Annotated in this window: 98 protein-coding genes (1 of these 98 running past the window's edge); 44 read left to right on the top strand and 54 right to left on the bottom strand. The window is 58.2% G+C overall.

The window, feature by feature from the left end; genetic code table 11:
- A protein-coding gene (locus ASB66_RS00490) for a DNA translocase FtsK (RefSeq protein WP_060716093.1) crosses the window boundary here: on the bottom strand, positions 1-1,295 show its start. It extends 1,570 nt beyond the left edge of the window; 1,295 of the gene's 2,865 nt are visible here — the first part of the coding sequence; it begins with the start codon at positions 1,293-1,295; its stop codon lies off the left edge, out of view.
- A gap of 411 nt (positions 1,296-1,706) precedes the next feature.
- On the opposite strand from ASB66_RS00490, the gene ASB66_RS00485 reads away from it, so the two are divergent.
- On the top strand, positions 1,707-2,702 hold the full coding sequence (locus tag ASB66_RS00485) for an MDR family oxidoreductase (RefSeq protein ID WP_060716094.1): 996 nt from the start codon (positions 1,707-1,709) through the stop codon (positions 2,700-2,702).
- Between the two features lie 40 nt (positions 2,703-2,742).
- Here ASB66_RS00485 and ASB66_RS00480 read toward each other — a convergent pair whose 3' ends face one another.
- Genes ASB66_RS00480 through pcaD form a run of 5 tightly spaced genes read right to left on the bottom strand, consistent with a single transcriptional unit; the run spans position 2,743 to position 6,458 of the window.
- Positions 2,743-3,801 (bottom strand): 3-carboxy-cis,cis-muconate cycloisomerase, encoded by a 1,059-nt coding sequence (locus ASB66_RS00480; RefSeq protein WP_060716095.1) that lies wholly within the window; start codon positions 3,799-3,801, stop codon positions 2,743-2,745.
- 8 nt (positions 3,802-3,809) lie between these two features.
- Positions 3,810-4,427 (bottom strand): protocatechuate 3,4-dioxygenase subunit alpha, encoded by a 618-nt coding sequence (gene pcaG, locus ASB66_RS00475; protein WP_114386147.1) that lies wholly within the window; start codon positions 4,425-4,427, stop codon positions 3,810-3,812.
- 1 nt (position 4,428) lies between these two features.
- Entirely contained in the window at positions 4,429-5,169 is a 741-nt protein-coding gene (gene pcaH, locus ASB66_RS00470; protein ID WP_060716097.1) for a protocatechuate 3,4-dioxygenase subunit beta, read from the bottom strand.
- Positions 5,170-5,214: 45 nt separating this feature from the next.
- A complete protein-coding gene (pcaC, locus tag ASB66_RS00465; RefSeq protein WP_012654370.1) occupies positions 5,215-5,625 on the bottom strand; it encodes a 4-carboxymuconolactone decarboxylase in 411 nt (136 codons plus the stop codon).
- Between the two features lie 41 nt (positions 5,626-5,666).
- A complete protein-coding gene (pcaD, locus tag ASB66_RS00460) occupies positions 5,667-6,458 on the bottom strand; it encodes a 3-oxoadipate enol-lactonase (RefSeq protein WP_060716098.1) in 792 nt (263 codons plus the stop codon).
- Positions 6,459-6,551: 93 nt separating this feature from the next.
- On the opposite strand from pcaD, the gene pcaQ reads away from it, so the two are divergent.
- Positions 6,552-7,478, top strand: a complete 927-nt coding sequence (gene pcaQ, locus ASB66_RS00455; RefSeq protein ID WP_060716176.1) for a pca operon transcription factor PcaQ — start codon at positions 6,552-6,554, stop codon at positions 7,476-7,478.
- Here the strand turns inward: pcaQ and pobA are convergent.
- Positions 7,472-8,644, bottom strand: coding sequence for a 4-hydroxybenzoate 3-monooxygenase (pobA, locus tag ASB66_RS00450; protein ID WP_060716099.1), 1,173 nt, complete (start codon positions 8,642-8,644; stop codon positions 7,472-7,474). The two genes, pcaQ and pobA, sit on opposite strands and share 7 nt — an antisense overlap.
- Before the next feature lie 116 nt (positions 8,645-8,760).
- Between pobA and ASB66_RS00445 the strand changes: the two genes are divergently transcribed.
- Complete coding sequence (locus ASB66_RS00445; RefSeq protein ID WP_060716100.1) at positions 8,761-9,687, top strand: helix-turn-helix domain-containing protein; 927 nt, start codon at positions 8,761-8,763, stop codon at positions 9,685-9,687.
- On the opposite strand, the gene ASB66_RS00440 is transcribed toward ASB66_RS00445, so the two are convergent.
- Positions 9,662-10,417 carry an IclR family transcriptional regulator gene (locus ASB66_RS00440; protein ID WP_060716101.1) on the bottom strand — a complete coding sequence of 252 codons (756 nt, stop codon included), beginning with the start codon at positions 10,415-10,417 and terminating at the stop codon, positions 9,662-9,664. The two genes, ASB66_RS00445 and ASB66_RS00440, sit on opposite strands and share 26 nt — an antisense overlap.
- A 152-nt stretch (positions 10,418-10,569) precedes the next feature.
- Here ASB66_RS00440 and ASB66_RS00435 point away from each other — a divergent pair, with 152 nt between their 5' ends.
- The 4 genes from ASB66_RS00435 (at position 10,570) to ASB66_RS00415 (ending at position 14,636) form a co-directional block, all read left to right on the top strand.
- On the top strand, positions 10,570-11,277 hold the full coding sequence (locus ASB66_RS00435; RefSeq protein WP_060716102.1) for a 3-oxoacid CoA-transferase subunit A: 708 nt from the start codon (positions 10,570-10,572) through the stop codon (positions 11,275-11,277).
- Entirely contained in the window at positions 11,274-11,963 is a 690-nt protein-coding gene (locus ASB66_RS00430; protein ID WP_060716103.1) for a 3-oxoacid CoA-transferase subunit B, read from the top strand. Before ASB66_RS00435 ends, ASB66_RS00430 begins: the two co-directional genes overlap by 4 nt.
- 9 nt (positions 11,964-11,972) lie before the next feature.
- On the top strand, positions 11,973-13,178 hold the full coding sequence (gene pcaF, locus ASB66_RS00425; protein ID WP_060716104.1) for a 3-oxoadipyl-CoA thiolase: 1,206 nt from the start codon (positions 11,973-11,975) through the stop codon (positions 13,176-13,178).
- Between the two features lie 396 nt (positions 13,179-13,574).
- On the top strand, positions 13,575-14,636 hold the full coding sequence (locus tag ASB66_RS00415) for a DUF475 domain-containing protein (RefSeq protein ID WP_060716105.1): 1,062 nt from the start codon (positions 13,575-13,577) through the stop codon (positions 14,634-14,636).
- Positions 14,637-14,763: 127 nt separating this feature from the next.
- Here ASB66_RS00415 and ASB66_RS26410 read toward each other — a convergent pair whose 3' ends face one another.
- The 5 genes from ASB66_RS26410 to ASB66_RS00395 form a co-directional block, all read right to left on the bottom strand.
- Positions 14,764-14,931 (bottom strand): hypothetical protein, encoded by a 168-nt coding sequence (locus tag ASB66_RS26410; protein WP_087729627.1) that lies wholly within the window; start codon positions 14,929-14,931, stop codon positions 14,764-14,766.
- A gap of 290 nt (positions 14,932-15,221) precedes the next feature.
- Complete coding sequence (locus ASB66_RS00410) at positions 15,222-16,739, bottom strand: tripartite tricarboxylate transporter permease (protein WP_060716106.1); 1,518 nt, start codon at positions 16,737-16,739, stop codon at positions 15,222-15,224.
- Positions 16,740-16,761: 22 nt separating this feature from the next.
- Positions 16,762-17,256, bottom strand: a complete 495-nt coding sequence (locus ASB66_RS00405) for a tripartite tricarboxylate transporter TctB family protein (protein ID WP_060716107.1) — start codon at positions 17,254-17,256, stop codon at positions 16,762-16,764.
- The gene (locus ASB66_RS00400) at positions 17,253-18,197 is read right to left on the bottom strand and encodes a Bug family tripartite tricarboxylate transporter substrate binding protein (protein WP_060716177.1); all 945 of its coding nucleotides are present in this window, start codon (positions 18,195-18,197) and stop codon (positions 17,253-17,255) included. The genes ASB66_RS00405 and ASB66_RS00400 overlap by 4 nt, the downstream gene beginning before the upstream one ends.
- 255 nt (positions 18,198-18,452) lie before the next feature.
- Entirely contained in the window at positions 18,453-19,520 is a 1,068-nt protein-coding gene (locus ASB66_RS00395) for an ABC transporter substrate-binding protein (protein ID WP_171431106.1), read from the bottom strand.
- Positions 19,521-19,689: 169 nt separating this feature from the next.
- Between ASB66_RS00395 and ASB66_RS00390 the strand changes: the two genes are divergently transcribed.
- Together ASB66_RS00390 and ASB66_RS00385 are read left to right on the top strand one after the other, a co-directional pair.
- On the top strand, positions 19,690-20,370 hold the full coding sequence (locus ASB66_RS00390; protein WP_060716108.1) for a response regulator: 681 nt from the start codon (positions 19,690-19,692) through the stop codon (positions 20,368-20,370).
- Complete coding sequence (locus ASB66_RS00385; RefSeq protein WP_060716109.1) at positions 20,367-21,770, top strand: sensor histidine kinase; 1,404 nt, start codon at positions 20,367-20,369, stop codon at positions 21,768-21,770. Before ASB66_RS00390 ends, ASB66_RS00385 begins: the two co-directional genes overlap by 4 nt.
- A gap of 29 nt (positions 21,771-21,799) precedes the next feature.
- Here the strand turns inward: ASB66_RS00385 and ASB66_RS00380 are convergent, their stop codons facing one another.
- From ASB66_RS00380 to ASB66_RS00360, 5 genes are all read right to left on the bottom strand, one after another.
- Positions 21,800-22,918 (bottom strand): glycerol dehydrogenase, encoded by a 1,119-nt coding sequence (locus ASB66_RS00380; RefSeq protein WP_060716110.1) that lies wholly within the window; start codon positions 22,916-22,918, stop codon positions 21,800-21,802.
- A gap of 29 nt (positions 22,919-22,947) precedes the next feature.
- The gene (locus ASB66_RS00375) at positions 22,948-23,745 is read right to left on the bottom strand and encodes an SDR family NAD(P)-dependent oxidoreductase (protein WP_060716111.1); all 798 of its coding nucleotides are present in this window, start codon (positions 23,743-23,745) and stop codon (positions 22,948-22,950) included.
- Positions 23,746-23,779: 34 nt separating this feature from the next.
- Complete coding sequence (locus tag ASB66_RS00370) at positions 23,780-25,345, bottom strand: GMC family oxidoreductase (RefSeq protein ID WP_060716112.1); 1,566 nt, start codon at positions 25,343-25,345, stop codon at positions 23,780-23,782.
- Positions 25,346-25,455: 110 nt separating this feature from the next.
- Positions 25,456-26,988 (bottom strand): UxaA family hydrolase, encoded by a 1,533-nt coding sequence (locus ASB66_RS00365; RefSeq protein WP_060716113.1) that lies wholly within the window; start codon positions 26,986-26,988, stop codon positions 25,456-25,458.
- Positions 26,985-27,698 carry a GntR family transcriptional regulator gene (locus tag ASB66_RS00360; RefSeq protein WP_234613833.1) on the bottom strand — a complete coding sequence of 238 codons (714 nt, stop codon included), beginning with the start codon at positions 27,696-27,698 and terminating at the stop codon, positions 26,985-26,987. Before ASB66_RS00360 ends, ASB66_RS00365 begins: the two co-directional genes overlap by 4 nt.
- 266 nt (positions 27,699-27,964) lie before the next feature.
- On the opposite strand from ASB66_RS00360, the gene ASB66_RS00355 reads away from it, so the two are divergent.
- The 8 genes from ASB66_RS00355 to ASB66_RS00320 all read left to right on the top strand — a co-directional run bounded on the left by ASB66_RS00355 (position 27,965) and on the right by ASB66_RS00320 (position 36,072).
- Entirely contained in the window at positions 27,965-29,077 is a 1,113-nt protein-coding gene (locus ASB66_RS00355; protein WP_060716114.1) for an iron-containing alcohol dehydrogenase, read from the top strand.
- Positions 29,078-29,116: 39 nt separating this feature from the next.
- Positions 29,117-30,154, top strand: coding sequence for a sugar ABC transporter substrate-binding protein (locus ASB66_RS00350; protein ID WP_060716115.1), 1,038 nt, complete (start codon positions 29,117-29,119; stop codon positions 30,152-30,154).
- Positions 30,155-30,225: 71 nt separating this feature from the next.
- Entirely contained in the window at positions 30,226-31,734 is a 1,509-nt protein-coding gene (locus tag ASB66_RS00345) for a sugar ABC transporter ATP-binding protein (RefSeq protein ID WP_060716116.1), read from the top strand.
- Positions 31,731-32,723, top strand: a complete 993-nt coding sequence (locus ASB66_RS00340; RefSeq protein ID WP_060716117.1) for an ABC transporter permease — start codon at positions 31,731-31,733, stop codon at positions 32,721-32,723. The genes ASB66_RS00345 and ASB66_RS00340 overlap by 4 nt, the downstream gene beginning before the upstream one ends.
- 3 nt (positions 32,724-32,726) lie before the next feature.
- Positions 32,727-33,734: an ABC transporter permease gene (locus ASB66_RS00335; protein ID WP_060716118.1), complete on the top strand. Its 1,008-nt coding sequence runs from the start codon at positions 32,727-32,729 to the stop codon at positions 33,732-33,734.
- 16 nt (positions 33,735-33,750) lie between these two features.
- On the top strand, positions 33,751-34,782 hold the full coding sequence (locus ASB66_RS00330; protein WP_060716119.1) for an aldo/keto reductase: 1,032 nt from the start codon (positions 33,751-33,753) through the stop codon (positions 34,780-34,782).
- Between the two features lie 19 nt (positions 34,783-34,801).
- Positions 34,802-35,227, top strand: coding sequence for an RbsD/FucU family protein (locus ASB66_RS00325; RefSeq protein ID WP_060716120.1), 426 nt, complete (start codon positions 34,802-34,804; stop codon positions 35,225-35,227).
- Positions 35,228-35,247: 20 nt separating this feature from the next.
- Positions 35,248-36,072, top strand: coding sequence for an amidohydrolase family protein (locus tag ASB66_RS00320; protein WP_060716121.1), 825 nt, complete (start codon positions 35,248-35,250; stop codon positions 36,070-36,072).
- A 101-nt stretch (positions 36,073-36,173) separates the two neighbouring features.
- On the opposite strand, the gene ASB66_RS00315 is transcribed toward ASB66_RS00320, so the two are convergent.
- The 12 genes from ASB66_RS00315 to ASB66_RS00260 all read right to left on the bottom strand — a co-directional run bounded on the left by ASB66_RS00315 (position 36,174) and on the right by ASB66_RS00260 (position 47,972).
- Complete coding sequence (locus tag ASB66_RS00315) at positions 36,174-37,565, bottom strand: NAD-dependent succinate-semialdehyde dehydrogenase (protein WP_070148510.1); 1,392 nt, start codon at positions 37,563-37,565, stop codon at positions 36,174-36,176.
- A gap of 159 nt (positions 37,566-37,724) precedes the next feature.
- Positions 37,725-38,801: an ABC transporter ATP-binding protein gene (locus ASB66_RS00310; RefSeq protein ID WP_060716123.1), complete on the bottom strand. Its 1,077-nt coding sequence runs from the start codon at positions 38,799-38,801 to the stop codon at positions 37,725-37,727.
- Complete coding sequence (locus tag ASB66_RS00305; RefSeq protein ID WP_060716124.1) at positions 38,798-39,598, bottom strand: ABC transporter permease; 801 nt, start codon at positions 39,596-39,598, stop codon at positions 38,798-38,800. The genes ASB66_RS00310 and ASB66_RS00305 overlap by 4 nt, the downstream gene beginning before the upstream one ends.
- Before the next feature lies 1 nt (position 39,599).
- Complete coding sequence (locus ASB66_RS00300) at positions 39,600-40,466, bottom strand: ABC transporter permease (RefSeq protein ID WP_060716125.1); 867 nt, start codon at positions 40,464-40,466, stop codon at positions 39,600-39,602.
- A gap of 122 nt (positions 40,467-40,588) precedes the next feature.
- Complete coding sequence (locus tag ASB66_RS00295) at positions 40,589-41,599, bottom strand: ABC transporter substrate-binding protein (RefSeq protein WP_060716126.1); 1,011 nt, start codon at positions 41,597-41,599, stop codon at positions 40,589-40,591.
- An 80-nt stretch (positions 41,600-41,679) separates the two neighbouring features.
- Complete coding sequence (locus ASB66_RS00290; protein ID WP_060716127.1) at positions 41,680-43,143, bottom strand: aldehyde dehydrogenase; 1,464 nt, start codon at positions 43,141-43,143, stop codon at positions 41,680-41,682.
- Between the two features lie 4 nt (positions 43,144-43,147).
- Entirely contained in the window at positions 43,148-44,185 is a 1,038-nt protein-coding gene (locus tag ASB66_RS00285; protein ID WP_060716128.1) for an LLM class flavin-dependent oxidoreductase, read from the bottom strand.
- A 3-nt stretch (positions 44,186-44,188) separates the two neighbouring features.
- Positions 44,189-45,109 (bottom strand): flavin reductase family protein, encoded by a 921-nt coding sequence (locus tag ASB66_RS00280; protein WP_060716129.1) that lies wholly within the window; start codon positions 45,107-45,109, stop codon positions 44,189-44,191.
- 46 nt (positions 45,110-45,155) lie between these two features.
- Entirely contained in the window at positions 45,156-45,992 is an 837-nt protein-coding gene (locus tag ASB66_RS00275; protein ID WP_060716130.1) for an alpha/beta fold hydrolase, read from the bottom strand.
- A gap of 15 nt (positions 45,993-46,007) precedes the next feature.
- A complete protein-coding gene (locus tag ASB66_RS00270) occupies positions 46,008-46,610 on the bottom strand; it encodes an amino acid synthesis family protein (protein ID WP_060716131.1) in 603 nt (200 codons plus the stop codon).
- Positions 46,611-46,711: 101 nt separating this feature from the next.
- The gene (locus ASB66_RS00265) at positions 46,712-47,437 is read right to left on the bottom strand and encodes a GntR family transcriptional regulator (protein WP_060716180.1); all 726 of its coding nucleotides are present in this window, start codon (positions 47,435-47,437) and stop codon (positions 46,712-46,714) included.
- Between the two features lie 67 nt (positions 47,438-47,504).
- Positions 47,505-47,972 carry an Lrp/AsnC family transcriptional regulator gene (locus tag ASB66_RS00260; protein ID WP_060716132.1) on the bottom strand — a complete coding sequence of 156 codons (468 nt, stop codon included), beginning with the start codon at positions 47,970-47,972 and terminating at the stop codon, positions 47,505-47,507.
- A gap of 124 nt (positions 47,973-48,096) precedes the next feature.
- On the opposite strand from ASB66_RS00260, the gene alr reads away from it, so the two are divergent.
- Together alr and ASB66_RS00250 are read left to right on the top strand one after the other, a co-directional pair.
- Positions 48,097-49,221, top strand: coding sequence for an alanine racemase (gene alr / locus ASB66_RS00255; RefSeq protein WP_114386141.1), 1,125 nt, complete (start codon positions 48,097-48,099; stop codon positions 49,219-49,221).
- A 16-nt stretch (positions 49,222-49,237) separates the two neighbouring features.
- On the top strand, positions 49,238-50,503 hold the full coding sequence (locus ASB66_RS00250) for a D-amino acid dehydrogenase (RefSeq protein ID WP_060716134.1): 1,266 nt from the start codon (positions 49,238-49,240) through the stop codon (positions 50,501-50,503).
- 8 nt (positions 50,504-50,511) lie between these two features.
- Here ASB66_RS00250 and ASB66_RS00245 read toward each other — a convergent pair whose 3' ends face one another.
- A complete protein-coding gene (locus tag ASB66_RS00245) occupies positions 50,512-51,777 on the bottom strand; it encodes an FAD-dependent oxidoreductase (RefSeq protein WP_060716135.1) in 1,266 nt (421 codons plus the stop codon).
- 15 nt (positions 51,778-51,792) lie between these two features.
- The gene (recQ, locus tag ASB66_RS00240) at positions 51,793-53,649 is read right to left on the bottom strand and encodes a DNA helicase RecQ (RefSeq protein WP_060716136.1); all 1,857 of its coding nucleotides are present in this window, start codon (positions 53,647-53,649) and stop codon (positions 51,793-51,795) included.
- A 371-nt stretch (positions 53,650-54,020) separates the two neighbouring features.
- Here recQ and ASB66_RS00235 point away from each other — a divergent pair, with 371 nt between their 5' ends.
- The 7 genes from ASB66_RS00235 (at position 54,021) to ASB66_RS00205 (ending at position 64,104) form a co-directional block, all read left to right on the top strand.
- Positions 54,021-55,847, top strand: coding sequence for an FUSC family protein (locus ASB66_RS00235; protein WP_147273995.1), 1,827 nt, complete (start codon positions 54,021-54,023; stop codon positions 55,845-55,847).
- 247 nt (positions 55,848-56,094) lie between these two features.
- Positions 56,095-56,181, top strand: coding sequence for a potassium-transporting ATPase subunit F (locus ASB66_RS27085; protein WP_070148480.1), 87 nt, complete (start codon positions 56,095-56,097; stop codon positions 56,179-56,181).
- Positions 56,182-56,333: 152 nt separating this feature from the next.
- Positions 56,334-58,043, top strand: a complete 1,710-nt coding sequence (gene kdpA / locus ASB66_RS00225) for a potassium-transporting ATPase subunit KdpA (protein WP_060716138.1) — start codon at positions 56,334-56,336, stop codon at positions 58,041-58,043.
- A gap of 18 nt (positions 58,044-58,061) precedes the next feature.
- Positions 58,062-60,125 carry a potassium-transporting ATPase subunit KdpB gene (gene kdpB / locus ASB66_RS00220; RefSeq protein ID WP_060716182.1) on the top strand — a complete coding sequence of 688 codons (2,064 nt, stop codon included), beginning with the start codon at positions 58,062-58,064 and terminating at the stop codon, positions 60,123-60,125.
- A gap of 2 nt (positions 60,126-60,127) precedes the next feature.
- The gene (gene kdpC / locus ASB66_RS00215; protein WP_060716181.1) at positions 60,128-60,703 is read left to right on the top strand and encodes a potassium-transporting ATPase subunit KdpC; all 576 of its coding nucleotides are present in this window, start codon (positions 60,128-60,130) and stop codon (positions 60,701-60,703) included.
- Between the two features lie 9 nt (positions 60,704-60,712).
- The gene (locus ASB66_RS00210) at positions 60,713-63,421 is read left to right on the top strand and encodes a sensor histidine kinase (RefSeq protein ID WP_114386139.1); all 2,709 of its coding nucleotides are present in this window, start codon (positions 60,713-60,715) and stop codon (positions 63,419-63,421) included.
- The gene (locus tag ASB66_RS00205; protein WP_060716140.1) at positions 63,418-64,104 is read left to right on the top strand and encodes a response regulator; all 687 of its coding nucleotides are present in this window, start codon (positions 63,418-63,420) and stop codon (positions 64,102-64,104) included. The genes ASB66_RS00210 and ASB66_RS00205 overlap by 4 nt, the downstream gene beginning before the upstream one ends.
- A 21-nt stretch (positions 64,105-64,125) precedes the next feature.
- Here ASB66_RS00205 and arsK read toward each other — a convergent pair whose 3' ends face one another.
- Genes arsK through ASB66_RS00175 form a run of 6 tightly spaced genes read right to left on the bottom strand, consistent with a single transcriptional unit; the run spans position 64,126 to position 68,487 of the window.
- Complete coding sequence (gene arsK / locus ASB66_RS00200) at positions 64,126-65,376, bottom strand: arsenite efflux MFS transporter ArsK (protein ID WP_114386137.1); 1,251 nt, start codon at positions 65,374-65,376, stop codon at positions 64,126-64,128.
- Positions 65,373-66,080, bottom strand: a complete 708-nt coding sequence (arsH, locus tag ASB66_RS00195) for an arsenical resistance protein ArsH (RefSeq protein ID WP_060716142.1) — start codon at positions 66,078-66,080, stop codon at positions 65,373-65,375. Before arsH ends, arsK begins: the two co-directional genes overlap by 4 nt.
- Positions 66,073-66,495 carry an arsenate reductase (glutaredoxin) gene (gene arsC / locus ASB66_RS00190; protein ID WP_060716143.1) on the bottom strand — a complete coding sequence of 141 codons (423 nt, stop codon included), beginning with the start codon at positions 66,493-66,495 and terminating at the stop codon, positions 66,073-66,075. Before arsC ends, arsH begins: the two co-directional genes overlap by 8 nt.
- A 14-nt stretch (positions 66,496-66,509) precedes the next feature.
- Positions 66,510-67,586, bottom strand: a complete 1,077-nt coding sequence (gene arsB / locus ASB66_RS00185; protein WP_060716144.1) for an ACR3 family arsenite efflux transporter — start codon at positions 67,584-67,586, stop codon at positions 66,510-66,512.
- Between the two features lie 13 nt (positions 67,587-67,599).
- Entirely contained in the window at positions 67,600-68,136 is a 537-nt protein-coding gene (locus tag ASB66_RS00180) for an arsenate reductase ArsC (RefSeq protein WP_060716145.1), read from the bottom strand.
- Between the two features lie 9 nt (positions 68,137-68,145).
- The gene (locus tag ASB66_RS00175) at positions 68,146-68,487 is read right to left on the bottom strand and encodes an ArsR/SmtB family transcription factor (protein WP_060716146.1); all 342 of its coding nucleotides are present in this window, start codon (positions 68,485-68,487) and stop codon (positions 68,146-68,148) included.
- Between the two features lie 290 nt (positions 68,488-68,777).
- Here ASB66_RS00175 and sfnG point away from each other — a divergent pair, with 290 nt between their 5' ends.
- The 3 genes from sfnG (at position 68,778) to ASB66_RS00160 (ending at position 72,700) form a co-directional block, all read left to right on the top strand.
- Complete coding sequence (gene sfnG, locus ASB66_RS00170; protein WP_060716183.1) at positions 68,778-69,887, top strand: dimethylsulfone monooxygenase SfnG; 1,110 nt, start codon at positions 68,778-68,780, stop codon at positions 69,885-69,887.
- Positions 69,888-69,930: 43 nt separating this feature from the next.
- Positions 69,931-71,169 carry an SfnB family sulfur acquisition oxidoreductase gene (locus ASB66_RS00165; RefSeq protein WP_060716147.1) on the top strand — a complete coding sequence of 413 codons (1,239 nt, stop codon included), beginning with the start codon at positions 69,931-69,933 and terminating at the stop codon, positions 71,167-71,169.
- Between the two features lie 76 nt (positions 71,170-71,245).
- A complete protein-coding gene (locus ASB66_RS00160; RefSeq protein ID WP_060716148.1) occupies positions 71,246-72,700 on the top strand; it encodes an FAD/NAD(P)-binding protein in 1,455 nt (484 codons plus the stop codon).
- 46 nt (positions 72,701-72,746) lie between these two features.
- Here ASB66_RS00160 and secD read toward each other — a convergent pair whose 3' ends face one another.
- The 5 genes from secD to tssH form a co-directional block, all read right to left on the bottom strand.
- Positions 72,747-75,266 carry a protein translocase subunit SecD gene (gene secD, locus ASB66_RS00155; protein ID WP_060716149.1) on the bottom strand — a complete coding sequence of 840 codons (2,520 nt, stop codon included), beginning with the start codon at positions 75,264-75,266 and terminating at the stop codon, positions 72,747-72,749.
- 171 nt (positions 75,267-75,437) lie between these two features.
- Entirely contained in the window at positions 75,438-75,833 is a 396-nt protein-coding gene (locus ASB66_RS00150; RefSeq protein ID WP_147273994.1) for a hypothetical protein, read from the bottom strand.
- A gap of 258 nt (positions 75,834-76,091) precedes the next feature.
- A complete protein-coding gene (locus ASB66_RS00145) occupies positions 76,092-76,598 on the bottom strand; it encodes a hypothetical protein (RefSeq protein WP_060716151.1) in 507 nt (168 codons plus the stop codon).
- Positions 76,599-76,775: 177 nt separating this feature from the next.
- Entirely contained in the window at positions 76,776-77,252 is a 477-nt protein-coding gene (locus tag ASB66_RS00140) for an Hcp family type VI secretion system effector (RefSeq protein WP_012654308.1), read from the bottom strand.
- A gap of 62 nt (positions 77,253-77,314) precedes the next feature.
- Entirely contained in the window at positions 77,315-80,026 is a 2,712-nt protein-coding gene (tssH, locus tag ASB66_RS00135; RefSeq protein WP_060716152.1) for a type VI secretion system ATPase TssH, read from the bottom strand.
- A gap of 219 nt (positions 80,027-80,245) precedes the next feature.
- Between tssH and tssA the strand changes: the two genes are divergently transcribed.
- From tssA to ASB66_RS00065, 14 genes are all read left to right on the top strand, one after another.
- Positions 80,246-81,322, top strand: coding sequence for a type VI secretion system protein TssA (tssA, locus tag ASB66_RS00130; RefSeq protein ID WP_081088866.1), 1,077 nt, complete (start codon positions 80,246-80,248; stop codon positions 81,320-81,322).
- 75 nt (positions 81,323-81,397) lie between these two features.
- On the top strand, positions 81,398-81,913 hold the full coding sequence (gene tssB, locus ASB66_RS00125; protein WP_060716153.1) for a type VI secretion system contractile sheath small subunit: 516 nt from the start codon (positions 81,398-81,400) through the stop codon (positions 81,911-81,913).
- Positions 81,914-81,985: 72 nt separating this feature from the next.
- Entirely contained in the window at positions 81,986-83,467 is a 1,482-nt protein-coding gene (gene tssC / locus ASB66_RS00120) for a type VI secretion system contractile sheath large subunit (protein WP_060716154.1), read from the top strand.
- 54 nt (positions 83,468-83,521) lie between these two features.
- Complete coding sequence (tssC, locus tag ASB66_RS00115; protein WP_081088867.1) at positions 83,522-84,937, top strand: type VI secretion system contractile sheath large subunit; 1,416 nt, start codon at positions 83,522-83,524, stop codon at positions 84,935-84,937.
- On the top strand, positions 84,934-85,761 hold the full coding sequence (locus tag ASB66_RS00110) for a type VI secretion system accessory protein TagJ (RefSeq protein WP_060716156.1): 828 nt from the start codon (positions 84,934-84,936) through the stop codon (positions 85,759-85,761). The genes tssC (ASB66_RS00115) and ASB66_RS00110 overlap by 4 nt, the downstream gene beginning before the upstream one ends.
- On the top strand, positions 85,754-86,263 hold the full coding sequence (tssE, locus tag ASB66_RS00105; protein WP_060716185.1) for a type VI secretion system baseplate subunit TssE: 510 nt from the start codon (positions 85,754-85,756) through the stop codon (positions 86,261-86,263). Before ASB66_RS00110 ends, tssE begins: the two co-directional genes overlap by 8 nt.
- Positions 86,256-88,037: a type VI secretion system baseplate subunit TssF gene (gene tssF / locus ASB66_RS00100; protein ID WP_060716157.1), complete on the top strand. Its 1,782-nt coding sequence runs from the start codon at positions 86,256-86,258 to the stop codon at positions 88,035-88,037. The genes tssE and tssF overlap by 8 nt, the downstream gene beginning before the upstream one ends.
- Positions 88,038-88,045: 8 nt before the next feature.
- Positions 88,046-89,056 (top strand): type VI secretion system baseplate subunit TssG, encoded by a 1,011-nt coding sequence (tssG, locus tag ASB66_RS00095; protein WP_060716158.1) that lies wholly within the window; start codon positions 88,046-88,048, stop codon positions 89,054-89,056.
- A complete protein-coding gene (locus tag ASB66_RS00090; RefSeq protein WP_060716159.1) occupies positions 89,053-90,309 on the top strand; it encodes an FHA domain-containing protein in 1,257 nt (418 codons plus the stop codon). Before tssG ends, ASB66_RS00090 begins: the two co-directional genes overlap by 4 nt.
- Complete coding sequence (gene tssK, locus ASB66_RS00085) at positions 90,299-91,639, top strand: type VI secretion system baseplate subunit TssK (RefSeq protein WP_081088868.1); 1,341 nt, start codon at positions 90,299-90,301, stop codon at positions 91,637-91,639. The genes ASB66_RS00090 and tssK overlap by 11 nt, the downstream gene beginning before the upstream one ends.
- Entirely contained in the window at positions 91,636-93,171 is a 1,536-nt protein-coding gene (gene tssL, locus ASB66_RS00080; protein WP_060716160.1) for a type VI secretion system protein TssL, long form, read from the top strand. The genes tssK and tssL overlap by 4 nt, the downstream gene beginning before the upstream one ends.
- Positions 93,171-96,662 carry a type VI secretion system membrane subunit TssM gene (gene tssM, locus ASB66_RS00075; protein ID WP_060716187.1) on the top strand — a complete coding sequence of 1,164 codons (3,492 nt, stop codon included), beginning with the start codon at positions 93,171-93,173 and terminating at the stop codon, positions 96,660-96,662. The genes tssL and tssM overlap by 1 nt, the downstream gene beginning before the upstream one ends.
- A gap of 101 nt (positions 96,663-96,763) precedes the next feature.
- A complete protein-coding gene (gene tagF / locus ASB66_RS00070) occupies positions 96,764-98,215 on the top strand; it encodes a type VI secretion system-associated protein TagF (RefSeq protein WP_060716161.1) in 1,452 nt (483 codons plus the stop codon).
- The gene (locus ASB66_RS00065) at positions 98,202-99,107 is read left to right on the top strand and encodes a protein kinase domain-containing protein (protein ID WP_060716162.1); all 906 of its coding nucleotides are present in this window, start codon (positions 98,202-98,204) and stop codon (positions 99,105-99,107) included. The genes tagF and ASB66_RS00065 overlap by 14 nt, the downstream gene beginning before the upstream one ends.
- A 143-nt stretch (positions 99,108-99,250) precedes the next feature.
- On the opposite strand, the gene ASB66_RS00060 is transcribed toward ASB66_RS00065, so the two are convergent.
- From ASB66_RS00060 to ASB66_RS00010, 11 genes are all read right to left on the bottom strand, one after another.
- Positions 99,251-100,393: a polysaccharide biosynthesis/export family protein gene (locus ASB66_RS00060; RefSeq protein ID WP_060716163.1), complete on the bottom strand. Its 1,143-nt coding sequence runs from the start codon at positions 100,391-100,393 to the stop codon at positions 99,251-99,253.
- 282 nt (positions 100,394-100,675) lie between these two features.
- Positions 100,676-101,302 carry a thioesterase domain-containing protein gene (locus tag ASB66_RS00055; protein WP_060716164.1) on the bottom strand — a complete coding sequence of 209 codons (627 nt, stop codon included), beginning with the start codon at positions 101,300-101,302 and terminating at the stop codon, positions 100,676-100,678.
- The gene (locus ASB66_RS00050; protein ID WP_060716165.1) at positions 101,299-102,603 is read right to left on the bottom strand and encodes a condensation domain-containing protein; all 1,305 of its coding nucleotides are present in this window, start codon (positions 102,601-102,603) and stop codon (positions 101,299-101,301) included. Before ASB66_RS00050 ends, ASB66_RS00055 begins: the two co-directional genes overlap by 4 nt.
- Before the next feature lie 18 nt (positions 102,604-102,621).
- Positions 102,622-104,379 carry a non-ribosomal peptide synthetase gene (locus ASB66_RS00045; RefSeq protein WP_060716166.1) on the bottom strand — a complete coding sequence of 586 codons (1,758 nt, stop codon included), beginning with the start codon at positions 104,377-104,379 and terminating at the stop codon, positions 102,622-102,624.
- Entirely contained in the window at positions 104,360-105,403 is a 1,044-nt protein-coding gene (locus tag ASB66_RS00040; RefSeq protein WP_147273993.1) for an MDR/zinc-dependent alcohol dehydrogenase-like family protein, read from the bottom strand. The genes ASB66_RS00045 and ASB66_RS00040 overlap by 20 nt, the downstream gene beginning before the upstream one ends.
- Entirely contained in the window at positions 105,400-106,764 is a 1,365-nt protein-coding gene (locus ASB66_RS00035; RefSeq protein ID WP_060716168.1) for a 3-phosphoshikimate 1-carboxyvinyltransferase, read from the bottom strand. Before ASB66_RS00035 ends, ASB66_RS00040 begins: the two co-directional genes overlap by 4 nt.
- Positions 106,765-106,768: 4 nt before the next feature.
- Complete coding sequence (locus ASB66_RS00030; protein WP_060716169.1) at positions 106,769-107,986, bottom strand: Coenzyme F420 hydrogenase/dehydrogenase, beta subunit C-terminal domain; 1,218 nt, start codon at positions 107,984-107,986, stop codon at positions 106,769-106,771.
- A gap of 62 nt (positions 107,987-108,048) precedes the next feature.
- On the bottom strand, positions 108,049-108,522 hold the full coding sequence (locus tag ASB66_RS00025; protein ID WP_060716170.1) for a GNAT family N-acetyltransferase: 474 nt from the start codon (positions 108,520-108,522) through the stop codon (positions 108,049-108,051).
- A gap of 11 nt (positions 108,523-108,533) precedes the next feature.
- Complete coding sequence (locus tag ASB66_RS00020; RefSeq protein ID WP_060716171.1) at positions 108,534-109,478, bottom strand: DMT family transporter; 945 nt, start codon at positions 109,476-109,478, stop codon at positions 108,534-108,536.
- The gene (locus ASB66_RS00015) at positions 109,475-112,462 is read right to left on the bottom strand and encodes an AMP-binding protein (protein WP_060716172.1); all 2,988 of its coding nucleotides are present in this window, start codon (positions 112,460-112,462) and stop codon (positions 109,475-109,477) included. The genes ASB66_RS00020 and ASB66_RS00015 overlap by 4 nt, the downstream gene beginning before the upstream one ends.
- A complete protein-coding gene (locus ASB66_RS00010; RefSeq protein ID WP_171431109.1) occupies positions 112,453-113,649 on the bottom strand; it encodes an aspartate aminotransferase family protein in 1,197 nt (398 codons plus the stop codon). The genes ASB66_RS00015 and ASB66_RS00010 overlap by 10 nt, the downstream gene beginning before the upstream one ends.
- A gap of 442 nt (positions 113,650-114,091) precedes the next feature.
- Between ASB66_RS00010 and ASB66_RS00005 the strand changes: the two genes are divergently transcribed.
- Positions 114,092-115,191 (top strand): IS3 family transposase gene (locus tag ASB66_RS00005; protein ID WP_420094367.1). Its coding sequence is split into 2 segments (ribosomal slippage): positions 114,092-114,344 and positions 114,344-115,191, totalling 1,101 coding nucleotides; the frame shifts between segments, so codons are not numbered across the junction.
- Positions 115,192-115,343 lie beyond the last annotated feature (152 nt).

Raw genomic sequence — 115,343 nt, 5'->3', positions numbered from 1 at the left:
CCATCGAGTGGATGATGCCGGTTCATTTCCAGGCCGCCAATGGCGCGATTGGCCCTGATGGTTTCCGAAACGGGACGAGCGACCGCCACAGGCGCCAAAACGATCGGTTGAGCCTCAACAAAAGAAAGGTCTGGAACGACTTCCAGCGGCTGAGCAGGCTCTTCCCAAGGGGCTAGATCGACAGAAGCCGCTTCCGTTACGTCAACGACAATTTCAGGTTCAGCGGCGAGTTCGACTGTCTGCTCCATGAATGGCGCATGCGGAACGGGCTGCTGGGCATTCTCTTCGACAACGATGGAAGGAGCAGGCACGGAAATGACCTGTTCCGCGCCATGGCGCACCCGGATCTCCCGATAAAGCGCAGCAACCGAACCGCTAACCGGCTCTGACACGGGCGCGACGGCAGGAATGGGCGTCCATACCGGCGCCAAAGCAACCTGGGGAGCCTCCACCTCGGCGGGTAGATCGAAGGGATCGGCGAGCATTTCGAAAAATGCGAAATCGGACACGGACAGCTGCGCTGTAGCGACCACAGTCGCCGCCTGCCCTCCATCAGCAGGAATTTCGGCAGCAGCAGCCACCAACAGGCTCTCATTGCGCAGATTCAACTCGATATTCTCTGCCATACGCATGGCTGCCGCCGCCTGACGCAAACGTAGCGCCTCCGGCAATTGCGGCAGGTCCGCACCGATAGATTCGATTTTCTGTGAGTTCGGCAAGGGCCGCACCAGCGTCTCCGGCGAAAATTGTGGGGCGATAACGATCTGTGGCACTTGCACCACCTTGGCCTGGGCAGCACCCTGATCCTGAACAGGTTCAGCCACCGACACCTCGGCAACGGGCTCTGCCGGACGAGCATTCACCGGCCTTGGCGGAGGCGCACGGCGTGGAACGATGAGCGGACTGCCTGTCTTCGGCAATCCGAAAAAGCCCGCGTTCTGCGCTGCGGACTCAGGGGCAACAGAGGCAGGCATGGCCGTGGTCGACGCCAGATCGGGAGATACGGAGACCACAGGCGTAGACACGCGAGCCTGATCGACAGCCTTCTGCAGGGCAGCAACGACCGCTGCCTGCTCCGCTGCCGCCTCAGCTTCGCGGCGTTTGTTGATGGCGGCTTCCGGCGTGCGGGTAAAGCGCACATTCGGCCCTAAGACGAAGGCAGACTGCCAAGGCTCCAGCGGTCCGTTCGGACCGGATTGACGGCCCTGATCGGATGAAGACACCGCGCCAGACTGCGGATCGTCATGACCGGACTGATCGGAAGAACGGGGACTATTCTGTGTTGGAACGCGCATGATGCCTAACAGTTCATTTGGAATGGCTCTTGTCCCCTATAGAAGTAAAAAATAAAGGTTAATCACTCCTTTCCAAGCCGCATCATAACTGGGCGAAACCTCGCGAAATCCTGCGTATAACCCATTGTTTTTCAATGCGTGACTGGAAGAGCACAGATCAAAGCCCGCCCTCAGCGCCTTGAAAACAGGGGATAATCGCAGTCAGGATTTTTTTCGCCTCGGTTGGGCCTGCGCACCCATTTTATTCGTCCGGCGAGAGGCAGAGCGATGGCCCCCACCCCATTCTTCATCGTTCTCGAAGGAATGCCGCTGGTTTCCCTATTCATGCCCCCATCAGCTTAGACGAATCGGCAGTAGCCAGGCCGGACTGGACATGGCAGATTCCACTGCACAGATAGCGAGGAGACAATCATGACCGAACCATTCACCGCCATCGTCATCGATACCGTCGACGGCAAGCCAAAAGGCGTTTTTCGACAATTGACGCTGGCGGATCTGGCCGATCACGATGTGCTGGTGGAGGTTTCCTATTCGACATTGAACTACAAGGACGGATTGGCCTTTACGGGCGCCGGTCGGATTGCTCGGCGCACGCCTATCATCGCCGGTGCCGATCTTGCCGGAACGGTGGTGGACTCGCGCTCGCCGGATTGGAAACCCGGTGACCGCGTGGTCGTCAACGGGTTTGGCATGACCGAAACCGAAGGCGGTGGCTATAGCCGCTATCAGCGGGTCAAGCCGGAATGGTTGCTGCGGCTGCCCGAAGGCTTTTCCTTGCAAGAGGCGATGGCCATCGGCACGGCTGGCTATACCGCTGCCCTCGCCGTGTTGGCTCTGGAGGACTGGAGCGCAATCCAGCCGGGGAATAGCGAGGTTCTCGTGACAGGGGCTGGCGGTGGCCTTGGATCCATGGCCGTCAGCCTTTTGGCAGCGCGAGGCTATCAGGTAACGGCATCCACAGGCAGACCCGAGACCCATGATTATCTGAAAGCGCTTGGGGCCAGCCAATTTGTGAATCGCGCCGACCTGGCGGAAAAGGCTGGCGCCTTACAAAAGGAGCGTTGGACGGGTGCAATCGATAGCGTTGGTTCAACCACACTTGCCAATGTCATCGCCCAAACGGTCTACAATGGTGCCGTTGCAGCCTGCGGATTGGCTGGCGGTGCCGACCTGCCTACAACCGTCATGCCTTTCATCCTGCGTGGGGTGGCCCTGCTTGGCATCGATTCCGTCATGACGCCGATGGCAAAACGCATCCGCGCCTGGGAGTTTCTCGACCAACACCTCAATCGCGACCATCTGACAGCCATGGCGACCGTTGAGCCGATGTCCAATCTACCCACGCTAGCCGAGGCTATCCTTGCCGGGAAAACCCGTGGCCGGGTGGTGATTGATGTGACGAAATAGCCGTTTTTCGCAAACGACGGCTTTATTGTTCCGCCTGATATCAGGCCTGTTTGCCAAGCCGGGCGATGGCGCCAATCAATTGCAATCCGGTTTTTGTGGCGGCCCCTGTCGCCACAACCATCTGCGGCAGCAGTAACCATTCCAAGGCCCAAGCGGCCCCGGACCGCTCCTGTTCATGCACAAGGCTTTGATGCAGGCCAGCAATCTGTACGGCATTGAAACGGGCAAGCGTCACCAGCGTTTCCGCCCCAACAGGGTTTTGCTTATGCGGCATGGCCGAGGAGCTGCCGCCGCCGGTCAATTGAATTTCACCACCCATTTCCGCCAGAAGCGCTACGTCCTGACCGAATTTACCAAGGCTCCCTGAGATAAGTGACAGAAGATCGGCAAGGGCAACGATCCGGTCGCGCTGGCTATGCCATTGCGGCGCATCCTCAAGGCCAAGCAGTTCTGCCAGTCTGGCGCGCACCGCAGGGCCTTTATCGCCGAGCTTTTCCAATGTTCCTGCCGCACCGCCGAATTGCAGGGCAAAACCATCGCCAAGCAAAGCCTGCAAGCGGGTGCGGTGCCGTTGCAAAGGTCCAACCCAGGCCGCGATCCGGTCTGAAACCGTAATCGGGATGGCTGCCTGCATGCGGGTATGGCCCATCAAAGCGTTCTGCCCAAAAGCGGCATCCAACTGCTCGAACCCGGCGATCAATGCCGCCAGCCGCTGATCAAGGAGTTCAGCGGCCATCTTTAGACGCAGCACGAGGCTGGTATCGATGACATCCTGACTGGTCGCGCCAAAATGCAGTTTCGCTGCGCTTGCCCCGCCGATGGCTTTGCGCATTTGGGCTACCAATTCGGGAATGACCACGCCATCGCGTGCCGTGGCCGTTTTCAAGGCATCGAGATCCGCTGTGAAACGGGCAAGGCCCGACTGGATCGCCGTGGCATCCCCCGGCTCAATCACCCCGGCCTCACCTTGAGCCTTAGCCAGCGCCGCCTCAAAGGACAACATGGCCGCAATATCCGCCTGCCCGGCAAACAAGGCCGCAAAAGCCTCATCGTCAAATAGGCCGGACAGGAAGGGGTGTTCAAATGGGGAAATGCTCATGTTGCCAATCAGATATCGAAAAAGACAGTTTCGTTTTCGCCTTGCAGGTGAATATCGAACACGTAATCATTGCCCTGTTTTTTGGCAATCAATGTCGGAATACGCACCTTGTGCTCAATACGCGCCAGAAGCGGATCTTCGGCATTTGCCGCCTCTTCCTCCGGGAAATACATGCGGGTCTGCAAGCCGATATTAATCCCGCGTGCCACGACCCAGAAGGTCACATGCGGCGCCATCCAACGCCCTCCGGCAAAGGGAACCTTGCCCGGCTTGATGGTATGAAACACGAATTCCCCGGTTGCCATATCGCCTGGGCAACGAGCCCAACCGAGGAAATTCGGATCGGCCTTGCCGCCGGTTTCGGACGGGCTGTTGTAAAGTCCATCGCTATCGGCCTGCCAGATTTCAATCAGCGCGTCTTTCAGTGCATTCCCGCCACCATCATAAACATAACCGCGAATGGTGATACGCTCGCCACGGGTTTTGTCGTTATAAAGCGAACCGGAGCCAAGATCTTCCTTGAAGATCCCCTCGATGCCGGAGAAATTCGGTGTGCAACCGATATGAACATAGGGACCCGCCGTCTGCGAGGGAGATTCCTTCAGGTAACCGAGTGGCTGTACCATATCAGTTGCCCTCCTTGCGATTTTCAAACAGTGTGGAGCGGCGTCCGCGCAAGACGATATCGAATTTATAGGCGCGCATATCCATCGGGATGGCCGCGTTCATATCCAACGGCGCAACCAGCCGCTTGATCGCCTCTTCATCCGGAATGGTTTTGACAATCGGACACAGCCAGATCATCGGATCGCCCTCGAAATACATCTGGGTGATCAGCCGCTGAGCGAAGCCATGACCGAAAATAGAAAAATGAATATGCGCCGGGCGCCAGTCATTGACGCCGTTCGGCCAGGGATATGCACCGGGCTTAATGGTCTTGAACCAGTAATAGCCGTTCTCGTCGGTGATGATACGGCCGACCCCACCAAAATTCGGATCGAGCGCTGCCAGATAGGTTTCCTTCTTGTGGCGATAACGCCCACCGGCATTGGCCTGCCAGAATTCAACCAAAGCGCCGTTTACGCCGACCCCACGCTCGTCCAGAACCCGGCCATGCACCAGAATGCGCTGACCAATCGCCATTTCGCCTGGTTTGGCATAGTTGAGGATCAGGTCGTTATCGGTTTCGTTCAACAGGCCATGCCCAAAGACCGGACCGGTAATTTCGCTCTTGGTGCCTTCCAGCGAAATCAGCGCCCGCTGCGGCGAGCGCAGCACACTGGTCTTGTACCAGGGGGCATAGGCCGGCGGATGCATATCCCGGTCACGGGCAAAAAATGGCCCGGTTTCCGGCAGGGAATTCTTCATGTCTTTCCTCCTCAAGGTTCTCCGTTGTAGCCTTCCTGATGCCGGTTAGGCTGAGGCTGCATCGGCATCCATCTGCGCGTAAACGCCCTTGGCAATCTTGAACGCATGGTTTGCGGCCGGAACGCCCGCATAGATCGCCACATGCATCAGCGCTTCGCGTATATCCTCACGGGTTGCCCCGGTATTGACCGTGGCGCGAATGTGCATGGCCACTTCCTCATCCTGGCCAAGGGCGGCCAAAAGCGCGATCGTCACCATCGACCGCTCGCGTTTCGTCCACTGCTCACCCGACCACACGGTTCCCCAGGCGCTTTCCGTAATCAGCGTCTGGAAGGGCTGATCGAAGGCGGTGGCCGCCGCTGTTGCCCGATCCACATGGGCGTCACCAAGCACGGAACGCCTGGTTTTCATGCCGCGCCGATGTGCCTCTGATGCTGTGTCTGTTTTATCAGTCATGTCCGCTCTGTCTCCGCGACGATCTCGTATGTTGTTCTTTGTTAGGCCAACTCATCCAAAAACGGCAGCAAGGCCGCCACATAGGCGTCCGGTTGCTCAAGGCAGGGAATATGGCCCGCATCAGCCACGACAGAAAACCGGCTGCCAGCAATCAACTCTGCCAGCGATTGCACCAGGGACGGCGGGGTCGAGCCATCCTGATCGCCAACGACACATAGCGTCGGAACAGCGATAGCCGGTGCCTGCTGCGTGAAATCGGCATCGCGCAACGCAGCGCAAGTGCCGCAATAGCCTTCTGCTGATTGGCGCAGCAACATGGTGCAGCAGCCCGCATAGAGCGAATTATCTGTCGTGCGGAACGGTGCCGTGAACCATCTCTCCATGATCGGTTCAAGCAAGGCTCCGATGCCGTTGTTTTGAATGGTCGCTATGCGGGTGTTCCACATTTCGGCAGAGCCGATCTTATGGGCGGTGTTGCTGAGGATAAGCGCCCGCACAAGATCCGGGCGGCTGGCGTAAAGGCCCTGGGCAATCAGACCGCCGACAGAAAGCCCGACGACAATCACCTGTTTCAACGAAAGATGGTCCAACAATGCGGCCATGTCGTCGACATGGGTGGCCATCGAATAGGGAGGATTTCCGAGGTCCGAAAGGCCATGACCGCGCTTGTCATGCAGCACAAAGGCGTAACGATCCTGGAGCCGTTCGATCACCTCGCCCCAGATCCGGAAATCCGTGCCGAGTGAATTGGCAAACGCAATCACCGGCTTGCCACTCTCCAGGCCAATCGCGTGGTAATGGATAACTGCATCCGTCGTCTTGAGAAATTTCATCACTTAATCCTCCGAAAGCGATCTTGCAGCAGCCAATCGGTTAAGTAAAATGACATTATCGCCATCAATGATAACCTGTGGATTATGGGAAATATGATCGATCAGCGCATCAAGTTTCGTCATCTTCAAACCTTTGTCGAGGTTGCCAGGCAAAAAAGCGTGGTGAAATCCGCCAATTTGTTGCATGTCAGCCAACCCGCGGTGACCAAAACGGTTCGTGAGCTGGAAGAAATATTGGGTGTCAGCCTGTTTGAGCGCGAGGGGCGCGGCATTCGCATTACCCGCTATGGTGAGGTCTTTCTGCGCCATGCGGGCGCAACCCTGACTGCCCTGCGCCATGCGGTCGATTCGGTTTCCCAGGAAGCGGCCAAGGCCGGGCCTCCGGTGCGGGTCGGTGCGTTGCCAACCGTCGCCACCCGCATCATGCCTCAAGCCATGACGGCGTTCCTGAAGGAAAACACCGGAAGTCCGATCAAGATCGTTACCGGCGACAACTCGGTCCTGCTCGAACAATTGCGCATTGGCGAACTGGATCTCGTCGTCGGACGGCTGGCCGCACCAGAGAAAATGACAGGATTTTCCTTTGAGCATCTCTATTCGGAACCTGTGGTTTTCGTCGTTCGGTCAGGCCATCCATTACTGACGGGCGAGAGGGCGCCGTTTGAGCGGATGCGAGAGTTTCCGGTGCTGATGCCGATCCGCAATTCGATCATCCGGCCACTGGTTGACTACTTCCTGATCGCCAACGGCGTCGCCACCCTGCCCAACCAGATCGAAACGGTCTCCGACTCCTTTGGTCGAGCCTTTTTGAAAATCAGTGACGCCGTCTGGGTGATTTCCGAGGGTGTTGTAGCGGGTGACATAGCAGAAGGGACGATCCATGCCCTTCCGATAGACAGTGCTCCGACACGCGGACCGGTCGGATTGACCATCCGCGCCGATGCCGTGGCAACGCTGCCGCAATCACTGCTCATGCAAGCAATCCGCGATGCGGCAGCAGCCAGTATGCCTGCTCAGTAAGGCAGGCCCACATAGTTTTCAGCCAATGACGTCGAAGCGGCACGGGAGTGAACGAGATAATCGAGCTCGGCTTCCTGAATGCGTTGTCCGAAATCGCCAGTATCGGGAAAACGGTGCATCATGGTCGTCATCCACCAGGAAAACCGCACGGCCTTCCACACGCGGGCCAGCGCCCGTACCGAATAATCATTAATCCCGGCGCTGGACTTATCGCCGTAGAATTCAATCAGGCCTTCGCTGAGATAATGGATGTCACTGGCAGCGAGATTAAGCCCCTTGGCACCGGTCGGCGGCACGATATGGGCGGCATCACCGGCCAGGAACAACCGACCGAACCGCATGGGTTCGGTGACGAAAGAGCGTAGCGGCGCAATCGATTTCTCGAAGGATGGCCCGGTCACCATGGCTTCGGCATGTTCTGCGGGCAGGCGACGACGTAGCTCATCCCAGAACCGGTCGTCGCTCCAATCTTCAACCTTGTCTTCCAGCGGGCACTGCACGTAGTAGCGGCTACGAGTGTTGGACCGCATGGAACACAGCGCAAAGCCACGCGGATGGTTGGCATAGATCAGTTCATGGGCCACCGGTGGCACCTCGGCCATCACACCCAGCCAACCGAAAGGATAGATCCGCTCGAATTCCTTGATGGCACCCTGGGGTACGGATTTACGGCTAACGCCATGGAAACCGTCACAGCCAGCTATGAAGTCGCAGTCGATCCGGTGGCTGACGCCATCTTTTTCATAGGTGACATAGGGGCTTTCGCCCGAGAAATCATGCGGTTCAACATTTGCGGCATCGTAGATGGTCAAGGCACCGGCTGCATCGCGCTGGTCCATCAGATCGCGGGTCACTTCGGTCTGGCCATACACCATAACCCGGTCGCCGCCGGTCAGATTGAAGAGATCGATGCGGTGATCACGCCCATCGAATGCCAGCGAAAAACCGTCATGCGGCAGACCTTCGCGATGGAGGCGGTCGGCAGCACCGGCCTTTTCCAGCATGCCAACCATGCCCTGCTCCAGCACACCGGCGCGGACCCGACCAAGAATATAGTCGCGGCCAACACGGTCGATGATAACGGTTTCGATGCCCTTGAGATGCAGCAATTGCCCCAGCAACAAGCCAGAAGGGCCTGAGCCAATAATGACGACTTGAGTACGCATGAATTCCTCCCGAATTTGCTCGTGATCAAGAAATTGACCGTTTCACGCCGTCTTCTCAATGGACTTTTCAATCCAAAACTTGCACTATTTGACCATCATTGAAGGATGCTGCGACGATGGCTGCCATACCAATTTACAAGCTATATGGCGAAAAAACCGAGGTTTCCGGCGAGTTTTTGCTGCATTGCGAAACGCTTTTTTCCCGCAGCAGCCTATATCGCTTCGAGATAGACCTCCACCGTCACGAGAACTTTCTGCAAATTCTGTACATTTCCGAGGGCCAGGGAGATGCGACGCTGGACGCAGAGGTGATTGGCATCACCCCACCTGCCGCCATCGTCGTTCCACCGCTGTTTAGCCATGGATTTCGGTTTTCGCGCGCCATCAAGGGCATGATCATCACCGTTCTGCCCGCCGCTCTGCCGCTTGCCGTTCGAACCAGCCTGAAACAGGCCCTGCCCTTGCCTCGCCATATGCCTTTGGAAGGCGAACCGTGTGCAGTCGAAATCGGCCTGTTGATGGAGCGGATCGCCGAAGAATATGCAGGGACAAAGCCGGGTCGAAACGGATTGCTCGAGGCCTATCTCGCAACCGTCTTGCTTCTGCTGGCAAGGCAAGCCGCACCGGACGCGTCTCCAGACCTGATGACGCTGACGGCCAACGACCGGCGGATGGAAAAGCTTACCGCACTGATTGCCGCCCATTTTCGCAGCCACAAGACTGCGGCCTTCTATGCCCGGGAAATGGGTCTTTCGCCCACCCATCTGAACCGGCTTAGCAAGGCGGGAACCGGCGCAACCCTGCAACAATTGATCGCCCGCAAGCAGTTGGAGATCGCCCAGCAGGAGCTGATCTTCAGCCAAACCAGCATTCAGACCATCGCGCTCAACCATGGCTTTACCGATCCCGCCTATTTTACCCGTTTCTTCACCCGGGAAACCGGCCTGACACCGCGGGCATGGCGCCTTGCAGAGCGGCAGAAACTGCAAAGCCTGAGCGACCGATCGCAGGCGGAGATCAGCGCAGCAACGGCTTCAGACTAGCTTGGGTCGCCAGCAGCGCCGGCAGATATCGCTCAGCCATCTCCGATGCGGGGATAAGCGCGGCTGGGGCGCCGATATTGATCGCCGCCGCCATCTGGCCGCGGCTGTCATAAACCGGTACGGCAATAGAGCAAAGACCGATTTCAAGCTCTTGATCGATGATTGCATAGCCTTGGCGGCGCACATCAGCGATTACAGCCATAAGGTCTTCCGGATCGGTTCGGGTGAAAGGCGTATTGGCCTTCAACACCGATGCCTCCAGAGCGGCCCTGATCTCCGCATCGCTCAATCCGGCCAGCAAAACCCGCCCCATGGAGGCGGAATAGGCAGGCAACCGGCTGCCGGGCATCAGGTTGATCGACATGACACGCCGTTGTGAGGCGCGGGCGATGTAGACAATCTCCGTCCCGTCGAGAACGCAAGCAGACGCGCTCTGCCCAACTTTTTCACTCAGTTGATCGAGATGCGGTTGTAGAATTGCAGGCAGCGGGGTCGCCGAGAGCCAAGCGTGGCCAAGACGCAGGATTTTGGGCGTCAAGGAGAAGAACTTGCCATCATAATCGGCATAGCCCAGTTGCGAAAGCGTCAGCAGACATCGGCGGGCGGTTGCCCGGTCCAGGCCAGACAGCTTTGCTGCTTCCGCAATGGACAGGCGCGGTGCTGCCTCCTCAAAAGCCTCAATAATCTTCAGACCCTTGGCAAAGCCGCCCATGATATCCGTTTCGCGCATCACGCACTCCTCACATGCAACCAGTTTGTGCGATATTCGAACAAATGTCAATTATCGCACAATTTAGTTGCGGGGTCATCGGTCCGGCCTTATCTTTCTGCTTGGAGGCGCGCCTGGTTTTCATCTGGCGCAATCGCAAACGGGAGAATCCCATGGATAAGACAATCGCCAGCGCGGCCGACGCCGTTGCCGGTATAAGTGATGGTGCCGTCGTCATGATCGGCGGCTTTGGCGGCTCCGGCGCGCCTATCGAACTCATTCACGCCCTGATCGACAAGGGGCCGAAAAACCTGACGGTTATCAACAACAATGCAGGCAATGGCCGGATCGGCATCGCTGCAATGATCGATGCGGGCATGGTCAAGAAGATGATCTGCTCCTTTCCGCGCTCGTCCGATCCACGCGCCTTCACTGACCGCTATCTGGCTGGAGAGATCGAACTGGAACTGGTGCCGCAAGGCACGCTGGCGGAGCGCATTCGCGCTGGCGGGGCTGGAATTCCGGCTTTCTACACGCCAACCGGTTACGGTACGGAACTTGCCGACGGCAAGGTGATTGCCGAGTTCGACGGTCGCCATTACGTACAGGAACGCTGGCTGAAGGCTGATTTCGCCATCGTCAAAGCCCATCTCGCCGATCGGCATGGCAACCTCACCTACAGCAAGGCGGGCCGCAACTTCAATCCGCTGATGTGCATGGCCGCGACCAACACTATAGTACAAGTCTCCAAGATTGTTGCCCCTGGCGAGATCGATCCTGAAATTATCGTTACGCCCGGCATTTTCATTGATGGCGTCGTTGAGATCGCCAATCCGCAACAGGAAGAAGCGCTGATCCGCGCGGGAGTGGCTTACGTATGACAATAAACACCCGCGAAGACATCAAGCTTTCCAACGCCCAGATCGCCTGGCGCGCCGCTCAGGACATTGCCGATGGTGCCTATGTCAATCTCGGCATCGGCTTTCCCGAAATGGTGGCGCAATACCAGCCGCCGGGCCGCGAGGCGATTTTCCACACGGAAAACGGCATCCTGAATTTCGGCGAAGCCCCTCCGGAAGGTGAGGAAGATTGGGACATGATCAACGCAGGCAAAAAGGCGGTTACGCTGAAGCCAGGCGCTGCATTTTTCCACCATGCCGATAGCTTTGCCATGGTGCGTGGCGGCCATCTGGATGTCGCCATTCTCGGTGCCTATCAGGTCGCGCAAAATGGTGATCTCGCCAATTGGCGGGTCGGCAGCAAGGGCGTGCCTGCCGTGGGCGGCGCCATGGATCTGGTACATGGCGCAAAACAGGTTTTCGTCATCACCGAACATGTCAGCAAAAAGGGCGAGTTCAAGCTTTTGGACAAATGCACCTTCCCACTTACAGGTGTCGGCTGCATTACCCGTGTCTATACCAGCCACGCCGTGATCGATATCGCCAAGGGTCACTTCGTGGTGCGCGAAATGCTCGCCGCCATGACGCTGGACGAATTGCAGGCGATGACCGGCGCAAAGCTGCACGTGGATGGGCCTATTGCCGATCTCACTGTACCCGCGCTTTAAGGAACCCCAATGACCGAAGCTTTTATCTGCGATTATATCCGCACGCCCATCGGCCGGTTTGGCGGCGCACTTTCCTCGGTTCGCGCCGATGACCTTGGCGCGGTGCCGCTCAAGGCCCTTCTTGCGAAACACACCAACCTGGACTGGGAAGCGGTCGATGACGTGATCTTCGGCTGCGCCAACCAGGCCGGTGAAGACAACCGCAACGTGGCGCGCATGTCGCTGCTGCTGGCAGGCCTGCCGGTTTCAGTGACTGGCACGACGATCAACCGGCTTTGCGGCTCAGGCATGGATGCCGTGATTGCGGCAGCCCGCGCCGTCAAATCAGGCGAGTCAGAGCTGATGATTGCCGGTGGTGTCGAAAGCATGAGCCGAGCACCTTTCGTCATGCCAAAGGCAGAGACCGCCTTTTCCCGCAACGCCGAAATCTATGACACGACCATCGGCTGGCGTTTCGTCAATCCGCTGATGAAAAAACAATATGGCGTCGATTCCATGCCGGAAACCGGTGAAAATGTCGCGGAAGATTACAAGATCTCCCGCCAAGACCAGGACGCCTTTGCCGTCAGAAGCCAGAACAAGGCATCGCAAGCGCAGGCCAATGGCCGCTTGGGCCAAGAAATCACCCCGGTGACCATTCCCCAGCGCAAGGGCGATCCGGTCGTCGTGGACAAGGATGAACATCCCCGCGCCACGACAATTGAAACGCTGGCAAAGCTTGGCACGCCTTTCAAGAAGGAAGGCGGCACAGTCACCGCTGGCAATGCCTCCGGTGTTAATGATGGGGCAGCCGCTCTGATCATCGCATCGGAGGCTGCTGCGCGCAAATATGGCCTGACGCCGATTGCCCGCATTCTCGGCGGCGCGACTGCCGGTGTACCACCCCGAGTGATGGGCATTGGCCCTGCCCCCGCCAGCCAGAAGCTGCTGGACCGGCTCGGCCTGACCCAGGATCAGTTGGATGTGATCGAGTTGAACGAGGCTTTTGCCTCTCAAGGACTGGCTACCTTGCGTCAACTTGGCATTGCCGATGACGATCCACGGGTCAACCGCAATGGCGGCGCCATTGCCCTCGGCCATCCGCTTGGCATGTCCGGCGCACGCATTACCGGCACGGCGGCGCTGGAATTGTCACTCAGCGGCGGACGCTACTCGCTATCGACCATGTGCATTGGCGTTGGCCAGGGCATCGCAGTGGCGCTGGAACGGGTATAATCCGGCTTCAAACCGGTAAGAAGACAGATAAGGGTGGAGGAGGTTTTCTCCACCTTTTTCGTGTTTAGCGCCGTTTCATCAGACGTTACGAATGCCTATCTGTGCGATGGTTGTTGGCATTTACACAACAGCACTTGACCTTGCTCGCATGGCTGGTAGTTAACATACGCTGCCGCATTGCAAGACATCGGTCTTTGCGGAGTGAACTTATGGTGCCGGGCCCCTCTGGCGAGAGTTTACGGCGCTCTCGTGATGTCGGTACCGCCAGCAATCATGGCCGGCGGATTATAACGCAATGACAATTTCATCCACGTGTTTTTCGCGCGAGCGTTCCAGCATGACCGGTGCTCGTTCGTGCGCCACCCCTCTTTTCCATCGCGTTTTGGAGGTGCGGGCATGAGCACGGCAACCCCTTCAAATTCCGTTCTCAGCTATTTCAAATGGGCCTTTATCGTCACCATTGCAGGTCTTGCACTCGGTGCCTGGCTCGGCTGGAACATGACAGGCACGCTTGGTGGCATGGCCAGTGTGTTCTTCATCTGCACAGTCCTTGCGGTTCTGGAAATCTCGCTTTCCTTCGACAACGCCATTGTCAACGCAAACAAGCTGAAGGAAATGACCCCGGTTTGGCAGCAACGCTTCCTGACCTGGGGCATCCTGATCGCCGTCTTTGGCATGCGGATTATTTTTCCACTGGCAATCGTCGCCATCGCGGCCCAGATCGGTCCGATTGAAGCCCTGAAACTGGCTGCTGCCGAGCCTGCGGAATATGCCAGAATCATGAATGAAGCGCATTTGCCGATTGCAGCTTTCGGCGGCACATTCCTGATGATGGTAGGTCTCAACTACTTTTTCGATCAGGAAAAAGACGTCCATTGGATCGCCTTTATCGAAAAGCATATGGCGCGATACGCAAGCATCAAAGGCATTGAAGTTGCCTTCGTCCTGGTGCTGATCCTACTGTTCTCGTCCTTCCTGGAGGGAGCGGAAGCGATTACCTTCCTTTACAGCGCCATCTATGGCCTGTTGACCTTCCTGGCGGTGGAATTGGTCGGAGGCCTGCTCGATGCGTCGCAGCAGACGATGAGCGCTGCGGCCAAAGGTGGCCTGGGCGCTTTCATCTATCTCGAAGTGCTCGACGCCAGCTTCTCCTTCGACGGTGTGATTGGTGCCTTTGCCCTCACCCAAAACCTGTTCGTGATTGCCATCGGCCTTGGCATCGGCGCCATGTATGTCCGCTCGATGACGATCATGTTGGTCGAAAAAGGCACACTCGCGGAATACCGTTATCTGGAACACGGCGCTTTCTACGCGATCCTGATCCTCTCGGTGATCATGTATTGCCAGACGCTGGTGCATATTCCCGAAGTGATTACCGGCCTCGGCGGTGCGGCACTGATCGGCATCTCTCTCTGGTCTTCGATCCGTTATAACAAACGCGAGCACCAGAACGGCTGAAAAGCCTGTGGCGGCACTTGGCACCTTTAAGGCGCCGTGTGCTGCATGGACAACAGCCGTCTTGCCAAACAAAAAGCCCGCCAGTTTCTATAACTGGCGGGCTTTTACATGCGGGATATGAAAAAATTCAGTCAGCGCGCTTGATGTTGCGGAAGCTCAGGGGATCGATACCCAGAAGACGCAGGTCGCGGTCACGCGGCTGGCGATGCCCATCTACAGCCGCGGCAGCGGCGGTTGCTGCGCCGAACACGGCGATGGCACGACCGATAAAGCCTTTACGGGGGAGGGAAGCCATTTTCGTTCTCTTTCCTTGTTAAATCTTACAGAGGAAAGATGGGCCTTCCATTAGCTGGTTTCAATGCACACAAACGCACTGTAGCCATGCAACCTGAACAGATCGGGCTGATTTATCTGTCTGATTTTATGGGTATATCCACTGGCACGACTTTTTTGCGCCTGCAAAGGCCCCAATCTGCCCATTTTGGGCGAGATTTGCAGAGAATTTGCTCGAATGAAACAGAACAGCCCCCTGCGCCATAATGGCGCAGGGGGCTGTTGGTTGTTCATTTTCACCCAGACCGAAACTCAATCTTCGTTGGCAGCAAGCTGCGACAGAACCTGCCCACGCCCTCTGATTCTCATAATCAGCGGAATAAAGAAGGCCGCCGCTGCGACGAGGAAAAGGCCAACAGCAATCGGCGACATGAAGAGCACCGTGAAGTCGCCCTGCCCTATTGCCAGCGCCCGACGCAATTGCTGCTCGGCAAGTGGACCAAGAATGAGACCGATAACGACAGGCGCAATCGGATAACCGAAGATGCGCATGACATAGCCGAGAATTCCGAACGCAAGCAGCATTCCAAGCTCAAACACCGAGGGATTAGCACCAATCGTGCCGAGTGTGGCAAACAGCAGGATACCAGCATAAAGCCAGGGCTTCGGGATGGTCAGCAGCTTCACCCAGAGACCGATCAGCGGCAGGTTCAAAACCAGCAGCATGAAATTGGCAATCAGCAGGCTGGCAATCAGGCCCCAGACCAGTTGCGGATTGGTGGCGAACAGCAAGGGGCCGGGTTGAAGACCGAACTGCTGGAAACCGGCCAGCATGATGGCAGCCGTTGCCGTGGTCGGCAGGCCAAGCGTTAGCAGAGGCACCAATGTTCCGGCCGCCGACGCATTGTTGGCCGCTTCAGGACCGGCCACACCTTCGATGGCACCATTGCCAAATTCCTCAGGATATTTGGTCAGTTTCTTTTCGGTAGCATAGGACAGGAAGGTACCGATTTCGGCACCGCCAGCCGGCATGGCCCCAATCGGAAAACCGATAGCTGTACCACGCAACCAGGGCTTCCAGGACCGTGCCCAATCCTGCGCACTCATCCACACGGAGCCTTTGACCGCTTCGACCTTATCGGGACCAAGATTACCCTGGGCAACGATGTACAGGGTCTCGCCGATGGCGAACATGGCGACAGCCAGCGTCGTGACTTCGACACCATCAAGAAGATCTGGCACGCCGAAGCTCATTCGGGTCTGGCCCGTCAACTGGTCGATGCCGACGATAGCCAGTGTGAAACCAATGAAAAGTGAGGTCAACCCCCGCAATGCCGAGTCACCAAATGCAGAGGACACGGTCACGAAGGCAAGCACCATCAGCGCAAAATATTCGCGCGGACCGAATACCAGCGCAAGCTTAACAATCGTCGTGGCGACAAGCGCCAAGGCAATCGTGGCCAGAAGCCCGGCCACGAACGATCCGATAGCAGCCGTAGCCAAAGCGGGGCCGCCCCGCCCGGCCCGGGCCATCTTGTTGCCCTCCAGCGCCGTGACAATCGAGGCACTTTCGCCCGGCGTGTTGAGTAGGATCGACGTGGTCGAGCCGCCATACATGCCGCCGTAATAAATGCCGGCAAACATGATCAGCGAGCCAGCAGGATCAAGCTGATAGGTCACGGGCAGCAGCAGCGCCACGGTCAGGGCGGGTCCGATACCCGGCAACACGCCAACGGCGGTGCCAAGCGTCACCCCGATCAAGGCATAGAACAGGTTCATGGGTTGCATTGCAACGACAAGACCCTGCATCAGGAATTCAAATGTACTCATGAAGGTAAGTCCCTGTCGGGTATCAGAAAAACAGATTTTCCAGCGGCCCGGCGGGCAGCGATAATTGCAACAGGCCAGCAAACACCAGCCAGACCGCGAGGCTGAGCGCTATGCCTATTGGTATCGAGAACCACAATTTGCGTTTGCCGAAGGCCCTGGCCGTGGCAGCAAAAAGCAGGCCGGTCGCGATAGAGAAGCCCGCAACATCAAGCAGAAGCATCTGCGCGGCAAGACCACCCACAACCCATATCACCGGGGCGATTTCCTGCTTTTCGCGCTCGGGAAACTCACCGCGCCATGCCTCGAACACGGTCCAGATCGCCAATCCGATCAGACAGACCGCTATGGCATAGGGAACTGTCGCAGGACCGACGGGCGAGTAGCCTGCCACAGCGCCAAGCCGGGCAGAGTCCCACAGAATGACACCGGCGATGGCAACGAGACAAACCGCGATTGCAAGCGCCGCCCAATCTGGGCGGCGCTTCTCGTTGTTCAAGGGGGTGAGGCCACTGCTCATTTCACCAGACCGATATCTTTGAGGATCGTCGAGGTCGCGGCAATGTCCTTGTCGAGCTGCGCATTGAAAGCATCGCCAGCCAGATAGGTATCCTGCCAGCCCTTGGTCTTCAGCACGTCTTTCCAGCCCTCGGACTTGGCCAGTTTATCAATATCGGCCGAAACAGCCGCCTTCTGTTCGGCCGACAGCCCAGGAGCGGCAGCCACCATGCGCCAGTTTTCAACCACGACGTCGAGACCGGATTCCTTCAACGTCGGCGCATCGATACCGGCAATCCGCTCGGCACTGGAAATAGCGATCAACCGCAGCGTTCCCGACTTGACCTGGGATTCAAATTCGCCGTAGCCGGAGATACCAGCGGTAACCTGAGCACCGAGAATAGCCGCCAAAGCCTCACCGCCGCCGGAATAGGCGATATAGTTGATCTTGGTCGGATCGACGCCTGCTGCCTTGGCGATCAGTCCGACCGCGATATGATCGACACCGCCGGCCGAACCACCTGCCCAGGAAACCTTGGCCGGATCAGCCTTCAGCGCCGCAACCAGATCCGCGACATTCTTGATTGGAGAGGATGCTGGCACGACAATCGCTTCATATTCGCCGGTCAGGCGGGCAATCGGGGTAACATCCTTCAGCGTAACCGGTGCATTATTGGTGAGAATTGCGCCCACCATGACATAGCCGCCGACGATCAGGGCATTGGATTTGCCCTTTTGCTGGCTTGCAAATTGCGCAAGACCGATGGTGCCACCCGCACCGGGGACATTCTGGACCTGAACCCGCTTCGAAATGCCTTCCTTTTGCATAACAGTCTGTAGGGAGCGGGCGGTCTGGTCCCAGCCGCCGCCGGGATTGGCTGGTGCAATGATGGTGTAATCGGCCGCTGCGGCTGGCAACGCGATAGCTCCGGCCAGGATGGTTGCGAGAATGAACTGCTTCAAAATAATGTCCTCCTTCGAGTGCGCCTCGATGCGCAGTGTTCGTCGATGCCGAAGGAAGAATGTTTCGAGGGATCCTCCTGCAAGCCACGGCAAGACACCGTGCTCGTCCATCCCTTGAGTATCCTCCCTCAAGCCGCAATCATCCGCCTCCACGGACAATCAAGACCTGGAACGCACCATACAAAGCTGTCATCGAGCTGACATTGCACTGCATTTTATCAAATGGAGGAGACAATCTCCACACCATTCGAGGCGCTATTGCGATCGCAAAACCTCATTCCAGCGGGCGATGAGACGCATGCGCTTGACCTGATCGAGATAGACCATCAGTCCAGGGCTGACGGGGACGGGCCGCAGCTGTGCACCCAGCATGGATTGCATGGTATTGGCGGTGTTTTCACCGCCAACATCCGGACTGACCGCCGCAATATGCAACTCACGCGCCATGATACCCTGCCCTTCCTTCGACATGAAGAATTCCAGATAGCGCCGGCCAAGCTCCGGAGATGCGGCCGCCTGTGGCACGAGCCCAATACGCGACATCACAACAGTATAGTCCTTAGGCAACACAATACCGACATCGGGATGACGCGACGCCCAGTCGGCGGCATAGGAGCCGAGAATATTGTAACCCAGCACGAATCGCCCATCGGCGACCCGCTCCAGAATCGCCGAGCTATTGGAGTAGAGCTTGACGCCCGCCGTTCCCATGCTGCGGATCACCGACCATATATCGCCAAACTGCTCCTGGTCGCGCGCCATGAACAGAAAACCGACACCCGAACGCTCGATATCGTAGGTGCCGATCCTGCCATAGACGGCATTTCCCTGGCTTTTCAGGTAATCCACAAATTCCGCTCGTGTCGAGGGCGGCTTCTGACCGATGAAACTCGGCTTGTGATAGACGAAAACCGCAGGCTCGAATGTCAGGGCATAGGCAGTATTGCGCCAATTTGCCCAGGCGGGCCAGCTTGCGCTCATCGGCAGGTCACTGCGCTGGGCATAGCCGTCATTGCTGAGCTTGACTTGCAGATCCATGGCCGACGAAAATGCAAAATCCGCTGTCGTCTTGCCCGCATCGGTTTCCTGGACGATCCGGTCATAGATTTCGCTGGTCTGCATATCCTCGTAGCGCACCGCGATATCGGGGTTTTTCGCCTGGAAGCCTGCAATGATCTGCTTTGCCATCGGCTCATCGAGCGAAGAATAGACAAGCAGCTCGGGAGCTTTCGCATCGCCCGACAAGGCAGGAAACAATATAGGGCCTGCTGCGGCTGGAAACGCAAGGCCCAGCAGGATTGAAATGCACATGATAAACCGCATGAGCCGATCATGCCGCAGCCCAGCGTTGTTAACAAGCACCATGGAGGGTAGCATAGCATAAATGCTTCAAAAGACATCGAAGTGGAATGGGAAGTGTCATTTTCAGCAATTCATCGTATTCCAGACGAAATATAAAGTGCTAGAGCAGTGAGTGAGGAGACATTCCCCAGTGCGCATCTTGCTCGTTGAAGACAATAAGGCTCTCGCCGATGGCCTGTCTGCCATTCTACGCGGCACCGGCTATGCAGTCGATACCGTCAGCGATGGCGCGTCTGCTGACGCCGCGATTGCGACTGAGAACTTCGATCTCATCATCCTGGATCTCAACCTGCCGGAAATGGATGGAATAGAGGTGCTGCGCTGCGTGCGCGCCCGCCATGACAAGGTGGCAATCCTGATCCTGACGGCGCGCGGCACACCGGAAGACAAGGTCAAAGGCCTGGATCTCGGCGCTGACGACTACATGATCAAGCCTTTCGATATCGGCGAGTTCGAAGCGCGTGTGCGCATGTTGTTGCGTCGCCAGGCTGGGCTGCGGTCTTCGATGATCAGCTACGGCGCAGTTTCGCTCGATCTGAATTCGCGCAGCTTTTCAGCGGCAGGCGTCCCCCTCGACATTCCCGCTCGTGAACTTGGACTGCTGGAAGTGCTTTTCATGCGGGCGGGCAAAGTCGTGGCCAAGGAAGCCATCATCCAATCGCTGGCGGCCTTTGACGACGACCTCAGCGCCAATGCCATAGAGCAATATGCCAGCCGGTTGCGCAAACGGCTTGCGCCTCACGGTCTCACCGTGCGCACAGCGCGCGGCATCGGTTATTACCTCGAAAAAACCATGACCGAGACGGCATGACCGGGGCCGCCTACTCGCTCCGTCGCCGTTTGTTGGGCTGGTTGCTGCTATCAACCGCACTCATCGGTGCAGTCGCCCTGGTCGACACCTATTATGAGGCCGTCAAAACTGCCGATACAGTCTCCGACCGGGTTCTGGCCGGGTCCGCATTGGCAATTGCCGAACGGGTCATCGTCTCGGAAAATGGCGAGTTGGCGGTTGATATTCCCTATGTCGCGTTGGAAATGCTGACATCAGGGGCGCAGGATCGGGTATTTTACCGCGTCGATGGTCCAGGAGGCCGCTTCATCACCGGCTACCAGAACCTACCGACAGTTTCCGATTTCAAGGGGCAATCGGCTGTGTATATGGACGCAGCTTTCCGCAACGAGCCGATCCGCATCGCGGCCCTGCAACGGTCTGCCTCGACGGGTATCGATTCGCTGCCCTTCGTGGTGACCGTGGCTGAAACGACGATTGCGCGCAATCAACTCACCCAGGCCATTCTGTTGCGCTCGGCTTTGCGGCTTTTGCTGATGATTGCCGGTGCTGGTGCCATTGTCTGGGTCGCTGTCACCTATTCGCTACGCCCGCTCTACCGGCTGGGAGAGGCCATTGCCGAACGCAGTCCGAACGATCTGCATCCCATAGAGCAATCCGTTCCAAGCGAAGTCGAAAACCTGGTTGAAACCGTCAATTCCTTCATGGTCCGGCTGCAATCGGCGCTGGATGCCCTTCGCCATTTCACCGGCAATGCCAGCCATCAATTGCGCACGCCGCTGGCGATCATCCGCACACAGCTGGCGCTGTCTGCTCGCGCCACAAGCCTTGATGATGCGCAATCGGCAGCGCGCAAGGGCGATGAGGCGCTCGCCCATGCTGAACACATTCTGGCGCAATTGCTGTTGATGGCCCGTGTCGATGCCGTTGGCTCCAATGACCCGCAAACACCGCCCCGGATCGATCTTGCCCAACTGTCACAATCGATCACCGCCGATCATGTGCCACGCGCCGCCGATGCCGGTATCGATCTCGGGTTCGAGGGGCAGGATGGCCCTGCTTTCGTGCTGGCTGAACCCTTACTGATTGGCGAATTGCTCAGCAATCTGATTGCCAATGCCCTTGCCTATGCAGGGAATGGCGCCGAAGTCACCGTGCGCATCCGCCACGACATGCGAAACGTCTTCCTGGTCGTCGAAGACAATGGTCCGGGTATTGCTCCCGAACGACGCGGCATCGTACGTCAACGGTTCGCCCGGGGGGAACACAACCCCTCCCCGGGTTTGGGCCTTGGCCTGCCGATCGTTGAGGAAATCGCCAATCTCTTCAATGCCAAACTCACGCTTCAAGACACGTCAGAGGGACGCGGCCTGACGGTATCGGTCACATTTCCCAATGCCCCAAAAGCATCACACGCATAAGCATTCCAAGGTCTTGAAGGAGCATCAAGTCATCTCCCCGCCCTCGACTGCTTGCGATTCTCGGCCAGTTTACTCGCTGTCCAGATGCAATCTGCAATCAGTCGCGGTGTAAGCTTCACCGGAACGGAGTGAATGACGCTGGCTGGAGCCATGGCGATCTCACCGACCTTGAGCAAGTCGTCTGCTGTGACGTCCGCCAGCCCGAGATCGCCAAGCATCGTCGGTAACTTCAGGTCCTGGCAGAAGTCAATTGCCTCGTTGATCTCATCCAACGGGCGGTTTTCCATTACCAGCAGGCCGATAATGCCGAAAGCGACTTTTTCGCCGTGGAAGAAATGATGGGTCGGCTCCAGCACAGTCAGCGCATCATGGATACCGTGGGCGCCGGAGACACCACAGTTTTCAAACCCGAGACCACTCAAAAGCGTATTGGCTTCGATGATATTTTCCACCGCTGGCGTCAGTTTGCCGTCGATGGCCGCAGCGTAAGCAGCCCGCCCATCGCGCATCAGCACCTCATGGCAACGCCGCGCAATGGCTGCCCCCGCCGCGGTTGTTGCATAGCCATCGCCGATATAATTGTTCGAATGGCTTTCGAAATTGGACCGTGCCTCATACCAGGTCGACAGCGCATCGCCCATGCCGGAAACCAGAAAGCGGACGGGCGCCTTGATGATCAGAGCACTATCAACCAGAACAACATCCGGATTGCGGCCGCAACGCACTACGCGGTCGTAAACGCCGTCCTCGCTATAGATCACGCCAAGCGCACTGGTTGGGGAATCGGTCGAGGCGATGGTGGGGACCGTCACCGTGCGTGCACCAATATGAAGCGCAGAAATCTTGGCCGTATCGAGCGCCTTACCGCCGCCAATCCCGACAACGACGCCAGCACCTGCGGTTTTGCCGAGGCCCACGGCGCGCTCAACTTCGTTATCCGTGGATTCGCCGCAAAATTTCATGAAATGGCTTTTCACCCCATGAGCAGCCAGGTTTTTCTCCACTTCGGGCCGCAGACTATCCCAGAAAAACCCATCGATGACGATCAGTGCCGAGTTTGACAGCGGCGCGATGTAAAGCCCGATTTCATCGATGACACCCGGTCCCTGAACATACCGCAGCGGTCCGCCATAGCCTCTTGAAGTCATGGTTTTATCCTTTTTCTAAAATGCATTGATCAGCGCAGCGTCAAGCCGCCATCAATGGTGATGATTTCACCTGTGGTGAAGGAACTGGCGTCGCTAGCCAGATAGACGACCGAGCCCGACAGTTCCTCGACGGAACCGATTCTGTTCTGCACGGCACCTTTTGCCCAATGATCCCTGACGACATCGGGATGTTCCCGCAGCACGTCATCGGTCAGTTCGGTGCGAATATAGCCGGGCGCAAGCGCATTGACGCGGATATTGTGCTCCGCCCATTCCGTTGCCAGCGCCTTGGTCAGCATATGGACGCCAGCCTTGGAAACATTGTAGGCGGCGTGGCGGAAAGGCCAGTTGACGATCCGCCCTGACATCGAACCGATATTGATGATTGACCCGCTTTTCTGCGCAATCATTTGCCGTCCAACATGTTTGGAGGCAAGAAAAACGCCGTCCAGATTGACGGCCATAGTCTGGCGCCATTGATCCAGGCTGCAATCTTCCGCTGCTGCTGGCAGTACAATACCAGCATTGTTGATGAGAATGTCGATACGCCCGAACCGATCCATCACCGACTGTGTCATGCGCTCGACATCCGCCTCTTGCGCGACATCGGCCTGAAGAGCGAAGCTATCACGCCCCTGCTCCCTCAGGCTGGCGGCCAGTTCTTCGGCACGGTCCAGCGTCGAGCGCACGACGATGGCGACATCAGCGCCATGGGCAGCAAGCGCCTCGGCCAGCGCCTTGCCGATGCCTCGCGACCCACCGGTCACAATGGCCTTGCGTCCGGTCAGATCGAACATATGGCGGTAATCTGATGCTGTGTTTGACATGTAGGCTCCTCCCTATCTGTCTTGTTTTTTCCCGTCAGGCCACCGTTGGTGCAGCCTGTGGTGTAACCGTGCTTTCGCCCCAGCGGGCGAGAATATGTTCAGCGGTGCGCTGCGCCTGCGCGACAATGGTCAGCGATGGATTGACGGCAGTGGATGACGGCAGGAAGGATGCATCGACGACATAGAGATTATCGACGTCCCAAACCTTGCAATGATGATCCAGCACGGACGTCTCGGGCGTCTTGCCAAACCGGGCGGTGCCGCATTGATGCATGGACACCTTGATATCCATCTTGTTGGTAATGATCAGCGGATAACCCAGCGAACGCATATGCCGCGACCAGACCTTGACCAGTTCATTGTGGGATTTGAGGTTGTTGGCCGTATAGCTGAGGCGAATACGGCCATCCGGATCGACGGTGACGCGATTTTCAGGATCGGGCAGATCTTCCGACATCAGCCACCAATCGACGCTGCGGTCTGCAAAAATCGACATCAACCATTCCGGCGCCCAGGCCGCACCCGCAGTCAGCATGCCACCCTGCAACTTGCCAAGCCCCTGGATATTGCCAAGCGGATAGGGTTTTTCGGCATTGGCGAGGTAATAATCATTGATCGCCATGGACTTCTGAAAGACGACGCGGTTCTTCTTGAAGGGCGAGATCGCCATCAGCGCCGTGTTGTTATGTGCCATGTAATTACGGCCGAGTTGGTCAGACATGTTGTTGCCGAGACCGCGCTTATGGGCCTGGTTGGTTGACCGCAGCAGAAGGGCTGCCGAATTGATCGCCCCGGCGCTCGACACGAACAGATCGGCTTCGATCAATCTTTTCTCACCCGCATGGGTCAGTTCGACGCCTGTCACTCTCTTGCCGGTCGGATCTGTCAGCAAGCGATGCACAAAGGCTTCCGTGACAAGCTCGATCTTACCTTTACCACGGGCGAGCGCCGGATTGACGAGACGCACTTCTGCGTCACCCTTGGCGCCCAGCTTGCAGGCAAAGCCGTCGCAGGTCCGACATCGGATACAGCTGCCGCCGGGATGGTAATCAATGGCAATCGGCAGTGGAAAGGGATGCAGTCCCCTCTCCTTCAGCTTTTTTTCAAAGAAGGCTATTTCCGGTTCATGACCGATAGCCGGATGCGGCATGGGGCCGGAGCGTGGCGGCTCGGTCGGGTCGAGGCCCGCCGTTCCATGCGTGCCCATCAACCGTTCAGCCACAGCATAATAAGGCTCGAATTCGTCGTAGGAAACCGGCCAGGCAGGCGCAATGCCGCCTTCATGGGCCAAATCCTCAAAATCCTCCCGGCGAAAGCGCAGGGTCGCCGCACCAAAGAATTTGCTGTTGCCACCGACATAATAGAACGTGCTGGGGCGGAAGGACTGACCATCCTTGTCGCGCCATTCTTCGGTCGTGGCATATTTCTTCTGGTGAAAGACCGCATCGACGCTCCAATTGTCGTCTTCGCGTGGCAGGCGTGGCCCACGCTCGATCATCAGGATATTGCGGCCCGTTTCTGCCAACCGGTTTGCCAGCGCCCCACCGCCCACGCCCGATCCAATAATGATCACGTCGTAAAATCGCTTCAACTCACTCATGTCTCTCTCCCGTGCCTGCCCTTGGCTGCACCTACGTCTGAATGAATGCCTTTCTCCTCAGAAAGGCGCTTTTCTACCAAGGTTTGAAGATGCTCCGATGCTCGTTGGCGTTACATGATCGCACCGACCTGCCAGGGGACGAATTCGTTATCGCCGTAATTGTAGATCTCGCTCACTGTGCGCTCGCCCGAGGCAGTGGCAATCACAGCCTCGAAAATCCGCTGCCCGACCGCCTCCACCGTCTCATCGCCGGTGACGATGGTGCCACAATTGAGGTCCATGTCTTCCTGCATCCGCTCATACATCGGCGTGTTGGTGGCAAGCTTCAGGGATGGCGCCGGCTTGAAGCCGGAAACCGAACCACGCCCGGTGGTGAAACAGATGACATTGCAGCCGCCCGCCACCTGGCCGGTCACGGCAATCGGGTCATAGCCGGGCGTATCCATGAAGACGAAACCGGGCTCGGTAATGCGCTCGGCATATTCATAGACGGCGTTGAGCCTGGTCGTGCCGCCTTTGGCCACCGCACCCAGCGATTTTTCCAGAATTGTGGTCAGCCCACCGGCCTTATTGCCATGGGATGGATTGTTGTTCAGCTCGGCCCTGCCCCGTGCCGCATAATCACGCCACCATTCGATGCGCTCCAGCAGCTTTTGGGCAACATCAGGGCTTTTTGCCCGCCGGGTCAATAGATGTTCCGCACCGTAGATTTCCGGCGTCTCGGCCAGACAGGCCGTGCCACCATGGCGGACCAGCAAATCGGCGGCGTAACCAAGCGCCGGATTGGCGGAAATGCCGGAATAGCCATCCGATCCACCGCATTCGAGCGCCAGTTTCAGCTTGGACACCGGTTGCGGCGTGCGTTTCAAAGCATTGACGGCGGGCAGCATTGAATCGATGGCTGCAATCGCGGCTTCAATGGATTTGCGGGTGCCCCCGGTCGCCTGAATTGTCAGTGCATGAAATCTATCACTCTCCTTGAGACCATGAGCGGAAAGCAAAGCCGGAATCTGGTTTGTTTCGCAGCCAAGCCCGATCATCACCACGCCACCGACATTGGCATGGGTAGCATATCCGGCCAGCGTGCGGGTGAGATAGAGATAACCCTCGGTCAAGGTATTGATGGCGCAGCCGCCCGCGTGGGTCAACGCGATAACCCCATCGACATTGGCGAAATCATCAAGCCTGCCCGGCTGGGCATAATGCTGCGCCACAGCCTTGGCAACGGTGGCGGAACAATTCACAGACGAGATGATGGCAATGTAATTGCGCGTGCCAGCCTCACCATTCTCCCGCTGATAGCCCATAAAGGTCGCGGGCTGTGGCGTAAAAACCGGCTCCTGTGCGTCCACGCAAAATTCGTGGGCCAGTTCCACATCGCCCATCGCCATATTGTGGGTGTGAACATGGTCGCCGACCGCAATGGGCTGTGTGGCAAAGCCGATGATCTGGCCGTATTTGATAATGGCCTGCCCCGGCTGAAGGGCCGTGATGGCAACCTTGTGGCCCTGGGTGATCCGGGTCGAGAGCTGTACACCGCCAAGCTCTGGAAGTGCCACCGGCTCCAGCGTCAACCGGGCAACGGCAACATTGTCGCGCATATTGAGCCTAAGCAGCGGTGAAGAAACCGAAGTCACTGTCATGGTCCTTCCTTTCCATCAAAGAGCGCGCCCTGATCCTCATGCATTTTGGCCATGACGGCGAAGGAGGAATCGAGGTGGATGCGCATGGCCAACTCGGCCTGATCGGCATTTCGGCTGGCCAGTGCACGCACGATTGTGTCGTGCTGCTCGGTCACAACAGCCAGATGGCCTGGCACAGGCGCGCTGAGCTGGCGCATACGGTCGAGATGAACCTTGGCAAGCGTTATAAACTTCCAGATGCGTGGATAGCCGCTGATCGTGGCAATGGCGCTGTGAAAGGCATCATCGCAATCGAGATATTTGCCCAGTTCATTGCTGTCGAGGATGGCCTGCATCTGCGTGATGATCGACTTCAGCTGTGCGACGTCGCTATCGGTCACATTGGCCACAGCCTTTCTGACACTTTCGATTTCCAGCGCCCGGCGAATAACAAAACCCTCTTCCGCCACAGTGAAGGAAATACGGCTGACATAGGTGCCTGAATGGGGAAACACATCCACGAGCCCCTCGTCCGCCAGCCGCTGCAACGCCTCGCGAACCGGCGTGCGCGACACCCCGAACTCGGCGCACAGATCTTTTTCCGAGATGATTGCCCCCGGCTGCATCTCCAGATGGACGATGGCTTGACGCAACAACCAATATATCTGTTCAGCCTTTGGAATTGTCTTCGTCTTTTCCGTGCGCATCGTAATCTCAACAATTTCGGGCATTTTGTCGCCTGTAGAGAAGTTTTCGAAAGCCTGTTGACAGGCGAATAATCATCTGACTTAAATAACTCATATATTGGTTGGCGGTGCAAGTGAAATTTTCAGCCCGCAGCCAGGAGGAATAACCCGAGCTGGCGAGGAGGCCGGCAGGCGCTTTCAAAATTTGGGAATGACGATTCTGGCCGACACTGTTTGCGCGTTGCGTGATGCAATGGCGACGGGAGATCTGTGTCTCACCTCGGCTGACAAACTATGGATGCAAGCGGATCATGGCGACAATCAATTATCTGACGCGGATTGAATTCAACGAAGGCGCAATTTCCACATTGCCCGCGTTGCTGGCTGAACTCGGCGTGAAAAAACCGCTGATTGCAACTGACAAAGGACTGGTTTCGACTGGCCTTGTTGCGAAAGTCCTCGGCCTGTTTGATGAAACACCTGCGGTGTTTGACGGCACTCCGGCCAATCCAACAGAAGAGGCCGTCACCCAGGCTTATGACCTCTATAAAAGCGCCGGATGCGACGGCATTGTCGGTCTCGGCGGCGGGTCATCGCTGGATCTGGCAAAAGCCGTCCGACTTCTGACTGGCCACGCCGCACCACTGGCGCAATATACGGCGGTCGAAGGCGGCGCCTCGAAAATCCACGGACGCATCTGTCCGATGATCGCCGTTCCAACCACCTCAGGCACTGGCTCGGAAGTGGGGCGCGCTGCCGTCATTATCACCCGGGAAGGCCGCAAGCTCGGCATATTGAGTGGCCATATGCTGCCCTCCATTGCGCTCTGCGACCCGGAACTGACCTATGGCCTGCCGCCGTTTCTGACCGCAGCAACCGGCATGGATGCCCTTTCCCACTGCCTGGAAACCTATATGGGACCATCCGTCAATCCGCCTGCCGATGCGATTGCGCTCGACGGTTTGAAACGTGGTTTCCCGGCCATTCGAAAGGCGGTCGCAAATGGTAGCGACCGGCAGGCGCGCTGGGACATGATGATGGCTGCCATGGAAGGAGCCATGGCGTTCCAGAAAGGTCTCGGTGCCGTTCATGCGCTGACCCATCCGCTGGGCGCCATCCGCGACCTTAATCTGCACCATGGCACGCTGAATGCAGTGCTGATGCCCGCCGTCTTGCGCTTCAACCGCTCAGTCATCGGTGCGAAATGGGACGTGATGGCAGACATTATGGGCGGTGCGCCTGATGAAATAACCGCGTCACTGAACCACGACATTGGCATGCCCTCCGGCCTGAAAGCCATGGGTGTGACCGACGCGATGATGGAAAAAATCGCCGGAGAAGCCCTGAAAGACCATTGCCATGCCACCAATCCACGGTTGGCCAGCCGGGAGGACTATCTGGCGCTATTACAGGAATCGGCCTGAAAACCGAGACAAACAACAATCGAGTGGGAGGAGAACACAATGTCTGACTTTGAGGAAACCAAAGATCGCAGCCGGTTCATGGGCGATCTGAAACTGAGCCGACGTGGCGTATTGAGCGCCGGTGCGGCACTCACCGTGGCTGCGGCCCTCAGCAGGCCGCGTATGGCGGGTGCAGAAGACCTGAAATTCTGCGCTTCGCTGGGCTGGACCGTCTGGGAATCGGGTCGCCATATTGTCAATGGCTATAAGGACGCCGTCTCGCGTCTTGGCGGAACCTTGACCATTGCCGATGCCAATTACGACATCAAGAAACAGGCCGATCAGATCGCTTCCTTCGTGGCGTCCAAGCCAGCAGCGATTTTCATCACGCCAGCCGATGCCGCCGCGATCTCGCCTGCCGTGCAGGCTGCAGTTGCCTCAGGCATCCCGATTTTCTGTGGTGACAGCTATGTGCCAAACACCACGGTAACCTCCACCGCTATGTCGAATAATTTCGGCCTCGGAGCTGCTGGCGCAGAATATATTGCCAAACGGCTGAACGGCAAGGGACAGGTCGCCCTCGTCAGCCTGCCCTCCAACGAGTCCTGGGACCAGCGCACGTTGGGCGCAAAGTCAGTGTTCGTCCGCTTTCCCGATATCAAAGTCGTTTCGGAAATCGCCTTTGCATTGGGCGGCACGACGACGCCCCGTCAGGTGGTGGACAATATCCTGACGGCCAATCCTGAGTTAAACGCCATCTGGTGTGCCTGGGATGGCGCAGCATCCGAAGGCACGCTCGCCATTCGCGCCGCAGGCCGCAAGGTGTTCATCACCGGCATCGATGGTGGCCGCCAATCCTTTGAATATATCAAGGCCGGTTCACCCTTTGCCATGACCATGGCCCAGAGCTTCTACGAAATGGCCTATATGAATGCCTTTTATGCCCACGAGGTCGTCGCAGGCCGCAAAGCACCACGCTTCGTCATCACGCCATCCTATGCGGTGACCGAGGACAGCCTGAAGCCGCTCAAGGACATTCCCGACAATTACGACCAACCTGGCGAAGCCATCAAGCTTGGCTGGGCGCGCGCGCTTTAATCTGTCACTCCGGCAGGCTTACCAAGCCTGCCGGCTCCATGAATACAGCCGGAAAGGCGTGGGTGCAGGATATGACAGCCATTCTCGACATGAAGGGAATCGAAAAGCGGTTCGGCGTCGTCAAGGCGCTGGACAATGTCGATTTCTCGCTGGATGCGGGCGAAATCCACGCGCTGCTGGGCATCAATGGCGCGGGCAAATCAACCTTGATCAAGATCCTTTCCGGCGTCTATTCCAAAGATGCCGGTACAATCGCCATCGCCGGGGCGACGGTGGAACTCGGCAGCCCGGCAGCGGCAATTGCCTGCGGCATCGCGTCTGTGCAGCAACATCCGGAACTGGTCGATGACTTCACCGGCGTGGAAAGCATTTTCCTTGGCCAGGAATCGACCAAGGCCGGTCTTGGTCGCCGAATAGATCGAAAAGTGCTGAAGACCGAGGCGGCCTCGCTGCTGAAGCGTTTCCCTATCGAAGTCGATCTTGACCAGCGCGTCGGCGAAATGCCCGCCGTTGACAGGGAAATTGTCGCCATCCTGCATGCGCTCAGGCGCGACGATATCCGCATCCTCATTCTGGACGAGCCGACCTCGACGCTGACCGAGCGCGAAAAGACATCCCTGTTCCAATTGATGCGGCACCTGAAAGCGGCGGGCATCGCTATTATCTATATCACCCACCGGCTGGAAGAGGTTTTCGAGATCGGCGACCGCTTCACCGTGTTCCGGGCGGGAAAGCGCGTTGCCACCTTCACCTGCCGTGAGGCTCGCGACGGCAACATATCCATTCCCGAACTGATGCTGGACGAAAAGCCGGGCAATATCTTTCCTCCCAAGGCCGCGAGCGCCGCAGGGGAAGCACTTCTGGAAGTAGAGGGTCTTGAACGATCTGGCCTGTTTTCCGGTGTGAGCTTCACCCTGCGGCGCGGCGAAATCCTCGGTATTTTCGGCCTCGTTGGCTCCGGTGCCGATGAATTGTCGAAAGCGCTGTTCGGCGTCATCCGCCCCGACACCGGCACGATCCGGATCAAGGGCAAGCCGGTGTCGTTGAAAGACCCGCATGACGCTCTGCGCAAGGGGATTTTCCTTGTTCCCGGGGATCGCCGCACCGAGGGCCTGACGCTGTCGCGCAACGTGATCTTCAACATGACATTGGCCCATCTGAAGAAGGCCTCCTTTCTCGGCGGGCTCTTGAAATTCTCCTCAAGCCGCAAGATTTCCGAACAACTCGCCCGGCGCGTCGCTCTTCACCCGATGACGCTGGACCGCCCGGCCAGTGCCTTTTCCGGAGGCAATCAGCAGAAGATCGTGATCGCCAAGGGCCTCTACCGCGATGCTGACATTTATATCTTCGTCGAGCCGACGGTGGGCGTTGATATCGGTGCGCGCGCCACACTCTATGCGCTGATGCGGGAATTGTCGCAGCATGCGGGCGTGCTGGTAATTTCGTCTGATTGTGACGAAGTGCACGGTGTCGCCGATCGGATGATTGCCCTTTACAAGGGCCGCCCCGTCGCCGTCGCCGACCAACGCCCCAGCCGCGACCAGCTTCTGTCAGCCGGAATCATGGGAGCACGATCATGATTGCTTCATTCAAATCCTCGCCACTTGCCTTGCGGCTTTCAGCCTTCCTGATCCTGCTCTGCGCGATTGCGGTGATCTTTCAGTCCTTTGCTCCCGCCTATCTGACCGAAAACAACCTACACGCCCTGCTGCGCCATATGTCGGTCAACGGCTTGACGGCCATCGGGTTGACTTTCGTCATCGTCGTTCGCCATTTCGACCTCTCCTTTCCAGGTGTTGCATCGTTGGGCGCAATGACACTCGGCTGGCTGCTTGCCAATGACTACAGCCTGTCTGCGAGCGTGCTGGGCGGCATCGGCGTCGGGCTGATGGCTGGGGTGATCAACGGCACGGTGATTTCCTATCTGCGGCTGCCCGATATCGTCACCACCATTGCCACCGGCGGTGTTGCGGTGGGACTGTCCTATTTCTATAGCAACGGCACATCGATTTCGGAAAACTTCTTCATGTCGGGCATCCTCGACCTGAATGACTCAAAATTCCTGGCGCTCGACATGCCTGTTGTCATCCTGCTGGCAACGGCGATCGTGGCTTTCGTTATCTTGCATTGCACCCGCTTTGGCAGGGCCTTTTATGCCACGGGCGAAAATCGGCGCTCGGCGGTGTTTTCCGGCATACGGGTAAAGACCTATATCCTGACGGCCTTCGGCCTTTGCGGCGCGCTGAGTTGTCTTGCCATCACCCTGCTGGTTGCCTCATCTGGGGCAGCCAATGTCACGGCGGGCAACCAGTTGATGATGCCAGCCTTTGCCGCTGTTTACCTGGGGGCTGCCCTGTTTGGCGCGCCGTCCATCCCGGCAACGCTTGCAGGCACGCTGCTGATGTCGGCCATGCTGAACGGCTTCACCCTGCTTGCCATTCCCTACTACTACAGCGACGCCATTGTCAGCACCGTGCTGATCCTCGCCATTGGTATTTTCGATCCGAAGCTCACAACGCTGCTTGGCGACATTTTTGGCCGAAAAGCAGCGGGTAAAGACGGGAGATAACGGATGAAAAACGCAACGGATATCACCATGACGACTGTGCAAAGTGCCGCAACTCCAAGCCGGGTGGACGTACAGGGCTTTTTCCTGCGCTACGGATTATTCCTGCTGCTGGTGCTGCTTATTCTTCTCTTTGCTTGGCTCAGGCCCAGCTTCGTCAGTGGCGGCAACATCAATGACATGTTGCGCTCGGCCAGCATTGCAGCCCTGATGTTTCTGGGGCTGACCTGGATCATTGCGGCAGGTGAAATCGATGTCAGCTTCATGTCCGTTGCAGCGCTTGCCAATATGGTCGTGGCAGCGCTGGTTGCATCAGGCCAAGGCTGGGCTATAGCCTGTCTTGCGGGCCTGCTGGTCGGCCTTGTCTTTGGTCTGGTGAATGGGTTGCTTGTGGCAATCTTCAAACTTCCCGCTCTGGTGATCACCATCGCCACTGGCGGGCTGGCCGGATCGATTGCCGCCGCCATCGGTCTTGGCACATCGATTTCTCTCTCCTCCACCGGCTTCGTCGGCTCTCTCTTGCATGTCAATCTCGGCATCATCCCGCTGCTGACGGTGATCGTCGCCCTTCTCTATGCCGCCGCCTGGTTTATCCAGGAAAGGCTGACCTTTGGGCATTATCTCTATGCCATGGAACAGAACCGCGCCGCCGTGATCGAAGCGGGTGTACCAGTCAACCGATTGCTGCTGATGCTCTACGTGCTGTCTGGCCTTGTGTCGGCACTGGCGGGCATCCTGTTGACAGCCGATCTTTCGTCCGGTCAGCCCTATATCGGCAGTTCCTATTTCATTGACGGCCTGACCTCAGTCCTGCTGGGTGGCATGGCGCTGAAATACGGCAAGCCCAATGTCATCGGCACCGTTACCGCCGTCCTGCTCCTGGCCACGCTTTTGAGCGGTGCCGCCCTGCTCGGCTGGACAGATGCGCAGCGTCAGATCGTGCGCGGCCTGCTGCTGCTATGCGGCGTCGCCACGGTTGTCTGGGCAAGACGCAAGACACGCGCCCACATTTAAAGCCAAGGGAAACACCATGAAAGCGACTGAAAAACGCCCGATCGGCAAGACCGGCCTGACCGTCACCGCGCTTGGCGTCGGCACGGCCCCGCTTGGCGGACTGTATGCGTCTGTAGCCAAAGACGATGCCACCGCCATGCTGGATCAGGCCTGGGAGGCTGGTATCCGCTATTTCGATACAGCTCCCATGTATGGCAATGGCCGTTCCGAACATCTTGTTGGAGACTTATTGCGGGAGAAAAATCCCGAGCAACGAGACTGGGCGATCAGCACCAAGGTCGGCAGATTGATGACCACGGAGCGGGCGGGCCGAAAGCTTCCCCAAGCCCCGCCGAAAAACCCGCTCGATCCCGGCTGGTGGAACGGCTTGAATTTCCGTGAGGTGTTCGATTACAGCCATGACGGCATCCTGCGCAGCTTCGATGACAGTCAGCAGCGGCTAGGCTTTCCAAATCCGGACATTCTCTATGTGCATGACATCGGCAGCGTTACCCATGCTGATTTGCACGAGCATCACTGGTCGGCTTTAACCAAGGGTGGCGGCTTTCGGGCACTGACGGAATTGCGCGATGCAGGTGATATCAAGGGCTTCGGCCTTGGCGTCAATGAATGGCAGATCATCCGCGATGCACTGGAAGAGGCTGACCTCGATTGCTCCATGCTGGCGGGCCGCTATACGTTGCTCGACCAAGACGCGGAACAACAGTTCCTGCCAATCGCCCAAAAGCGCGGCATGGCACTGGTGGTCGCCGGCGTTTTCAATTCCGGCATTCTCGCCTCCACGACCGGTCGCCGCAAGTTCAACTACGCCGATGCACCGCAGGACATTATCGATAAGGCCGAAAGGCTGAGGGCAATCTGTGACAGTTTCGCGATTCCACTGCCCGCTGCTGCCATCCAGTTTCCGCTGCGCCATCCGGCTGCGACCTGCGTGGTGATCGGCGCGAAAACCGCAGAGCAGATCTCCACCAATATTGCCTGGTTCGAACAGGACATTCCCGAGGATCTTTGGGGGCAACTGCGCGCCGAAGGCCTTATCAACTCCTAGCATTTCCTGAAGGACGACCATGCTGAAAACCATCAACCCGCTTTTGACCGGCGATCTTCTCGCTATCCTCGCCGATATGGGCCATGGCGATGAAATCGTTATCGCTGATGCCAATTTCCCGGCCATCACCGCCGCCAACCGTCTGGTGCAGATGCCGGGCATCGACGCCTGTGCTGTTATGGAGGCCATTCTCTCGCTGATGCCGCTCGATGACTTTGTCGACTATCCAGCCGGTGTCATGGACGCGCCGGGCGAGCGGCCCTCCATCTATGCCGAGTTCGAAACAATCATAGAGCGTGCCGAAAATCGCAAAATCGAGCTGGATCTCATCGACCGCTTCGCTTTCTACGACCGGTCCAAAGCCGCCTTTGCGGTGGTCTCAACCGGTGAGCGTCGGCTGTACGGCAATATCATCCTGAAAAAGGGCGTGGTTCGTCCCGCATAAGCCAGAATGGAAAGTTTCAGATGCTCGACAGTCATCAACATTTCTGGAAAGTTGAGCGTGGCGATTACGGCTGGCTGACGCCTGATCTCGGCGCGATTTACCGCAATTTCCTGCCAAAGGATCTGGAACCCGAAATGCGCCGGGCTGGCGTAACCCGGACCATTCTGGTCCAGGCGGCGGAAACCCAGGCAGAGACCGATTTCCTGCTGACCATTGCCGCGGAGACTGATTTTGTTGGAGGTGTTGTCGGCTGGCTCGATCTGGAAGCCGATGACTTCGCCTCTCGCCTGAAACACTATCGCGCAAATCCACACTTCATCGGCATCCGTCCGATGCTACAAAGCTTACCCGACGACGCCTATATCCTGCGCCCGAGAGTGATTAACAGCCTTAAAGCCATTGCTGATAGCGGCCTGCCTTTCGATATCCTGACCTTCCCGCGCCATTTACCGCATGTGATCGCGGCATTGAAACAGGTGCCGGATCTGAAGGCTGTGGTCGATCATATTTCCAAGCCTGACATTGCCAAAGGCACACTTGATCCCTGGCGCGACCATATGACGGAAATCGCCGGTTTCAACCAAGTCTGCTGCAAGGTTTCCGGCATGGTCACAGAAGCCAAAACGGATTGGGCGCTTGAAGATTTCCGGCCCTATGTGAACCATATTATCCAATGTTTGGGTCCCAACCGGCTGATGTTCGGAAGCGATTGGCCGGTCTGTACGCTGGCCGCAAGCTACGGTGAGGTTGCCAATCTGGCCCGCACCTTATTGTCATCCCATTTCGGCCCTGATGATCTCACACTGATTTTCGAGACCAATGCACGTCGTTTTTACGGTGTCTGAATTATAGGTCTCAGCGACCTTTCGCAACGTTCCTGAACGTCAAACGCCCACCCTGGTCTTATAAGCGGACCAAGACGGGCGTTTGATTTTACAAGTTAAATTCAGAACGGCGCATCGATATCAACGACATCAATCAGCTTGTGATTGACGAATTCCTTGATACCGAGGCCCAGCAGTTCACGGCCATAGCCCGAACGCTTGACGCCGCCGAACGGCAGGTCCGCCTTGACCATGGTTGGGTGATTGATGAACACCATGCCTGTGGTGATCCGGTGGGCAAGCGCGACACCGCGCGCGGTATCACGGGTGAAGATCGAACCGCCCAGACCGTAGGGCGTATCATTGGCGATGCGGATCGCGTCATCGTCATCCTTGGCGCGAAACAGCATGGAGACGGGGCCGAAAAACTCCCAGTAACGTGCCGGATTATCATCGGCCAGATCGGTCAGGATGGTTGGCTGCACGAAAGCGCCCTGGTTTGGCACCGGCGGCCCGACTTCCGTGGCCGTCGCCCCATGGGAAACCGCTTCGGCAATCTTCTGACGGATTTCGTCGGCAGCCCCTTGCGAGGACAGCGGCGCAAGCGTTGTTTGCGGATCGAACGGATCACCGGCTTTCAGCCCGGCGACGCCGGTTTTGTATCGTTCCAGAAAGGCATCGTAGACCGCATCGACGATAATCATCCGCTTGGACGAAACACAGACCTGACCACCATTCCAGTGGCGACCGAAAACCGCCCATTTCACAGTCTTTTCCAGATCTGCATCGGCGAGGACCACGAAGGCATCAGCACCTCCCAACTCCATGGTGGATTTTTTCAGCGCCTGCCCCGCCTGCGCGGCAATCGTGGCGCCCGCACCTTCTGAGCCGGTCAAGGCGACACCATGGACGCGCGGATCGTTGAGGATCATTTCCACCTGGGTCCGCGTCGCATAAAGATTGGTGAAGGCACCCGTCGGCAGACCGGCCTCCAGCATCAACCGCTCGAAAGCGGCTGCGCATTGCGGCACATTCGACGCATGCTTCAACAGCATGGTATTTCCGGCCGACAGCTGCGGCGCGATAATCCGGGCGATCTGGTAATAGGGGAAGTTCCAGGGCTCAATGGCCAACAGCACACCGAGCGGCTCATGCACCAGGATCGCCTCACCTTCAGCCTTGTCGGCGACGGGTAGCTGTTCCGGCTTCAACAAGCGTTCGGCATTGACGGCGTAGTAATCGAGGATATCGGCGGAAAGCCCCACCTCAGCGCGTGCTTCAGACATCAGCTTGCCCATTTCCAGGGTCAGCAGCTTGGCATAATCATCCGTCTGTCCACGCAGGATTTCGGCGGCAGCATGCATGACCTTGGCCCGCTCGGCAAAGGATGTCTGTCGCCATTGCTGAAACGCGGCATCCGCCGCCGTGATCGCCGCCTGAACGGCGGCGTCGGTTGCTTCGGGAAAGGTTATAAGAGTTTCGCCAGTGTAGGGATTGGTTGTTGCGTAAGCCATGGAACCGTCCTTTGCAGTCATTGCTGCGGCGCGCATTACCGACATCGGTCGCGTCGATGAGGTAATGATAGCGCTGACGGTGGTTCTGGCTGTTGATCCTAATCAAGATCGCAAAAGTTGTAGATTATAGCATTTCCAGAATCCGGTTCTCGTAAGGCGCTATTCTGCAAAAACATGCGCTGACGCCGGATCGAACCCCAGCGCGACCGGCGCACCAATCGCCAGTCCATCCAGTGCGGCATGGCCAAAAGGCAAACGCACGGACAGGCCATGACCACCTTCACTCAAGACCGCAATATGAATCGTATTGCCCAGAAACGTAATGTCCTCAATCTTGGCAGCAAGTGTTCCCGGTCCTTGAGCCGAAAGTAGAGTCAACCGTTCCGGGCGCAGCATCAGCATGGCATTGCTTCCACTCTGTGCTTTTCCATGCAGCGGAATATTTCCGATTGCCAGATGATCACCAAGGCGGATGTCAGCCTTGCCGTCCCCGGCACCCGTCACCACGCAAGGCAGAAAATCGCTGTCTCCAATGAATTGGGCCACAAACCGCGTCGCTGGGTTGGCATAAAGCTCGGCGCCAGTGCCGATTTGGTCGATCACCCCTTTGGAAAATACCGCAATCCGGTCGGAAAGGCGCAGTGCCTCTTCCTGATCATGGGTGACGTAAAGGATGGTCACATCCGTTTGGTGATGAATGCGGCGGATTTCGTGCTGAATTTCCTCGCGCAATTTCTTGTCCAGCGCCGAAAGCGGCTCGTCCATCAAAAGCACGGGCGGATCATAGGCAAGCGCCCGTGCCAGCGCGACGCGCTGCTGCTGACCGCCGGACATTTGCGCCGGTTTGCGATCCTCATAGCCTTCCAGCCGCACCAATTGCAGCATCTTGCGGACGCGCTCGGTGATATCGGCCTTCGACCAGCCGCGCATTTTCAGCGGAAAGGCGATGTTCTGGCCAACAGACAAATGCGGAAACAGCGTGTAGCGCTGAAACACCATGCCGATATTGCGTTGGTGCGATGGGGTCTGCAACACGCTCTTGCCCGATAGCAGCATATCACCCGCACTCGGCTGCTCGAAACCGGCGAGAATATAAAGCGTCGTGCTCTTGCCTGACCCGGAAGGGCCGAGAAAGGTCATGAATTCGCCCTTTGCCACCTCGAGATTGACATCCTGCACGGCCACCACCGGGCCATATTGCTTGCGAATACCGCGGATTTCCAGAAAAGGTGTCATGCTTTCAGTCCTTTGCGCACCAGGGCGGTGATCAGCATCAATGCGATGGTGACGACAATCAGAAGGGTGGAGGCAGCGGCAATCACCGGTGTCAGATCCTGACGCAGCGTTGCCCAGATCTTCACGGGCAGCGTTTGCAGGGTCGGGCTTGCCATGAAAATCGCCAGAACAACCTCATCCCAGGAGGTCAGGAAGGAAAACACCGCCGCCGAAAACAAGCCATGACCAATGCAGGGCAGCGTGATCAACAGCCGCGCCTTCAGCGGCGAAGCCCCGCACAACACGGAGGCATCTTCGATGGATTTGTCAAAACCTTCCAGCGCGTTGGTCAGCGCCAGAATAGAGAATGGCAGGGCGACCACCAGATGGGCAATGACGAAACCGAGTGTCGTGCCGTTCAGACCGATGCGCAGGAAAAACGCATAGAGCGCCACCGCTAGCACCACGACGGGCAGGATCATCGGCGTCATGAACAGAGCCCGCAGCGCATCCCGCCCCAAAAACCGCCCACGCACCAGGCCGAACGACGCACAAAGCCCGATCACCACCGACAGGATGGTGACGATGACGGCAATGCGAAAGCTGGTCCAGGCCGCATCCAGCCAGCGCGGATCGGCAAACAACTGGCCATACCATTTGGTGGTCCAGGCCGGTGGCGGAAAAATCAGCCATTGCGAGGAGCCGAAGGATAGAGCCGCGATGAACAGGATTGGCAGTAAGAGAAAAGCCGCCGTCAGCAGCGTGATGGCCAGCAAAATCCATTTCCAGGCACCAAGGCTGTTGAAATTCAAAAGCATGTCAGCGCCCTCCCTCACCGGCTGCACCAAACAGCTTCAATTGCAGGGCATAAAGGCTCAGCGTTACCACCAGCAGCACCAGCGCCGCCGCACCGCCCATGCCCCAATTGACCAGCGATTGCACGAATTGAGCGATCAGTTCGGCCAGCATCATATTGGATGTGCCGCCAAGCAGCGACGGCGTGACGAAGTATCCAAGTGACATGACGAACACCATCAATCCGCCAGACACCATGCCCGGCATGGCAAGCGGCAGCAGCACCGCCACCAGCGCCTGCCAGCGCGTCGCGCCGCACAATGCTGCCGCCTGCAACAGCGCCGGATCGATCTTGCGGATCACCCCATAGAGCGGAATGATGATGAAGGGCAGCATGATGTAGCTCATACCAACAGTCACGCCGACGAGATTGTTGACCATCACCAGCGGTGTATCGATCACACCGAGACTGATCAGCGTCTTGTTGATGACCCCGGTGCGCTGTAACAGCACCATCCAGGCATAGGTGCGGGCCAGAAGGTTGGTCCACATCGACAGCAACACGATGGCAAAGATCACGGAGGCCAATCGTTGAGGCATGATCGCCAGCGCCCAGGCAACTGGAAAGCCGATCAACAGCGAAATTACTGTGACCAGGGCCGAGACGAAGAACGTGTTAAAGAAGATTTTAAGATAGGTCGCACTCCCCAGCAAGTAGGCATAATTGCCAAGGCCGAGAACCGGCTCCGTCACCGAGCGCGTCAGCAGAGCCAGCACCGGCAGAACGAAGAAGATCAGGATCAGCACCAGGGCCGGCAGGGCAGCGGCTTTATTGCCGAAACCCCACCGGTTTCTAACGGGCTGTTCAATGGTCGAGGTCTGGGACGCCATGCCGTTTCCTTGCGAAACCCGTCCGGCACCTTGCATTTAAAGGACGCAACATGCCGTAACGCTGAGGACGCTCCGGCACCGGATGTTTACGGTGCCGGAAATGCCTTACTTTAGAGTATGGCTTACTTCGACTGCCAAGCGTACCAGCGCTCACCAATCTCGTCACGATGCTTGGCCCAATAGGCCATGTCGGCATTGACTTGTGACGCGGTCTGCTGGTCCGGCAAGGTCTTGGCGATGGCGGGGTCCATCAGCGCTGGTGACTTGGTATTCACAGGCGCATAGCCGGTCCCTGCCGCCATCTCTGCCTGACCAGCAGGCGAGGTTGCGAAAGCGATGAACTTCATCGCCGCTTCCTTGTTCTTGGTACCCTTCGGCACGACCAACGCATCGGCTGCCGTGATGTTCTGCGCCCAGGAGGTTTCAACCGTGACACCGGTCGCGGCCAGCGCCGTCAACCGGCCATTCCAGAAGGACCCGAACGGCGCTTCGGCAGAGGCCAGCAATTGCTGCGACTGCGCACCGCCCGACCACCAAATGATGTCGGATTTGATGGTGTCGAGCTTCTTGAACGCACGGTCGAGATCAAGCGGATAAAGCTTATCCGGCGTCACGCCATCCGCCAACAGCGCGGCTTCGATCACGCCTGGTGCCGACCATTTATAGAAGGTTCGCTTACCCGGAAATTTCTTGGTGTCGAACAGGTCCGTCCAGCTTTTCGGGCAGGCGGCGACGGCGTCCTTGTTGCAGCCGACCACGAAGGAATAATAGAAGCTGCCGACCGAATAATCCGTCACGAAACGCGGATCGAGCGTTGTCTTGTCGATGGTCTTGAAATCAAGTTTTTCCAGCAGGCCCTTGTCGCCTGCCTGAATGGCATAGTCGCCTTCGACATCGACAACGTCCCAGCTTACGCCCTTGGCCTCGACCATGGCTTTGATCTTGCCGTAATCGGTCGGGCCGTCTTGAAGGACGTTGATGCCTTCTTTCGCGGTGAATTTATCCGCCCAGGCGGATTTCTGCACGTCCTGCGTGGTGCCGCCCCAACTGGTGAATACCATGTCAGCGGCCACAGCTTGACCGGAGACGCCCAAGAGCAGAGCCAGCGATGCGATAATGGTTGTGTTTTTCATGTTCCCTTGTCCTTGTTTGATTGTGCCTTACCCGGATGCCGGTTGCTTCTTTTGGGCCATCCATCCGGGGCATGTTTTTATCACCGCATCACGAACGGATCGGGAAACGGGTCGTCTGAAGTCTTCAGCCAGACCGTCTTGGTGCGGGTATAATCCAGCACCGCGGCCATGCCGCCTTCCCGCCCATGGCCGGACAGGCCAAAGCCGCCAAACGGTGCAATCGGCGAAACGGCGCGGTAGGTATTGACCCAGACAACGCCAGCACGAAGCCCGCGTATCATCCGATGCGCACGTGCCAGGTTTTGAGTAAACACGCCGGAGGCCAGGCCATAGGCTGTATCATTGGCCAGATGCAGTGCCTCCGCCTCGCCCTCGAAAGACACCACGGACAGGACCGGTCCGAAAAATTCCTGCGCCATGGAGGGCGAATTGACACCATCACAATCGAGAATGGTCGGCGGATAGAAATTGCCCGGACCATCCGGGCGCTGCCCTCCCGTCACCAGCCGGGCGCCTGCGGCAAGCGAGGCCGTGACCAGCGCATCGACATGATCCTGCTGGCGGCGGGTCGCGAGCGGCCCCACTTCTGTTGCCATATCCAGCGGACTACCGATGCGAATTGCTTCGGCCTTGGTCTTCAGCCGGGTCAGAAATGCATCCTTCACCGAGCGCTCGACAATCAGCCGCGATCCGGCAACGCAGGACTGGCCGGTGGCGGCAAAAATGCCGGAGACCTGCGCATTGGCAGCACTTTCCAGATCCGCGTCGGCAAACACGATGAACGGCGACTTGCCGCCCAGCTCCAGCGAGGTCGAGGCCAGATTTTCCGCCGAATTGCGCACCACATGCCGTGCTGCCTCCGGCCCGCCGGTAAAGGCCACATGAGCAACCCTGGGATGGCGGGTGAGTGCTACACCACAGGACGGGCCAAATCCGGTAATGATATTGATGACACCGGGCGGGAACCCGGCCTCATGCACCAGCCGGGCAAATTCCAGCATCGGCGCCGGACCGTCTTCCGAGGCTTTCACCACCATCGTGCAGCCAGCGGCCAGCGCCGGGCCGATCTTGACCGCCGAGAGAAACAGCTGGCTATTCCACGGAATAACCATAGCAACCACGCCAACCGGCTCACGCCGCAGCCAGACATCCATATCCGGCTTGTCGATCGGCAGTGTAGAGCCTTCGATCTTGTCGGCGAGCCCCCCATAATAGCGATAGTAATCGGCGACATAGGCAATTTGCGAGCTTGTCTCGCGGATGATTTTGCCGGTATCGCGAGTTTCCAGCTCTGCCAGCCTTGGCGCGTTGGCGGCAATCAGATCGGCCAGCCGGTAGATCAGCTTGCCGCGCTGGGTGGCAGTCATTTTTGCCCATGGCCCGGCATAGAGTGCCGTATGGGCCGCGTCCACTGCGCGGTTCACATCCGCTTCGCGCGCTTCCGGCATATCCGCCCAGACCTCGCCAGTGGCCGGATCGAGGCTTTCAAACCGCGCCTCGCCCTCACTGAAGGTACCATCGATGTAAAGCTGGAAACGCTGCATCGCTTTACTCCGCAAAGGCTGGCATGACATCGGCAATGAAACGCTCCAGCGAGGCTTTCTTGCGCTCGAAGCTCATGCCGGTGTCGATCCAGAAGGAAAACTCATCATAGCCCAGCGCCTCATAGCGTTTCAGCCGGGCGATGACATCATCCGCCGTACCAACAGCCATGTTGGCTCGCATCACCTCAGGCGCCAGCATGGCATTGGCGTCGATATCCTCCTGGCTCAACCGTTCGATCAGACCCTGATGGATTGGGCGCTCGTTTTTGAACCACGCGAAGAAGTAATTGTAATAGGTGCTCAATTCCCTGGCGGCCTGGGCGATATCGGCCTCGCTGGAGCCGACATAGCTATGCAGCAGCAACATGATTTTCGGGCGCGGCAGATCGGGGGACTTCTCGCAGGCGTCGTTAAACCGTTGCATCAGAGTTTCGATTTCCCCGTCACCATTCCACAGCGGCGTCACCTGCACGTTGCAGCCATTGGCCACGGCAAAATCATGGGAATTGGGATCACGCGCCGCCACCCAGAGCGGGATCGGCTCCTGCAGAGGTTTCGGCGCCGAGGTGGTCGCCGGGAAGGACCAGAACTCTCCCTGATGGGCATAATCTCCGGCCCAGACGCCTTTGACGGCTGGAATAAGTTCCCGCATCCGCTGGCCAGCGGTCCAGGCATCAAGGCCCGGCATTAGCCGCTCATATTCAAAGGAATAAGCACCCCGGGCGATGCCGATATCCAACCGGCCATCGGTGATCAGGTCGGTCATTGCCGCCTCGCCCGCCAGCTTGATCGGGTGCCAGAAGGGCGCAATCACCGTTCCCGTTCCAAGACGGACGTTTTTCACCCGGTTGGCCAGATCGGCAATGGTCACGAACGGGTTCGGCGCAATGGTGAAATCCATGCCGTGGTGTTCGCCGGTCCAGATCGCATGCATACCGCCCTTATCGGCGATCTCGCAGAGTTGCAGAAATTCCTCATAGAGGCTCTTGTGGCTCTGGCTGGCATCGAGCCGTTCCATATGGACGAAGAGAGAGAACTTCATGGATCAAGCCTTCCTGGCAATGAAATGAACCCGGCCTGCCGTCTCATTGCCAACATAGACGCCGAAATTGCCCAGCGAGCTTTCCGCCGCGAACCGATTGAGAATATCTGCCGTGGCCGACCCGCCCGCACCGGCAAGCTGGTCAACGGGAACGAAATTGCCGCATTTCGGCGTGCCGGAACCGGCAAAGGCCCGATAAACGATATGCTGGCATCCCTCACCCTTGTCTTCGTAGACAGAATACAGAAACCCGATGGTAATGCCGAGCTCAGTCAGGTGTTCGAGATGGGCTTTCAAATCCTGCAATGGCTCGCCGCTGACCGCATGACAACCCGGCAGGCTGCGGCCATCTTCTCCCACCAGAAGCACCTCGCCATCACGCTCGATGACGGCGCTCAGATGCAGCGGGCCGTCGCTGGCGGCACTGACCGCTTTTTCGGCAAGGGCCTGAGTGAAATAACCGCCGCGCACATAGCCAAGCCCATTCAACTCGCTTTTGTCGAATGCCTGTACCCGCCCCAGCAGCACGACATGATCACCAGCCTCGATCACCTGTTCCAGGCTGCAATCAAACCAGGCAGATGTCCCGGAAAACACTGGCGAACCATAGGGACCAAGCTGCCAGTCCACAGTTGCAAATCGGTCTTCGACAGGCCGAGCAAAGGTGTTGGACACGTCCTTCTGCACGTCAGACAATATATTGACGGCAAAGCCTTTGGCCTTGGTCATCACCTCAAAATTGCGCGAGGTCTTGGCAAGACAGACCAGCAGCAAAGGCGGGTCGAGCGAGACAGAGGTGAAGGAATTGGCGGTAAAGCCGACTGGAGAACCATGAGGATCAAGCGTGGTGACAACGGTGACGCCGGTGGCGAAAGCCCCGAAGGCATCGCGCAGACTGCGGGGGTCGATTTTCGCTTCGCTCATCCGCGCGCCTCACTGTTGGTTTTCTCGGCACTCATATTCTCGGCACTCATGGATGTGCCTCCGGTAAAGCCAGCCACGCGGCCATGATGTCGTGCACCTCTTGCGGTGCCGTGAGATTGACCATGTGGCGGTGGCCGGTAACGATCCTGGCAATACCCTGCTGCGCTTGCCGCGCCATGGTCTCAGCCATTTCAGCCGTCGAGTTCGGATCACCGGCACCCGTCAGGAACAGGGCCGGACAGGAAACCTGCGACCAGCAATCGGCATAGGTTTCATCCCCATGGGCAAAGGCACGATAGGCGGTGGCATAGGCATCGACATTCATCTGCCGCAGGCATTGCTCGGTCAAGGCGCGGGCGGCAAGGCTGACGGCATAGCTATCGAACCAACGCTTCAACGGCCCTTCAATATCGATGCCTTTAGTTGCAATCGACTCTGCCCGAGCAAGAACCGCAGCCTTAGCCGACACATCACGCCGGTAGACACCATTGACGAGCGCCACGCGCCGGATTTTCTGCGGAAAGCTGGCGACAGCACCGCCTGCAATCAACGCGCCCATCGAATGACCGGCCAGATTGACCGGTCCAAGATTGATTTCCTCCAGAAACCGGCCAAGCCAAGCCACGAAATCCGGCAGCTCACTGCCTTTCGGCAAGGCAAGACTTTGACCATGGCCCGGCATATCGACGGCGATGACGCGGTGGCTGGCGGACAGGCTTGCCATTTGCGGCCACCATGCTTCGAGCCGCATGCCGACGCCATGCACAAGCACCACTGGCTCGCCGCTACCTTGTTCCACATAAGCGGAGCCATTAGGGGTAATGCGGCGCTCGACCGCCGGAAATGGCGATGGTGCCGTGCCACGCATTGCTGCCATCTCCATGGTCCCGCCCCCCGCTTATACGCCCGCCGGGTTGGCGACATCCTGGCCCAGATCCTTCAGATCCTGATAGCGGTCGCCAATGCGGTGATGGGGCCTTCCGCCGACAGATGCGCCGAGCCCAACAACGATTTCGTCGGCGGCTGGCGCATCGGCAATGGCCGTCTGGATCGTCAGATAATGGGAGCGGCGACCTTCGTCATTCTTGTCCATCAACGGGATCATGATTGGGGCATTGGCCGGACCGCGCGTGTTGCAGAAGGCGAGATAGGATTTTGCCCCCACCGCCGTGCGGTAATGGTTGCCGAAGCGCAACGTATGGATCAGCGCCGAAGCATGCTCGATCTCGCCATCAAGACCGACAACGGCAACCTTGCCATAGGCCTCGACCGCTTCGCCGGAACCGACGGCTTCCAGGATCATACCAGTCAGAAGCTCACCGAGAACCGGCGCGCATTGATGGATTTCCGGCTTCAGATCCTCGACAAAGCCGCGTCCGGCCCAGGGATTTTTAACGACGGCGAAGGCTGCGTAGAGTTTCAGCGGCTTGGGCGCGGCCTTGCCTCCTTCCACTAGCGTGGTTTCCACATGCAGAAGAGTTTTGCGGATTTGCAGGGCCATGGTTTACCTCAAATATCAATGTTGGTATTATGGTATGCCAAGCTATTTCAGAGTCAAGCGACTTGTCGAATAGGAATTAATTTTTCTTTTAGGGAATATATTTATTCGGTCTCAACGACGGATCGGGCCTGCTGCGCAAGCACAGCGACGGCAATAGAGGAGGCACGCTGCACATGATCGATAGCGGCCTGTTCGGCAGCCGGACCATCGCCATTGCGGATGGCCTCGACAATCCTTTGCATCTGGGCTGGCCCCTCTGTTGCCCGGCCATCGGTCTTGATGGTCATCGAGCGCAGATGATTGATCCGCACGGTCATTTGCCGCACAACACCCCAGGCGATCTGCCTGTCAATCCGGGTAAACAGCGTCTCGTAAAATCGCGTCGTTTCCTTCAAAACCTCTGCCATGTCCTGGCGGACATAGGCGTCCTTGATCGCGTCCAACGCCCCTGACAAGCCAGCCACAATAGACGTGTCGCCCCTCTCCGCGCAAAGTCGCGCCGCCATGCCTTCCAAAGCCGCACGGATTTCATAAATCTGCCGGGCTTCATCCACGTCGAGCAGCGCCACCATCGGCCCCTTGCTTTGGGGGTTACTGACCAGACCCTCGGACTCCAGATGTCGCAGCACTTCGCGCACCACCGTTCGACTAACCCCAAGCTGCGCGCACAGATCACGCTCGACCAGCCGGTCGCCCGGCTTGAAATAGCCGCTGATGATTGCATCACGGACTTTTTCAAGCGCCAGTTCCCGCAGCGTCTTGGTGGGACGCTCCACCTTTATCGTCTCTGTCATTCCATAAGCCTTCCCGGCAACCACACCGCTCATCAAGAACAGATAATTCATCCGTATTATGGTCTACCAAAAGCCAAAATGACAAGCGGGAATGAAATCCTCACGATTTCGGCTTGGAATGGCGCGTTTTCAGCACATTACGAATGGAAAAACTGGAGTGGATGCGCGCAACGCCCGGCAGTTTGGCGAGGATTTCCTTATGGATGCGCTCAAAATCATGGGCGCTTTCGACTTCCAGTTTTAAGAGATAATCCGATCCGCCGGTCATCAGAAAACATTCCTGGATTTCCGGATATTTCCGGATCGCCGCCTCAAAGCGGTTGAGATGATCCTCTGTCTGCCGATCCAGTGTGATATTGATGATCACGGCAATGCCATCGTCCTTGTCAGACTTGCCGAGAATGGCGGTATAGCCGCTGATATAACCCTGCTTTTCAAGGAGTGCGACCCGCCGCAGGCAGGCCGAGGCGGAGAGCCCGACAGCCGCAGCCAGACTGGCATTGCTGATCCGCGCATTCAGCTGCAATTGGCGCATAATGGCCCGGTCGATAGCGTCGATTCCACTCACGCAACAATCCTCGTTTTCTTCGCAGAAAATTGCGCAAAAATTCACAGAGCACAATAGCTGCCGATAAACCGCCCGGAAATTTCGCGAATGTTTCAATATCATCAAAAGAAAACGGGGTACAGTTATGGATATGTCTATCAGCCAGGATCTGAATGCCGATGCGTTTTCCGCCCGCCTCTTGATCGATCTCGACGCGCTTGCCGACAATTACCGCCAATTGGATGCTGAAGCCGCCCCGGCGGAAACCTCCGCTGTCGTCAAAGCCGATGCCTATGGCCTTGGGGCTGCCCACGTCGCCCCTGCCCTCTACCGGGCTGGATGCCGGAAATTCTTCGTGGCGCATGTGCAGGAAGCCGCCGGGCTGAGGCAGCATTTGCCTGGAGATGCAGAACTGTTCGTTCTCAATGGTTTGCAGCCGGGCGCGGAGCCCTTTGCGGCGGCAAACGGCTTCATACCGGTACTGAATTCGTTAGAGCAGCTTGCCAATTGGTCGAAAACAGCGAGTGAATTTGGTCGGACCCTGCCTGCGATCCTGCAATTTGATACTGGTATGTCGCGGCTCGGCTTTTCACCGGAAGAAGCCAATGTGCTTGCAGGCGACCCCGCCTTGTTATCGGGCCTTTCCATCCGCTTCATCATGAGCCATCTCGCCTCAGCCGATGATAGCGCCAGCGCGCAGAATGCCGCGCAATTTTCGGTCATGCGCGAGCGACTGGCGCAATTTACAGGCATTGCCTTGTGCTTTTCCAATTCAGGCGGCATCTTTATCGACAAGCAGTTTCACGGCGCGCTGGTCCGCCCCGGAGTGGCACTTTACGGCGCAGTCCCCAGCGATCTGGCAGGACGCCGTATGAAGCCGGTGGTGCGGATCGATGCGAAGGTGATCCAGACACGAACAGTGCCAGCCGGTGCCTGCGTCGGCTACGGCGCAACCTATGTGGCAACCAAGGAAACCCGACTGGCCACCATCGCTATTGGCTATGCCGATGGCCTGCCGCGTTGCTTGAGCGACCGGGGTGCCGCTTACTATGGTGACATCCGTTTGCCAATTGTCGGGCGGGTGTCGATGGACAGCATGACACTCGATATTTCGGCCCTGCCACCCGGCACGTTGAAGCTGGGAAGTCTGGTGGAGATGATTGGTCCGCACCAGAGCCTGGAGGATGTAGCTCAGGCGGCGGGCACCATTGCCTATGAAATCCTGACCAGCCTTGGTCACCGCTATCACCGCGACTATATTTCAGCATAAAAAATTGGGGAACGGCATGAAAGTCACCATTCTGGGCGCGGGCGTGATCGGCGTCACCAGTGCCTATTATCTCGCCAAAGCAGGCCATGAAGTGACCGTCATCGACAGACAGACGGGTCCGGCGCTGGAGACCAGCTTTGCCAATGCGGGCGAAGTCTCCTTTGGCTATTGCTCGCCCTGGGCGGCACCGGGCATTCCGCAAAAGGCTTTGAAATGGCTGTTCATGGAACATGCGCCGCTGATCCTGCGACCGAAAATCGATGCTGCCATGCTGGGTTGGATGCTGAAAATGCTCTCCAACTGCACCTCCGGGCGCTACGCGATCAACAAGAGCCGGATGCTGCGGCTGGCCGATTACAGCCGGATTGCACTGGCGCAGCTGCGCACCGAGACCAATATCGACTACGACCAGCGCATGCAGGGGACTTTGCAGCTGTTTCGCACCCAGGCGCAGCTGGATGCCTCGGCCAAGGATGTGAAAGCACTGGCGGCAGACGGTATTCCCTATGAAGTGCTGGACCGCGAAGCCTGTATCCGGGTCGAGCCTGCCTTGGCAGCAGCCCGCCACAAAATCGTCGGCGGCTTGCTGACGCCGAAGGACGAGACCGGCGACTGTTTCAAATTCACCAACCAGCTTGCAGAAAAGGCCGCATCGCTTGGCGTGGTGTTCGACTATGGCCGCACCATAGAGCGGCTGGTGGTATCGGGTGGCAAGGTTACCGGCGTTGTCACCGACAGGGGAACCGAAACCGCCGACGCCTATGTCGTGGCACTCGGCAGCTATTCGCCGCTGCTGTTGAAACCACTCGGCATTACGCTGCCGGTCTATCCGGTCAAGGGCTATTCGCTGACCATTCCGATTGTCGATCCGTCGAAATCACCCGAATCCACCGTGATGGACGAGACCTACAAGATTGCCATTACCCGGCTGGGTGACCGGATCAGGGTGGGCGGCATGGCGGAAATTTCCGGCTATACCAATGATCTCGGTGCCGCGCGTCGCCGCACGCTCGAACACTCCGTCACCGACCTGTTTCCCGGCGGCGACATGGCGCGGGCCGATTTCTGGTCCGGCCTTCGCCCGATGACCCCGGATGGCACGCCGGTGATCGGCGCAACCGGCATCAGCAATCTCTACATCAACAGCGGCCATGGCACGCTGGGCTGGACAATGAGCTGCGGTTCGGGCCGCTTGCTCAGCGACATCGTCAGTGGCCGCCAGACCGAGATCGACAATGCCGATCTGGCGCTCAGCCGCTATGCTGCCGGTCGGGCCGGATAGAAAATGCTCTATTTCAACGGCCGGACATGTTCCGGCCTGAAACCAAGGCCGATCAACCGCCCGGCAATATGCGCAAGCAATGGCCAACGGGCAATGGTCTTCAGGAATGCAGGCGGACCGGAGGGCTTGGCCGGTGCTTCGTTCGCAACCGTCTCATCCTCGGCCTTTGGCTTGCGGCGCATCATCAATTGCAGTTTCTGCGTCGCCTTGGTGGGAAACAGGCGTCGTTTCTCGATGGCGGCGAGATGGGCGTCCAAAGGCTCGCCTGATAGCAACGGTTTTATCAGCCGGTTTGCCGCGGCCACGGCATCCTGAATGGCCAGATTAACGCCAATACCACCAATCGGCGACATGGCATGGGCCGCATCGCCAATGCAGATCAATCCCGGCTTCCACCAGCGTTTCAGGCGGTCGATGCGGATGCTGAGAAGATAGAGATCGTCAAAGGAGGTGACTTCGTCCACACGCTCAGGGGCCAGCGGCGAAACCAAAGCCACGGCTTGACGGAAAGCTTCGATCCCCTTGGCTTTGACCGTATCGAAACTGCCTTTGCGGACGATATAGCCGCATTGCCAATAGTCGCCGCGATCAATCATTACGAAACCCTGCCTTGGGCCGCCATGACCCATCGTATAGGGCGGATCTTGCGGCTGATGCGACAGCTTGAACCACAACACGTCGCTTGGACTGCCAAAGCTTTCCACCTCCAGCCCCGCCTTGGCGCGGGTCACAGAATGACGGCCATCGGCACCGACCACCAGCCGGGATCGCAGCGTCACCAGGCCTTGCGGGGTGGAAGCCGTCAAGCCTGTCACCCCATTGGGATCTTCCAGCAATGTCTCCACTCTGGAATTCATCAACAGCCGAAAATTGGCGTATTTGCCCGCTTCACGGGCGAGAAAGTCCAGAAAGTCCCATTGCGGCATGAAGGCGATGAACCGGCAGCGGGTCGGCAGTCGCGAGAAATCAGCCATCGTCACGTCGCGCCCGCCGATTTCTGCATGTAGGGTGGGTGCCTGCACATGCGGCAATTTTAACAGATCTTCGAGTAGGCCAAGCTCATGCATCACTTCCAGAGTGGAGGGGTGCAAGGTGTCGCCGCGAAAATCGCGCAGGAAATCGCCGTGCTTTTCCACTACCGTGACATTAACCCCGGCGCGGGCCAGCAACAGGCCGAGCATCATCCCGGCAGGCCCGGCACCGACAATGGCGCAATCGCAGTCAATCGTCTCCGCCATGGGCGCGGCATAGATAAGATCGTTCTGTGCAGTCATGATCCGTGCCTCTCATCATCGCTCATGCGCCTGGATAACCTCCAAGAAAGCGTCACCATAGCGTTCCAGCTTCGATTGACCGACGCCGGAAATACCCAATAACGCCTCCCGGCTGTCCGGCCTTTCCGTTGCAAAGGCAATCAGCGTCGTATCCGGGAAAACCACATAGGGCGGCACGGAAAGGTCCTTGGCAATCGCCATTCTCGCCGCCCTTAGCGCCTCAAACAATTCCATATCGGCACCCTCCAGCGCCGATTTCGCCTTTGCGGCGGCGGGTGAGGTATTGCGCGCCGTCTTACCCTTGGTCGGGCGATCCTTGCGAAACCGTACCTCGCGCTCCCGCTTAAAGACAGCTCGCGCGTCCGGTTCCAGTTTCAACGCGCCGAAAGCGTCATGATCGACCCGGAGCAACCCGGCGGCCAACAATTGCCGGAACACCGATTGCCAGGTTTTTAACGGCAGATCCTTGCCTGCACCGAAAACCGGCATGTCAACATGGCCAAAACGGACTGTCTTGTCGTTCTCATTCCCCAGCAGCACATCGATGACATGGCCGGTGCCGAAACGCTCCCCGGTCCTATAGATCGCCGCCAGCGCCTTAATCGCTGCGTCAGTTCCGTCCCAGGTTTCCACCGGCTTCAGGCAGGTGTCGCAATTGCCGCAGGCACCGGGATGCACTTCGCCGAAATGCGCCAGGATCGACTGGCGGCGGCAGCCGGGGGTCTCGCAAATCGCCAGCAGCGCATTCAACTTGGCCCGCTCGACCCGCTTGACCTCCTCAGCCGAAGTGCCGCCATCGATCATCCGCCCGCGCTGGATGACATCGGCCATACCATAGGCCATCCATACATCCGATGGCAGCCCATCACGTCCGGCTCGCCCGGTTTCCTGGTAATAGGCCTCGACGGAGCCCGGCAGATCAAGATGCGCCACATAGCGTACATTCGGCTTGTCGATCCCCATGCCGAAGGCGACGGTTGCGACAAGGCAAAGGTTTTCCTCTTTCAGGAACGCATCCTGGTTGGCATCGCGCAGCACCCGGTCCATGCCGGCGTGATAGGCCAGAGCCCTCACCCCTTGCGTATTGAGCCATTCCGCCGTGTCCTCCACCTTGGCGCGCGACAGGCAATAGACAATGCCGCTCTCGCCTTCATGGCGGGAAAGAAACCGCAGGAGTTGCTGGCGCGGCTGGTCGCGCTCGACGATTTCATAGGCGATATTGGGCCGATCGAAAGAGGTGGTAAACACCTTGGCCGATTGAAGACCAAGCTTGTCGATAATATCATCGCGCGTATGGGGATCGGCAGTCGCCGTCAACGCCATGCGCGGCACGCCGGGATGGGCCTCGGCAAGCTTGCCCAGTTCCCGATATTCCGGGCGGAAATCATGGCCCCATTGAGAGACGCAATGGGCCTCGTCTATGGCAAACAACGCGATTTTCGCAGAACCGATCACATCCTTGAAGGCAGGCGTGACGATCCGCTCCGGCGTGACATACAAGAGATCAAGCGTGCCATCGGCAATGGCGCGCCGCACCTCGACAAACTCTTCCCGCGACAGCGAGGAATTCAGCGCTGCCGCCCGCACCCCCACTTGCTTCAGCGCCTCGACCTGGTCGCGCATGAGGGCAATCAGCGGCGACACCACAACGCCGACCCCATCGCGGCACAGCGCCGGGATCTGGAAGCAAAGCGATTTACCGGCACCGGTCGGAAACAGCACGACCGCATCACCACCGGCCACCACCTGCTGAACCACCTCGGCCTGCTTGCCGCGAAAGGCGGGATAGCCATAGACCCACTTCAGAATGGACAGCGGATGTCTTTCGCCATTATCGAATGTCGGTTCGTGGCGGGGCTGGCTTGACGGCATGGCATTGCTTTCGAGACATTATGGATGCCCAAAACAGGGCTGTTTAATTGGCTGCCGGATGGCAGCGAAAGCTAAGAGATAGAGTTATATCAGGCCCCGTGCAACCTGGATGACCTTAGGCAGCGTCGGACGAAAACAGCTAAGGTCAACAAACCCATGACGCAACCAAAACGAGATTCATCTTCAAAACACAAGCAAGGCCTTTGAATGCGGCACCCGGAACGGTTTTGCGCGATGCAGCAGACATCAGTCTTCGGCACATGTGTCATGCAAACTCGCCTGAGGTATCGGGCCTCTGTTTTTGATAGAATTTTCCATCAGCATGCATTTGGAAATGCTATCAGAAATGTTAAACGGGGCGACTAAAAATCGTGAAAACTGTCCTTGGCCTGGCGATGACATCAGAGACTGAAACACGACGCCGCCCTTCAGGACATTGGGTTCGCCGCATTGCGCGCTGGCTGGAACTGCGTGCAATCGGGTTGACGCCTGAGCATCTCGACATCATCGATGGCCTGCGCTCGGCCTTTATCGTCGGCGTTCCCGTCCTCATCGTCGCGGCAGGGCAAAGCCAATTTGGCTGGTCGATTTTTGCGGCTTTCTGGACCTGCCTTGCCGATACCGGCGGCGAAAAACGGTTCCAGCGGCGGATGCTGGCGACCTTCGCGCTGCTGGGCAGCCTCACGGCTTTCCTCGCATCCTGGCTTGCGGGTTTCGGGTCCATCGCAGGGCTAGCCGCAGGCTCAATTCTCGTCGGCTTGACCGCATTGCTGCCGGTGCGCTGGCCTGTCGTGCCGCTTGTCGCCACACTCCTAGGCGTGGTTGGGGTTGTGGCGGCGGGTTATCCTCACACGGCACCGCAAGCGGCCCTGCTCGCCTGTTCATTTCTGGCTGGCAGCGCCTGGGCTGCCCTGGTGCTGACTGTCCTCTGGCCAACAGATGTCTGGCGCCCGGCCCGGCGCGCCATTTCCGCCGTTTACGCCCGGCTGGCCGATATGACGCTTGAGCTGGACACCATATCTCAGCCCGCAGCCACGCAAGTCTGGACCTTCAAGAGCAGCCAACATCGGCGCGCCGTGCGCAATGCGATGGAGCGCGCACGGTCTCATCTTGCGCGGGCAGCACGTCCCTCGGAGCAAAACGACAAGACCGCACTCCATGTCGCGCTTCTGGCGGCGGACGATATTTTTCACGCGCTTCTGGCCCTTGACCATCTTCGTTCATCCGAACGGCAGGCCGATATCGGCAAGCTCTGCGCCGAGGTTATCCGGCCGAGCCTCATTGCAGCGGCCCGAAATCTCACCCTGCATACGGACCCGATGGCCGAGCTGCAAAATCGGCTTTCCGTGCTGGAACAGAGCGTTTCGGACCGCCATGACCCAGTCGCAGGCGCGGTGCGGAGCATTGCAACAGCGCTGCAATGGAAAGCAGCACCGGACTTTGTGGGAGCAGCGGGACCAGAACAGTCCGCTTTGGACAAGATGGCGCAGGCCCGGCAGCGACAGCATTTTTTGCGTGGGGCCATTCGCAGCGCCGTGGGCGTGACCGTTGTCACCGTCGTCGCCCATCTGCTGGCCTTGAACTATCCCTATTGGGCCGCCATGGCCGTCGTCGTGGTTTTGCAACCGGACCGGCGAATGAGCTGGAGCCGGGCGCTGGAGCGTATCGTCGGCTCGGTTGTGGGCAGCGCCTTGGCGCTCGCGCTACTGACCGGCATACCGGCATCAGGGCTGCTCACCGCCATCATCATTCCTCTTGCGGCGGCAACCATCGCCCTGCGCTCCGTCAGCTATACGCTGTTCGTCACCGTGCTGACGATGCTGTTTGTTCTCACCATGGACATGCTGCATCCCGGCGCTGGCATTGCATCGGCGCGAATGCTCGACAATATCATCGGCAGTCTTGCGGCAATCATTGTCACCTTCCTCGTTTGGCCAGACAAGGCGCCGTCCCTGTCAGAACTGGCAGCCCAGGCACTGGAGGCCAATCGCGCGTACCGGGATGCCGCCGAACGCGGCGACGCGGCACAGATCGCCCTCACGCGTCGCGCTGCCGGAATTGCCAGCACGGAAGCTGAAATTGCTTTTCATGCGCCGGACCGTTACCTTGGCAAAACACCCCCGGCCGCCGATGTCGAGACACTGGCAAAGGCGCGGCAACTCGCTGGGGAAGCGGCTGTTCTGTGGCATAGCCGGTAGCGACAAGGGGTCTGGATCACTCAGACCGGCTCCTGGAAACGCTCTCCTTTGGACAGCATCTTTATGAAATCCTTATCTCCCGCCACCGCATTCCCTATCGAGATTTAATGTCATTCGGGTGGATTGTGCATGTCTGACCACAGACAGGAGCACAATGTGACTGACTTGATATTCATTGCCATTGGACTGGGGAGCTTTGTCGCTCTTGCGGTCTATGCCCGTGCCTTAAACAGTTTGTGAGGCGGCCATGTTCGAACCGCTGCTCGGTCTCGCCGCCGCCCTGTTCATCTGCGTCTACCTGCTGATAACGCTGATCAGGCCCGAACGCTTCTGAAGCGACACCCGCTTCAGCCATTCTTGCCCGGTTTGTCTTTTGAGACATCGGGCAACCCTCTTTCCTGACAGGTACCAGACGTCCCGCATCACATCGCTTCATACTGGCAGCGACGATGATGTGGGACGCAATCCCTCTTTTCGGAGAACATCATGTCTTCCAACGGTTGGCTGCAAATCGGCTTGCTGCTCGCTCTCGTCCTCCTCACCATCAAACCGCTTGGGCTTTACATCGCCTGCGTGTTCGAGGGGCAGCGGACGTTTCTCTCTCCCATTCTCGGCCCTATCGAGCGGCTGCTTCTGCGCATATCCGGTGTCGATGCGCGCCGGGAACAAGGCTGGCTAGCCTATACGCTCGCCATGCTCGCCTTCAATGCCGCAGGGTTTCTGGCGCTCTACGGTATTTTGCGGCTTCAGGCCTATCTGCCCTACAATCCGCAGGGCTTTGCCGGAATGACGCCGGACCTCGCCTTCAATACCGCGATCAGCTTCGTCACCAATACCAATTGGCAGGCCTATTCCGGCGAACAAGCCGCCAGCCATTTCTCGCAGATGGCTGGCCTTGCCGTACAGAACTTCCTGTCGGCGGCCACCGGTATTGCCATAGCACTCGCCGTTACCCGGGCCTTCGCTCGTTCAGCCACCAATACGCTCGGCAATTTCTGGGTCGATATGACCCGCTCGACGCTGTACCTGCTGCTGCCGATGTCGATTGTGCTGGCTCTGGTTTTCGTCTGGATGGGCATTCCCCAAACCCTCGACGCTTCGGTGACGGCCACGACACTGGACGGCGCCCAGCAGACCATCGCCCTTGGGCCAATTGCCAGCCAGGAAGCCATCAAGCAGCTTGGCACCAATGGCGGTGGCTTCTTCAATGCCAATGCCGCCCATCCGTTCGAAAATCCCTCGGCCATCAGCGATTACCTCAATATTCTCGCGATGATGTCGATCACCATGGCGCTGATCTATGCCTTCGGCAAAATGGTCGGCGACCTGCGCCAAGGCTGGGCGCTGATTGCCAGTGTGGCGGTGCTGCTCATTGCTGGCATTGTCGCGGTCTACATCGCTGAAACCGCTGGCAACCCCATCCATCTGGCGCTTGGGCTCGACCCCTCACTCGGCAATATGGAGGGCAAGGAAGTCCGCTTCGGCCAAGCGATGAGTGCGGCCTATACGGCGATCACCACAGGTATTTCCAACGGTGGCGTCAATACCATGCATGGCTCCCTCACCCCGCTTGGCGGTCTCGTGCCTCTGTTCCTGATCCAGCTTGGCGAAATCCTGCCGGGTGGCGTCGGCTCCGGCCTTTACGGGCTGATCGTCTTCTGCGTGCTGACCGTCTTTGTCGCTGGCCTGATGGTCGGGCGCACGCCGGAATTTCTGGGCAAGAAGATCGAGGCCCGGGAAATGAAATATGCCATGCTGGCCGTCCTTGTCTTGCCCTTTGCCATCCTGGGGTTCTCGGCGATTGCTGCCGTTCTGCCCAATGCGCTGGCCTCGCTTGGCAATGCCGGACCGCATGGTCTCTCGGAAATCCTCTATGCCTATACGTCGGCGGCCGGCAATAACGGCTCGGCCTTTGCAGGGCTTTCGGCCAATACGGCCTGGTATAATACCACGCTCGGTATTTCCATGGCGCTTGGTCGCTTCGCCTATGCCGTCCCGGTTCTCGCCATTGCCGGTTCGTTGGCCGCAAAGACAAAAGGCACGGCATCGGCAGGCACATTCCCCACGCATACGCCGCTCTTTGTCGGCCTGCTCGTCGCCATCATCATCATCCTGGGCGGACTGCAATACTTCCCGGCCTTGGCGCTCGGCCCCATCGCAGAACATGTCGGCATGCTCGCCGGAACCCTTTATTGATTGAAAGAGGCTGTCATCATGACACAGTCACAATCCACCACAGAGACAAGGCCTGCCCAACGGCTGTTTGAACCGTCGATCCTGAAAGGCGCGTTCAAAGATGCCTTCGTGAAGCTCGACCCACGGCAATTGATCCGCAATCCGGTGATGTTCGTTACCGAAATCGTCGCCATGGTCGTGACGATCCTGGCGGTCCGCGACCTGATTACTGGCAATTCAGCGGTGTTCTCCGGCCAGATTGCCGCCTGGCTCTGGTTTACCGTGTTGTTCGCCACTTTTGCCGAAGCCGTTGCCGAAGGCCGGGGCAAGGCCCAGGCCGATAGCCTGCGCCGCACCAAGAGCGAGCTTTCCGCCCGCAAAGTCACGGGCAATGCCGCCAACAGCCGGGAAACAACCACGGTTGCCGCCACGACGCTGAAGATTGGCGATGTGGTGCTGGTTGCCGCTGGCGAACTCATTCCCGGCGATGGCGAAGTGATTGAGGGCGTTGCCTCAGTCAATGAAAGCGCCATTACCGGCGAATCCGCACCTGTGATCCGCGAAGCCGGCGGCGACCGCTCGGCCGTCACCGGCGGAACCCAGGTTCTATCGGACGAGATCCGCATCAAGATCACCACGGCTCCCGGCTCGTCTTTCGTGGATCGGATGATTGCGCTGATCGAAGGCGCCGAACGTCAGAAGACGCCGAATGAAATCGCCCTGTCGATCCTGCTCTCCGGGCTGACCCTGATCTTCGTGATCGCCGTCGTCACGCTCTGGGGTCTTGCCAGCTATTCCGGCGTGGTGCTGACGGTAACCGTCATGGCGGCCCTGCTGGTAACCCTTATCCCCACCACCATCGGTGGCCTGCTGTCGGCCATCGGCATTGCCGGTATGGACCGGCTGGTGCGTTTCAACGTCATCGCCACCTCGGGCCGTGCCGTGGAAGCGGCAGGCGACGTGGATACGCTGCTGCTCGACAAGACCGGCACCATCACCTTCGGCAACCGCATGGCCAGCGATTTCATCGCCGTGCCTGGTGTCAGCGCCACTGAAATTGCCGAGGCTGCCCTTCTTGCCAGCCTGTCTGATGAAACACCTGAAGGTCGCTCCATCGTCGCATTAGCCACCGGCGAATACGGCCAGTCCGCTCCCGATGCGGCACCGGATGCGGTGATCCCGTTCACCGCCGAAACCCGGCTTTCCGGTGTCGATATCGGCGGTAAGCGTCTGCGCAAGGGTGCGGTGGATTCGGTCTTGGCCTTCACCGGTCTTGACGCAGCATCGGCACCCCGCGCCTTTACCGAGGCCGTCACCCGGATCGCCCAATCCGGTGGCACGCCGCTGGCCGTTGCCGATGGCAGCCGGTTGCTGGGTGTCATTCACCTGAAGGACGTGGTCAAGCCCGGCATCAAGGAACGCTTCGCCGCCCTGCGCGCCATGGGCATCCGCACAGTCATGGTAACCGGTGACAACCCGATCACCGCCGCAGCGATTGCCTCTGAAGCCGGTGTGGATGATTTTCTGGCCCAGGCAACCCCGGAAGACAAGCTTGCCTATATCCGCAAGGCCCAGCAGGGCAGCCGGTTGATCGCCATGTGCGGCGATGGCACCAATGACGCTCCGGCACTCGCCCAGGCTGATGTCGGTGTCGCCATGCAGACCGGTACGCAAGCCGCACGGGAGGCCGCCAATATGGTCGATCTGGATTCAAGCCCGACCAAGCTGATCGAGATTGTCGAAATCGGCAAACAGCTGTTGATGACGCGCGGCTCGCTGACGACTTTTTCGATTGCCAATGACGTCGCCAAATATTTCGCCATCATTCCGGCTCTGTTCGTCACCGCCTATCCGGGACTTGCCGCGCTCAACATCATGCAGCTCGCCTCGCCACAATCGGCCATCCTCTCGGCGGTGATCTTCAACGCGCTGATTATCGTCGCGCTGATCCCGCTAGCCCTCAAAGGGGTCGCCTATCGCCCGGTCGGGGCCGCAGCACTGCTGCGCCGCAATCTCCTGGTCTATGGCGTGGGCGGCCTTATCCTTCCCTTCGTCGGCATCAAGATTGTCGATCTCGCCATTACAACGCTGCATTGGGTGTAATCATGCTGTCCCATCTTCGTCCCGCCATCACCATGACCGTATTGTTTACCGGCCTTTGCGGCCTCGCCTATCCGCTGGCCATTACCGGCGTTGCGCAAGCGGTGCTACCCGCCCAGGCCAATGGCAGCATTGTCATGAAAGGCGATACCGTGGTCGGCTCGGCCCTGATTGGTCAAGCCTTTACATCGCCACGCTATTTCGCTTCGCGTCCATCGGCGACCAGCAATTCGCCCTATAATCCGCTGGCGTCAGGCGGCACCAATCTTGGTGCAACCTCGCAAAAGCTGAAGGACCAGATTGCCGCCGCTGTCACCGCCTGGCAGGCGAACGGTCGTAGTGGGCCAGTGCCTGCCGATGCCGTCACCTCTTCGGCTTCCGGGCTTGACCCGGATATAACGCCTGAAAACGCCCGCCAGCAGGTGGCGCTGGTTGCCAAGGCCCGCAACATACCGGAAAAGGATGTGGCGGCGCTGGTGGAAGCCCAAATGCAACCGCGGCTTCTTGGTGTGATCGGTGAGCCAAGGGTCAATGTATTACGGCTAAACATGGCGCTTGATGCGGCGGGAGCCACTCAATAAGGTCTATTCATGTCCGATGCCCAGCGCGATACCAACCGCCGTCCCGATCCTGATGCCCTGCTGGGGCTTGCGAACCGGGACGGGCGGGGAAAACTGACGATCTTCCTGGGAGCTGCCCCCGGCGTCGGAAAAACCTATGCCATGCTGTCGCGTGCTCGCGGTCAAAAGATCGCGGGCATCGATATCGTTATCGGCCTGGTGGAAACCCATGGCCGCAGCGAAACGGAACTGCTGACGGAGGGATTGGAAATCCTGCCGCGCAAGCAGATTTCCTACAAGGACCGGGTGCTGGAGGAATTCGATATCGACGCGGCGCTTGTCCGTCGTCCTGCAATCATCATTGTCGATGAGCTCGCCCACAGCAATGTACCGGAAAGCCGGCATCCGAAACGCCACCAGGATATCGATGAGCTTCTGGCCGCCGGCATCGATGTCTGGACAGCGCTGAACATCCAGCATCTCGAAAGCCTCTCGGACATCGTCACGCAAATCACCCGCGTCCAGGTGCGGGAAACCGTGCCGGACCGGGTGTTGAAACAGGCCGATGTGGTCGTGCTGATCGACCTGCCACCCGAAGAACTGATCATTCGCCTGCGGGAAGGCAAGATCTACCTGCCTGATAATGCCCGCCGCGCCACCGACAGCTTCTTTCGTCTTGGCAATCTGACTGCGCTACGCGAACTTGCCTTGCGCCGCACCGCCGACCGGGTCGATGACCAGATGGTCGACTATCTCAAGCAGAATGCCATTGAGGGGCCGTGGCGCACGGGTGAACGGCTTCTTGTCTGTATCGGCCCGGATGCACTCTCGGAAAAAGTGGTGCGAACCGCCAGCAATCTCGCCTCCGGGATGAATGCCCGCTGGCTGGTCGTCTCCCTGGAACAGGCTGATCAGGCAGATGAAAATCCCGGCGATCAAACCCGGATCGAAGAGCTGTTTCGCTTGGCGGAACGATTTGGTGCCGAAACCCGGCGTGTCCAGGGCCGCGATTTCGTTCACGAGATCCTGCGTCTCGCCAAGAAGGAACACGTCACCCAAATCGTCATCGGTGCACCGCAGCGTTCCCGCTGGCAAAAGCTTTTTCGACACTCCCTGCCGGATGCCTTGCTGGAAGTCAGATCGGGCATGGGTATTCACCTGATCACCGGCGAAGCCGCGCCTGACACAGTAAAGCGCGTCCAGCGGAACAAAGCCTTTTCCCTGAAAACCTTGCCGGTTCGGCCAAGGGATATCATCACTGCTCTGGTCACAACCACGGTGGCCGCCATCGGCGCACGCGGCATCATTGAGTTCGTGGCGCTACCCAATGTGTCGATGCTGTTTCTGCTGGCCGTGCTGGTTTCGGCGCTACGTGAGGGCTATGTCGCCGCCGTTCTGACCTCGGTACTGTCGGCGCTGGCCTATAATTTCTTTTTCATCTCACCTGTTTTCACCCTGACCATCGCCGCGCCGCATGAAGTCTTTGCCTTCGTCATGTTCATCGCAGCAGCACTGATCGCCGGAGGCATTGCCGCACGGATCCGCGCCCAGGGGCAGATCGCTGCCCGTCGCGCCACACAGACGCAGATCCTCTATGATGTCTCATCAAAACTCGCAGGCACGGTGGATGCCGATGGCGTGGTCTGGACCGCTGTCAGCCAATTGAACGGCATTATTAAAAGGCCTGTCGCCTTGCTTTCCTCGCAAAACGGCACGCTGACCTTACGCTCCTGCTGGCCACCCGATACCGAGCTTGGCGTCGCAGAAATGGCGGCGGCGCGTTTTGCCCTTGAGAAAGGCGAGGCCGCAGGTGCCGGAACAGGCACCTTGCCAAATTCGAAGCTGCAATTTCGGCCCCTGCGCAGTCCCGCCGGTACGCTGGCGGTCTGTGGCCACGAAATGGTGGGAGACCCTCTCGACCCGATGGAAGAGCGAGCGCTTTCCGCTATTCTGGACCAGGTGACAATCGCTCTCGACCGCGCCAATCTGACGATCCGCAGCGTCGAGGACCAGGCGCGGCTGGAACGAGAGCGGTTCCAATCGACGCTGCTATCTTCCATCTCCCATGATCTGCGCACGCCGCTTGCTACCATTACCGGCGCCGTCACCAGTCTGAAGGAGTTTGGCGAGCGCATGCCCGTCGAAAGCCGCCGCGACCTGCTACAATCCATTGAAGAAGAGGGTGAACGGCTGTCGCGTTTCGTTGGCAACCTCCTCGACATGACCCGCATCGAAGCGGGAGCACTGGAAGCAAAACACGATTGGGTGGATTTGAACGATGTGATTTCGGATGCTATCGCCCGCGCTCGCCGTGTCGCACCAGGCATCGACATCAGCGCCAGCATTGCTCGTGACCTGCCCTTGGTGCGGGCGGATAGCCTGCTTCTGGGTCAGGTATTGTTCAACCTGATCGACAATGCCTGCAAGCATGGTGGTGGCGAGCCGGTCACCGTTTATGCCCGCGCCGATGATACAGTGCTATCGCTTTCGGTAACGGACATGGGCAAGGGCATTTCGGAAAAAGACGTCGACCGGATATTTGAAAAGTTCTACCGTCGTGGCAAAGGAGCGGATGGCCGCAAGCCGGGGACCGGCCTTGGCCTTGCCATTGCCAAGGGCTTTGTCGAGGCGATGGGCGGAACGATCACCGTTGAAAGCCCGGCGGTGAAACGGATAGGCACGCGGTTCACGCTGCGATTTCCGCTGGAGGATATGGAAAAGGACCGGACTGAGGCATGAAAGGGCAACGCATTCTCGTCGTCGATGATGAGCCGCAGATCCTCCGGTTCCTGCGCCCTGCCCTTGCGGCGGCCGGTTACGAAGTGATTGAAGCCGACACTGGCAAGCAGGCATTGGCGCTGGTGGCAACCGCCGTGCCTGATCTGTTGATCCTCGATCTCGGCCTGCCTGATATGGATGGCAAAGAGGTGATCGCGCAATTGCGTCACTGGAACCCGATCCCGATCATCGTGCTGTCTGCCCGCGACAGAGAGATCGAAAAAATCGCAGCCCTTGATCTCGGTGCCGATGACTATCTCGAAAAACCCTTCGGCATCGGCGAATTGACCGCCCGTATCCGGGTGGCGCTTCGCCATAAGCCGCAAGCCGAACCCGCCCAATCCATCATCCGCAGTGGCGAACTCGTCATCGACATCGACCACCGCCTCGTCACAAGAGCGGATCAGCCGGTCAAGCTGACGCCGAAGGAATATGACCTGCTGCGATTGCTGGCCACCCATGCGGGCCGCGTCCTGACCCATGGCGCGTTGCTGAAAGAAATTTGGGGCCCGGCCCATGCCCACGACCTCCAATATCTGCGCGTCTTTATTCGCCAGATCCGCGCCAAGATCGAAAAAGACGAAAGCCAACCGGCAATCATCCTCACCGAGGCCGGGGTGGGGTATCGCTTTGTGCTGGCGTAACCGCGTTGATTTCCCGGGGGACTACGTAGGCATGGCGCGCTGACGCTGGGCCAAATGTGCAATTGCCAGGAAGGCGAGGACCGCAACACCGCCAATGGCGGTGTTGATTGCAAGAGCGAGATCCGTGCCCATCTTTTCCATCATCCATGCGAAGGCGAAAGGGGCCGTCGAAGACACGACCAACCGGACGGCGGTGACTTGACCTTGGCGCCTGCCGTAACCGGCGTTTCCAAACAATGCCAGCGGCAGGGTTCCCTGGACGATGCTGCCGAGGCCGGAGCCCAAGCCGAACAGGACCGCAAAGATCAATGCGCCTGAGAATGATGGGGCCGTCAACAAAAGCACCGCAACTGCCCCTGGCATCAGCAGTGCCGAAACCAACGCCAATGTCAGTTGAGACAGATCGCGGCCAAACATCATATTGGTGAAGCGGCTGAGAACTTGCGATGGGCCAAACAGGGTTCCGACCAATAGAGCGGCAGAGCCAAGGCCGAGCGCCGTCAACAGCGGCACCATATGGACGAGCAACGCCGCATTCACGAAGCTTTCGAGCGCAAAACCAGTCACCATCAGGAGAAAGGCGATAGGTCGCAACCTGTCGGGCAGCCCTCCTTCCACGATATGATGTGGCGTGGCGCTGGCAGCGATAGCTGGTGCATGACGCTCACCCACCCGGCGTGCCAGCCACAGATGAAGCGGCAAGCAAACGGCAAGATGAAGAAGCGCGTAAACCAGATAGACCTGCCGCCAGCTGAGATCGGCATGAAGGGCCGAGGTTAATGGCCAGAAAATCGTTGAGGCAAAACCGGCGATCAAGGTCAGATAAGTTATATTGCGTTGCGCACTCTGAGGCCGAAACTGGACAAGAAAGGCAAAAGCCGCCGTATATTGCACCAGGGTCGATGCCATCTCAATGACGATCAGCGCCATCACAAATGTAATCTTGCCCGGCGCAAGCGCGCAGGCGACAAGGGACAGCGCAGCGATCAGCGATCCAGCCGTCAGGACCCGACCTGCGCCATGGTCATCGAGGATGCGCCCTACCCAGGGCGCGGCCAGCCCGCCAGCCAGCAAAGCAGCGGAAAGGGTTGCGAAAATCCACTCGCTCGACCAGCCAAGATCAACCCCCATCGCGGGTGCGAGAATACTGAAACTATAGTAAAGCGTACCGTAACCGATGATTTGCGTCAGCCCCAAGGCGATGACCACAAGGATCTCGTCCCGGTCGAGCGACAGCGACAAGCGGCCGGGCCTGCTCGCATTCAGGCTCATAATGCTTTGTTGCCCGTGAGAGTTTCGAGCTTTTCAGCCGCTTCCTTCCGCTCGCTATAGCGGTCGGTCAGATAGCCGGATGCATCCCGTGTCAGGAGTGTAAACTTCACCAGCTCTTCGCAGACATCGACGACGCGGTCGTAATAGGAGGAAGGTTTCATGCGTCCGTCAGCGTCGAACTCTTGGAATGCCTTTGCAACGGAGGATTGGTTGGGAATGGTAATCATCCGCATCCAGCGGCCAAGAATGCGCATCTGGTTGACCGCATTGAAGGACTGCGATCCACCCGAAACCTGCATGATGGCCAGCGTCTTGCCCTGGGTCGGACGCACGGCACCGATGGAAAGTGGAATCCAGTCGATCTGGCTTTTCAGAATACCGGTCATCGCGCCATGACGTTCCGGGCTAATCCAGACCTGGCCTTCCGACCATGCCGACAACGTGCGCAATTCCTGGACCTTCGGATGACTAACCGGCTCTGCATCGGGCAATGGCAAGCCCGCAGGATCGAAGATCCGCACCTCGCATCCGAAATGCTCCAGCAGCCGGCCCGCTTCCTGCGCCAATAACCGGCTATAAGACACCGCCCGCAGAGAACCATAGAGGATCAGGATGCGAGGCTTGTGCGTGGAGACAGGCGGCCTCAAGGCCACCATGTCTGGATGCTTCAAATGCTGTTCGACAGCCGCTGGCAAATCAGACAAGGCGTTTGCCCTCGCTGTCCAGAACCTTTTCACCGTCTTCCTTGGTGAACGCGCCTTGATGGGTGTCGGGCAGGATCTCCAGGACCCGTTCGGATGGCCGGGCCAGGCGCGTTCCAAGCGGGGTGATCACGAACGGCCGATTGATCAGGATCGGATGTTCCAGCATGGCATCCAGCAATTGCTCGTCGGTGAGATCAGGATTATCCAGCCCGAGCTGCGTATAGGGCGTGCCCTTTTCCCGGATCGCTTCGCGCACGGAAAGACCGGCATCGGCGATCATCCGGGCCAGTTCGGCGCGGGTTGGCGGATTGGTCAGATACTCGATGACCTGCGGTTCGATGCCCGCATTGCGGATCATTGCCAGCGTATTACGGGAGGTGCCGCACTCGGGGTTATGATAGATCGTGGCGTTCATGGCCGGGCCTTTTCTTACGTGTTTGCTTTCTGGATGTCGCCTCTGGAAAGACCAGCAGCCTTCACTGCCGCGCCGCGCTCGTACCAGCCCTTGCTGCGATTGACGATCCAGACGACAGACAGCATGACAGGCACTTCAATGAGAACCCCGACGACCGTGGCAAGGGCAGCGCCAGAATTGAAACCGAACAGGCTGATGGCAGCGGCAACCGCCAGTTCGAAGAAATTCGACGCGCCGATCAGGGCTGAAGGACCAGCAATGCAGTGTTGTTCGCCCGTCATGCGGTTCAGCAGATAGGCTAGGCCCGAATTGAAATAGACCTGGATGAGGATTGGCACGGCTAGCAGGGCGATGATGGTCGGCTGCGCAATGATCTGCTCGCCCTGGAAGCCGAACAGCAACACCAGCGTGACCAGCAACGCCACGAGCGACATCGGTTGCAGCACCTTCAACAAACGATCAAGCGAGGCCGAAGAGCCGGACGAGGTCAGACTGCGCCGGAGGATTTGCGCCGCGATCACTGGAAGGATGATGTAGAGCACCACCGAAAATACCAGCGTATCCCAAGGCACGGTGATGGCCGACAGGCCAAGCAGCAGGCCGACGATGGGCGCAAAGGCCACGACCATGATCGCATCGTTCAATGCGACCTGGGAAAGAGTGAAATGCGGCTCGCCCTTCGTCAGGTTCGACCAGACGAAGACCATGGCCGTGCAGGGCGCGGCGGCCAGGATGATCAATCCGGCAATATAGGAGTCGATCTGTACAGCCGGTAACAGGGGCCGGAACAGGGTGCCGATGAACAGCCAGCCGAGCAGCGCCATGGAGAAAGGCTTGACCGCCCAATTGATGAACAGGGTAACACCGATGCCGCGCCAATGGCGGCCGACCTGCCCAAGCGCTGCGAAATCGATCTTGATCAACATCGGGATGATCATCAGCCAGATCAGCACAGCAACCGGAATATTGACCTTGGCGATTTCGGCGGCCCCGATAACCTGAAACACACCGGGTATGGCATGTCCGAGGACGATACCGATGATAATACACAGGAAAACCCAGACCGTCAGATAACGTTCAAATGTGGACATGATGTTTCTCCGGCTATGTCTTGGTAACCACGACCGGGCCAGGCGTAGCGCCCTCGACGGTACCTATCTGGCGCAACTGGGTTTGCAGCGCCAATTTTTCGATCGAGGCGATTGGCAGGTTGATAAATAGCGTGATCCGTTTTTTCAAATAGCGCGCCGCCAGCGAAAAGGCGCGACCGATTTCCACGTCGGAGCCGATGGCAGCGGCTGGATCTTCGACACCCCAATGCGCTGTCATTGGATGACCCGGCCAGACCGGGCAGGCTTCGCCAGCGGCTGAATCGCAGACGGTGAAGATGAAGTCCATTTGCGGCGCATCCGCCTCAGCAAACACGTCCCAGCTTTTCGAGCTAAACCCCGTGGCGGGATAGCCAAGCGCCTCCAGTGTATTCAACGCCCAGGGATGAACCTTCCCTTTTGGATAACTACCGGCAGAAAAAGCGCGAAAGCGCCCGCCACCTTCGGCATTGAGTATGGATTCAGCAAGGATCGACCGGGCAGAGTTGCCAGTGCAAAGAAAAAGCACATTATAAACTTGGTCGGTTGTCATGGCAGGTCCTTAATCTTTGGCAGTACAGCAGGCAGCAAGTTCAACCGAGGGCGTGCAAATTTCAGGATGTCCTGAACAGCAATCCTCCATCAGAAACCGAACAAGTCCACCCAGGGCGGCATAATTGGCGGTATAAATAATCGAACGTGACTGCCGTTGCGCGGCAATCAGTCCGGAATGCTCAAGCTCCTTGAGATGGAAGGAGATATTGGAGGGAGACACGTCGATCTTTTCGGCCAGCGCACCGGCCGCCATACCATCTGGCCCAGCCACAACAAGCATACGGACGATCAGCAGCCGGGTTTCCTGAGAAAGAGCGGCGAAGGCGGAGAGGGCCTGTTTTTGATCCATATTTCAATATTCCTTGAATGATTGAATTTACTTACTCAAGATCCCCAATAAATGCAAGAGAGAAAAATCGAGAGCTGCACGGTTGCATTGCAAGGCTCCGAAGCGGCAAGACCGGTCTCATCCATCGGTGTTTTTGAGCAAATTATTCCAACGGATACCCACCGGACAGCGCATATGACCTTTGATTTATTGTCTACTATTTCTATCGTTTATAAATATTGCGCAATGCAGCTAGCGAGATCGCATGCAATGTTGCAGGTCACTTTTGAAACCCAATGGAGGAGACGGATATGCCACACCAGAAAAGAGAGCCGCTGAAATTCGCCTATTGGGTTCCCAATGTCTCCGGCGGATTGGTCATCAGTTCCATCGAACAACGGACCCATTGGGGGATAGAGTATAACCGCAAACTGGCACAGATTGCCGAGCAGAGCGGCTTCGATTACGCCCTCAGCCAGATCCGCTTCACCGCCGGTTATGGCGCCGACAATCAGCACGAATCCGTTTCCTTCAGTCACGCGCTGCTGGCGGCGACGGAAAAGCTGCGAGTTATCGCCGCCGTCCTTCCCGGCCCCTGGCATCCGGCCCTGCTTGCCAAGCAGATCGCCACAATCAGCCACCTCACCAACGGGCGCGTCGATGTGAACATCGTCTCCGGCTGGTTCCGGGGTGAATTTGCGTCGATTGGCGAACCGTGGCTGGACCATGACGAACGTTACCGTCGCTCAGAAGAATTCATCCGGGCCATTCGCGGCATCTGGACCGAGGACACCTATAATCTGCGCGGCGACTTCTATCGCTTCAACGACTACTCCATGAAACCGAAACCGGAAGGCGGGGTTCCGCAGGTCTTCCAGGGCGGCTCTTCACGCGCTGCACGCGACATGGCGGCCCGCGTGTCGGATTGGTATTTCACCAACGGCAATACGCCGGAAGGCCTGCAAGCCCAGGTCGATGACATCCGCGCCAAGGAAAAGCTGTTCGGCAAGACCTGGCGCACCAGGATTGGCATGAATGCCTTCGGCATTGTCCGCGACACCGAGCAGGAAGCGCAGGACACCCTGAAGGAAATCATCGACAAGGCCATCCCCGATGCCGTCAACGGTTTCAAGCATGAAGTTCAGAATGCTGGTAACGCCTCGCCGGAGCGCGAAGGCAATTGGGCAAAATCCACCTTCCAGGACCTGGTTCAATATAACGATGGCTTCAAATCCAACCTGATCGGCACGCCACAACAAGTCGCAGAACGCATCATCGAGCATAAACGCGCCGGTGCGGACCTGATCCTGATGGGCTTCCTGCATTTCCAGGAAGAGGTGGAGTTCTTCGGCAAAAAGGTCATTCCGTTGGTGCGCGAACTGGAAGCACGGGAAGACGGCGCACTGCAAGCTGCCGAATAACCGATCGAAATACGCAGTTGCCCGTTAACCCAGGGAGATTTTCATGAATATCATTGCCAAGCCGGAAACATCAGGAATACCTGCCATCCCGCGTCCCATTGAGCCCGCACATGTGATCACAAGCGATGCGGAAGCCATCGAGATCGCCCATCGCCTCGCAGCAGATTTCGTCAAGGATGCGGCGATCCGGGACCGGGACAGAATTTGGCCGGTTGCGGAACTCGACGCTTTTTCCCAGAGCGGCCTCTGGTCGATCAATGTCCCAAAGGAATTCGGTGGCCCCGAGCTTTCTTATGCCACGCTGGCGAAGGTCATCGAAATCATTTCGCAGGCCGATTCCTCCATCGGACAGGTGGCGCAGAACCATCTGGGCGTCGTGGCGGCCATTCGCACCGTGTCCGACAAAGCCCAGCAGCAATTGATCTTCGGGGAAGTGCTGAAAGGCTTGCGGCTGGGCAATGCCTTTTCGGAATTCGGCTCGAAACGGGCCGCCGATTTCGAAACGAAATTTACGGATCATGGTGATCATGTCATCGTTAACGGCAAGAAATTCTACTCCTCCGGTGCGTTACTTGCCCACAAAGTGCCAATCGTCGCCCTCGATGAGGAAGGCCGTGCCTGGTATGCCATCGCCGACCGCGATGCACCGGGCCTGACGGTTATCGACGACTGGTCCAGTTTCGGCCAGCGCACCACGCTATCAGGCACCGTCATTCTAGAGAATGTCAAGGTGGACAAGGCCTGGCTGGTTCCGGGCTACAAGGGCTATGAGGTACCGACTGCCGACGGCGCAATTTTCCAGATCATTCAGGTGGCCGTCGATACCGGCATCGCCCAGGCGGCGATTGTCGAAACCATCGATTTCGTCCGCACCAAATCCCGTCCCTGGGTGGATTCCGGTCTGGAACGCGCCAGCGACGATCCTTATACGATCCAGGCTGTTGGCAGCCTTTCGCTTCGCCTGCATGCCGCGCAAGCACTGCTCGAAAAAGCTGGTCGCGCTATCGATGTGGCAGTTGCCGACCCCAATGCCGCCACCGTGGCACAGGCGCAAATCATCACCGCCGAGGCGAAAATTCTCTCGACCGAGATTGCCATTGAAGCCACCAATAAATTGTTCGAACTCGCAGGCACAAGGTCCACTTTGGCCGAGCACAATCTGGATCGTCATTGGCGTAATGCCCGAACCCATACGTTGCATGATCCGGTGCGCTGGAAATATTCCATTCTCGGCAAATATTACCTGAATGGTGAGAACCCACCGCTCCATGCCTGGAGTTGAGGAAAGCATCGGGCCGTTTCCGGTTTTCTGCGCGATGCAGTAGCCTAATGCCGATGAAATCTCGTGGAGAAACCTCATGCCTCCCGCTAAAATGCCTCAGGTCAAAAAGCCACCAACAATCGCCATCATTGGTGGCGGCTTTACCGGGGCAGCTGTCGCCTGGAACCTGGCGCGCAAGACACAGCCAGGCCATGTTCGCATCGTCATATATGAGCCGCGCGCCAGACTTGGCGGCGGCCTTGCTTATGATACGGCCGATCCGGCGCATCGCATCAATGTCCCCGCAGACCGGATGAGCCTCGACCCGGACGAGCCTCTCGACTTCCTCGATTGGGTCGGCAAGCACCGTCTGGATAAGGACGACCGGCAAGCGGCTTTGGACGATGGCAGGATATTTCCGCGCCGCCGCGATTTCGGTGTCTATATTGCCTCAAAGCTGGCACCTTATCTGGCCGATGGCCGGATAGAGCATGTCAAATCGGATGTCGTGGCGCTGGACCCGTCCATCCAAGGCTGGCGCGTAACACAAGCGAATGGAGCAATCCTGGAGGCAGATGATGTGGTGATTGCCACCAGTCATCCCTCCCCCAGGCCACCAAAGGCGCTTGCTAGCATTCTGGAAGGACACCCGCGCTTCATTCCCGATGCGACCGTACCGGATGCGCTCAACGCCATTCGCCCGGACGATGCCGTTCTTATCGTCGGCAATGGCCTGACAGGCGCCGATATCGCAGCATCCTTGCTGGCGCGAAGCCATCACGGGCCGATCACCAGCATTTCAAGACGCGGCCTACGCTCCAGGGGCCATGCCGGAACGATGCAGGAGCCCTATGGAGACTTCATCGACCCGCCCAGCCGGTCGATCCGGCACCTGACCCGCCGCATCCGTGAACAGATCAACCGTGCCGCAGCGGAAGGCATCAGTTGGCATGCCGTGCTGGACGCGGTTCGCGCCCAGGCCCAGGAAATCTGGAGCGGACTGCCACTTGATGAGAGGCGGCGCCTGGTGCGCCATCTGCGCCCGTTTTGGGATGTGCATCGGTTCCGCATCGCCCCGCAAGTGGAAGGGGCCATCAATCAGGCGATCAGCCGGGGCCAGATGGAGATACTGGCAGCGTCGGTCAAAACAGCGTCCTATGATGGCTCGAAAATCCGCATCTCCCTGCGTCTGGCACGCAGCACCGAAAAGGTGTCGCGCGTTGTCGATGCCGTGGTCATTGCCACCGGTCCGGCGCATGGCGCCATCATCGATAACCAGCCCTACCTCCGCAACCTTGCCTTGAAGGGCTTGATTGGTCTCGACCCAACCGGTCTTGGGCTTCATTGCGACCGGCAATCGCGCCTTCTCGATCAGCGTGGAGCGGTAGCGCCGGGCCTGCTGGTCGCCGGACCGCTTGCCCGTGGTACCTTTGGGGAATTGATGGGTCTGCCCCAGGTCGCGCATCATGCCCGCGACATCGCCGATCATCTGTATGCGCGGCTTGAGGAAGCCCGCCGCGATGCGCCAGCGACCGCCGAAGACGCAGCATAAACGATAGCCCGGCTGCCGTCCGTGGACGGCAGCCGGGATCTGTTGATCAAGCCTCGACGGAACCGGCTGGCTTTTCTGGAACTGCCGCCCGTTTGCGACGCCAATCGCCTAAGAACAGCAGGATCGGTGCGGCAATAAACACCGACGATGAGGCCGCAATGGCAATGCCGAAAATCATCGGCACGGCAAAGCTCTCGACTGCGCTGCCGCCCCAGATGGCCATGGGCAACAGCGAAAGAAAGGCAGTGGCCGATGTATACAGGCTGCGGGCCAGCGTTTCGTTGATCGACAGATCGATCAGTTCACGCAGCGGCATCGTCTTGTAAAGCCGCATATTCTCCCGCATCCGGTCATAGACCACGACCTTGTCATTGACGGAATAACCGACCAGGGTCAGCAGCGCCGCGATGGCCGTCAGGTTGAAATCAAGCCCGGTGAGCGCGAAAAAGCCAATCGTCTTGGTAACATCGAGAACGAGCGTGGCGATAGCGCCAACCGCAAAAGGCCACTCGAAACGCGCCCAGATATAGCCCAGCATGGCCAGGCTGGCGAGGACGACCGAGAGGATACCCGCGGTCGCAAGCTCCCCCGACACCTTCGGGCCGACAACTTCGGTACGCTCCACCGAGGCCGTCGCATCGATGACCTTAACCTCGGTTCTCAACCGCTCCACCGCCGTGGTCTGCGCTTCTTCCCCTCCCGGCTGCCGCTCGACGCGAACCAGCAGGTGACGAGCATCGCCGAACTCCTGCAGGGTGACATCGCCCAGCCCAAGCCCGTCCAGACCCGACCGGAAGGCGGCGAGATCGGCGCGATCCTGGGTCACCACTTCAAGCTGGATACCACCGCGAAAATCCACGCCATAATTCAAGCCCGGCGTGAAGAACAGGATGACAGAGGCAATTGAAAGAAAGGCCGAAATGCCGATACCAATGAAACGCGCCTTCATGAACCGAATGCGCGTTCCATCAGGGATGAGCTGGACAGGCAGAAGCGGCTTGATATCCAGACGTTTCAGCTTGTAACGCCTGACGATGGCGAGCATGACGACACGCACCACCGAAACCGCTGTAAACATCGATATGGCAATGCCAAGACCCATGGTGATAGCAAAACCGCGAACCGGGCCAGATCCGAACCAGAACAGCAGCAGCGTGGCGATCAGCGCCGTCACATTACTATCGATAATGGTAGAATAAGCCCGGCGGAAACCGGCATCCAGCGCCGCCATGGCGCTCCGACCCTTGCGGGTTTCTTCCCGAATTCGCTCGTTGATCAGCACGTTGGCATCGACAGCAAGGCCGATGCCAAGAACGATACCAGCAATACCCGGCAGGGTCAGTGTCGCCCCGATCAGCGACAGGCAGGCGAAGGTCAGGATGACATTGAGACCGAGGGCCAGATTGGCAATAATCCCCCAACCGCCGTAGAGCACGATCATGAAGCCGACGACCAGGGCAAAGCCGATCAACCCGGTATAGACGCCCATCTTAATCGCGTCCGCGCCAAGGTCAGCGCCAACCGTCCGCTCTTCGATGACCGTGAGCTTGACGGGCAGCGCTCCGGCGCGCAGCAGTGCCGCAAGGTCAGTTGCGCTTTCCACCGTAAAATTCCCGGAAATCTGGCCGGAACCACCGGTAATCGGCTCACGGATGACAGGGGCAGACAGAACCTTGTCGTCCAGCACGATGGCAAAAGGCTTGCCGACATTGACACGGGTGATTTCGGCAAACCGCGCCGCACCCGCCGTATCGAAGCGGAAACTGACCAGCGGCTCATTGGTGTTCGGGTCGAAGCCAACACGGGCGTCGGTCAGGCGATCACCTGCCAGTTCCACCCGGTCATCAACCGGATAGGCGCGGCCCTCATCGTCCTTCAGCATAGTGACGCCGCGCGGTACGGCTGTGCCATCCGTGGCATTTTCCGACAGCATGTGAAAGCTCATCTTGGCGGTGGAGCCAAGAAGCTCGCGTATGCGCGCCGGGTCCTGCGTGCCAGGAAGCTGAACGAGGATACGATCACCGCCGATGCGCTGGATCGTTGGTTCGGCAACACCAACCTGGTCGATACGCTGGCGGATGATTTCCAGGCTCTGCTCCACCCCGGCATTGGCGCGGTCGGTAATTCCAGCCTCGGCAAGCGTTATGGATATGGTGGTGCCATCACCCGCAAATGCCAGATCAGGCGCGCCCGTCAGGCCGACCGGATGGGCAAGCTTACCCAAGGCGGTCAAAGCCGCAGGTCTTTGCTCTGCCGATTGAAGGGTCACAACCAGCGACGAGCCGCTTTTGCGCACTGTCGCCGCATCGACGCCTGCATCGCGCAACGCCCGGCGAGAATCCTGGATCAGGCTTTGCAATCGTTCCTGAACCAGATCGGCGCTATCGACCTCAAGCACGAGATGAGAGCCACCGCGCAGGTCAAGGCCGAGTGCGACCTTGTCCTTCGGGAACCACGATGGAAAGCTATTGAGAGTGTTTGGCGAGAGAATATTCGGCAGTGCCGTTAGAATGCCAAAGGCGATGATGACCACATAGGTGGCCACAAGCCAGGGAGAGGTTTTCATAGAACAGTATCCATGCCTGCGCCGCTGCTGCCGAAGCGTATTCACATGCCAAACGCCGCGAACAGGCTATAGGCTTAAATGATACGCTTGATGTCTGCGGCATAATCCTGGTCACAGGTATTGCACGGCAGACGGTCGGTGCGCGGTCGCGCGTTGATCGAAAAAACGGGATCAAGCCGACAAGGATGGGGGCGCCCTGGCCAGGTTAGCCCGCGAAATCCGCCCGGAAACCAAAGGCGAAGAACGCACGATGCGCTGGACAGAAGACCGCCCGACAAGCAGGAAATGCTCAGCCCCCAAGCTTACTACAGCCACAGGCGGCGGCACTGGAACTCGTGGATCGGGCCGGGACGCAAGTGCAACAGCCCGGCTGCCATTTTCCCGAGCCGCCAGATGCTGCGTCTGCTGGGGCGCATGCAAAAGCGCCGACCCGTGTGCGCCAAGCGGCGCGGGTAACGGTGCCCCAAATAAGAAGCCGAGATAGGCAACCGCAAGGGCGATCATGGCAACGGTAACGCCGGGCTTCAGACCTTTTGAAAAAGTCTGCTCTTCGTTTGCCGACATCATATCTTGGTTAATCGCCATGGCCGTGATTAGCAGAGCAACACGATGCTGTCGACCCTTGCGCGGTTTGGAGATCGAACGCTACCGCCATCCGGCTGGGTTAAACGACATTTCACCACGATGCGTGCTCGACTTCGTGATGAAGCATCCTGCTGATGATATGGCTGCGGACAACAGACGAATACCTGTTCTTCGTATTTCTCACAGCAGCGCCACTTTGATGAAAGCATTCGGTGCAAGCAGGATGAAAAACCCAACCTCTCAAAGGCGCTCGCCCACCAGATAGGCATAGCGGAACTTGATCGAATTATTGGGACGTTGCGCATCGATCTTCGGACCATACATCAGATCCGCCGTCAGTATACGACCAGCATCAGCAGCCTTTGGCACGGTTCCAAGCAGATAAATATCGCGGCTGAGATAGGTCCGGGTCTCATTGGCGTCGGATTCCATGTAGTTCACTTGAACGACAAAGGCGCCATCGCCGGTTTCCATCAGTTTTGCGAGGATTTTGGTCTCGTTATTTTCCAGCCATTTCTTTGCCCAATGGGTCAAGGCATAGCTGTTCAGAGCCTCCGACCCCATACGCAGCGCAGAGGCGGCGGCGCCTCCAACGGCGTTGCGAGATGCAACTTCACGCGGACCGGGTGCATAGGTAATGTAATCCAGTGACGGACCTCGTCCCATACGGGTCATGGGCTCGGATACATCATTGCTGTTAAACGGCTTCATCTTCAGACGTGATGAAGAAACATCGAAATCAGGCATAGCCTTCTCCTTGGATCACGATAGACGTGCTTGATACCGAAGGCCGAAGTTGCTCACGCACCCTCACCTTAAAGACGCTATCAGGGAACATTCGCTCGAACGGGCGCATCCGAAATATCGGCATCACAACAAATACGGCACCGCCCGAAGGCGGTGCCGCTGCAAGAGAAAGGCGAATTACGCAGCCTTTGTGGTCGACAGATCGTAAGATGCGATCATTGGCGACTTCGGGTTGTTCTGGTCGTCATAAGGCGTGTACTTCACTTCGATCTTGGTGAAGTTCAGCTTGATGGTTTCGACCGGACGGTCACCACTGGAATCGACGGAATAATTGGCGATCAGCGTGTTGGTGAGCGTGTATTCGATATAGGTATTGCCGGGATTGCCGGTGGTGACCATGTGGATCACCGCTTGCTTGCCGGTGCGGCCAGCGCAGGCTTCCTGGAACAATTTCGTGGAAGAGGAATCGCTGACCTTGGTCAGGATGACTTCGGAAATTGCGGGTTCAGAGGCTTCACGGTTTGCGGTAGAACCAGCCGTGGTGTTCATGGCCCGGCTGACATTCCAGTGAATAGCCTCGATGTCCATCCAGTTGCGGTGCTCTTCGTGGGTCGCATCACCCTGGATACCATCGACCTTCAGATAAATCGGCATATAAATTCTCCTATATAAATTGAAATCACCTCGTTCACGGCGAGGTATGGTTCACCTTTCACTCACTGCCGCATGCGTCTGGATACCCCTTCCGACGCGGCATCCTTATCCATCGATAGACCAGAGGCATCGACGAATTCCTCGTTTTCCCCAGCGGCCCCGGCGCGAACGCCGAACCCTCTTTCATCATGGGTTACCTGCGCTTCGGTAACCTTTCCGCCGGATGCGACCAGCTCAAGGAAGAAGCTGGAAAGCGGCGGCAACAGATCCCGGCCAATCATGATTTCGATGGCGCGGGCTCCGATCTCACTGGCAACGGCGCGTCCAATCAGCGCATTGCGGGCCTCTTCAGACAGAAAAAGCTCTGTGCCATAGGCCGAAAAAATACGCTCCCGAATGCGGTCGATCTGGATATCGACGATCCGCGACAGGGCATCTTTGCCAAGCGGCATGAAGGGCAAAAGCACCGTGCGTCCAAGGAAGGCTGGCTTGAACTGTTTTTGCAGCTCCGGCATCAGCAGCGCTTCCAAAGCCTCGCCTTCGGGCATGGTGTCTGGATCAAGAGCCAAGGAGGCCAGCAATTCCGAGCCGGTATTAGCCGTCATGAAAATCGTGGTATTGCGGAAGTCGACATCGCGGCCTTCGCCATCGCGCAACATTCCCTTGTCGAACACCTGATAGAAAATATCCTGAACACCGGGATGCGCCTTGTCGATTTCGTCCAGCAACAGCACGCCGTAGGGCCGACGCCGCACGGCTTCGGTCAGCACACCACCTTCGCCATAGCCGACATAGCCCGGAGGCGCGCCCAGCAGCATGGATACTTTGTGCTCTTCCTTGAATTCCGACATGTTGATCGTCGTCAGATGCTGGCTACCACCATACATCAGGTCAGCCAGGGTTAGCGCGGTTTCCGTTTTGCCGGTTCCCGACATGCCGACCAGCATGAACACGGCAGGCGGACGTCGCGGATCGGAAAGCCCGGCGCGCGCCGCACGCATGGCATCGCCAATCCGTTCCAGCGCGGCATCCTGGCCGATTACCTTTTCCTTCAGCCTCATGTCGAGGCTCTTTGCGCTTTCGATCTGATCGGCCAGCAATTTGCCGAGAGGAATACCGGTCCACCGCGCCAGAACGGCGGCCACGACATTGCGATCGACCTCATGCGGTATGAGCTTTTCCTCGCCAGCCGAGGTTGGCGCCAGAGACGCTGCCCGGCGGGCAAGCCCCCGTGTCCGCTGGGGGCTGATCAATGGGGTGACGTTGACGTCAGGAGCACCCTTCGACGCCATCTTATCACCGCCTACCGCTGCCGCTTCATCACTCACTGCAAACGCAGCAATTTCAGCGTCATAGCGCGCTTGAAGGCTATCGATTTGCCTCGTCAGACGCTCCATTTCAGCGGTAACCGCCTGGCGGCGCTCCAGCACATCCGTATCATCAGGCTCACGGGCAAGCCAGTCGGTCTCAACCGTGAGATGGGAAAGCTCGCTTTTAAGAAGCAGTAATTGTTCCGGCACTGTCTGGCGCGCCAGCGAAACCGTGGCTGCGGCGGTATCGATCAGGCTGACCGCCTTGTCAGGCAATTGGCGTGCAGGCAGGAAGCGCGCAGACAGTTGCACGGCAGCAACGATAGCCTCGTCACGGATCTTCACCCCATGATGGGCCATGAAGGTCTCCGCAATGCCGCGAAGCATGCGGATTGCGGTTTCCTCGTCCGGCTCACGCACATGCACAGGTTGGAAGCGGCGGGTCAGTGCCGCGTCTTTTTCGAAATACTTCTTGTACTCGCTCCAGGTGGTGGCAGCGATGGTGCGCACTTCGCCACGCGCCAGCGCTGGCTTGAGAATATTGGCTGCATCGCCTTGCCCGCTTGCCCCACCGGCACCGATCAGGCCATGCGCTTCATCGATAAACAGGATGATAGGTTCCGGCGAGCGCTTCACCGCTTCGATAACGCCGGTCAACCGCCGTTCGAACTCGCCCTTCACGCCAGCGCCTGCCTGCAACAGAGTCAGATCGAGCATCAAAAGCCGTACGGATTGCAATTTTTCCGGCACGCGGCCGGCGGCAATCTCCAGCGCCAGCGCTTCGGCCACCGCTGTCTTGCCAACGCCTGCCTCACCGACCAGGATCGGATTATTCTGTCGCCTGCGCAACAAGATGTCGATCATCTGGCGAAGTTCGCCATCACGACCGACGACGGGATCAAGCCGGCCTGCCCGTGCGTCTTCGGTGAGGTCATGAGTGTAAAGTCGCAGAAACTCGTCTTCACGGGCGGAAGCCGGAGACAGCGACGATTTCGGCGTCTCGGCGACAACGTCTGCCTGCAAAAGAGTTTCGAGTGCGGTTCGATCCAACATCCTGAGCGACGGGAAGCGACCACGGGTCAAGGCGCGGAGCGATGGCTCATCGTCCATGGCCGCAAATATATCGGCAAGCGTAATGGCACGTCGTCCAGACTGGAGCGAAGCACAAATCCATGCTTCCCGACCCAGGGTCAGAATATTCTGTGACAAAGCGAGCTGACCAGAGCCGGAAACGACAGTGTCATCAAGTGCATCGCCCACTTCGCGTCGAAGCGCTGCAATGGGCAAGCCCAATTGCTCCAACACAGGTTGAAACGACGCCGCGTCCATGACGGCGGCAAGCAGATGAGCAATATCAACTTGTCCGTGTCCGCGCCCGGCTGCTGTGGATGCAGCCGTCTCAAGCGCGACACGCAAATCAGGCTCAAGCGATTCGATCAATCGATTGAGGTCAATATGCGACATGCAAAAAGCCTCCCCAGCAACGACCTTACCTTCGTTGGAATGAACAACTAAGGCGATTACCCCACCCTGTCCAGAGTGCTAGATAATTTTTTTAAGATATGCAAAGCGAGGCATCACCCTCGACATCAAACAAATGACCTCAGGTTGACAAAAATATAACTGCGCCCCACATTAACAAGTAACATATATTAGTTAATTCAAAACGGGGCTAGTCTATCGTTGATCGACAATGAATTGGCTGCAGCATTAGTAGAAAACGGACCGTGCGGAATAAATATTCGCGTGGACGCCAATTACCGTGAGGTATACTATAGAATTAAGGACGCGAGGAACCAAGCAAGGACGGAAGAAAGATCTACGACACCTGGAGAGGTTATCAAAGTTTCCCAAAGCTGGAACCTAGTGAGCAATCTTGGATTGCAGATTACTTCTTCCGTCAGCAAAGATCTCGAAGTATTGGCTTGGCTTGCAGAATCCCGTTTGCGACTTGAGGGGTTTCCCGGCCTGAGTGAAGTCTATGAAGCGACGGCGTCGCTTATAGAACGATATAGCGACGAGCTTCATTCGATCGACGATGAAGATATCGAGGAAAAGCTGGCGCCCTTTGCCGGATTGAACGGTTTTGGCGCCGAGGGAACATTGATTCAGCCCTTACGCCTGTCTTCGCTTTTGCCACTTGGGAAATTTGGGGAATTCACGCTTTGGGATTATCAACTTGCCCAGCGCAGTGATGAAACGGGTTTGCGCGATAGCCTGCATCAGGCCGCAGCCGAGGCAGGAATAGCCGCTCTTTCCGCCCATTTGGCCGAGGTCAACACATGCCTCGCTGCCTTCAATAGCTTCAATGCGCTCGTTACCCAGCGCTACGGACAGTTTGCCCCACCGGCATCCAATATCCGCAATGTGCTGGAGGAAATCATTGCTGCGATTCGCAGTCTTGGCGGACGCGACGACGCGACATTGCCTGCCAATCAAAATGGCATCCCTTCAGGTGAAGATGGACAGACGACCCAACAGAATGCTGCGGCCGGCGCGGTGCAACCCGCCGCTCGCTCTGCCGAGGGCCCCGAAGGCATTGCTTCGCGTGAAGACGCCTTCGATCTCCTGATGAATGTCGCCCGCTATTTCCGCCGCACGGAACCGCATTCGCCGATTTCGCTTTCGATTGAAACCCTGGTGCGGCGCGGGCGCATGGATTTTTCCGAATTGCTGACGGAGTTGCTGCCGGAAGCACAGACCAGAAATGCCATTCTCATTGCTGCCGGCATCAAACCGGCCAAGGAGAGCGGAAACTAACACATATCGGCGGAGGCTTCGGCATCCGCCTACCGGATTTTTTGATGCCCAGGGGGCACGCAAGGAGGGTCAGTGATGGCAAGTGTGCATGAAAAGCTCGAGCGGGTTCGCAAGCCCAGGGTCCATATCAAATACGAGGTGGAAACCGAAGGTGCGATGGTGGTCAAGGAACTGCCCTTCGTGGTGGGTGTGCTCGGCGATTTCTCCGGCAACCCGACCCAGCCGCTGAAGCCGTTCAACGAGCGGAAATTCGTCCAGATCGACCGGGACAATTTCGACGATGTGATGCGCCGTATGACGCCGGGCCTGAATATCCAGGTGAAGAACACGATCGACAATGACGGCACCGACATTGGCGTCAATCTGAAGTTCGAAAGCATGGACGATTTCCTGCCGGGATCGGTGGTGCAGCAGGTGCCAGCGCTGAAAGCGCTTCTGGATGCCCGCAATGAATTGCGCGACCTGCTCAGCAAGGCGGACCGTTCGGAAGATCTCGAACGGCTTCTCGAAGACATTCTGCAGAACCGTGGTGATCTTTCAAAGCTCGTCGCCGAGCTGAAAGACCGGCCCGACAGCAACGGCCAGAGCTGACACCAGCCGGTCCAACCAAAAACTCTTTGACTGGCGGCCCTTATGTGACGCCGCTTTGAAAGGATTGAAGAGATGAGCGCTGAAAGCGTTTTGAAGCCGAATAAAACGACCGCCGCCGCCGAGGAACAGGGGCTGTTGTCGAAGGTCGTGGCCGCCACCCGTCAGACGGAGCCGGATCGCGCCCGCAACCTTTTGAGCACCCTGACGGATCAGGCCCTGAAAGGCACGGTCAAATACGACCGAAACCTGACGGTCACCTTGAACAATGCGATTGCCGAGCTGGACAAAGTGATCTCCACCCAGCTTGCTGCCATCATGCAATCGCCGGAGTTTACCAAGCTCGAAGGCAGCTGGCGGGGATTGAACTATCTGGTTAAGAATTCTGAGACCAGCGTCAACCTGAAAATCCGGGTTCTGAACGCCTCCAAGCGCGAACTGTCGAAAGACTTGGCCAAGGCGGTCGAATTCGATCAGTCGCGGCTGTTCAAGTCGATTTACGAAGACGAATTCGGCACGCCCGGCGGTGAACCAATGGGCGCTGTGGTCGGCGATTACGAATTCGATAATTCCTTCGAGGACGTTCAATTGCTTCAGGGCGTGTCCTCGATTGCCGCCGCAGCCTTCGCGCCGTTTGTTTCGGCAGCAAGCCCACGGATGTTCGGCTTTGATGATTTCCGGGAATTGTCGCGGCCCCGCGATCTCGAAAAGATCTTTGAGACGGTGGAATATGCCAAATGGCGCAGCTTCCGCGAAAGCGACGATTCGCGCTTCGTCACGCTGGCCCTTCCACGGGTCTTGGCGCGCATGCCCTATAGCCCGAAAACCAGCCAGATCGACGAGTTCGGTTTTGATGAGACCTTGGGCGAGGCAAGCGGCGAGCTGCATCACGACAGCTATTGCTGGATGAATGCCGCCTACGTGATGGGGACACGCCTCACCGAAGCGTTTGCGAAGAACGGCTGGTGCACAGCCATCCGTGGCGCAGAAAACGGCGGCAAGGTGGAAAACCTGCCCATGCATGTATTTTCAAGCGATGACGGCGATCTCGACCTGAAATGCCCGACCGAAGTCGGCATTACCGACCGACGTGACGCCGAGTTGGGCAAGCTGGGCTTTCTACCGCTGTGCCACTACAAGAACACCGATTACGCCGTGTTCTTCGGCGCGCAGACCGCCCACAAGCCGAAGCTCTACGACAAGCCCGAAGCGACGGCCAATGCCGCGGTGTCCGCCCGCCTGCCCTATATGATGGCGACCTCACGGTTCGCCCATTATCTGAAGGTCATGGGCCGCGACAAGATCGGCTCCTTCATGGAAGCAGATGATTGCGAGGTCTGGCTCAACCGTTGGATCTCCAATTACGTCAATGCCAATGACGATGCGGGCGAAGATTCGCGCGCAAAGTATCCGCTGCGCGATGCCAAGGTGACAGTCCAAGAAATCCCCGGAAAGCCGGGTTCCTACAATGCGGTCGCCTGGCTGCGTCCATGGTTGCAGATGGAAGAGCTGACGACTTCGCTGCGCATGGTTGCCCGTATTCCATCGAAAAACTGATCGATCATCAAAGGTCTGCGCGGATATTTCGCGCAGACCTCTACTGTCAAAATCATTCAACATGCGCGTCCACCGGGGGGTATAGTGAGGACATCGTCACGGATGCTGGCGGATCGGTTGATCGCGGAAATCGACGCGGTTTTGAACCGGCAGGTGAATGCCATTCTACATCATCCCGACTTCCAGGCGATGGAAGCGCGGTGGCTTGGTCTTGACTTGCTCGTCCGCGAAGCCGGACGCAGCGCCGATGTAAAAATCAAGCTGATCAGCGCCAGCTGGAAAGAATTGGCGCGCAGCATGGAACGCGCCACCGATTTCGACCAGAGCCACCTGTTCGAACTGGTCTATAACCGCGAATTCGGCATGCCGGGCGGCGAACCGTTCGGGCTTCTGGTTGGCGATTACGACCTCTCTCCCGCCGCCATCGACGGCGCCGATACGGTCAGTACGCTGGCGCGCCTTTCAACTGTAGCCGCAGCGGCCTTTTGTCCCTTCATCGCCGGTGCATCGCCGCAGGCCATCGGGCTTGAAACCTTCCGCGAACTGAACCGGGTTTCCGATTTTTCCTGGTTACAACAGGACAAGACGCGGCTGCGCTGGAACAGCTTGCGCGGTAATGACGATACCCGGTTCCTGGGCCTGGTTGCACCGCGCGTGCTGATGCGTCCGCCCCATAAGCCATTCTGGCGTAAGCGCAATGACGGTTTTCCGTTTCGTGAACATCTGGCCGAAACCGGGGAGACTTTGCTCTGGGGTAACAGTGCCTTCGCCTTTGCGGCGATTATCCTGCGAACCTTTATCGATTCCGGCTGGTTTGCCGACATGCGCGGCGTGACCCAGGACGAGATCGATGGCGGCATGCTGGCACCCTGGCAATTGCCGGGACTTGATATCGGTGTGGAAAGCGAGGGCCTGTCCGCCCAGCCTCCCGTCGAGGTCAAACTGACACGCTCCCAGGAATTGCAGCTATCCGATCTCGGCATCGTCCCCGTTGCCACGACCTATCTTTCATCATGCGCTATTTTCAACGCCAACCAGTCGCTGCACGCCCCCGGCCATTATTCCAGCGAAACCGCCCGGCAAAATGCCCGGCTGGCGGCCATGCTGCAATATGTGCTCTGCGCATCACGCTTCTCGCATTACCTGAAGGTGATCATGCGCGACAATATTGGCCAGCTCAGCACCGCCAATGTCATTCAGCGGCGGCTGGAAGATTGGCTGTCGGGCTATACGCTTGGCAATGACGATGCGGATGTGTCGCTCAGAAGCCGTTATCCGCTGCGTTCAGCGGGCATCCACGTCACGGAAATTCCTGGAAAACCCGGCGCCTTTTCCTGCACGGTCAGATTGCAGCCGCATTTCCAGCTCGATGATATCTCCACCAGTTTTCATCTCGTCGCCGAAACCTCGGGCGCTGCCGCAATGGGCGCTACCGCCGGGCAGACGGAACCGAAAAGGATAGTTGCATGAGTACCGCCTCCCGCCGCATTGCCAGCCTGCTCGATGATGCAGATCTTGCCCAGGCCATGGATGCCGTCAAAGCCGAATTGAAAACGGCGGCCAGCGATCATGACCTGCGCCATCTCTATATAGACCTGCTGATTCTGGCTGGCGACTATGAAAAGGCCGACAGCCAATGCGAACTGGCCGTCCGCTTCCAGCCGCAGGATGCCGTCGGCTTTTCACTGCTGCGCCAGCAGATCCGCGGGATGGCAGCCCGCAAAGCCTGGTTTGAAACCGGTGCCCTGCCGGATTTCCCCGGTGGCCCCACCGCGAGCGACCAGATTGCGTTAAAGCTCAACCTGGCCTTGAAGGAAGGAGCGGCAAGTGAGGCCGTGGCCCTGCTTGCCGAACTGGAAGAGAGCCGGGGCTCTGTGCCGATGCTGTGGAACGGCACAGCCGTTGCCGATATTCGTGATCTCGACGACCGTATCCCCCATGCGCTTGAAGTGCTGACCACCGGCGGCGCCTATCTCTGGGTGGATTTTTCAAGGATCGCCGCGGTTACCCCGCAACCGATCCGCCGCCCCCGGGACACAGCCTTCCGCCCGGCGGAACTGACTCTGGAAAGTGGCGCCGAGGCGACCGTGCTTCTCCCCGCCATTTATTACGGTGCCGATTCCAACCCTGCCCTGCAACTCGGCCATCAGACAGAGTGGGTGGATGCGGTGGACGGGATCGTCACCGGTCTTGGCCAGCGATGCCTGCTGGCGGGCGACGAATTGGTGTCTTTCCACGATCTTGAAAGATTGCAATCGGATGCGACCGGCGAAAGGCAGGCTGCTCATGGTTGATCCACTACAGCGGTTTCGCGCCTCTGAACGGGTATTGAACCGATCCGTCCTGGACCGGCTGCTGGACGATACGCCGGACATGGACAGTGATCCGCAAACCAGCGTCAGCGAACAGGTGCGTGAGATGCGCGAAGTGATCCGCCGCGACTTGGAAGCGCTGTTGAACACCCGCCGCTGCCCGCAAGCGCCGCCGGATGGTCTTGGCGAGTTGCAGGATGCGCTGGTCTCCTACGGCGTCGATGGTATTCTTTCGGCCAATCTTTCCACCGACGAGTCCAAACTTCGGCTGGCAAGACTGGTGGAACGGCGCATTGCGCTGTTTGAGACCCGCCTCGCCGACGTCAAGGTCACGATCCTCAAAGGCAATACAGAGGGCGACCGCGCTCTGCGGATGCGCATCAACGGTGCATTCCGTCTTTACGACGGGATGCCGCCGGTCAGTTTCGAATCCCGCATCGACCCCTCCACCCAGGCTTTCCGCATCGAGGCGTCGAATGGCTGAGACCTTTCTGGAACGCTATAACGACGAGTTGTTCGCGCTGCGCCGCCGCGCGGAAAAATTCGCCCGCGCCTTCCCGAAAATCGCCGGGCGGTTGCGTCTGTCGGGTGATGTGGCCGACGATCCGCATGTAGAGCGGATCATCCAGAGTTTCGCCTATTCCGCAGCCCGTGTTCGCCAGAAACTGGATGATGAATTTCCGGAACTGACCGACAGCCTGCTGGAAACGCTCTATCCGCATTATCTCGCACCCGTGCCGCCGATGAGCATCGTGCAATTTACCCCAGGCGCAACGCTGGCCGGAATGCAATTGCTGCCACGCCATACCGACATCGTTACCGAGCCCGTCGGCGGCGATCCCTGCCAGTTCCGTACCACGCAGGATGTGGAAATTGTCCCGATGACGGTCAGCACCGCCAGCCTGACCGGCTTGCCGCTCGATGCGCCAGCGGCACCCTTTGCAGGTGCGGCAGGCGTGTTGCGTCTATCCCTGCGCTCCACCGCCCCCAAGCAGGACAGCATGGCCGGGCTTGGCGTCAAGCGGCTTACCTTTTTCATTGCGTCCGCATGGGCGCAGGCCGCTGCCCTGTTCGAGCTTTTGGCCAATCACTGCATCGGCATGGCACTGGCGCGCCATTCGGAGGATCGCAATGCGGTCTTTCTGCCAGCGGAAAATCTGCGCCCGCTGGGGTTTGCACCTGAGCAGGCAATGCTTCCCACGGCACCGGGCAGTTTTGCCGGATACCGGCTGCTGACCGAGTTTTTCACGTTGCCGCAAAAGTTTCTGTTCCTGGAAGTATCCGGCATGGATCGCTGGCAGGGCGATGATGTCGAGCTTTATATCTATCTGGACAGCAGCGACGCGCGACTGGAGCGGATGATTTCCGCCAGCGACATCGTCCTCAATGCCAGCCCGGTCATCAATCTGTTCCGGCAAAGCTCGGAACCGCTGACGCTGGATGGCAGCCGCACGGAATATTCGCTCCTGCCCGACAGCCGCCGCCAAACCACCCGGGAAATCTACATGGTGGAGCAGGTCAGGCTTTCCGCAGCGTCAGGCGAAGAACAGGATGCCCGGCCATTTTTCGGAAGCAGCCAGCGCGGCGCCAATAGCAGTGTGTTCTGGCAGGCGGTTCGCCGGTTCGATGAGGATGACGGATCATCGGACACCCAGATCGCCTTCGTTGATCGCAATCGCGGCCCGCTTGAGCCGACCGGACTGACGGCCAGCGTCGAAACCCTGTGCCTGAATCGTGATCTGGCCAGCCAATTGCCTTTCGGTGGCGGCCATCCGCACCTTCAATTGGTCAAGCGCAGCGAAAGCGTGGGAGAGATCAAGGCGCTTTTACCGCCAACGCCTGCCATTCGTATCCATGAAAAACTGGCGCGCCAATGGCGGCTGGTCTCCCATCTTCTGCTCAACCATCTGTCACTGTTCGACAATGACGGTTCAGCGCTGAAGGATATTCTTTCGCTCTATGCGCTGCGCGATGCGCCGGAAACGCGACAGCTTGTCGAAGCCATCAGCCGCGTCGAGGCAAAACATGCACTCGCCCGGCTGGGCCCCGCCATGGTGCCAGGCACCGATGTCACGATCGAATTTGACCCGGCAATGATCGACCGGGCAGCCGCTTTCATCTTCGGCAGCATCATCGATCATTTCTGCGGGCTCTATACCTCGGTCAACAGTTTCACCCGGCTGACGCTGACCATGCGTGGCCAGTCCGAGCCAATTGTCCGCTGGCCCGCCCGGGCCGCCGAGCGGCCTTTGCTGTAGGGGTGGCGATGAATATCCAGATCAAACCCAATGAGGATAAGCTGGCCCGCCTGCTGGAGCAGGACCCCGGCCATTTTGAACCGACCACGGCATTTCGGGTGGCGCAACACCTGTCGTCGGGAACGGAGCTGGACGTCGGCCCTCATACCGGCATTCAGCCAGCCCCGCTTGCCGTCAGCGGTTTTCGCCGCAAGTTGCAGGGCAATGTCGTCAAATCGGCGTTTGCGCCGCTGGTTGGGCCGCTGGGCGCGCTGCCGCCGGAATATAACGAACTGCTGCTGCGCGAAGAACGTCGGCGTTCCCGTGCGTTGATCAGCTTTCTCAACCTGTTTGCCATCCGGTTTTCGGAACTGTTCGTGGCGGCCTGCGAGAAATACCGGTTGGCGCGGCGATTGCGGTGGAGTGCCACCAAGGAACAAAACACCTTCCGCAAGGTGCTGCTTTCGCTCACCGGCTTCGGCACCGCCGGACTGGTTGAAAAAGCTGGCGTCCAGGAAGATGTCATCCTGCGATATTCCGGTTTTTTTGCCGACCGTACCCGCAATGTCGCCAGTCTTCGAGCCATGCTGGAGGAATTTACCGGCATGGCAGTGGCGATTGAGCAGTTTCGTCCGCGCTGGGTCTCCATTCCATCCGCCGAGTTGAGCCAAATGGGCAAAGGGTCAGGCCCAAGGCTTGGCGTCAACGCCATGGCTGGTACATCCGTCATGGACCGGAGCGGGGCGCTGAGGCTTGTCATCGGTCCGGTTGGCTATGACGATTATATCAGCCTGTCACCCGGCAAGCCGCGTCTTGCGGAAATCTTCGCCCTCACCCGCCTGTTCATCGGCAACGGCTTCGATATCGATGCCCAGGTCGTGCTGAAAAAAGAAGACATTCCTTTTTGTCAGATGGGGTCTGCGACCATGCCTGCCCGGCTCGGCTGGAACAGCTGGGCGCGCCTGGCACCGGCAAGCAGTGACAGCCGCGATGCCGTGGTCACCGAATATCAGGCCATGCCGCAGGGAGGTCTGGCATGAAGCTGGAACTTCGCCCCGAAAAACCGGTCACCAAAGGCCAGACCACCTGGACACTGGACTATGGCCGCCGGACTATTGGCCGCGCCCCTGCCTGCGACTGGCAAGTCACGGACAATGAATGCCGCGTCTCGAAACTGCATTGCACCATCAGCCGGGACCGGGACGGTTACGTGTTGAGCGACCAGAGCGCCAATGGCACCCTGGTCGATGGCAAGCTGTTGCTGGAAGGCGATACGATCCGGCTCAAGCACGGCGCCAGCATCGATGTGCGCGGCTACCGCTTTACCGTTTCGATTACCGGTGAGGCGGCGCCTGAGGCCGTCGATCCCGATCCAGCCATGCCGCTCAGCAGTGAGACGCTGACGATTTCCTCGATTCTTGCCGATATCGCCCCGAATGGCACCACCGCCCGCGGCCTTCTGGGAGACCGGCAGGTGGAGGAACCGTGGAAGCAACCCCGGCCCACAGAGCGAGGCATGTCTGGAGGAGCCACACAATCTGACCGTCGGGCGGACAAGGACAAGAGCTTTACCCGGCATGTCGATATCGGTTGGAGCGGTCCGCCGCAAACCGACGGCATGAAGCCCGTCCTGCCGGACAATTGGTTCGATGAGGATGCCGGTGGAAGCGCCATGGAACATCTGGCCGCGCCGAAAACCTTCGTGACCATCGCGCCACCCGTTCGCCGTTCGCCGCAGGACGTGCCTCCTTCACAGGAGGTGCGGCCAAAACCGCAAGACGAATTCGACGCCGTGTTCGCCGATCCTGAGGATCAGGAGCCCGATGCGCGCGAGATCCCATCGGCTTCAGATCTGCAGGCGGAACGGATGATGGCGGCGCTCGCCCGCGCCCAGGAGGCGCTGGGTGAAAGCATCGCGGTCTTCGACCTGCCAGGTGATGCCGTGCCTTCCCTGTCAAGCAGTAACGACACCGATCTAGCAGCCCGGCTTGAAGCCTTTGCCGGACAGCAGGAGGCCTTTGCGGCGATTTTGCAAGCCATGATGCAGGCGGCAGGCCGGTCGCTGGACCCTCGCCTGCTAGAGGCGAAGGTGGATGCAAACTCGCCGGTACGCCTGCCTTTCCTTGCCGAGCGCGACTACTGGGCGGCCTATCGGCAATTGTTTCAGGCCGAGGGCCGTATTCTTTCATTCAGAGATTTCATGCGTCGCGCCGCCATGGGCGAGCAGGCCGAAGAGCCTGCCGCAGTGCAAGCCGACAGAGTAATGGGGGTAGAAACAACCGATGAGACATGAAAACCGGGTTGCCTGGACCGAAGGCATGTTCCTTCGCGTCCAACATTTCCAGCAGTCCGACCGCTGGACGGAGCGCCTGGTACGCTCGGTGGCGCGCAGCCTTACACCTTATCCCTGGGGCATTCTGGAGATTGGCCTCGACCGCAGCGCCCTTGCCATCGGCCAGTTTGCGCTGTCGGGCCTGCGCGGCATGTTGCCGGATGGCACGCTTTTCGATGCGCCTGAGGATACCGACCTGCCCGCCGCCCTGGAGCTGGACGAATCCGTCAAGAACGCGGTGATCTATCTGGCCTTGCCCGCCCGCCAGCCCGGCAAGGCTGACATGGCCCAGACCGGCACCTCGGCGGTCAACAGCGTGCGGCTTGTCGCCTCACCCTATGAAGCGCCTGATGCCAATGTGGAAACCGATTTCCTGGCGCCCATCGATGTCGGCCGTCTGAACCTGAAACTGTTGAAGACCGGCGACGATCTGGCTGGTTATGAACTGCTGGGGCTTGCCCGCGTGGTCGAGGTGCGGTCCGACAAGGCTGTCCTCCTCGACCCGGATTTCATTCCAGCCAGCCTGAACTGCACGGCGTCCTCAAGGCTGCATGAATTGATGACCGAATTGCTGGGCATCGTCCGGCACCGGGCGGAAGCGATTGCCGAACGGATCGGCGATCCGACCATTCGCGGCACCGCCGAAGTCGGCGATTACTTCCTGTTGCAGATCCTCAACCGCGCCGATCCACTGTTGAAACATGCATTGTCCAACGCCACACGCCTGCATCCTATACAGTTCTACGAGCAATGCATTCAGCTGGCTGGCGAGCTTGCCACGTTTACCATGGAGAGCAAACGGGCGACGGATTTTCCGGCCTATCGCCATGACGATCTGAAGGCGACGTTCGGCGCCGTCTTCGAAGACTTGCGCACCTCGCTGTCCTCGGTGCTGGCACAATCTGCCGTCGCTATCGAGCTGGTGGAACGCCGCCACGGCGTGCGGGTCGGCACGATCAACGACCGCAGCCTGCTGCGCGATGCTGGTTTCGTGCTGGCAGTGCGGGCGGACATGTCGGCGGAAGACGTGCGCCGTACCCTTCCCGCCCGCATCAAGGTCGGGCCGGTGGAGCGGATCGCCGAACTGGTCAATGTGGCGCTGCCTGGCATTCCTGTGCGCCCGCTGCCCGTTCTGCCCCGCCAGCTGCCTTACCGGGCCGGGACCATCTATTTCGAGCTGGATACCAAGACGCCGCTCTGGAAACAGCTTGAAACATCCGGGGCGATTGCCCTGCACCTTGCGGGCGACTTCCCTGGTCTTGAACTCGAAATGTGGGCCTTGAGAGAATGAGCAACGAACGGCCTCCTTCCTGGCAGGATCTGCCGACCGTGGTGGAAGTCACGGAGGAAAAACGCCTCCAGGACGACAACGCCCGCAAGGTCGCCGACCTGCTCGACGGCGAAACATCGCAACCGGCTCCCACCGATAATGGGGCTCGGATGCCTGTTGCGCATCTGATCGACAATTTCCGCTTCGGCAGCAGCGAAATGCCGGTGCTGGTGCGCTCGGCCGCACCGCTGCTCAACCTTGCCCATGCGCTGCGCTACCGCGCCGAGCAACCGGATATCGAGGAACTGCGCCAGGTCTGCATCAACGCGGTCAACCGCTATGAGCGTGATCTCGCCAGCGCCCGTATCAGCCCCGAACGGGCGCGCGCCGCTCACTATGTCGTCTGCGCCACCATCGACGATGTGGTTCTGTCTACGCCTTGGGGCGTACGGGCCGGATGGGCGCGCTCGGGCCTGGTCTCCACCTTCCACAATGACGTGACGGGCGGCGACCGGGTGTTCGATATTCTCGACCACTTCCATCAGTCGCCTGGGTCTGCCAAAGACCTGCTGCTGCTGATCTACCTGTCCCTGTCACTGGCGTTCGAAGGCCGCACCCGCGTTTCCTCCAAGGGACCGCTTGAGCTTTCCCGCATTCGCGACAGTCTCTACAAAACCCTGCTTGGCCAATATGGCGTGTTTGAACGGGAGCTTTCACCGCATTGGCAGGGCGTCCATGCCCGCCACAAACCGCTTCGCACCATGGCAGCGCTGTGGACCGTCCTGTCGCTGCTGGCCCTGGCACTTGGCCTTGGCTACCTGTTTTTCACCTTGACCCTGAACGACAGTTCCGACCGGACTTTTGAGCGGCTGGCCGGGCTTGGTCCGCATGAGGCACCGGGCGTGATGATCACGGTTCCCGTGCCGGAACCGCAGCCCCAGCCGACGGTTACACCACAAGAACCGGAACCGCAGCCGGTCAAGACCCCGGAACCGCCGCCGCCAAGCCGCCTGAAAAACCTCATTACCTTCCTTCAGCCGGAAGTCGAAAAGAAGCTGGTCTCGCTGTCGGATGCCAATGGACGGTTGCGCGTTCGTATCAACAATTCCGGCCTGTTCGACACCGGCAGCGCCGACGTGAAGGGCCAGTTCCGCGATCTGCTGCAACGCATCGGCGGCGCGCTGGCGGCAGAAAAATTCCGGGCGGTGGTGATCGGTTATACCGATAATGTGCCGATCAAGACCGTGCAGTTTCCATCCAACTGGCACCTGTCGGAGGCCCGAGCCAAGGCAGTGGGCGAAATCCTTTCCAGCTTTACCGGACCGGATGCCATTCTGACCGAAGGCCGTGCTGACAGCGATCCGATTGCAAGCAATGATACGCCCGAGGGCAAGGAAATGAACCGGCGCACGGAAATCCTTGTTCTGACCAATCCCGACGAAAAGATCACCGATGCCGGCATCCTCACCCCACCCGTCGAAAGCATCGACAACGGTCAAAACAACCAAGTGCCGAACACAAGTATAAAGACGCAGCAGGGGGCCAAGCCGTGATCAATCCACTCAGCTGGTTTTACACCATACGCTCCTATGTCGATTCCTACGCGGGTGTCGTGGGGCGGCGCTTTATCTCGCTGATCTGGGTCATCGCCCTTTGCGTGTTGATCTGGTTCTACGGCTATCTGGCTGCCTTCGGCAGTTTCAAGCCGCTCGCCAGCGTTTCCGCCCGCATCTGGACCATGGTGGTGATCTTCGCCATCTGGGCCGCCTATATGATCATCACCATGGTGCGCGCCAAGCGCCAGGACAAGGAACTGGTCGATAGTATCGAGGCGCAGGCGCTGGCCAATCAGCAGGCCGAAGTCAGCGAAATCAGCAATCGGCTGAAAGAAGCGCTGGCCCTGCTGCGGCGGATTACCAAAAAGCGCTTCGGCTATATCTATGAACTGCCATGGTATGTGATTTTCGGGGCGCCCGGCTCCGGCAAGACCACGGCGCTGACCAATTCCGGCCTGCAATTTCCGCTTGGCGACGCGCTTGGCAGCGATGCCGTCAAGGGCATCGGTGGCACGCGCAATTGCAATTGGTGGTTTGCCGATCAGGCGATCATGATCGACACCGCCGGTCGCTATACGACCCAGGATGACCTCGATGGATCATCGAAAGCCGGATGGGAAGGGTTTCTTGGCCTGCTTCGCCGTTATCGCCGTTCGCAGCCGGTCAATGGCGCGCTTCTCACACTTTCCATCGGCGACCTGTTGACCCGCGACCCGGAAGCCCAGCGCGAAGAATTGCGGGCGATCCGCAAGCGGCTGGCCGAACTGGACGACCATCTCGGCGCCCGCGTTCCTGTCTATATCCTGCTGACCAAGGCCGATCTTCTGACCGGTTTCGTGGAATTCTACGATAGTTTCAACAAAAGCGACCGCGAACAGGTCTGGGGCACGACCTTCGGCCTGGAGGAAAGCTACGGCGCAAAGACATTGCCGGAGCGTTTTGCCGAGGAATTCGCTTTGTTGCAACAGCGTGTCGATGCCATGTTGATCGAGCGGCTGCAACAGGAACAAAGTGCTGATATCCGTGGCCGGATTTTCCGCTTTCCAGCCGAGCTGGCCAGTTTGCAGGAGAAGCTCGGTGAGGCGATCAGCGAACTTTGCACCGGCTCTTCACTGGTTGAGGCGCCGCTGATCCGTGGCATTTATTTCGTCTCCGCCACCCAGCCGGACGAATCCTTGTCCCGCACCAATGCCAACCGAGCGCGGCGCAGCTATTTCCTGCCAAAGCTGTTCAGTGAGGTGATTTTCAACGAGGCAGCCCTGGTTGCCCGTGACAAACGCCTTTCCTCTCGCCAAGTCCTGCTGCGCCAGGCCGTCTGGGGTCTGGCGGTGGCGGCGGTGGTCATTGTGTTTGCCGGGTGGACCATGACGTTTTTCCAGAATCGGGCAGCCCTTGCCCAGGCCGAAGAGCATCTGAACGCCTATGACAAGCTGATCCAGGATGTGCCGGTGCGCAATGTGTCGGATGCCGATTTTCTGCGCGTCCTGCCTGCGCTGGACAATCTGCGTGCGGTCCCCACCGGCTTTGACACCCGCTATGTCTGGGCAGCGAGTTTTGGCCTTAGCCAGCGCGACAAGATTGCCGGTCGCCAGCGCGACGCCTATCAACGTGCGCTGAACAGCCTTTTACTACCCCGTATGCTGGTGCAATTGCAAAAGGACCTGACCGGTGAAAGCGATGTAACGCGAACCTTCAATGCGCTGAAACTCTATGAAATGCTCGGCGGATTGGGGCGGCTTGACCGGGAATTCGTCTCCGCCCAGGCAACCCAGATGTTTAACGCCCTTTATCCGGGCGAAGGCCGGACAGCGGCCCGCAGAGCATTGATCCAGCATGCCAGTGCCATGGCAGCCGGCGTATTGCCGCCAGTCGAAATCGACAAGCGGCTTATTGAAAAGGCCCGCGACACCATCCGCAATCAGACCGTTGCCGAACGTGCTTTCGACATCCTGGCCGGATCGAAACAAGCTCAGGCACTGATGCCGTGGCAGCCATCGCTTGCCTTTGGCGCGCTGGGTGAAAAAGCCTTCATCCGCAAGTCCGGCGCGCTGCTGACGGAAGGGGTCGAGGGATTGTTTACCGCGACTGGCTACCGCAGCGTCGTCCTGCCACATATTGCCGATGCAGCCCGCGAAGCGCTGCAAGAAGAATGGGTGCGCGGCTCCAATGCGCAATTGCGCGGCCAGACGCTGGAATCGGTAGCCCAGGCGGCCTTGCAGATCTATTATGACCGGCTTGAACAGCGCTGGGCGTCCGTGCTGGGAGATCTGGCCGTCCGACCGTCGCAAAATCTGGGCGATGCGGTCGAAACCACGCGCATCCTTTCCAACGATCGCAATATCGTCGCCCAGGCCGCCCGCTCGATTGCCGATGCGACCGACTTGCGCCCGAAGGGCGATACAGCGGGAATGACCACGCTGGTGTCATCGGCAAGCGGTGATACGGTGGCTGCCATGCTGGCATCCTCCATGGCCGCACCCGATCCCTATAGCCGCTTGCGCGAGGCGCTGGATACGCCTGCCGCAGACGATAACCGCAAGGCTACAACAGACAAACAGGACAAGCCCGCCTCTCAGGTCGAGGCGATATTGCCTGTTATCACCGCCCTTCATGACCAGCTCGCCCGCTCGGTTACATCCTCGGCCGAGGTGGCGAAAGTGTTCGATGTGGATAGCCAGTTGACACGGGCCAACCAGGACCTGCTTCAGGATGCCCGCCGTCTGCCGGGACCGCTGGATGGCTGGATGGCCGGACTTGCCGCCGATACCGGCTCACTCGCCGTCAAATCGGCCCGCAGCCGGATTGGCGACCTGTGGTCGAGCGAAGGGGCAGGCCTGTGCAGCTCCATCGTCACGGGCCGCTATCCCTTCGACCGCGCTTCCAGCCGCGATGTCGCCATGAACGACTTCATCCGGCTTTTTGGACCGAAGGGCCTGTTCCAGACCTTCTTCAAGCAAAGGATGGAGCCCTTTGTCGATCAGTCGATCTCGCCTTGGGGCTGGAAAGGCACCTTCGGCGCGGCAGGTATTCCCAGCGAGGGTATTGCCGAGTTTGAAAGGGCCGACCAGATCTTCCGCGCCTTCTTCCCGAATGGCAGCGAGGCACCAGCGATTGCCATCAATGTCAAGCCGGTGTCGCTTGGCGAGACCTCGACGGCGGTGATGCTGGAAATCCAGGGCGAACGGGTGGTATATTTCCACGGCCCGGTCCAGGCGAAAACCATAACCTGGCCATCGAAGGATGCCGCCAGCATGTCACGCATCGCCTTCCAACCGGGCGGCTGGCAACAGGCAAAAACAGAAAATGGCGACTGGTCGCCTTTCCGCCTGTTTGACGATGCAAATATCCAAAACCAAGGCGACGATCTGTTCCGGGCGAAATTCACCAACGATAACCAGGTGGCGGAATTCGATGTGCAGTTCGGTTCGGTGTTGAATGCCTTCAGGCTGAAGGCGCTGTCCGAATTCACCTGCCCGACCCAGTTCTGATCCGCAATCGTAGGGCCCGGTTTGATGGGCCGGGTCCTACCTCCCTGTCAAAAGCACCCCGGATCACACCGCCGGGATGCATCCTGAGGAAGAGGCAAGCCATGGCATTGCGACCTGCCCAGACAGAAAAGCCCGCCGGTCAGGACCGGATCGGGTTTTTCGGCAAATTACCAAGCCATGGGGATTTCCTCTCGGAAGGCCTGGAACGGGAAATGGTCGCCACGCTCGACGGCTGGATCCGTGGCGGCCTGCATGCCTGTGAACAGGAATTCGGCGCGGCCTGGCCGGAGCTGTTCAACGCCTCCCCTCCTTGGCGGTTCATCGTCGAAAAAGGCGTCTGGGGCCAGGTGGCGCATGCGGGTGTCATGCTGGCCAGCCGTGATCGGGTCGGTCGCAGTTTTCCGCTGATCATCATGGCGCAGATGCACCGCTTCACCCATCACCCCCGCACGCTGTTTCTGGACCACACCTGGTTCATGGCCGCCGAAGGCCTGGCTGAATCGACGATGACGCGGGAATTTGACATCAACCGCTTCACTGACACCTTAAAGCGCATGCGTATGCCGCGTCCCCAGGAGGAAGAAGGAACCGCCTCAGCCAGCAAGGATGGCACTGCGCTCTGGTGGTATATCGACCCACAAACCTCAAAACCGCAAGGACTTCGCTTTTCAAACCAGATGAAAGCCGAGGACTTTCTGCGGCTTTTCCGGCAAAGCGCGGGTCTTATCTCCCGAACACAAGACACGACCGCCCCTGCATCATCCCGTGCCCCAGGGTCAGTCCCGATAAAAGCCGAGGCAAGACCTGCGCCTCAACGGGCTGCTCCAAGCCCGGATAAGCCGCCCAGAGACCAACAAGCAGCTGAGCCCCAAGCAGCAGGACTACGGTATAGTTACGCCACCCATGCCGGTACGCGGTTTTCGATCAATGCTGACGGGCTATTCATCTGCGAAAAACCAAGGATTTTCGCCATTGCCGATGGTGTTGGCGACGACACCGCGTCGCAGGAAGCCGCACGCTATACTGCGGGCCAGCTGGCCGAAATCGGTGAGACCGCCGATCTGGATACAATGTTGCAGGAAATCAAAGGCAAACTTGGCCGGGCCAACAGCCTGTTGCAAGCCCGCACGCAACGCACAGACGGAACTGCTCCCGCCGCCAGCATTGTTGTTGCAGCTTTGGTGAATGATCAACTTCTGCTGGTGTGGGCGGGGGATGCCCGGGCCTATCTGTTGCGTGACGGCACAATGGTACCGCTGACCCGCGACCATATTGCCATCGGCCTGCAAAAACGACTGCGTCGCGGGGTTGGATTGGATCAGCAATTCTTGCCGGAAACGCTGACCACCGACATATTACCAGGCGATCGTCTGTTGTTATGCAGTTTTCCGCTGATCCAGGTCCTGACGGAGCGAACCGTTGCGGAAATTCTGCACCAATGCACCGATACCGAAAGTGCCGAACGGCTGGTTCAGGAGGCTTTGATTGCCAATGTGCGCGAAAATGTAAGCGCTATCGTCGTGAGCCTGGCGCGTACCGATGCCTCTGCCTGACGGTTTCAACGACGTCGCCGCCTGTTTCTCTGACCTGATGCAAGCTGTGCGTGGGGATAGTGGGACACACCATACTGACGGGGAACAGCGACTGCTGATCGATCAGTTGAGAAACGCCCTCGACCGGCGCGCCGAAACATTGGCTCCCTCGGACCCCACCTTCATTGCAGGAACATTTGCCGTCGAAACCCTGCTTTACGAGGGACGCTATAGCCGCGTTCTGAAACTACAGCACCGGGATCTCGGAACCGCTTATGTCCTGAAAACACTGACCACAGATGGGGCTTCGTCAGCCAGCCAGGCAGAACTGCTGATCCGTGAAGCCCGGATCGGCCTCAACTTGGACCATCCCAGTCTGGTCGGCACCTCAATGCTGTTGCGACTGGCTGATGGCAGCCCAGGCATCATCCAACCCTGGGCTGGGTATTCGCTGCGAGAAAGGCTGGAGAAGGACGACGAAACCGAACTAGACGTAGCCCAAATTCTGCATGATCTGCTGACCGCACTTGAGGCTTTGCATAACCGTGGCCTTGTCCACGGTGATGTTACCCCCAGCAATATCATTCTCGATCCACAGCGGCGGATAGCAAGATTAGCCGACTTTGGCTTGACCATAGAATGCGGTGCCAGCTGGGCCGATCTCGGGCTTGCAGAGGCGGGCTCCCCGGACTATTGCGCCCCGGAACAAAGTGCTTCCAGCAACGCATCGGCGGCGATGGATCTCTACAGCGCAGGCCGCGTGCTTTTGCGTATGCTCGGCACCGCGCCGCAAGGACAGAACTTCGATCTTGCGCAGCTCGCGGAGCACCTCTGTAGCGTCGATCCTGCCAACAGACCCAGGACTGTCAAACAAGCCCTAGAGAAACTGTCGCAGATAAGGGCAAAGGCATGATGTCAAAGCGTAACAACGCTCGCGCGATCTCAAAGCATTGAAGACATCTCAAATCCACCAGGAATTTGAGATGTCCAAGACCGGAATTTAGACGGTCATTTTCAATCACAGAACCAGCAGGCCGTTGGTTCAGCTTATAAGGCTCAATTGGATGAGCCGGGGAGCGGTGCCGCCGATGTTGACGGCACTTTCTGGTAAACGGTCAGCAACTTGGCGGCATCAACCATGCCCGAATTGCTGGCATAGAGCACATCGCCCTTCTGCATCTGGAACAGCTGCATCAGCATGATGCTGGAGGCGTCCTTCATATTGACATGGTAGATCACCGGCTTGCTGCTGGTGGTCATGGTGACCGGTCCCTTGGCGCCACTTGCCGTTATCGTCGATGCCGGAACCTGGATCAACTGGTTGCGGAACACGTAGACATTGCGGGCATCAGCCCGGTCATCCAGCAATCCGCCAGCCCGGCCAACCGCCTGAGCCAGGGTGAGCTTACCGGACTCAAACTGGAATTCACCCGTGCTTTTGAAGGCACCGAGGGCCGTATAGCTGGCCGGTTCGCCATCAACGATCACCTGGTCGCCGGGCAGCAGGACGATATTCTGCTTTTCATCGCTCATCACCCGATCCAGCGTCGTGGTCGCACGTTCACGACCACGCACGACGGTAACCTTGGCGGCCTGCGGCGCGACAGACGCCCCGCCTGACTGCGAAATGATATCCAGAACCCGCTCACGCCGCGCTGTCAGCGCCACTTTTCCGGGGGTCTTGACACCACCGCTGACCAGAACGGCGCTGGACGGTTTGTCCACAACCGTCACGACAGCCTGTGGGTTAACCGCCGAGCCTTTCATACCCTGGACGATACGATTTTGTAGGCCTTCCGGGGTGGAATCCGTCACCCGCTGCTTGCCAACGAAAGGCATGGTGACACTGCCTTGAGGATCGACAGTGAAGCGACCAAGATTAAGGGTACTACTATGGGTGGAGGAAAACAAACCTTCTTCGCCGGTGTCCAGCAAGGTCACGTCAAACACATCGCCTGGTCGCAGTCTTTGTTGATTATAAGCGCCGCGAAGCACTGACAAACCCGGTTCTGAGGCTGAATAACCGGACTGCGGTGCCGCAGCCGTGACCGCTGGTGCCTTGGAAAGCTCGATCACCGGCACCTTGCTTGAACTGCCCGGGAACGTCGCAGACCGGATGGCCCCAGCACTTGGTCCATCCGATGGTTTTGCACAGCTCGACAAAATCGCAATCAAAAGAACTGGCAAAACCTTGCGCATTCGCTGCTCCAAAATCCAAGAATCAATAGAAAAAATAGATAGCAGCAGAAGCCTAACTAACAATTGCAAAAACCGACAAATGCCGCAAAAACGACATTCAAAAAACACATGTTGCTTTTGCGCAACCCTAAGAATGAGAAAGGAAGCCGGCTGGATTGCTCATAGGGTGCAGCAGGATAGTGGGTTGTTACACATCTCACTCCTCACGAGTTGGGCATCAGGCAAAGCCGGGGCGGTTCACTTCACTGGTAAGCGACAGGTTAGAGGCGCACCAAAACCAAGTCATGTTTTCAAAATGGTCACCATCTCCTCGATCAAACGTAAGTCTTTGAGTATGGTTTGATGATCGCAATCTTTGACATAGGAAAGCTCAGTAGTTTCTTCGAGATATCGGAGAAGAGATCCAGGCTTAAAATGAGTTTCCCTGTCCTGTGGCATGAAAATTCTAGCCGCTTTCGACGCTGGCATGGATGTTTCCACACCCGTTAAGAGCCAAATGTTTTCGACCATGCAATCAAGGTTGGATAGCTCGCAATCAACGAGATCAAAGATATACTGATAAGACTCGTCTTGCTGAAGTCGTTCGAGGATTTGGGCACGATCAATGCCGGCAAGTCCCTCAAGTGCTGGCGGATCGATCATGAAGAGTTGAGGAACAGCGCGCCCCTGGTGAGTGATTGCGGCAATCACATGGGCTGCGAGATGTGCGCCAAAGGAATAGCCAACCACTTTGGTAACTTGCCGCCCCTTGTGACGGATGGCGATACGGGTCGCAAGCTCTTCAAGAGAGCCGTAGGGCCAATAGTCATTGTAATTCTCGGCCACGGCAACCACGGCCTCCCCGACATCTTTCATCAGGCCCATATAGCAAAAAGGATATCCAACGAAATCTGGCAACAGCAGTATCATAGGCTGTCCTTCAGCGTTTCAAGAAAGCAGTTCAGAAACAGTGCCAGCCTTTCCTCATCAAGCCTGGAGGCAAGATGCAAATGCAGTTGCGCGCCCGCCACGATAAAAGTCAGATCAACATCTGTTCGAGGATTTTCGGAAGGCGCATCCAGCAAGGTGGTCTTCATCCAGAGCAAGTCTTCCTCCGGCATCGTGACAAAATTGAACAGATAGGAAATCTGCCCCGCATCCCATCCGGTGGCGGCCTGGATCTCTTCCGAACCAACGATGCTGTGGTTGCGGAATGCCTCCATACGGTCGTGGAAATCCTCCGGCATATCATCAATGCCAAGAAGTTCGTCCTCGAACAGGATCGGGGCGGCGACCGTGTAAAAACCCAGGCCCTGCTGCTTCTCACGCAGCGAGAACAGGCATAGCACCAGGGGATCGGTGGTTTCGCTCAACCGGCCAATCGCAGAGCGATAGGCCCGCATGGCAGCCCATTGCAGGCGGGTATAGCGGGTCCAGGGCAGAGCGATCTCTGTCTGCTGCCAGATGACGCCGCTTCCTTCATGGCTCAGGCTCGAAACGGCTGCCCTTTCGCCATAGCCTGCCCAGAAATCCAGGCTCTGCTCCACAGCATCGCCATGGCGTTTTTCAAGCTTCAACGTCTCCGGCACGAAGGTGAGATCCGGCAGGCTCTCATCACCAGTAATCTTTCCTGGAGTACAAAACGCCATCAGCGCCCGAAGCAATTGCAGCTGGCCAATATGGTCGCCAAGAATATGGTGAATCAGCACGGCGAGATGTCGCTGTCCCCGGATATCGACGTCGCCCAACCGCAGCAGCGGCCCTTCGAACAGGCTTATTGGGCGATCCAACAGAAAGGAAATACAGTCGCGTTCGTCGATAAAACCCCGCTCTGCCCGAAAGACAAGGTGTTCGCCCAGAACCTCTTCTTTGGGCAGACGAAATGCGCAACCATCGTCACCCTCGACAACCACCGCCGTCACCAGGGGGAAGGCCAGTCCCAGGCTTGTCGCAATCTCTTCAAGGTCCGGGTCGATTTGGTCGAAAGCGCCGGGCTTGATGATATAGGCGACAGTATTTGCCGTCAGTTGACCATGAAAAAACTCAGGATAGACCATCGAGGCCTGCATTGGCGTCAAGGGAATTTCGGTCAGTTCATGGGCATCATCAGGCGTCAGCAATGCGCGGCGCCCGGCCAAATGCTCTTTTGCCTCCTCTCTGCCGCGGGCATAGACAAAGCCAAAACGTCCGCTAGGAAGGGTGAGCGTTACAATCTCTGGCAGTGGCGGCATGACACGCTTCCTTCCGCTTCAAAGCCGGATGATGTGATAGTCGTAGATATCAGGCTCAAGGTCATCGGTCGGGTTACCGCTCATCTCGTCCAGCAGATGCGCCATGCGCGACCAGGAACAGTCCCGATAAAATTCCGTCAGGCTGAGCGCCACCTTCCGATGCCGGTTGAGCAAGGTTACCAGCTTCACCGCCAGTAACGAGTGACCGCCAGCCTGGAAAAAATCCTGATCCGGCTGCCAATCCGCCAGTCCGCAGGCATTCAGCAGCCAATGACGAGAGGTGACGGGGCGACGCTTGTCCGCTGCCATTTTTGCCAAGGCGGCCATGTCGATTTTGCCATGCGCCGTGACGGGCAAGACCTCAACCTGCAAAAAACGGTCGGGAACCATGAAATCCGGCAGGGAGGTGACGCCGAACTCTCTTAACTCGGCCTCACCTGGCGAGGATGCCATGCTTTTCGCCAGGTAGTAGAGCACGACCCTCTTGCCGGTGGGCGTAGTCTGCACCGCAGCCACACAGTTTACCACGCCGGGATGCCGCCCATAGGCAAGCGCAATGTCACTCAGGGATGTCCTGTTGCCCCTGATCTTGACCTGATCATCCTTGCGCCCGGCATAATGAAAGAGACCATCCTCATCGCAAGACACCAGATCACCACTGGCATAGGCCCTCTCCTCACCCAAGAGCGGGAAAGCGCGGAATTTATTGGCGGTCAGCAGCGCATCGCCGATATAGCCGGGCGATAGCCCGTTTCCAGCAATTACCAGCTCTCCCTCCTCACCGACAGCGCAAGGCCCTCCTTCTTGATTTGCAACGTAGAGGCGGCTGTCATGCACCGGATATCCGATAGGGATGGCGCGAGAAAAATCATGGCTTCGTGGGATACGATAGACGCAGGTGCCCATGGTATTTTCCGTCGGGCCATAGCCGTTATAGACCGTGATGCGCGGATTATCACTGTACAGCCTTTCGATATGCAAAGGTGAAAGCGCCTCGCCGCCCACCATGATATTTGAAATCCCTCCCAGGCATTCGGGATCTGCATCCATCAGCATGTTCAGCAGGGAGGTCGTCAGCCACAGGGCATTGGCGCCGCTTTCGGCAATCAGCTGGCGCAACGTGTCTCCAGTCAGATGTTCCTCCGGTGCCAGCACGAGGCAGCCGCCATTGCACAGCGCAGTCCAGATCTCGAACTGCGATGCGTCAAAAGTCAGCGCCGAATGATGGATCATTACGGTTTCAGGACCCGCCGGAAAATGCGGCGGCTGATAGCAGAAGCCTATCACCCCCAGATGAGTGCAGGGGATGATTTTCGGTGCTCCGGTCGTGCCGCTCGAAAAATTGACATAGACGATATCGCCCGCTGCGGGTTTGTGGAAATAATCCACCTCACCAGGAGCCAGCAGGTCCGTGGCCTGGAGATGTCCGGCGAAGGTGACGTTGCACAGCGGGCCATCGGCAATGAACAGCCGAACCTTGGCTCTTTCAATGACCGAGTTGTTCCAGCTCTGCGGATTCTTCGGACTGATGAAACAGAAGCCGCAACGCGCCTTCAAGGTCGCCAGTAGCATGACGATCAAATCGATGCCGCGCGGCATCTGAATACCAATTGTATCGCCGGGCCGAGCGCCCGCCTGCAACAGGCGCGTGGCGGCCAGGCTGGAGCGCGCATCCAGTTGCGCATAGGTCAGCGTGGCGTCCTGATAGCGGACAGCACACCTCTGTGGATTGGCTGCCACGGCCTTTTCGAATGCGTCAATGACCGTCGAGACCAAGACCCTCTCCTCTGTCACCATGGCGTATGAGACTGAAACCCACGGGAAACGCCGCTTCACCGCGATAGAGCGCCAAGGCCTGACGTGGCGAAAAAACGGTTCGTGGCAGTGTGGCGGCCAGTTGTCGTTGCCGGTTGATCAGCGCCAGAGCCCTTGCCAGATTGTCATCCACCCGCGCCTCGCCGGGTAAGGGAACCACATCGGCAAGGCCAGCGTGATAGCGGTCATCACGATATCCGGCACCGCAACGCGAGACATTGACGAGATCGAAATTGCCCGAGGCTGGCGAAAATCCGATCTGGCCCGACAACCTGCCCAGATTGACCAGCATCGAACGATCCTGACCATTCCCATCCGGGTCCAGCAGGTCGAAAAAGCCGCCAATCTGATCACTGACATCGCCATCGCCGCAGAAATAGATCCGGGTAAACCGCCCTCTACTGCCGGGCTGTGACTGAACCGGATCGAAATCCGGCCAAGCGGCACATTGGCGCATCCGCTCCGCTTGCAGATCCCAGATGCAAACCTCCGCGCCAGCATCTGTTGCCATAAGCGCCATCAACATGCCAAGCCCACCGAGACCAAGGATCAGAACACGGTCACGGTTGGTCAGCCGGCTTCTGTCACCGGCATGGATCACGGTGGCCGCGAGTGTGGCCAGGATGGCGAGTTCTCCCGGCAAATCCCCGGCAATCCGGCAGACCAACCGGCGCGGCATGACCAGGTAATCCGAATGGATGGCTTCGCGCCACCCCATGGCGATCACCCTGTCCCCCTCCTCGACATGATCGATATGCGCGCCCTTGTGCAGCACCGTACCGACAGCGCAGTAACCGAGTTGCAGCGTTTCACCCGTTTCGCATGCCTGACGGATATAATGCATTTCCGTACCAGGGCTGACCATAGTGAAGTCCGTTGCCACCACCACATGGTTGTCATCGCAAGGCGGCATGGTTTCGCGCAGAACCTGCACACCTTTCGCGCCTTGAACCGCAAACAGCTGTCGTGTTTCCTGCTGCATCATATCTGCCCCGCGAACACGGCCTGGAGGCACTTGTCAAAATGCGGAAAGGAGGTCTTGTAGCACTCGCCGCCGGGAATGCGGCCCGCAAGCCCATGCGCCAGCATCACCACATGCGCCGTCATCGACAGCCGGTGATCGTTGAAAACAGCGATATCACCCTGCACGCTCGGCCTTTGCCTACCCGTGGTCCGAATCGCATAGCCATCAATCACGGTGTCGATGCCGAGGCTGCGCACCATCTGGCAGGTCGCCGCGATCCGGTCCGATTCCTTGAAGGTCAGCTCGAAAAGGTCTTCGAACACCGCCTCGCCCGGCAACAGACTGGCGATGGCAACCATCAGGGGAATTTCATCAATCATCGAATGCAGGCTTTCTTTGCCTTGCATGCCCTGCGCCTTGAATGTCCCGCCGCCTTTCAGGGTAATCGCGCCCACCTTCTCGCCACGTGCGCCTTCATCCGGGGATATCTCCAGGCGGAACCCGCAGCCCTGCATCCAGTGAAAAAAGCCGATCCGGGTCGGATTGATGCACACGCCTTCAAACCGAACACTCATCTCGGGCCGATCCCTGTTCATCAGCCAGAAGAGTGCTGCCGGATAGGCAAGCGCCGAGGGGTCAAGCGGAATGGTCAGAGTGTCTGGAACCTGAAACTGGCCTGGCCTGTAGGTGACCACATGGTCCCGATCCTCGACCGCATCGCCAAAGCCCCGGGCCATCAACTGGGTGTGATCCCTGGCCACAACCGGATACCCGATCTCGACCGGCACGCGGGCGGCGATGGCGGCAAGCAGGATGGCCGAGACCGATTGCGCACTGCCGATGGTGGTCTGAACGCGGCCCGGCCCGATCTGCGCGGGCAAAATCCGCAGCGGTAGGCATCCCGGTCGCTCGAGATATTTGAACCGGCCACCCAATTCCGTCAGAGGCTCAACGATCCAGTCGAAGGGCCTGTTTCGCAATGTCTCGTCACCATCGACAACGCAGCCGACCCCAAGTCCGCACAGCACCCCGATCAACAGCCGGGCCGCCGCGCTTGAAGGCCCCAGATAAACCCTCTCTTCCCCTTTGTTGAGCAGGCCCTGGCGCGCCATGGCACGCAAGGAAGTTTGAAACACCACCGTGCCTGAGGCCCGGTCGAAGTCGATCAATACACCCAATTGCTGTAGGGCGTCGATCAGCAGGGTAATGGCAGCCCCCTGATTGATACCAGTGATCGACACCGGACCGTCAGACAAAGCGGCAAACAACAATGCTCGATGCGAGATGGATTTATCTGAAGGAATATGGGCAGCGGCAGCAGCCCAATCCGGCCGGTCCGGCAGGATGGTGGAAGGAATATGACGGTCCGGATAAATCAGCACGCTATCAGCCCCGTTTGTAACGCTTGGGATCGATCAATGCATCGTCGCTGAGGATCTGTTCAGGATCAAAAATATCCGGTGCCGATGGCCCCTTTGGCACCGGCAAGGCTCCGGCCTCATAGGAGCGGCGGCGGTTGCGCTTGCGCTCCAAACCGAGATTGAACCCCTCCAGATCAATCGGCCATTGCTCCAGCAATCCTTCATCACGGCAATAATCGGCAAGCTTCTGGCCAATAGGCGTCCTGACGAGGACGCGGCCATATTTGCCGAACGCCGTGCCGTTAATGCTGGCATCGAAGATATTGGGATCGCCGTCACAGACGCTGATGTCGGCAAGGCCGCTCATCCAGTCGCCGCAGGAAAGGCAGCGGTGATTTTTTCCGCCCTTTAGCTCTTTCAGGATCTGCCAGAATTCCAGAGCATGGCTGCCACCATCCTTGGTTGAAACCGTCAGTTTTCCCGGATAGGGACCGCTGCGGTAGCGAAGATCACTGACGGCGTCGAGCGGCAGGTTCAGGCAGCCCTCAACGATATCCGCCGTTCCCTTGGGCAATGTGCTGGACGAACAGGCCGTCTCAATCAGGAGGACGATATTTTCCCGCGCCCAATCGGCAATATCGCCCTGCAACTGCTGAAGCTTGCGGATGGCCTGCATGTGACAGGCAAGGCCGACGACCGCGATCTTGTCATTGCGACAGTGTTCGTAAAGGCCTCGCAATTCGGCCAGATAGGGTGCCAATTGGTAGGTGGATTGGGCATTGGCGATGATGGTTTCCTCATCCCCGGAGACCACGCCCTTGGCGCGCCAGCCTGCATCAGGGTTGCGGCCCATGGTCAGAACGTGGTCAACACCAAAACCATCGCTGCGGCTGGCCAGCAGCAGGGTCGTGACTGTTCCCCCACTAGCCGAAGCTTCGAACACATCCGCTCGTGTCGAGCGCGCGCCGAAGAGATCAATGTGGATGCCCAGCCACCGTTCGCTGGATTGGCGCTCGCGGTCAAAAAGCTGCATCTCCGCCGCATCGGTGCCGGGATCAGCACCGGGGCAGACATCATGGCAAAGATGACAGTCGCCACAAGAGGCCGGGTCGAAATCCAACACCGGCTGAAGAGTGTCCGGGTGCAGGACCACCAGTTGCTCAGGACAAACCAACTGACAGGCCCCGCAACCGGCACATAAATTGGAATCGAGAACATTTTCCTGTAAAATTCTGATCGACATAAATATAGTCCTTTTATCAGAAGAATTACTTTTAAATAATTTTTAAATATTCAGATATTTACTCAATCGACGTGCAATTCCATTTGCACAATTTCAAGAGAAACCGTACCTGGCCCGTGGGAGAACGTACCGCTTCCAATTTCGGTAAAACCCAATTTCCGGTAGAAATCCCGGCCTGTGAGCGTTGATTCCAGATAGATGCGATTTTCCCCAGCCTGTCTGATATGGGCGATTGCCTGACCCATCAGGGCTTTGCCCACACCAGCCCCAACCGCCGCACCGCTGACGAACAGCTTGGTCACCTCATTGCCCTGCACTTCCACCAGCCCCAGAAGAACGCCGGAAGATACCGCAACCCAAAGCTCTCCGCGTTCAATGGCAAGCAGATACATCCCGGGATGGCGTCCATCCAGCCACATGTCGATCTGTTCACCGGTATAGTCCCCGCTGCAAAGGCTTCGCACCGACTGGCGATGAACGTCAAACAGGTCCGGGCAGTCTTCGGCGATAGCAAGACGGATCTCGAAATGCTGCATCTCGCCATCCCTCACCCTGTTGACCCTGCAGACGCCGTCTTGCGTCTGAACAGCGTTTCGAACCTGAGACCGATGACGCATCCGACAACGACCAGAAGGCTGCCGCCGATCATCGCGGCACTGATATCGGTTTCACCGAAGGCAAAAGAAATATAGGTGGCAATCAACGGATAAATGAAGCCGATATAACCGGCATATTCAGCCCCGATCCTGCCAACCAGCGCAATATACATGACAAAAACCAGCGCGGAGCAGACAATACCGAGATATGCCAGAGGCAACAGATAGGACAGAGTGAGCGGCACGGCTAGGGACGCGCCCTGAGCAAGGGCGACAGCAAGATAGAGCGCACCGGCAAAGCCGATGGCGATCCGGTTGATCCGCATCGAGGTCAGCTTATGGGTTTTCTGAATATGTTCAGAAAGGACCGACCCTGCGGCAACGGCCAGGAACGACAAAAGCGCCAGTCCCAACCCCAGCCAGACATTGGAGGCCCGGCCTTCGCCGCCTAGGAAAAACAAGGCGACCCCGAACGAGGCCACCACGGCACCCATGAGATTGCTGGTGCGAATGCGCACCCCTTGGAAAATCCGTTTCAAGGCCATGGCAAAGAAGATCACCGATATGCTGAGACAGGCCACATAGGAACTGGGCAAATAGTGGGTGGCGAGATAGGTCAGGCCGATCCCGGCAAAATAATAGACCGTGCCAACGAGACCGCAGAGCAGGAATGGTGCTGGCATCCGTTCGCCCGACGGTCGTTTGAACATATCAACGATGGTCAGCGTGACAAAAGCCAGCAAAAACCGCCAGAACAGCGACACGACAGCAGGCGTTTCAACGATCTGTGTGGTGATTGCGATCCAGTTGGTGGACCATATCGCCACGCAGGCGAGAAACAGCAGAAGAGTGCTTGCGGCCATGCCCTTGGCGTCTATCGTGGATGACGCGCTCATGCTGCCTCTCCCGCAAGCGTGATCACTCCGCAATCGCGCAGTGCTGTCGCAATATGCCGTCCGATATCAGAAACAAGCGCCTCACCCAGCGCGGTTGCATTGTAATCCACTTTGAGAAGCAGGCGTCCGTCATGCTGGTAGCCGGTCACTTCCAGATGGTGACTGGGCCGACCATGCAGTGTAGTGAGCGAAAGCGGGTTGACTGAGAAGCGGTCCGTCGAGGAGATCGCGATGTCGCCAAGGTAATTGAAGCTGGAAAAACACTGCCGTTCCGCAGAGACCCCGCTCCGTTCACCGGATCGATAATGTTCATTGCCGAAGGTATGAGCAATCTTTTCAACGTCATGGCGATAGTTACGAACCGCTCTGGCCGCCGCTGCCACATCCAATCCCCGCACTTTGACCAGGAACGGACAGATGACCGTGAACCAGCCGAAAATACCATCGGTGGACAAGCCTCCGGCAGTCAGTCCCCGACCATGCCCCAGAACATCTATTTTCTGACAAGCGGCGGGAAAGACCTTATCGAAAGCCAGTAAAACGGCGGCCAATACCCAGTCGGCGACCTCCATCAAGGGATCGCGGGCAAGCATCTCTGAGGGTGATCCGATGTCGAGATGCAGGGTCTTGAACGCATTCCTTGCCGGGAAGGCCAAATCCCGGGCAATCGGCTGCGGACACTCACCCCATGGCAGCCGATCCCAAACTTCGGGCGCACGTTCATTCGCTAGAAACTGACCATAGGCCCTCACCCAATCCGCATAGTCCATATCCGGCTTTGGCCAGGCCCGCACCACCTCAGCCGTATCGGCCTCAGACAATTCCGACAGCAGAATGATCCAGGACACCCGGTCCACACGGAACTGATGGCAGCTGACGACGACGCTGAGTTGCTCCCCGTCGGCCACAAGGGCCGCGACAACAACCCGGTTGTTGCGAAACGAAATCGCGCCTTCACACTCCGCCACAGCCTGCGATACCGTTACCCTCGACTTAAGAGCGTCAATCGCGATCGGGCTCGCATCCGGCACATGCCGTTCCAGCAAAGCCTTCACAAGGGAACCGATCCGGTCTGCGTCACTGACAGGTCCCGAATAATCGATCACACACGTCTGGCACCAACCATCCAGATCAGGAATGCCGCGACTTTCAAGAAAATATCGGTTGGGAAGTGCTGCATCCAACCCGGTCGCCGCCGTGCGCATTGCGGGAGCCACCGGATCAGCTTGTTGCTCTTGTCCTTTTAGAAGGCCGGAAATCGGCTCATCAGAGATAATGTCTTCGAGGGTCAGCTTGATTCCCTGCCGTTTCAAGGCCGCCACAACGGAAAGGGCCAGCAGTGAATTGCCACCGTTTTCAAAGAAACTGTGATTGATATCGAGACTGGCACCTTTCAATGCCTTGGCCATCGCCGCCAGAATAGGATCATGTTGCGGGCTGACGGTCTCCGCTACCTGCTGTTTGTCGCGGGCCAATTGCGCCAGCCTCTCGCGGTCGAACTTGTTGTTACGGGTCAGCGGCAGCCTGTCCATGAGCAGGATCAAACGTGGCCGTTTGTGACTGTCCAGAAAATCCGCCAACGCTTTCTGTACCCTCGCTTCCGTAATACCATCACCACTGGCAACGACGGCTGCAACCACCTCATCCCCATCCTCACCGACGAGGGTGAAGACACAGCAATCCGCCACCATATCGAGCGAGAGAAGCCCGGCCTCGACCTCGGCCAGCGACACTTTCAGCCCGTTGACCTTGATGACAGAATCCTTCCGTCCAATGATGACCAACCGCATCTGCTCATCATAGCGAGCAAGATCGCCCGTGGCATAGGCGCGCGCCGTGCCGCGCAGCGCCTCTCCCAGAGGCGTAAATCCGCCATGCGTCAAATCCAGCAAGGACGCGACGAGATCGGAGATCAAGGTGACCTCTCCCTCCACGCCGCTCGTGGATATGCGATTTCCATCTTTATCCCGCAGTTCGGTGATCACGCCGGGAACTGGATGCGCCAGGGGCCATAGCCCAGCCTTCCGCTCCGCACCATGGTCATGCATGGCATACATCGCCGTGGTGCATTCGGTCGGCCCATAGGCATTAAACAGCCGGGACCCCACGGGAAAACAGCCGTTAAACAGATCGAGATCGCCATCGTAGATTTTCTCGCCACCAATAACGATCCGCTTCGGCTGCCGGTAAGTCCCAAGCCCAGCGCGGTGGAAATGCCGGAAATAGGGTACCGTCATGTGCAACACGTCGATCTCATGCCGCGCGATAAAATCCGCCACGATCTCCATGGAGGAGGCCCTGGGATTGATCGTACACAGCACCCCGCCATGAAACAGGGCGGAGAACACATCCATCAACCCGGCATCCCAGGCCGTCGAGGCCAGTTGCAAGAGCTTTTCCCCCGGCCTGATCTGCACATAACCTGCGTAATTGGCGATATGCTGGCGCAGCGCCGCCATCGTCTGCACAATGGCCTTCGGCGCTCCTGTGGTGCCGCTGGTCAGAATGACATAGTCGTCACAGAGGAGAGGATACTCAATTCTCTCGCCCTGGCCCAGGAATTGCGGATCATCCGGATCGCATGCGCCTTCAGCGACCATGATGAAACGCGCCTGCGGCAGCCAATCCCGCAGGCTCTTCATGGGTGCCTCATCGCCAAGATTGACCACGCAGCCAATGTTCAGTGCCGTCATCACCAGCTGCAACGGCTCGATCTGCATTTCGGGATCGATGAAAACCACACGCCGCGCCATCCCTAGCACAGCAATCAGGGCCGCATAGCTACCCGCGCCATGGGAGGCACGCAGAACAACGGTTTTTCCCTGCGCCCCGGCCGCGGCAAGCGCGTCGGAGAGGGAACAGATCCTCCGCTCCAGCGCGCCCCAACGCCACGCACCATCAAGATCAATCGCCGCTAGATCAGCCGGATTGCGACGCAGCAGACACTGATCTGCCATCTCGGCATCCTCGACTTTCACTGGCATGGGCAGGTCTCCAGTGTCTTATCCAGCGCGGCGAAGAATTCATCCATATGCGCCTCACTGAAGGTCAATGGCGGAGTAAGCTTCACCGTTGCACCATCGATACCGCCAGTTCTGACGATAACGCCATTCTTCAGCAGCCCTGCCCCCACCTCCGCGGCCAGCGGCACCCGCGCCCCGGAACCCGAGATCGCTACATCGAATGCCAGCATAAGACCCGTGCCGCGAATGCCGCTGATACGGTTGTCACGATTGGCCAACTCATGGAGCCGCTCGGTAAACCGGTCTCCGCTTTGCGCCGCTCGATCAGCAATATTGTCCCGTCGCTGCACCTCCAGAACCGCATTTGCCACAGCGCAGGCCAGTGGCATGAAGGTAAAGGTGGACGAATGCTGGCTGAAGCCCAGCACATCAATGATGCTAGACGGACCGGCAACGGCGGAAACCGGCATGCCGTTGCCCAGAGATTTTCCAAGCACGATCATATCGGGGCAAACCTGACGCGAGGCCGCGAAGGGCGTCCCGGTGCGGCCAAGCCCGGTATAGATCTCATCGAAAATACTCAACACGCCAAATTCGGCGCAAGCCGAAACCATTTCCGCAAGTAGCGATGGCGCGATGACATAAATGCCTTCCGCCGCCTGGATCGGCTCAATAATCGCCGCTGCTGGCAACTGGTGTCGATCTTTGGTGTCCTGCAAAAACTGCCGGAAATCTAGCCCCCACTCGTTGCTATCCAGCACGGGCTTTCCATCCGGTCCGGCCAGGGAAAACCATGGATTATCCTTCAGCCCAATGGCCAAAAGATCGCGAAATTTTCCATTCGATGTCACGGAGAGCGCACCTTGCGTTTTACCGTGAAAGGAGTTTGCAAAATAGAGGATAGGCTCCCGTCCGGTCTTCTTGCGGGCGATTTTCACGGCGACTTCCACCGCTTCGGCACCCGTAACCGCGCCCATGACCGAGGCTTCTGGAAAGGGCAGAAAATGCTCAAGCCGGGCAATCATCTCATGCCGGAAGGGATTGTCGATATTCCAGCCGGTATGGATGAGTTTGCCAGCCTGAGACATCAGCGCCGCAACGATCTCCGGGTGTTGATGCCCCAGATTGACCGCGCCACTACCACCCGTCATATCGAGAAAGGACCGGCCACGGTCATCGTATAAATGACAATCTAGGCCCTTGAGCATGGCAGGCGTTCCGCCTTGATGCCGTGAAATAGATATGGACAAAGCTTCCTGATAAGCCCCTACCCTGTTTTCAGATAAAATATTAAACATCTGGCGCGTGCTCCAGTAAAAAAACATGAAAGTAAAACTTAAAGGCCAGGATAAAAAATATCATATATTTTTCAAGACGATAGCCGATTCAGCTTTCCTAAAATTATTATTTTCACTGCAAAAAATATAATAAAAACGCTAGGGAATTTATAGATATTAAATTTTCAATTTACAATCGGGAATTTCAGAGGAAAGACGAGAACTATTCGAAACCATACGCTAAACGTGATAAAATGATGAATCTCGGTCAGCTGACGCTGCTCGTTGGGGGTGACGTGCCCCCCATAAATTGGGCCATTTTGAACTGGAATTTTCCACTTATGATCCCTTTTGGGAAGAAGAGGAGAATTTGATGAAGGCCTCGAAGTTTACGGAAGCGCAAATCGCGTTTGTGTTGAAGCAGGCGGAAGATGGAACGCCCATTGGCGAGGTCTGCCGCAAGGCAGGAATTTCCGATGCGACGTTCTACAATTGGCGCAAAAGATACGCCGGCATGATGCCCTCGGAGATGAAGCGCCTGCGTCAACTCGAAGAAGAGAATGCCAAGCTGAAGCGGATCGTCGCCGACCTTTCGCTGGACAAGGCCATGCTCCAGGATGTGCTGTCAAAAAAGCTCTGAGGCCTGACGGCAAGCGTAATCTTGTCGACAGGATCAAGACGGACTGGAAGGTTTCGATCCGACGCGCATGCGCCGTGTTGAAGATCGACCGGTCCCTTTATGTCTACAAGTCCAAGCGCGGCGATCAGGCCGAACTGAAGCTGAAGATCAAGGATACCTGCCAGACGCGTGTGCGCTATGGCTATCGTCGTGTGCATGTCTTGATCAGGCGTGACGGCTGGGTGGTGAATCCGAAGAGAATCTATCGTCTTTACAAGGAGATGGACCTGCAACTGCGCAACAAGGTGCCAAAACGGCGCGTCAAAGCAAAGCTGCGATCGGACCGCACCGCAGCCACCCGTTCGAACGACGTCTGGGCCATGGATTTCGTGCATGACCAACTGGCCACTGGTCGCAAGATCAGGGTTCTCACGGTTGTCGATACCTTCTCGCGCTTCTCTCCGGCGGTAGATGCCCGCTTCAACTATAAAGGGAAGGACGTCGTGCAGACCCTCGAACGCATATGCCGGCAGGTCGGTTACCCGGCCACCATTCGGGTGGACAACGGCAGCGAATTCATCTCTCGTGACCTCGATCTCTGGGCCTATCATAGAGGCGTCGTGCTTGACTTCTCGCGGCCGGGCAAGCCGACGGACAATAGCTACATCGAGAGTTTTAATGGCAAGTTGCGGGCAGAGTGCCTGAACGCCCACTGGCTTATGAGCCTTGACGACGCAAGAGCAAAGATGGAGGATTGGCGTAGAGACTATAACGAGTTCCGGCCACACAGCGCGATCGGCAACAAGGTGCCGATTTCGCTCATGAACGGCTCATCGGCACCTGCGCCAACATGAGCCTTAACCCCGGAAAATTCCAGCTCCCGCTGGCCCAAAATCGGGGTGCACGTCAGACAACCCAAGACTCTCCCAAAATTTGGAGGAAGTTCAGGGGATCAGGTCATGACGTTTGGGGGATTGTGAAGCGCTATGGTGAGGGCCGCGTTGGA

This window comes from Gillisella vitis, from assembly GCF_001541345.2.
Lineage (GTDB): Bacteria > Pseudomonadota > Alphaproteobacteria > Rhizobiales > Rhizobiaceae > Allorhizobium > Allorhizobium vitis.
The sequence above is the reverse complement of the archived record's forward strand: the minus strand, read 5'-3'. Positions and strand labels throughout refer to the sequence as shown.

Excerpts from the sequence above, each read along its gene's own strand:
- ASB66_RS00485 (WP_060716094.1), top strand. The coding sequence starts at position 1,707 with ATGACCGAACCATTCACCGCCATCGTCATCGATACCGTCGACGGCAAG.
- ASB66_RS00480 (WP_060716095.1), bottom strand. The coding sequence starts at position 3,801 with ATGAGCATTTCCCCATTTGAACACCCCTTCCTGTCCGGCCTATTTGAC.
- pcaG (WP_114386147.1), bottom strand. The coding sequence starts at position 4,427 with ATGGTACAGCCACTCGGTTACCTGAAGGAATCTCCCTCGCAGACGGCG.
- pcaH (WP_060716097.1), bottom strand. The coding sequence starts at position 5,169 with ATGAAGAATTCCCTGCCGGAAACCGGGCCATTTTTTGCCCGTGACCGG.
- pcaC (WP_012654370.1), bottom strand. The coding sequence starts at position 5,625 with ATGACTGATAAAACAGACACAGCATCAGAGGCACATCGGCGCGGCATG.
- pcaD (WP_060716098.1), bottom strand. The coding sequence starts at position 6,458 with ATGAAATTTCTCAAGACGACGGATGCAGTTATCCATTACCACGCGATT.
- pcaQ (WP_060716176.1), top strand. The coding sequence starts at position 6,552 with ATGATCGATCAGCGCATCAAGTTTCGTCATCTTCAAACCTTTGTCGAG.
- pobA (WP_060716099.1), bottom strand. The coding sequence starts at position 8,644 with ATGCGTACTCAAGTCGTCATTATTGGCTCAGGCCCTTCTGGCTTGTTG.
- ASB66_RS00445 (WP_060716100.1), top strand. The coding sequence starts at position 8,761 with ATGGCTGCCATACCAATTTACAAGCTATATGGCGAAAAAACCGAGGTT.
- ASB66_RS00440 (WP_060716101.1), bottom strand. The coding sequence starts at position 10,417 with ATGCGCGAAACGGATATCATGGGCGGCTTTGCCAAGGGTCTGAAGATT.
- ASB66_RS00435 (WP_060716102.1), top strand. The coding sequence starts at position 10,570 with ATGGATAAGACAATCGCCAGCGCGGCCGACGCCGTTGCCGGTATAAGT.
- ASB66_RS00430 (WP_060716103.1), top strand. The coding sequence starts at position 11,274 with ATGACAATAAACACCCGCGAAGACATCAAGCTTTCCAACGCCCAGATC.
- pcaF (WP_060716104.1), top strand. The coding sequence starts at position 11,973 with ATGACCGAAGCTTTTATCTGCGATTATATCCGCACGCCCATCGGCCGG.
- ASB66_RS00415 (WP_060716105.1), top strand. The coding sequence starts at position 13,575 with ATGAGCACGGCAACCCCTTCAAATTCCGTTCTCAGCTATTTCAAATGG.
- ASB66_RS26410 (WP_087729627.1), bottom strand. The coding sequence starts at position 14,931 with ATGGCTTCCCTCCCCCGTAAAGGCTTTATCGGTCGTGCCATCGCCGTG.
- ASB66_RS00410 (WP_060716106.1), bottom strand. The coding sequence starts at position 16,739 with ATGAGTACATTTGAATTCCTGATGCAGGGTCTTGTCGTTGCAATGCAA.
- ASB66_RS00405 (WP_060716107.1), bottom strand. The coding sequence starts at position 17,256 with ATGAGCAGTGGCCTCACCCCCTTGAACAACGAGAAGCGCCGCCCAGAT.
- ASB66_RS00395 (WP_171431106.1), bottom strand. The coding sequence starts at position 19,520 with ATGCGGTTTATCATGTGCATTTCAATCCTGCTGGGCCTTGCGTTTCCA.
- ASB66_RS00385 (WP_060716109.1), top strand. The coding sequence starts at position 20,367 with ATGACCGGGGCCGCCTACTCGCTCCGTCGCCGTTTGTTGGGCTGGTTG.
- ASB66_RS00380 (WP_060716110.1), bottom strand. The coding sequence starts at position 22,918 with ATGACTTCAAGAGGCTATGGCGGACCGCTGCGGTATGTTCAGGGACCG.
- ASB66_RS00375 (WP_060716111.1), bottom strand. The coding sequence starts at position 23,745 with ATGTCAAACACAGCATCAGATTACCGCCATATGTTCGATCTGACCGGA.
- ASB66_RS00370 (WP_060716112.1), bottom strand. The coding sequence starts at position 25,345 with ATGAGTGAGTTGAAGCGATTTTACGACGTGATCATTATTGGATCGGGC.
- ASB66_RS00365 (WP_060716113.1), bottom strand. The coding sequence starts at position 26,988 with ATGACAGTGACTTCGGTTTCTTCACCGCTGCTTAGGCTCAATATGCGC.
- ASB66_RS00360 (WP_234613833.1), bottom strand. The coding sequence starts at position 27,698 with ATGCCCGAAATTGTTGAGATTACGATGCGCACGGAAAAGACGAAGACA.
- ASB66_RS00355 (WP_060716114.1), top strand. The coding sequence starts at position 27,965 with ATGGCGACAATCAATTATCTGACGCGGATTGAATTCAACGAAGGCGCA.
- ASB66_RS00350 (WP_060716115.1), top strand. The coding sequence starts at position 29,117 with ATGTCTGACTTTGAGGAAACCAAAGATCGCAGCCGGTTCATGGGCGAT.
- ASB66_RS00345 (WP_060716116.1), top strand. The coding sequence starts at position 30,226 with ATGACAGCCATTCTCGACATGAAGGGAATCGAAAAGCGGTTCGGCGTC.
- ASB66_RS00340 (WP_060716117.1), top strand. The coding sequence starts at position 31,731 with ATGATTGCTTCATTCAAATCCTCGCCACTTGCCTTGCGGCTTTCAGCC.
- ASB66_RS00335 (WP_060716118.1), top strand. The coding sequence starts at position 32,727 with ATGAAAAACGCAACGGATATCACCATGACGACTGTGCAAAGTGCCGCA.
- ASB66_RS00330 (WP_060716119.1), top strand. The coding sequence starts at position 33,751 with ATGAAAGCGACTGAAAAACGCCCGATCGGCAAGACCGGCCTGACCGTC.
- ASB66_RS00325 (WP_060716120.1), top strand. The coding sequence starts at position 34,802 with ATGCTGAAAACCATCAACCCGCTTTTGACCGGCGATCTTCTCGCTATC.
- ASB66_RS00320 (WP_060716121.1), top strand. The coding sequence starts at position 35,248 with ATGCTCGACAGTCATCAACATTTCTGGAAAGTTGAGCGTGGCGATTAC.
- ASB66_RS00315 (WP_070148510.1), bottom strand. The coding sequence starts at position 37,565 with ATGGCTTACGCAACAACCAATCCCTACACTGGCGAAACTCTTATAACC.
- ASB66_RS00310 (WP_060716123.1), bottom strand. The coding sequence starts at position 38,801 with ATGACACCTTTTCTGGAAATCCGCGGTATTCGCAAGCAATATGGCCCG.
- ASB66_RS00305 (WP_060716124.1), bottom strand. The coding sequence starts at position 39,598 with ATGCTTTTGAATTTCAACAGCCTTGGTGCCTGGAAATGGATTTTGCTG.
- ASB66_RS00300 (WP_060716125.1), bottom strand. The coding sequence starts at position 40,466 with ATGGCGTCCCAGACCTCGACCATTGAACAGCCCGTTAGAAACCGGTGG.
- ASB66_RS00295 (WP_060716126.1), bottom strand. The coding sequence starts at position 41,599 with ATGAAAAACACAACCATTATCGCATCGCTGGCTCTGCTCTTGGGCGTC.
- ASB66_RS00290 (WP_060716127.1), bottom strand. The coding sequence starts at position 43,143 with ATGCAGCGTTTCCAGCTTTACATCGATGGTACCTTCAGTGAGGGCGAG.
- ASB66_RS00285 (WP_060716128.1), bottom strand. The coding sequence starts at position 44,185 with ATGAAGTTCTCTCTCTTCGTCCATATGGAACGGCTCGATGCCAGCCAG.
- ASB66_RS00280 (WP_060716129.1), bottom strand. The coding sequence starts at position 45,109 with ATGAGCGAAGCGAAAATCGACCCCCGCAGTCTGCGCGATGCCTTCGGG.
- ASB66_RS00275 (WP_060716130.1), bottom strand. The coding sequence starts at position 45,992 with ATGGAGATGGCAGCAATGCGTGGCACGGCACCATCGCCATTTCCGGCG.
- ASB66_RS00270 (WP_060716131.1), bottom strand. The coding sequence starts at position 46,610 with ATGGCCCTGCAAATCCGCAAAACTCTTCTGCATGTGGAAACCACGCTA.
- ASB66_RS00265 (WP_060716180.1), bottom strand. The coding sequence starts at position 47,437 with ATGAGCGGTGTGGTTGCCGGGAAGGCTTATGGAATGACAGAGACGATA.
- alr (WP_114386141.1), top strand. The coding sequence starts at position 48,097 with ATGGATATGTCTATCAGCCAGGATCTGAATGCCGATGCGTTTTCCGCC.
- ASB66_RS00250 (WP_060716134.1), top strand. The coding sequence starts at position 49,238 with ATGAAAGTCACCATTCTGGGCGCGGGCGTGATCGGCGTCACCAGTGCC.
- ASB66_RS00245 (WP_060716135.1), bottom strand. The coding sequence starts at position 51,777 with ATGACTGCACAGAACGATCTTATCTATGCCGCGCCCATGGCGGAGACG.
- recQ (WP_060716136.1), bottom strand. The coding sequence starts at position 53,649 with ATGCCGTCAAGCCAGCCCCGCCACGAACCGACATTCGATAATGGCGAA.
- ASB66_RS27085 (WP_070148480.1), top strand. The coding sequence starts at position 56,095 with ATGTTCGAACCGCTGCTCGGTCTCGCCGCCGCCCTGTTCATCTGCGTC.
- kdpA (WP_060716138.1), top strand. The coding sequence starts at position 56,334 with ATGTCTTCCAACGGTTGGCTGCAAATCGGCTTGCTGCTCGCTCTCGTC.
- kdpB (WP_060716182.1), top strand. The coding sequence starts at position 58,062 with ATGACACAGTCACAATCCACCACAGAGACAAGGCCTGCCCAACGGCTG.
- kdpC (WP_060716181.1), top strand. The coding sequence starts at position 60,128 with ATGCTGTCCCATCTTCGTCCCGCCATCACCATGACCGTATTGTTTACC.
- ASB66_RS00210 (WP_114386139.1), top strand. The coding sequence starts at position 60,713 with ATGTCCGATGCCCAGCGCGATACCAACCGCCGTCCCGATCCTGATGCC.
- ASB66_RS00205 (WP_060716140.1), top strand. The coding sequence starts at position 63,418 with ATGAAAGGGCAACGCATTCTCGTCGTCGATGATGAGCCGCAGATCCTC.
- arsK (WP_114386137.1), bottom strand. The coding sequence starts at position 65,376 with ATGAGCCTGAATGCGAGCAGGCCCGGCCGCTTGTCGCTGTCGCTCGAC.
- arsC (WP_060716143.1), bottom strand. The coding sequence starts at position 66,495 with ATGAACGCCACGATCTATCATAACCCCGAGTGCGGCACCTCCCGTAAT.
- arsB (WP_060716144.1), bottom strand. The coding sequence starts at position 67,586 with ATGTCCACATTTGAACGTTATCTGACGGTCTGGGTTTTCCTGTGTATT.
- ASB66_RS00180 (WP_060716145.1), bottom strand. The coding sequence starts at position 68,136 with ATGACAACCGACCAAGTTTATAATGTGCTTTTTCTTTGCACTGGCAAC.
- ASB66_RS00175 (WP_060716146.1), bottom strand. The coding sequence starts at position 68,487 with ATGGATCAAAAACAGGCCCTCTCCGCCTTCGCCGCTCTTTCTCAGGAA.
- sfnG (WP_060716183.1), top strand. The coding sequence starts at position 68,778 with ATGCCACACCAGAAAAGAGAGCCGCTGAAATTCGCCTATTGGGTTCCC.
- ASB66_RS00165 (WP_060716147.1), top strand. The coding sequence starts at position 69,931 with ATGAATATCATTGCCAAGCCGGAAACATCAGGAATACCTGCCATCCCG.
- ASB66_RS00160 (WP_060716148.1), top strand. The coding sequence starts at position 71,246 with ATGCCTCCCGCTAAAATGCCTCAGGTCAAAAAGCCACCAACAATCGCC.
- secD (WP_060716149.1), bottom strand. The coding sequence starts at position 75,266 with ATGAAAACCTCTCCCTGGCTTGTGGCCACCTATGTGGTCATCATCGCC.
- ASB66_RS00150 (WP_147273994.1), bottom strand. The coding sequence starts at position 75,833 with ATGATGTCGGCAAACGAAGAGCAGACTTTTTCAAAAGGTCTGAAGCCC.
- ASB66_RS00145 (WP_060716151.1), bottom strand. The coding sequence starts at position 76,598 with ATGCCTGATTTCGATGTTTCTTCATCACGTCTGAAGATGAAGCCGTTT.
- ASB66_RS00140 (WP_012654308.1), bottom strand. The coding sequence starts at position 77,252 with ATGCCGATTTATCTGAAGGTCGATGGTATCCAGGGTGATGCGACCCAC.
- tssH (WP_060716152.1), bottom strand. The coding sequence starts at position 80,026 with ATGTCGCATATTGACCTCAATCGATTGATCGAATCGCTTGAGCCTGAT.
- tssB (WP_060716153.1), top strand. The coding sequence starts at position 81,398 with ATGGCAAGTGTGCATGAAAAGCTCGAGCGGGTTCGCAAGCCCAGGGTC.
- tssC (WP_060716154.1), top strand. The coding sequence starts at position 81,986 with ATGAGCGCTGAAAGCGTTTTGAAGCCGAATAAAACGACCGCCGCCGCC.
- ASB66_RS00110 (WP_060716156.1), top strand. The coding sequence starts at position 84,934 with ATGAGTACCGCCTCCCGCCGCATTGCCAGCCTGCTCGATGATGCAGAT.
- tssE (WP_060716185.1), top strand. The coding sequence starts at position 85,754 with ATGGTTGATCCACTACAGCGGTTTCGCGCCTCTGAACGGGTATTGAAC.
- tssF (WP_060716157.1), top strand. The coding sequence starts at position 86,256 with ATGGCTGAGACCTTTCTGGAACGCTATAACGACGAGTTGTTCGCGCTG.
- tssG (WP_060716158.1), top strand. The coding sequence starts at position 88,046 with ATGAATATCCAGATCAAACCCAATGAGGATAAGCTGGCCCGCCTGCTG.
- ASB66_RS00090 (WP_060716159.1), top strand. The coding sequence starts at position 89,053 with ATGAAGCTGGAACTTCGCCCCGAAAAACCGGTCACCAAAGGCCAGACC.
- tssK (WP_081088868.1), top strand. The coding sequence starts at position 90,299 with ATGAGACATGAAAACCGGGTTGCCTGGACCGAAGGCATGTTCCTTCGC.
- tssL (WP_060716160.1), top strand. The coding sequence starts at position 91,636 with ATGAGCAACGAACGGCCTCCTTCCTGGCAGGATCTGCCGACCGTGGTG.
- tagF (WP_060716161.1), top strand. The coding sequence starts at position 96,764 with ATGGCATTGCGACCTGCCCAGACAGAAAAGCCCGCCGGTCAGGACCGG.
- ASB66_RS00065 (WP_060716162.1), top strand. The coding sequence starts at position 98,202 with ATGCCTCTGCCTGACGGTTTCAACGACGTCGCCGCCTGTTTCTCTGAC.
- ASB66_RS00060 (WP_060716163.1), bottom strand. The coding sequence starts at position 100,393 with ATGCGCAAGGTTTTGCCAGTTCTTTTGATTGCGATTTTGTCGAGCTGT.
- ASB66_RS00055 (WP_060716164.1), bottom strand. The coding sequence starts at position 101,302 with ATGATACTGCTGTTGCCAGATTTCGTTGGATATCCTTTTTGCTATATG.
- ASB66_RS00050 (WP_060716165.1), bottom strand. The coding sequence starts at position 102,603 with ATGCCGCCACTGCCAGAGATTGTAACGCTCACCCTTCCTAGCGGACGT.
- ASB66_RS00040 (WP_147273993.1), bottom strand. The coding sequence starts at position 105,403 with ATGATGCAGCAGGAAACACGACAGCTGTTTGCGGTTCAAGGCGCGAAA.
- ASB66_RS00030 (WP_060716169.1), bottom strand. The coding sequence starts at position 107,986 with ATGTCGATCAGAATTTTACAGGAAAATGTTCTCGATTCCAATTTATGT.
- ASB66_RS00025 (WP_060716170.1), bottom strand. The coding sequence starts at position 108,522 with ATGCAGCATTTCGAGATCCGTCTTGCTATCGCCGAAGACTGCCCGGAC.
- ASB66_RS00020 (WP_060716171.1), bottom strand. The coding sequence starts at position 109,478 with ATGAGCGCGTCATCCACGATAGACGCCAAGGGCATGGCCGCAAGCACT.
- ASB66_RS00015 (WP_060716172.1), bottom strand. The coding sequence starts at position 112,462 with ATGCCAGTGAAAGTCGAGGATGCCGAGATGGCAGATCAGTGTCTGCTG.
- ASB66_RS00010 (WP_171431109.1), bottom strand. The coding sequence starts at position 113,649 with ATGCTCAAGGGCCTAGATTGTCATTTATACGATGACCGTGGCCGGTCC.